This is a genomic window from Mycobacterium sp. NGS17 (assembly GCF_059813205.1).
Genome location: NZ_JCALED010000005.1, coordinates 287,767 through 403,109 on the forward strand (window position 1 = coordinate 287,767; position 115,343 = coordinate 403,109).

At 67.7% G+C, this 115,343-nt stretch carries 102 protein-coding genes and 2 riboswitches (2 of these 104 only partly in view); of the genes, 68 read left to right on the forward strand and 34 right to left on the reverse strand.

Annotated features, from left to right (window positions below; all coding sequences use genetic code 11):
• From AC5Y7E_RS13695 to malQ, 4 genes are all read right to left on the reverse strand, one after another.
• Positions 1-1,213, reverse strand: partial view of a molybdopterin-dependent oxidoreductase gene (locus tag AC5Y7E_RS13695; RefSeq protein WP_499949517.1) — the 5' portion only. Its footprint begins 533 nt before the window's first position; the window shows 1,213 of its 1,746 coding nt (coding positions 1-1,213); the start codon lies at positions 1,211-1,213; its stop codon lies off the left edge, out of view.
• A 306-nt stretch (positions 1,214-1,519) separates the two neighbouring features.
• Positions 1,520-1,990 carry a nuclear transport factor 2 family protein gene (locus tag AC5Y7E_RS13700; RefSeq protein WP_499949433.1) on the reverse strand — a complete coding sequence of 157 codons (471 nt, stop codon included), beginning with the start codon at positions 1,988-1,990 and terminating at the stop codon, positions 1,520-1,522.
• Positions 1,987-2,868: an LLM class F420-dependent oxidoreductase gene (locus AC5Y7E_RS13705; RefSeq protein ID WP_499949434.1), complete on the reverse strand. Its 882-nt coding sequence runs from the start codon at positions 2,866-2,868 to the stop codon at positions 1,987-1,989. The genes AC5Y7E_RS13700 and AC5Y7E_RS13705 overlap by 4 nt, the downstream gene beginning before the upstream one ends.
• A 35-nt stretch (positions 2,869-2,903) precedes the next feature.
• Complete coding sequence (gene malQ, locus AC5Y7E_RS13710) at positions 2,904-5,072, reverse strand: 4-alpha-glucanotransferase (RefSeq protein ID WP_499949436.1); 2,169 nt, start codon at positions 5,070-5,072, stop codon at positions 2,904-2,906.
• A 426-nt stretch (positions 5,073-5,498) separates the two neighbouring features.
• Between malQ and eccB the strand changes: the two genes are divergently transcribed.
• Complete coding sequence (eccB, locus tag AC5Y7E_RS13715) at positions 5,499-7,016, forward strand: type VII secretion protein EccB (RefSeq protein WP_499921114.1); 1,518 nt, start codon at positions 5,499-5,501, stop codon at positions 7,014-7,016.
• Positions 7,013-11,179, forward strand: a complete 4,167-nt coding sequence (gene eccCa / locus AC5Y7E_RS13720; RefSeq protein ID WP_499949437.1) for a type VII secretion protein EccCa — start codon at positions 7,013-7,015, stop codon at positions 11,177-11,179. The genes eccB and eccCa overlap by 4 nt, the downstream gene beginning before the upstream one ends.
• Before the next feature lie 42 nt (positions 11,180-11,221).
• On the opposite strand, the gene AC5Y7E_RS13725 is transcribed toward eccCa, so the two are convergent.
• Positions 11,222-12,385: a cytochrome P450 gene (locus AC5Y7E_RS13725; protein ID WP_499949438.1), complete on the reverse strand. Its 1,164-nt coding sequence runs from the start codon at positions 12,383-12,385 to the stop codon at positions 11,222-11,224.
• A 230-nt stretch (positions 12,386-12,615) separates the two neighbouring features.
• Here AC5Y7E_RS13725 and fdxE point away from each other — a divergent pair, with 230 nt between their 5' ends.
• From fdxE to AC5Y7E_RS13875, 30 genes are all read left to right on the forward strand, one after another.
• Positions 12,616-12,810 (forward strand): ferredoxin FdxE, encoded by a 195-nt coding sequence (gene fdxE / locus AC5Y7E_RS13730; protein ID WP_499949439.1) that lies wholly within the window; start codon positions 12,616-12,618, stop codon positions 12,808-12,810.
• 242 nt (positions 12,811-13,052) lie between these two features.
• Positions 13,053-13,229, forward strand: coding sequence for a hypothetical protein (locus tag AC5Y7E_RS13735; RefSeq protein ID WP_499949441.1), 177 nt, complete (start codon positions 13,053-13,055; stop codon positions 13,227-13,229).
• 66 nt (positions 13,230-13,295) lie between these two features.
• Complete coding sequence (locus AC5Y7E_RS13740; protein ID WP_499949442.1) at positions 13,296-14,558, forward strand: PPE family protein; 1,263 nt, start codon at positions 13,296-13,298, stop codon at positions 14,556-14,558.
• A gap of 77 nt (positions 14,559-14,635) precedes the next feature.
• The gene (locus AC5Y7E_RS13745) at positions 14,636-14,935 is read left to right on the forward strand and encodes a PE family protein (RefSeq protein ID WP_499949443.1); all 300 of its coding nucleotides are present in this window, start codon (positions 14,636-14,638) and stop codon (positions 14,933-14,935) included.
• A 7-nt stretch (positions 14,936-14,942) separates the two neighbouring features.
• Positions 14,943-16,166: a PPE family protein gene (locus AC5Y7E_RS13750; protein WP_499949445.1), complete on the forward strand. Its 1,224-nt coding sequence runs from the start codon at positions 14,943-14,945 to the stop codon at positions 16,164-16,166.
• A gap of 374 nt (positions 16,167-16,540) precedes the next feature.
• On the forward strand, positions 16,541-17,812 hold the full coding sequence (locus AC5Y7E_RS13755; protein ID WP_499949446.1) for a PPE family protein: 1,272 nt from the start codon (positions 16,541-16,543) through the stop codon (positions 17,810-17,812).
• A gap of 16 nt (positions 17,813-17,828) precedes the next feature.
• Positions 17,829-18,134, forward strand: coding sequence for a hypothetical protein (locus tag AC5Y7E_RS13760; RefSeq protein WP_499949447.1), 306 nt, complete (start codon positions 17,829-17,831; stop codon positions 18,132-18,134).
• An 11-nt stretch (positions 18,135-18,145) separates the two neighbouring features.
• Positions 18,146-19,360 (forward strand): PPE family protein, encoded by a 1,215-nt coding sequence (locus AC5Y7E_RS13765; RefSeq protein WP_499949449.1) that lies wholly within the window; start codon positions 18,146-18,148, stop codon positions 19,358-19,360.
• A 385-nt stretch (positions 19,361-19,745) separates the two neighbouring features.
• Positions 19,746-20,045 carry a PE family protein gene (locus tag AC5Y7E_RS13770; RefSeq protein ID WP_067123308.1) on the forward strand — a complete coding sequence of 100 codons (300 nt, stop codon included), beginning with the start codon at positions 19,746-19,748 and terminating at the stop codon, positions 20,043-20,045.
• A 304-nt stretch (positions 20,046-20,349) separates the two neighbouring features.
• On the forward strand, positions 20,350-20,646 hold the full coding sequence (locus AC5Y7E_RS13775; RefSeq protein ID WP_007771418.1) for a WXG100 family type VII secretion target: 297 nt from the start codon (positions 20,350-20,352) through the stop codon (positions 20,644-20,646).
• A 51-nt stretch (positions 20,647-20,697) separates the two neighbouring features.
• Positions 20,698-20,982 carry a WXG100 family type VII secretion target gene (locus AC5Y7E_RS13780; protein WP_067128747.1) on the forward strand — a complete coding sequence of 95 codons (285 nt, stop codon included), beginning with the start codon at positions 20,698-20,700 and terminating at the stop codon, positions 20,980-20,982.
• Between the two features lie 104 nt (positions 20,983-21,086).
• Positions 21,087-21,989, forward strand: a complete 903-nt coding sequence (locus AC5Y7E_RS13785) for an ESX secretion-associated protein EspG (RefSeq protein WP_499949450.1) — start codon at positions 21,087-21,089, stop codon at positions 21,987-21,989.
• Positions 21,990-22,256: 267 nt separating this feature from the next.
• Positions 22,257-23,768 (forward strand): type VII secretion integral membrane protein EccD, encoded by a 1,512-nt coding sequence (eccD, locus tag AC5Y7E_RS13790; RefSeq protein WP_499916666.1) that lies wholly within the window; start codon positions 22,257-22,259, stop codon positions 23,766-23,768.
• A complete protein-coding gene (locus tag AC5Y7E_RS13795; protein WP_499949452.1) occupies positions 23,746-25,602 on the forward strand; it encodes a S8 family serine peptidase in 1,857 nt (618 codons plus the stop codon). The genes eccD and AC5Y7E_RS13795 overlap by 23 nt, the downstream gene beginning before the upstream one ends.
• A 16-nt stretch (positions 25,603-25,618) precedes the next feature.
• The gene (eccE, locus tag AC5Y7E_RS13800; RefSeq protein WP_499949453.1) at positions 25,619-26,818 is read left to right on the forward strand and encodes a type VII secretion protein EccE; all 1,200 of its coding nucleotides are present in this window, start codon (positions 25,619-25,621) and stop codon (positions 26,816-26,818) included.
• The gene (gene eccA5, locus AC5Y7E_RS13805; protein ID WP_499949454.1) at positions 26,815-28,647 is read left to right on the forward strand and encodes a type VII secretion system ESX-5 AAA family ATPase EccA5; all 1,833 of its coding nucleotides are present in this window, start codon (positions 26,815-26,817) and stop codon (positions 28,645-28,647) included. Before eccE ends, eccA5 begins: the two co-directional genes overlap by 4 nt.
• Positions 28,648-28,783: 136 nt before the next feature.
• Positions 28,784-28,959: riboswitch (M-box (ykoK) riboswitch) on the forward strand.
• 273 nt (positions 28,960-29,232) lie between these two features.
• Entirely contained in the window at positions 29,233-29,532 is a 300-nt protein-coding gene (locus AC5Y7E_RS13810) for a PE family protein (RefSeq protein WP_499949456.1), read from the forward strand.
• 21 nt (positions 29,533-29,553) lie between these two features.
• Positions 29,554-30,741: a PPE family protein gene (locus AC5Y7E_RS13815; RefSeq protein WP_499949457.1), complete on the forward strand. Its 1,188-nt coding sequence runs from the start codon at positions 29,554-29,556 to the stop codon at positions 30,739-30,741.
• Between the two features lie 18 nt (positions 30,742-30,759).
• On the forward strand, positions 30,760-31,968 hold the full coding sequence (locus AC5Y7E_RS13820; protein WP_499949458.1) for a PPE family protein: 1,209 nt from the start codon (positions 30,760-30,762) through the stop codon (positions 31,966-31,968).
• Positions 31,969-31,985: 17 nt separating this feature from the next.
• A complete protein-coding gene (locus AC5Y7E_RS13825; RefSeq protein WP_499949459.1) occupies positions 31,986-32,321 on the forward strand; it encodes a DUF732 domain-containing protein in 336 nt (111 codons plus the stop codon).
• An 891-nt stretch (positions 32,322-33,212) separates the two neighbouring features.
• A complete protein-coding gene (locus tag AC5Y7E_RS13830; RefSeq protein ID WP_499949461.1) occupies positions 33,213-34,466 on the forward strand; it encodes a PPE family protein in 1,254 nt (417 codons plus the stop codon).
• A 68-nt stretch (positions 34,467-34,534) separates the two neighbouring features.
• Positions 34,535-35,938, forward strand: a complete 1,404-nt coding sequence (locus AC5Y7E_RS13835) for a PPE family protein (protein ID WP_499949462.1) — start codon at positions 34,535-34,537, stop codon at positions 35,936-35,938.
• A 55-nt stretch (positions 35,939-35,993) separates the two neighbouring features.
• Positions 35,994-36,317 carry a DUF732 domain-containing protein gene (locus AC5Y7E_RS13840; RefSeq protein ID WP_499949463.1) on the forward strand — a complete coding sequence of 108 codons (324 nt, stop codon included), beginning with the start codon at positions 35,994-35,996 and terminating at the stop codon, positions 36,315-36,317.
• Between the two features lie 121 nt (positions 36,318-36,438).
• Positions 36,439-36,762 (forward strand): DUF732 domain-containing protein, encoded by a 324-nt coding sequence (locus tag AC5Y7E_RS13845; protein WP_499949464.1) that lies wholly within the window; start codon positions 36,439-36,441, stop codon positions 36,760-36,762.
• A gap of 283 nt (positions 36,763-37,045) precedes the next feature.
• The gene (locus AC5Y7E_RS13850; RefSeq protein WP_499949466.1) at positions 37,046-38,284 is read left to right on the forward strand and encodes a PPE family protein, SVP subgroup; all 1,239 of its coding nucleotides are present in this window, start codon (positions 37,046-37,048) and stop codon (positions 38,282-38,284) included.
• Positions 38,285-38,464: 180 nt separating this feature from the next.
• Positions 38,465-39,850 (forward strand): PPE family protein, encoded by a 1,386-nt coding sequence (locus AC5Y7E_RS13855; RefSeq protein WP_499949467.1) that lies wholly within the window; start codon positions 38,465-38,467, stop codon positions 39,848-39,850.
• Complete coding sequence (locus tag AC5Y7E_RS13860; protein ID WP_499949468.1) at positions 39,847-40,164, forward strand: DUF732 domain-containing protein; 318 nt, start codon at positions 39,847-39,849, stop codon at positions 40,162-40,164. Before AC5Y7E_RS13855 ends, AC5Y7E_RS13860 begins: the two co-directional genes overlap by 4 nt.
• A 121-nt stretch (positions 40,165-40,285) precedes the next feature.
• Positions 40,286-41,002 (forward strand): MgtC/SapB family protein, encoded by a 717-nt coding sequence (locus AC5Y7E_RS13865; protein ID WP_499949469.1) that lies wholly within the window; start codon positions 40,286-40,288, stop codon positions 41,000-41,002.
• Between the two features lie 39 nt (positions 41,003-41,041).
• Positions 41,042-41,986: a sterol desaturase family protein gene (locus tag AC5Y7E_RS13870; RefSeq protein ID WP_499949471.1), complete on the forward strand. Its 945-nt coding sequence runs from the start codon at positions 41,042-41,044 to the stop codon at positions 41,984-41,986.
• A gap of 97 nt (positions 41,987-42,083) precedes the next feature.
• Complete coding sequence (locus tag AC5Y7E_RS13875) at positions 42,084-42,761, forward strand: Rv1815 family serine proteinase (RefSeq protein WP_499949472.1); 678 nt, start codon at positions 42,084-42,086, stop codon at positions 42,759-42,761.
• Between the two features lie 6 nt (positions 42,762-42,767).
• Here AC5Y7E_RS13875 and AC5Y7E_RS13880 read toward each other — a convergent pair whose 3' ends face one another.
• Entirely contained in the window at positions 42,768-43,223 is a 456-nt protein-coding gene (locus tag AC5Y7E_RS13880; protein WP_499949518.1) for a nitroreductase/quinone reductase family protein, read from the reverse strand.
• Between the two features lie 122 nt (positions 43,224-43,345).
• On the opposite strand from AC5Y7E_RS13880, the gene AC5Y7E_RS13885 reads away from it, so the two are divergent.
• The 3 genes from AC5Y7E_RS13885 (at position 43,346) to AC5Y7E_RS13895 (ending at position 46,219) form a co-directional block, all read left to right on the forward strand.
• Complete coding sequence (locus AC5Y7E_RS13885; RefSeq protein WP_499916628.1) at positions 43,346-44,029, forward strand: TetR/AcrR family transcriptional regulator; 684 nt, start codon at positions 43,346-43,348, stop codon at positions 44,027-44,029.
• 134 nt (positions 44,030-44,163) lie between these two features.
• Positions 44,164-44,664, forward strand: a complete 501-nt coding sequence (locus AC5Y7E_RS13890) for a VOC family protein (RefSeq protein WP_499949473.1) — start codon at positions 44,164-44,166, stop codon at positions 44,662-44,664.
• A 61-nt stretch (positions 44,665-44,725) separates the two neighbouring features.
• Entirely contained in the window at positions 44,726-46,219 is a 1,494-nt protein-coding gene (locus AC5Y7E_RS13895) for an FAD-binding protein (RefSeq protein ID WP_499949475.1), read from the forward strand.
• A gap of 116 nt (positions 46,220-46,335) precedes the next feature.
• Here the strand turns inward: AC5Y7E_RS13895 and bacA are convergent, their stop codons facing one another.
• The gene (gene bacA / locus AC5Y7E_RS13900; RefSeq protein WP_499949476.1) at positions 46,336-48,255 is read right to left on the reverse strand and encodes a vitamin B12 ABC transporter pemease/ATP-binding protein BacA; all 1,920 of its coding nucleotides are present in this window, start codon (positions 48,253-48,255) and stop codon (positions 46,336-46,338) included.
• Positions 48,256-48,326: 71 nt separating this feature from the next.
• Between bacA and AC5Y7E_RS13905 the strand changes: the two genes are divergently transcribed.
• The 12 genes from AC5Y7E_RS13905 (at position 48,327) to gcvP (ending at position 61,937) form a co-directional block, all read left to right on the forward strand.
• A complete protein-coding gene (locus AC5Y7E_RS13905; protein WP_499916620.1) occupies positions 48,327-49,970 on the forward strand; it encodes an acetolactate synthase in 1,644 nt (547 codons plus the stop codon).
• 37 nt (positions 49,971-50,007) lie between these two features.
• The gene (gene secA2 / locus AC5Y7E_RS13910) at positions 50,008-52,338 is read left to right on the forward strand and encodes an accessory Sec system translocase SecA2 (protein WP_499916618.1); all 2,331 of its coding nucleotides are present in this window, start codon (positions 50,008-50,010) and stop codon (positions 52,336-52,338) included.
• A gap of 52 nt (positions 52,339-52,390) precedes the next feature.
• Entirely contained in the window at positions 52,391-53,020 is a 630-nt protein-coding gene (locus AC5Y7E_RS13915; RefSeq protein ID WP_499916616.1) for a CDP-alcohol phosphatidyltransferase family protein, read from the forward strand.
• Positions 53,013-53,939 carry a DUF881 domain-containing protein gene (locus AC5Y7E_RS13920; protein WP_499916614.1) on the forward strand — a complete coding sequence of 309 codons (927 nt, stop codon included), beginning with the start codon at positions 53,013-53,015 and terminating at the stop codon, positions 53,937-53,939. Before AC5Y7E_RS13915 ends, AC5Y7E_RS13920 begins: the two co-directional genes overlap by 8 nt.
• Positions 53,940-53,994: 55 nt before the next feature.
• On the forward strand, positions 53,995-54,327 hold the full coding sequence (locus AC5Y7E_RS13925; protein WP_499949477.1) for a DUF1290 domain-containing protein: 333 nt from the start codon (positions 53,995-53,997) through the stop codon (positions 54,325-54,327).
• A gap of 253 nt (positions 54,328-54,580) precedes the next feature.
• Entirely contained in the window at positions 54,581-55,345 is a 765-nt protein-coding gene (locus AC5Y7E_RS13930; protein ID WP_499916793.1) for a DUF881 domain-containing protein, read from the forward strand.
• A 28-nt stretch (positions 55,346-55,373) separates the two neighbouring features.
• Positions 55,374-55,772, forward strand: a complete 399-nt coding sequence (gene gcvH / locus AC5Y7E_RS13935) for a glycine cleavage system protein GcvH (protein ID WP_499916610.1) — start codon at positions 55,374-55,376, stop codon at positions 55,770-55,772.
• Positions 55,773-56,066: 294 nt separating this feature from the next.
• Positions 56,067-56,528 (forward strand): glycogen accumulation regulator GarA, encoded by a 462-nt coding sequence (gene garA / locus AC5Y7E_RS13940; RefSeq protein ID WP_007771376.1) that lies wholly within the window; start codon positions 56,067-56,069, stop codon positions 56,526-56,528.
• Complete coding sequence (gene ftsR, locus AC5Y7E_RS13945) at positions 56,528-57,280, forward strand: transcriptional regulator FtsR (protein WP_499916608.1); 753 nt, start codon at positions 56,528-56,530, stop codon at positions 57,278-57,280. Before garA ends, ftsR begins: the two co-directional genes overlap by 1 nt.
• A gap of 111 nt (positions 57,281-57,391) precedes the next feature.
• A complete protein-coding gene (locus AC5Y7E_RS13950) occupies positions 57,392-57,886 on the forward strand; it encodes a bifunctional nuclease family protein (RefSeq protein WP_007771374.1) in 495 nt (164 codons plus the stop codon).
• Between the two features lie 278 nt (positions 57,887-58,164).
• Complete coding sequence (locus AC5Y7E_RS13955; RefSeq protein WP_499916605.1) at positions 58,165-58,794, forward strand: MerR family transcriptional regulator; 630 nt, start codon at positions 58,165-58,167, stop codon at positions 58,792-58,794.
• Between the two features lie 45 nt (positions 58,795-58,839).
• A riboswitch (glycine riboswitch) is annotated at positions 58,840-58,937 on the forward strand.
• Between the two features lie 174 nt (positions 58,938-59,111).
• On the forward strand, positions 59,112-61,937 hold the full coding sequence (gene gcvP, locus AC5Y7E_RS13960; protein ID WP_499949478.1) for an aminomethyl-transferring glycine dehydrogenase: 2,826 nt from the start codon (positions 59,112-59,114) through the stop codon (positions 61,935-61,937).
• Between the two features lie 30 nt (positions 61,938-61,967).
• Here the strand turns inward: gcvP and AC5Y7E_RS13965 are convergent, their stop codons facing one another.
• From AC5Y7E_RS13965 to AC5Y7E_RS14000, 8 genes are all read right to left on the reverse strand, one after another.
• Positions 61,968-64,085, reverse strand: coding sequence for a substrate-binding domain-containing protein (locus AC5Y7E_RS13965; protein ID WP_499949480.1), 2,118 nt, complete (start codon positions 64,083-64,085; stop codon positions 61,968-61,970).
• Positions 64,086-64,185: 100 nt separating this feature from the next.
• Positions 64,186-66,390 (reverse strand): malate synthase G, encoded by a 2,205-nt coding sequence (locus AC5Y7E_RS13970; protein WP_499949481.1) that lies wholly within the window; start codon positions 66,388-66,390, stop codon positions 64,186-64,188.
• Positions 66,391-66,681: 291 nt separating this feature from the next.
• Entirely contained in the window at positions 66,682-67,722 is a 1,041-nt protein-coding gene (locus tag AC5Y7E_RS13975; RefSeq protein ID WP_499916598.1) for a hemolysin family protein, read from the reverse strand.
• Positions 67,719-69,089 carry a hemolysin family protein gene (locus AC5Y7E_RS13980; RefSeq protein WP_499949482.1) on the reverse strand — a complete coding sequence of 457 codons (1,371 nt, stop codon included), beginning with the start codon at positions 69,087-69,089 and terminating at the stop codon, positions 67,719-67,721. The genes AC5Y7E_RS13975 and AC5Y7E_RS13980 overlap by 4 nt, the downstream gene beginning before the upstream one ends.
• A 260-nt stretch (positions 69,090-69,349) precedes the next feature.
• The gene (locus AC5Y7E_RS13985) at positions 69,350-70,786 is read right to left on the reverse strand and encodes a GuaB1 family IMP dehydrogenase-related protein (protein ID WP_499916594.1); all 1,437 of its coding nucleotides are present in this window, start codon (positions 70,784-70,786) and stop codon (positions 69,350-69,352) included.
• A gap of 53 nt (positions 70,787-70,839) precedes the next feature.
• Positions 70,840-72,309 (reverse strand): NADP-dependent phosphogluconate dehydrogenase, encoded by a 1,470-nt coding sequence (gene gnd, locus AC5Y7E_RS13990; protein WP_499916592.1) that lies wholly within the window; start codon positions 72,307-72,309, stop codon positions 70,840-70,842.
• Between the two features lie 101 nt (positions 72,310-72,410).
• Entirely contained in the window at positions 72,411-73,361 is a 951-nt protein-coding gene (locus AC5Y7E_RS13995; protein ID WP_499916591.1) for a M56 family metallopeptidase, read from the reverse strand.
• Between the two features lie 14 nt (positions 73,362-73,375).
• Positions 73,376-73,795 (reverse strand): BlaI/MecI/CopY family transcriptional regulator, encoded by a 420-nt coding sequence (locus AC5Y7E_RS14000; protein ID WP_499916589.1) that lies wholly within the window; start codon positions 73,793-73,795, stop codon positions 73,376-73,378.
• 319 nt (positions 73,796-74,114) lie between these two features.
• Here AC5Y7E_RS14000 and AC5Y7E_RS14005 point away from each other — a divergent pair, with 319 nt between their 5' ends.
• Positions 74,115-74,543: a PaaI family thioesterase gene (locus AC5Y7E_RS14005; protein ID WP_499916587.1), complete on the forward strand. Its 429-nt coding sequence runs from the start codon at positions 74,115-74,117 to the stop codon at positions 74,541-74,543.
• Between the two features lie 71 nt (positions 74,544-74,614).
• On the opposite strand, the gene AC5Y7E_RS14010 is transcribed toward AC5Y7E_RS14005, so the two are convergent.
• The 4 genes from AC5Y7E_RS14010 to AC5Y7E_RS14025 form a co-directional block, all read right to left on the reverse strand.
• Positions 74,615-76,000, reverse strand: coding sequence for an NAD(P)/FAD-dependent oxidoreductase (locus AC5Y7E_RS14010; protein WP_499916585.1), 1,386 nt, complete (start codon positions 75,998-76,000; stop codon positions 74,615-74,617).
• 192 nt (positions 76,001-76,192) lie between these two features.
• Entirely contained in the window at positions 76,193-76,573 is a 381-nt protein-coding gene (locus AC5Y7E_RS14015) for a DUF4189 domain-containing protein (RefSeq protein WP_499916583.1), read from the reverse strand.
• Positions 76,574-76,686: 113 nt separating this feature from the next.
• Positions 76,687-77,604, reverse strand: coding sequence for an LLM class F420-dependent oxidoreductase (locus AC5Y7E_RS14020; RefSeq protein WP_499916581.1), 918 nt, complete (start codon positions 77,602-77,604; stop codon positions 76,687-76,689).
• A 52-nt stretch (positions 77,605-77,656) separates the two neighbouring features.
• Entirely contained in the window at positions 77,657-78,328 is a 672-nt protein-coding gene (locus tag AC5Y7E_RS14025) for an SDR family oxidoreductase (RefSeq protein WP_499916580.1), read from the reverse strand.
• Positions 78,329-78,511: 183 nt separating this feature from the next.
• Between AC5Y7E_RS14025 and modA the strand changes: the two genes are divergently transcribed.
• From modA to AC5Y7E_RS14055, 6 genes are all read left to right on the forward strand, one after another.
• Positions 78,512-79,276: a molybdate ABC transporter substrate-binding protein gene (gene modA, locus AC5Y7E_RS14030; protein ID WP_499916578.1), complete on the forward strand. Its 765-nt coding sequence runs from the start codon at positions 78,512-78,514 to the stop codon at positions 79,274-79,276.
• A gap of 8 nt (positions 79,277-79,284) precedes the next feature.
• Complete coding sequence (locus AC5Y7E_RS14035; RefSeq protein WP_499916576.1) at positions 79,285-80,079, forward strand: ABC transporter permease; 795 nt, start codon at positions 79,285-79,287, stop codon at positions 80,077-80,079.
• Positions 80,080-80,081: 2 nt separating this feature from the next.
• Positions 80,082-81,182, forward strand: a complete 1,101-nt coding sequence (locus AC5Y7E_RS14040; protein WP_499949483.1) for a sulfate/molybdate ABC transporter ATP-binding protein — start codon at positions 80,082-80,084, stop codon at positions 81,180-81,182.
• 121 nt (positions 81,183-81,303) lie between these two features.
• Entirely contained in the window at positions 81,304-82,416 is a 1,113-nt protein-coding gene (locus tag AC5Y7E_RS14045; protein WP_499916572.1) for an alanine and proline-rich secreted protein Apa, read from the forward strand.
• Between the two features lie 137 nt (positions 82,417-82,553).
• The gene (locus tag AC5Y7E_RS14050) at positions 82,554-82,853 is read left to right on the forward strand and encodes a GlsB/YeaQ/YmgE family stress response membrane protein (RefSeq protein WP_499916571.1); all 300 of its coding nucleotides are present in this window, start codon (positions 82,554-82,556) and stop codon (positions 82,851-82,853) included.
• Between the two features lie 47 nt (positions 82,854-82,900).
• Positions 82,901-83,929 carry a zinc-binding alcohol dehydrogenase family protein gene (locus AC5Y7E_RS14055; RefSeq protein ID WP_499949484.1) on the forward strand — a complete coding sequence of 343 codons (1,029 nt, stop codon included), beginning with the start codon at positions 82,901-82,903 and terminating at the stop codon, positions 83,927-83,929.
• 7 nt (positions 83,930-83,936) lie between these two features.
• Here the strand turns inward: AC5Y7E_RS14055 and AC5Y7E_RS14060 are convergent, their stop codons facing one another.
• From AC5Y7E_RS14060 to AC5Y7E_RS14075, 4 genes are all read right to left on the reverse strand, one after another.
• Positions 83,937-84,692 carry a CPBP family intramembrane glutamic endopeptidase gene (locus tag AC5Y7E_RS14060; protein ID WP_499916567.1) on the reverse strand — a complete coding sequence of 252 codons (756 nt, stop codon included), beginning with the start codon at positions 84,690-84,692 and terminating at the stop codon, positions 83,937-83,939.
• A gap of 145 nt (positions 84,693-84,837) precedes the next feature.
• A complete protein-coding gene (locus AC5Y7E_RS14065; RefSeq protein WP_499916565.1) occupies positions 84,838-87,219 on the reverse strand; it encodes a phosphoketolase family protein in 2,382 nt (793 codons plus the stop codon).
• Positions 87,220-87,249: 30 nt separating this feature from the next.
• Positions 87,250-88,110, reverse strand: coding sequence for an SDR family oxidoreductase (locus tag AC5Y7E_RS14070; protein ID WP_499916563.1), 861 nt, complete (start codon positions 88,108-88,110; stop codon positions 87,250-87,252).
• Between the two features lie 106 nt (positions 88,111-88,216).
• Entirely contained in the window at positions 88,217-89,134 is a 918-nt protein-coding gene (locus tag AC5Y7E_RS14075; RefSeq protein WP_499916560.1) for an undecaprenyl-diphosphate phosphatase, read from the reverse strand.
• Between the two features lie 219 nt (positions 89,135-89,353).
• Here AC5Y7E_RS14075 and AC5Y7E_RS14080 point away from each other — a divergent pair, with 219 nt between their 5' ends.
• The 3 genes from AC5Y7E_RS14080 to AC5Y7E_RS14090 all read left to right on the forward strand — a co-directional run bounded on the left by AC5Y7E_RS14080 (position 89,354) and on the right by AC5Y7E_RS14090 (position 95,527).
• The gene (locus AC5Y7E_RS14080; protein ID WP_499916558.1) at positions 89,354-91,756 is read left to right on the forward strand and encodes a CaiB/BaiF CoA-transferase family protein; all 2,403 of its coding nucleotides are present in this window, start codon (positions 89,354-89,356) and stop codon (positions 91,754-91,756) included.
• 53 nt (positions 91,757-91,809) lie between these two features.
• Positions 91,810-93,294, forward strand: coding sequence for an acetyl-CoA acetyltransferase (locus tag AC5Y7E_RS14085; protein WP_499916556.1), 1,485 nt, complete (start codon positions 91,810-91,812; stop codon positions 93,292-93,294).
• 112 nt (positions 93,295-93,406) lie between these two features.
• Positions 93,407-95,527, forward strand: a complete 2,121-nt coding sequence (locus AC5Y7E_RS14090) for an NAD-dependent epimerase/dehydratase family protein (RefSeq protein WP_499916554.1) — start codon at positions 93,407-93,409, stop codon at positions 95,525-95,527.
• Between the two features lie 65 nt (positions 95,528-95,592).
• On the opposite strand, the gene AC5Y7E_RS14095 is transcribed toward AC5Y7E_RS14090, so the two are convergent.
• From AC5Y7E_RS14095 to AC5Y7E_RS14125, 7 genes are all read right to left on the reverse strand, one after another.
• Entirely contained in the window at positions 95,593-96,318 is a 726-nt protein-coding gene (locus AC5Y7E_RS14095) for a DUF72 domain-containing protein (protein ID WP_499916552.1), read from the reverse strand.
• 7 nt (positions 96,319-96,325) lie between these two features.
• Positions 96,326-96,952, reverse strand: a complete 627-nt coding sequence (locus tag AC5Y7E_RS14100; RefSeq protein WP_499916551.1) for an endonuclease — start codon at positions 96,950-96,952, stop codon at positions 96,326-96,328.
• A gap of 41 nt (positions 96,953-96,993) precedes the next feature.
• Positions 96,994-97,326, reverse strand: coding sequence for a TfoX/Sxy family protein (locus AC5Y7E_RS14105; protein WP_499916549.1), 333 nt, complete (start codon positions 97,324-97,326; stop codon positions 96,994-96,996).
• Positions 97,327-97,366: 40 nt separating this feature from the next.
• Positions 97,367-97,756, reverse strand: coding sequence for a nitroreductase family deazaflavin-dependent oxidoreductase (locus tag AC5Y7E_RS14110; protein ID WP_499916547.1), 390 nt, complete (start codon positions 97,754-97,756; stop codon positions 97,367-97,369).
• A gap of 69 nt (positions 97,757-97,825) precedes the next feature.
• Positions 97,826-98,266 carry a hypothetical protein gene (locus AC5Y7E_RS14115; RefSeq protein WP_499916545.1) on the reverse strand — a complete coding sequence of 147 codons (441 nt, stop codon included), beginning with the start codon at positions 98,264-98,266 and terminating at the stop codon, positions 97,826-97,828.
• A gap of 217 nt (positions 98,267-98,483) precedes the next feature.
• Positions 98,484-100,805 carry an endopeptidase La gene (lon, locus tag AC5Y7E_RS14120; RefSeq protein ID WP_499916543.1) on the reverse strand — a complete coding sequence of 774 codons (2,322 nt, stop codon included), beginning with the start codon at positions 100,803-100,805 and terminating at the stop codon, positions 98,484-98,486.
• A 90-nt stretch (positions 100,806-100,895) separates the two neighbouring features.
• The gene (locus AC5Y7E_RS14125) at positions 100,896-102,137 is read right to left on the reverse strand and encodes an alpha-hydroxy acid oxidase (protein ID WP_499916541.1); all 1,242 of its coding nucleotides are present in this window, start codon (positions 102,135-102,137) and stop codon (positions 100,896-100,898) included.
• An 18-nt stretch (positions 102,138-102,155) separates the two neighbouring features.
• Here AC5Y7E_RS14125 and AC5Y7E_RS14130 point away from each other — a divergent pair, with 18 nt between their 5' ends.
• On the forward strand, positions 102,156-102,593 hold the full coding sequence (locus tag AC5Y7E_RS14130) for a DUF1810 domain-containing protein (protein WP_499916539.1): 438 nt from the start codon (positions 102,156-102,158) through the stop codon (positions 102,591-102,593).
• 20 nt (positions 102,594-102,613) lie between these two features.
• Here the strand turns inward: AC5Y7E_RS14130 and AC5Y7E_RS14135 are convergent, their stop codons facing one another.
• From AC5Y7E_RS14135 to AC5Y7E_RS14145, 3 genes are read right to left on the reverse strand one after another with little or no spacing between them, the layout of a single operon-like run.
• Positions 102,614-103,930, reverse strand: coding sequence for an alpha-amylase family protein (locus AC5Y7E_RS14135; protein ID WP_499949519.1), 1,317 nt, complete (start codon positions 103,928-103,930; stop codon positions 102,614-102,616).
• Positions 103,931-103,949: 19 nt separating this feature from the next.
• Positions 103,950-104,486 (reverse strand): alkyl hydroperoxide reductase, encoded by a 537-nt coding sequence (locus tag AC5Y7E_RS14140; RefSeq protein WP_499916537.1) that lies wholly within the window; start codon positions 104,484-104,486, stop codon positions 103,950-103,952.
• A 40-nt stretch (positions 104,487-104,526) separates the two neighbouring features.
• Complete coding sequence (locus AC5Y7E_RS14145; RefSeq protein ID WP_499916535.1) at positions 104,527-105,114, reverse strand: peroxiredoxin; 588 nt, start codon at positions 105,112-105,114, stop codon at positions 104,527-104,529.
• Between the two features lie 101 nt (positions 105,115-105,215).
• On the opposite strand from AC5Y7E_RS14145, the gene AC5Y7E_RS14150 reads away from it, so the two are divergent.
• The 4 genes from AC5Y7E_RS14150 to AC5Y7E_RS14165 all read left to right on the forward strand — a co-directional run bounded on the left by AC5Y7E_RS14150 (position 105,216) and on the right by AC5Y7E_RS14165 (position 108,152).
• The gene (locus AC5Y7E_RS14150) at positions 105,216-106,151 is read left to right on the forward strand and encodes a hydrogen peroxide-inducible genes activator (RefSeq protein ID WP_499916534.1); all 936 of its coding nucleotides are present in this window, start codon (positions 105,216-105,218) and stop codon (positions 106,149-106,151) included.
• Between the two features lie 23 nt (positions 106,152-106,174).
• Positions 106,175-106,876 (forward strand): EthD domain-containing protein, encoded by a 702-nt coding sequence (locus AC5Y7E_RS14155; protein WP_499916531.1) that lies wholly within the window; start codon positions 106,175-106,177, stop codon positions 106,874-106,876.
• A gap of 9 nt (positions 106,877-106,885) precedes the next feature.
• Positions 106,886-107,329 carry a PPOX class F420-dependent oxidoreductase gene (locus tag AC5Y7E_RS14160; RefSeq protein ID WP_499916529.1) on the forward strand — a complete coding sequence of 148 codons (444 nt, stop codon included), beginning with the start codon at positions 106,886-106,888 and terminating at the stop codon, positions 107,327-107,329.
• Positions 107,330-107,402: 73 nt separating this feature from the next.
• The gene (locus AC5Y7E_RS14165; RefSeq protein ID WP_499916527.1) at positions 107,403-108,152 is read left to right on the forward strand and encodes an enoyl-CoA hydratase/isomerase family protein; all 750 of its coding nucleotides are present in this window, start codon (positions 107,403-107,405) and stop codon (positions 108,150-108,152) included.
• Between the two features lie 8 nt (positions 108,153-108,160).
• On the opposite strand, the gene AC5Y7E_RS14170 is transcribed toward AC5Y7E_RS14165, so the two are convergent.
• The gene (locus AC5Y7E_RS14170; protein ID WP_499916525.1) at positions 108,161-108,346 is read right to left on the reverse strand and encodes a (2Fe-2S)-binding protein; all 186 of its coding nucleotides are present in this window, start codon (positions 108,344-108,346) and stop codon (positions 108,161-108,163) included.
• Positions 108,347-108,673: 327 nt separating this feature from the next.
• On the opposite strand from AC5Y7E_RS14170, the gene bfr reads away from it, so the two are divergent.
• The 6 genes from bfr to AC5Y7E_RS14200 form a co-directional block, all read left to right on the forward strand.
• Positions 108,674-109,153: a bacterioferritin gene (bfr, locus tag AC5Y7E_RS14175; protein WP_067358580.1), complete on the forward strand. Its 480-nt coding sequence runs from the start codon at positions 108,674-108,676 to the stop codon at positions 109,151-109,153.
• A gap of 85 nt (positions 109,154-109,238) precedes the next feature.
• A complete protein-coding gene (locus tag AC5Y7E_RS14180) occupies positions 109,239-111,311 on the forward strand; it encodes an MDR family MFS transporter (protein WP_499916523.1) in 2,073 nt (690 codons plus the stop codon).
• 65 nt (positions 111,312-111,376) lie between these two features.
• Positions 111,377-111,871, forward strand: coding sequence for a carboxymuconolactone decarboxylase family protein (locus AC5Y7E_RS14185; RefSeq protein ID WP_499916521.1), 495 nt, complete (start codon positions 111,377-111,379; stop codon positions 111,869-111,871).
• Between the two features lie 79 nt (positions 111,872-111,950).
• A complete protein-coding gene (locus tag AC5Y7E_RS14190; protein ID WP_499916519.1) occupies positions 111,951-112,835 on the forward strand; it encodes a TIGR03854 family LLM class F420-dependent oxidoreductase in 885 nt (294 codons plus the stop codon).
• A gap of 60 nt (positions 112,836-112,895) precedes the next feature.
• Positions 112,896-114,248, forward strand: a complete 1,353-nt coding sequence (locus tag AC5Y7E_RS14195; protein WP_499949485.1) for a type I glutamate--ammonia ligase — start codon at positions 112,896-112,898, stop codon at positions 114,246-114,248.
• Positions 114,249-114,258: 10 nt separating this feature from the next.
• A protein-coding gene (locus AC5Y7E_RS14200; RefSeq protein WP_499949486.1) for an amidohydrolase family protein crosses the window boundary here: on the forward strand, positions 114,259-115,343 show its 5' portion. It continues 22 nt past the right edge of the window; only the first 1,085 of its 1,107 coding nucleotides appear in the window; it begins with the start codon at positions 114,259-114,261; its stop codon lies beyond the right edge, outside the window.

Consider the following 115,343-nt stretch of genomic DNA (forward strand, 5'->3'; position numbering starts at 1 on the left):
GGCGGCCGTTGCGCCAGTGATGCGGCGAGATGTCTTTTTCGGTGAAGGCGCCGGGCTTGGGGTCCAGCCGCTCGAGCACCCGCTGGAACGGTCCCACGAGGGCGTATCCGACGCGCTGAACCACCCGGGGGTGCTTGATGGTGAACGGAGTGGCCCACACCCAGGCAACGGCCGTCACCACCATCGCCGCCGCGAAGATCCAAAAGCCCATCCAGCCGTTGTCGTCGCGGGCGGCGAACATGTGGTTGAGGTTCTTCAGCGCGCTGGTCGCGAACACCAGCGTGACGTGCACGATGATGAAGAACAGGAAGTACACCAGCACCAGGAAGTGCAGCGAGCGGGCGTGCTGAATGCTCAACCGCTTACTGAGCCAATGGACGCGCTGCGACAGCGCGGGCGACATGCCCAGGCCGGTGATCAACGCTGCCGGCGCGGCGATGAAGACGGTGGTGAAGTACGCCAGCACCTGCATGCCGTTGTAGGCGACCCAGCCGTTGTCGGCGGGCCAGTGCTCCACGGACAGGTATTGAATCGCCACCGAAAGCGCATTGGGGAACACGTCCCAGCTGGTCGGCACGATGTGCCGCCACTGCCCGGTGACGAACAACAGAACATAGAAGACCAGGCCGTTGACCAGCCACAACACGTCCATGCCCAGATGCCACCAGCGGGCCAGGCCGATGGAGTGCCGGAACCCGGGCAATCCCAACTGCGGGGGCAGGGCGACGGTGTCGGCGTTGGCGGTCCACAGCTCGTCGTCGGGCACCGGAGGCCCCACGCGCAGCCACTCGTCCTTGCCGGGGGTGGCGTTGCGGCTGAAGTACAGCCGAGGGTGGTCACACAGGATCTGGATGCCGGTCCTGATGATGAACATCATCATGAACAGGTTGAAAAAGTGCGTCCAGCCCAGCCAGGCGGGCACGCCGGGCACCTTCGCGGGGATGTCGGCGCCGGGATAACGATGAATGAATTCCTGCACCGAGGGCATGTTGTACAGCCCTTTGCCGATGGCCACCGCCGCGACCAGGACAGCAAAGCCGATGGGAATGAGCCACAGGAGGTTGAACCACTTGTCGCGGCCGACTCGCAGCTTAGGAGCGGTGGCCCGCCGGGTGAGATCGAAGCCGCCGCCGTAGTGCTCCACGTCGATGACGTCTTCGGCGGTGTGTATCTCGTTGCGGAAGTCCGGGATGGACGTCAGCGGCGTGCCCACTGCCAGGGCCGATACCGAGCCGCCCTGCGCTGCCCGCCCTCCACCGGTCCCCGCGGAATCAACGGTGTTCGTCACGCGGCCGAAATTACACGAATCGACCTGGACTAATTGGAGTAGGTCGGGAACGGGGGCCATGGTCGCGGCGCCCGTGCGGGCAGGAATGGCCAGGTAACGCGCGGCGCGCTCAGAATTCCGCGGGCCCTCGGCAGCACTAGCCGCATCTACCCAAAGAAAGCGGCGATTTGCGCCGCAGATAAGAACCGATGAGTTTTGCTGTGAGTGTGCGCATAATCTGCTGCCAACACGCTAGGCGGGGTCATGCGGCAGCAGCCGGCGCACCGGGCGGGTTTCGATGGCGTTGACCGTCAATGCCCTGCGGCTGATCCGCCAGCCCGCGTCGGTCAGCAGATACTCGTCGTCGTAGCGCAGGTGCCACGCCACGTCCACCAGCTGACCGCCGCGCTCGTTCCAGTGGTGCGCGACGGCCGCGATCCGCCCTCGGGCGGTGCCCGGTTGTGCGACCGCGTCGTACACCTCACCGATGATCGCGTGCTCGGTGCGGGCGACCGCGGCGACGGCCGCGACCGCCACGGCGATGGGCTGGCGGCCGCGATGCGACCGGACCGGCCGCAGGTCGGCCGGCGGTGCGGGCAGCACCAGCTCTGCGTCGTCAACGAAAAGCTCTGCAACAGCGGTGAATTCGCGATCATCGACGTAGGCGGCGTATCGGTGCACCAGATCGCTCAGCGCGGCCCGCTGCTCGGCCGAAAGCGTCATGAGCTCAAGGACAGCCGTTGCGCACAGGCCGACAACAGGTCCTTCGCGTGCTCGATGTCGGTGGTCGGCGGCATGGCCAGCACCAGACGATCGGCGCCCTGGTCCACGAGGGCCGCTGCGCGCTCGGCATCGATCTTGGTGACCGCGTGGCCCAACGACACCTCGAGGGCCGCGGGATCACGGTCCGCCGAGGATGCCTCGTCACGCATGAGCGCGATCAGCGACGCGAGCCGGGGCCCGGTCACCCCCAGCGGCTGGAAGCCGTCGCCAAGGCGTCCGGCGCGGCGTGCGGCCGCTCGGCTGTGACCACCGATGTGAATCGGGAGATGCTCCGCCGCAACGGGTTTCGGGTAGCACATGACGTTCTCGAAGTCGAAGAACTCGCCCGCGAAGGACGCCCCGTCGGGCCGCTGCGCCCACAATTCCCGCATGACGGCCAGCTGCTCGTCCGCGCGCCGGCCCCGGCTCTCGAAGTCCACATCACAGGCGGCAAGCTCCTCCTTCAGCCAGCCCACGCCCACACATAGGCGCAGCCTGCCGCCCGACAGGGCGTCGACGGTGGCGGTCCGCTTGGCCAGCACCACCGGGTGGTGGCTGGGCAGCACCAGCACGCCGGTGGCCAGCCCAAGCCGGCTGGTGTGGCCGGCCAGAAACGCAAGCAGGTCAAGCGGATCCGGGATGGGGCAGTCCGGCGCCAGGCCGACGCGTCCCGAATTGTCGTAGGGATAGACGCTGTCGTAGCGGGTGACCAACACGGTGTGTTCGACAGCGACGATCGATTCGAATCCGCACGCTTCGAGGTGGCGCGCGAAGGCCACCATCCAGTCGGGGTCCGCGGTGACACCGTCGCCGACCGGGGCCACGACTGAGACCTTCATGGTTTTCGAAGCTAACAAGGCTCGAGCCGGGACGACTAGCGGGCCGCGCTTTCCGCGGCGACGGGCGCGATCGCCGCACGCACGGCTTCGGCGAGCGCGGCGGTGCGGCGATCGGCGAACACGTCCTCGAGCAGCACCGCGCGACCGTCGGGACCGGTCAGCGGCACCCGCCAGTTGGGGTATTCGTCGGTGGTCCCGGGCTGATTCTGGGTTCGGCGGTCACCGACGGCGTCCGTCAGCGCCACTCCCAGCAGCCGCGACGGCGTCCTGCCCAGATAGCGGTACAGCGCCACTATGACCTTTTCCGAGACCTGCTCGGGGTCGTCCTCGCCGTCACCGAGCAACCCGACGCGCCGCAGCTCGGCCATCCACGCCGCCAGCTCGGTCCGGTCGGACTCGAGCTCCTCCTCCACCGGACGAGTCAACAGACCCAGCGAATCACGGAGTCGCACATGGTCTCCCGCGAGATAGCCGGCGGACGGAGGCAGGTCGTGCGTGGTGACCGAGGACAGGCAGTACTCGCGCCAACGCTCGGCCGGAAGCGGGCCGCCGTTACCGTCGCGGTCCAACTCGAACCAGAGGATCGAGGTGCCGAGCAATCCACGCAACAACAGATAATCGCGCACCCACGGCTCCACGGTGCCGAGATCCTCGCCGACGACGACCGCGCCGGCGCGGTGCGCTTCCAGCGCGACGATGCCGATCATGGCTTCGTGGTCGTACCGGACGTAGGTGCCTTCGGTCGGCGGGCTACCCCGCGGAATCCACCACAGCCGGAACAACCCGATGATGTGGTCGATGCGCACCCCGCCGGCATGGCGCAACACCGCGCGGATCAGCGCACGAAAAGGCCGATATTCGTGCTCGTCCAACCGATCTGGGCGCCACGGCGGCTGCGACCAGTCCTGGCCCAGCTGGTTGAACTCGTCCGGCGGTGCGCCCGCGGTCACGCCCAGCGCCATCACGTCCTGCAGCGCCCAGGCGTCGGCTCCATTGGGGTGCACGCCGACGGCCAGGTCGTGCATGATGCCCAACGACATGCCCGCCCGGATCGCCTGTGACTGCGCCGCGGCAAGCTGCTCGTCGAGTTGCCACTGCAGCCAGCGATGGAAATCGACTGTGTCCGAATGCTTTTTGACGAAGTCCGCGACCCCGGACGCGTCCGGGTGCTGTAGCGCCTCGGGCCAGGAATGCCAGTCGGCGCCGTACCTTTCGGCCAGCGCGCACCAGGTGGCGAAGTCGTCGAGAGCGCGGCCCTCCCGGTCGCGAAACGCGGTGTAGGACAACTCGCGACCCGCCGACCGCGGTTCTGAGTGCAGCAGCTTGAGTGCCGCCCGCTTGGCCGCCCATGAGCTGTCGCGGTCGATGGCGTCGACGCGGGCGGCGCGCTGCTGCACCTCGGAGCGCAGCCGCCGCACCCGGCTGCGCTTGGTCAGGTCGGCGAATTCGGGGATCGCCTCGACGTGCAGATAAATCGGGTTGACGAAGCGCCGCGAGGTCGGCAGGTACGGCGACGGTTCCATCGGCTTGGTCGGGGCGGCCGCGTGCAGGGGATTGACCAAGAGATAGTCGGCGCCGTGGCGCGACGCCGACCAGACCGCCAGGTCGGTCAGATCGGTCAGATCGCCGACCCCCCACGACTGCCGTGACCGCACGCTATAGAGCTGGGCGGCCAGGCCCCACGCGCGGCGGGCGCCGAGCCGCTCCGGCAGCCCGAGCCAGTCCGGCGTCACGATCAGCGCGGTGCTGGTCTCGGTGTCGCCGGAGCGCAGGTGTACCCGGTGATAGCCCAGCGGCAGATGGGCCGGCAGCAGGAAGCTCGCCTCGCCGACCCAGCGGCCGTCGAGGTCGAACGGCGGGGTGAAGTTGTCCACCTGTTCGACGTCGGCGCGCGTAGTGCCGTCTTCGAGCTGCAACCACACCTCGGCGGGGTCGCCGTGGGTGACATGCGCCCAGAATCGGATCGGCTCGCCGGTGCGCCCGACGATGGTCGCCGGCAGCGGGCGCGCCCAGTGCGACCGCAACTTCGCGGTCAGCGCGACGTTGCGCTCCTGTTCGGTGTCGGCCGCGACGCCGAGCGAAGCCAACACGGCCTTCAACGTGGCCTCGGAAACCCGCACTCGCCGGCCGCTCCAGTCCTCGTAATCCGTCGCGATGCCGTATCTGCGGGCCAGTTCGATCAGCGACGGCGCGAGTTCAGTCATACCGCCATCTTGCTGCCAGGATTCGCGGGCCGGCGACTCGGACCCGGCGCAAGTTAGCGCATTGTTTGCTGGGCGGTGGCCTGCCATTCATCGAAGTCTTCTGCGGGCGACGGGGCTCTGCGCTCGACAGGACGAGAGGCCGCGCGGCCACTACGATGCTTCGAGGAGATGACAAGGAGCCGTGAGCTCATCCGTGGGGGAAAAGAAACTGCCAGCTCAGTGCCGTCTGGCGCGGCCACCCTCGCTGGGCTCCGGGCGCGGTGGGCGCGGCCGGATTCGGGTGCACGAAGAGATGTAGACGTGAACGGCTTTGTTGCCGCGTGGCGAGGTCCGCGCAGGTGCCTTAACGTTGTCATGTAATTCGCGCTGGATCAGTTCAGCAGGGACAAATATTCAGACGCATCAGCAGACCGGATGGTGAATTAAGTGGCGGAAGAGAGTCGCGGGCAGCGCGGGTCGGGGTACGGCCTCGGGTTGTCGACCCGGACCCAGGTGACCGGCTACCAGTTCCTTGCGCGCCGGACCGCGATGGCACTGACCCGGTGGCGCGTCCGCATGGAGGTCGAGCCGGGCCGGCGGCAGAACCTGGCCATCGTGGCATCGATCTCGGCCGCCCTGGTGATCTGCCTGGGCGCGCTGCTTTACTCCTTCATCAGCCCGGCGGGCCAGATCAACGAGTCGCCGATCATCGCCGACCGCGACTCGGGCGCGCTCTACGTCCGCGTCGGCGACAAGTTGTACCCGGCCCTGAACCTGGCGTCGGCCCGCCTCATCACGGGGCGCCCCGACAACCCCCACCTGGTCAAGGCCAACCAGATCGCCACCCTGCCGCGCGGTCCGATGGTGGGCATTCCGGGCGCGCCGTCGAGCTTTCACCCGACCAGCCCCACCGCGTCTTCCTGGTTGGTCTGCGACACCGTGGCGAATTCGACCGGCGCCGGCGCACCGTCGGGTGTAACGGTGACGGTGATCGACGGCAATCCCGATCTGAGCAACCACCGGCGGGTGCTCACCGGGTCGGACGCGGTGGTGCTGAACTACGGCGGGGACGCGTGGGTGATCCGCGACGGGCGCCGGTCACGCATCGACGGGTCGAACCGATCGGTGCTGCTGCCGCTGGGGCTCACCCCGGAGCAGGTCAGCATGGCGAAGCCGATGAGCCGCGCCCTGTACGACGCCTTGCCGGTGGGTCCGGAGCTGACGGTGCCGCAGATCCAGAATGCCGGCGCCGGGGCGTCGTTCCCGAACGCGCCCGGCCCGATCGGGACGGTGATAGTCACCCCGCAAATCAGTGGGCCGCAACAGTATTCATTGGTGTTGGCCGACGGCGTGCAGACGCTGCCGCCGCTGGTGGCCCAGATCCTGCAGAACGCCGGACCGGGCAACACCAAGCCGGTGACGGTCGAACCGTCCGCGCTGGCGAAGATGCCGGTGGTCAACAAGCTGGACCTGTCGTCCTACCCGGATGCACCGCTGAACGTGATGGACATCCGCGAGAACCCGGCGACCTGCTGGTGGTGGCAGAAGACCTCCGGTGAGAACCGGGCCCGCGTACAGGTCATCTCCGGCGCGACCATTCCGGTCGAGTCCAAGGACGTCAACAAGGTGGTGTCGCTGGTCAAGGCGGACACCACCGGACGCGAAGCGGACCAGGTCTTCTTCGGGCCCGACTACGCGAACTTCGTGGCCGTCACCGGAAACGACCCCGGCGCGAAGACGACCGAATCGCTGTGGTGGGTCACCGATGCGGGTGCGCGCTTCGGGGTCGACGACACCCGTGAGGTGCGAGAAGCGTTGGGCCTGAAGACGAAACCGGGCCTGGCGCCGTGGGTGGCGCTGCGGCTGCTCCCGCAAGGACCGACGTTGTCGCGAGCGGATGCGCTGGTGGCCCACGACACGCTACCGATGGATATGTCCCCAGGAGAGTTGGCGGTACCGAAGTGAAACGTGGATTTGCGCGGCCGACGCCGGAGAAGCCCCCGGTAATCAAGCCGGAGAACATCGTCCTTCCGACGCCGCTGAGCATCCCGCCGCCCGAAGGCAAGCCCTGGTGGCTGATCGTGGTCGGCGTCGTGGTGGTCGGCCTGCTGATCGGCATGGTCGCCATGACCTTCGCCAGCGGCTCGCACGTGTTCGGCGGCGCCGGCTCGATCTTCCCGATCTTCATGATCGGTGGCGTCGCGATGATGATGTTCGGCGGCCGATTCGGCGGCCAGCAGCAGATGAGCCGGCCCAAGCTGGACTCGATGCGCGCCCAGTTCATGCTGATGCTGGACATGCTGCGGGAGACCGCCCACGAGTCGGCCGACAGCATGGACGCGAACTACCGCTGGTTTCACCCGGCTCCCACCACGCTGGCCGCCGCGGTCGGATCGTCGCGGATGTGGGAACGCAAGCCCGACGGCAAAGACTTGAACTTCGGCGTGGTCCGCGTCGGCGTCGGTATGACGCGTCCCGAGGTGACCTGGGGCGAGCCCCAGAACATGCCGACCGACATCGAGCTCGAGCCGGTGACCGGTAAGGCGCTCCAGGAGTTTGGTCGTTATCAGAGCGTCGTGTACAACCTGCCGAAGATGATCTCGGTGCTGGTCGAGCCCTGGTACTCGCTGGTCGGAGATCGCGAGCAGGCGGCGGGACTGATGCGGGCGATCATCTGCCAGCTGGCGTTCTCGCACGGGCCCGACCACATGCGCATGATCGTGGTGAGTTCGAACCTGGACGACTGGGACTGGGTGAAGTGGCTGCCGCACTTCGGGGACCCCCGCCGCCAGGACGCCGCGGGCAACGCGCGGATGGTCTACAGCTCGGTGCGCGAGTTCGCCGCCGAGCAGGCCGAATTGTTCGCCGGCCGTGGCTCTTTCACGCCCCGGCACGCCAGTTCGTCGGCCCAGACCCCGACGCCGCACACCGTGATCATCGCCGATGTCGTTGACCCGCAATGGGAGTACGTGATCAGCGGCGAAGGCGTCGACGGCGTGACGTTCTTCGACCTCACCGGTTCGGCGATGTGGACCGCCGTCCCGGAGCGGACGCTGCGGTTCGACAAGAAGGGTGTGATCGAGGCGCTGCCCCGCGATCGCGACACCTGGATGGTCATCGACGAGAAGCCGTGGTTCTTCGCCCTCACCGACCACATCAGCATCGTCGAGGCCGAGGAGTTCTCGCAGAAGCTGGCGCGCTGGCGGCTCGCCGAGGCGTACGAGGAGATCGGCCAGCGGGTGGCGCACATCGGCGCCCGAGACATCATGGCCTACTACGGAATTGACGATCCGGGCCGCATCGACTTCGAGGCGCTGTGGGGTAGCCGCAACGACTCGATGGGCAGGTCGCGGTTGCGGGCGCCGTTCGGTGTTCGCTCCGACAACGGCGAGCTGCTGTTCTTGGACATGAAGTCGCTGGACGAAGGCGGTGACGGTCCGCACGGCGTCATGTCCGGTACGACGGGTTCGGGTAAATCGACCCTGGTGCGGACGGTGATCGAATCGCTGATGCTCAGCCACCCGCCCGAAGAGCTGCAGTTCGTGCTGGCCGACCTCAAGGGTGGGTCGGCCGTCAAGCCGTTCGCCGGGGTGCCGCACGTGTCCCGGATCATCACCGACCTGGAGGAAGACCAGGCGTTGATGGAGCGCTTCCTGGACGCGCTGTGGGGTGAGATCGCCCGCCGTAAGGCGATCTGCGACAGCGCCGGTGTCGACGACGCCAAGGAATACAACTCGGTGCGCAGCCGGATGCGGGCGCGCGGCCAGGACATGGCCCCGCTGCCGATGCTGGTGGTCGTCATCGACGAGTTCTACGAGTGGTTCCGCATCATGCCGACGGCGGTCGACGTCCTCGACTCGATCGGCCGTCAGGGCCGCGCGTACTGGATCCACCTGATGATGGCGTCGCAGACCATCGAAAGCCGCGCCGAAAAGCTCATGGAGAACATGGGTTACCGGTTGGTGCTGAAGGCGCGCACCGCCGGTGCGGCGCAGGCGGCGGGCGTGCCGAACGCGGTCAACCTGCCCGCCCAGGCCGGTCTGGGCTACTTCCGCCGCAGCCTGGAAGACATCACCCGGTTCCAGGCCGAATTCCTCTGGCGCGACTACTTTCCGCGCGGCCTCACCGACGACGGAGAGGAAGCGCCGGCGCTGGTGCACAGCATCGACTACATCCGTCCGCAACTGTTCACCAACTCGTTCACCCCGCTGGAAGTCAGCGTCGGGGGACCGGACCTCACCGCCCCGGCGATCCCCGCCGACGGCGACGCGCTGCCGATCGAGGCGGCCGAGGACGACGACTCCGAAGGGATCCGTACACCCAAGGTCGGTACGGTCATCATCGACCAGCTGCGCAAGATCGACTTCGAGCCGTACCGGCTGTGGCAGCCGCCGCTGAGCCAGCCCGTCGCCATCGACGAACTGGTGAACCGGTTCCTCGGGCGCCCCTGGCAGCAGGACTACGGCACCGCCCTGGACCTCGTCTTCCCGATCGGCATCATCGACCGTCCCTTCAAGCACGACCAGCCGCCGTGGACGGTCGACACCTCGGGGCCCGGTGCCAACGTGCTGATTCTGGGTGCCGGCGGTTCCGGCAAGACCACCGCGCTGCAGACGCTGATCTGTTCGGCGGCGCTGACCCACACTCCCGAGCAGATCCAGTTCTACTGCCTGGCCTACAGCAGCACCGCGCTGACCACGGTCGCCCACCTGCCCCACGTCGGTGAGGTGGCCGGCCCGACCGACCCCTACGGCGTCCGCCGCACGGTGGCCGAGCTGCTGGCCCTGGTGCGGGAGCGCAAGCGCAGCTTCCTCGAGTACGGGATCGCCTCGATGGAGGTGTTCCGCCGGCGCAAATTCGGCAACGAGCCGGGTCCGGTGCCCAACGACGGGTTCGGCGATGTCTACCTGGTTGTCGACAACTACCGGGCGCTGGCCGAGGAAAACGAGGTGCTGATCGAGCAGGTGAACGTGATCATCAACCAGGGCCCCTCGTTCGGGGTGCACGTGGTGGTCACCGCCGATCGCGAGTCGGAGCTGCGGCCACCGGTGCGCAGCGGTTTCGGCTCCCGGGTCGAGTTGCGGCTGGCCGCCGTGGAAGACGCCAAGCTGGTGCGGTCCCGGTTCGCCAAGGACGTTCCGGTCAAGCCGGGGCGCGGCATGGTCGCGGTCAACTATGTCCGCCTCGACGCCGACCCGCAATCCGGTCTGCACACCCTCGTGGCGCGTCCCGCGCTGGCCGCCACGCCTGACAACCGGTTCGAATCCGACAGCGTCGCGGAAGCCGTCAGCCGGATCACGAGCGGCCATGCTCCGCCGGTGCGCCGGCTGCCGGCGAGGTTCGGGGTGGAACAGCTTCGCGAGCTCGCCGCGCAGGACACCCGCCAGGGCGTCGGCGCGGGCGGAATCGCTTGGGCCATCTCGGAATTGGACTTGTCACCCGTCTACCTCAACTTCGCCGAGAACGCGCATCTGATGGTGACCGGGCGTCGCGAATGTGGGCGGACTACAACACTGGCCACGATCATGTCCGAGATCGGGCGACTGTACGCGCCCGGGGCGACCAGCGCACCGACGCCGCCGGCCGGGCAGCCTTCGGCCCAGGTGTGGCTGGTGGACCCGCGTCGTCAGCTGCTGACCACGCTTGGCTCCGACTACGTGGAGAAGTTCGCCTACAACCTCGATGGCGTGCAGGCGATGATGGGCGAACTGGCCGCCGTCCTGGCCGGCCGCGAGCCGCCGCCGGGGCTGTCCGCCGAGGAGTTGTTGGCGCGGAACTGGTGGAGCGGGCCGGAGATCTTCTTGATCGTCGACGACATCCAGCAGCTGCCGGCCGGTTTCGACTCGCCGCTGCACAAGGCCGCGCCCTGGGTGACCCGGGCCGCCGACGTCGGCCTGCACGTGATCGTCACGCGCACGTTCGGCGGCTGGTCTTCGGCCGGCAGCGACCCGATGTTGCGGGCGCTGGCGCAGGCGAACGCGCCGCTGCTGGTGATGGACGCCGACCCCGACGAGGGATTCATCCGCGGCAAGATGAAGGGCGGTCCGCTGCCTCGAGGCCGCGGCCTGCTGATGGCAGAGGACACCGGCGTGTTCGTTCAGGTCGCGGCGACCGAACTGCGCAAGTAGGGCTGGAGCCGCTGCGCTGGGCCGGCCGGGTGGGACCGAGGTTCAGCTCCAGCGCAGCGGCAATTCCTTGAGCGCGAAACTCTTTGACGGGTAATTGATCACGGGGGAGTAGTCCTCCGGCAGCTCGAAATCCGGGATCTGGGTCAGCCATTCCGCGACGACCACAGTCAGCTCGATGCGGGCCAGATGGGAACCCAGGCAACGGTGCGGCCCACCGCCAAACCCCCAGTGCCGGTGGACCTTTCCGTCCATGTTGAGTTCGTTGGTGGACATTGGGTCGCTGTCGTCACGGTTGACCGCGGCCATGCACAGCCGCACCGAGGTGCCCGGCGGCAGCGTCATGCCGCCGACCTCGACGAAGTCGGTGGTTATCCGCGGCGCCACCGGCGCCGACGGTTCGAGCCGGACGATCTCCTCGATGAAAACCCTGATCTGCTTCGGGTTGTCGCGCAGCTCGTTGCGCAGCCGCGGTCGGCGCGCCAATTCGTACAACGAGAATCCGATGGCCGCGGTCACCGTGTCCAGGCCCGCCAGGATGAGCAGGTGACTCATGCCCAGCAGTTCGAGGTCGGTGAAGTCGCCCTTGCCGGTCATGACTTGCGACAGCATGTCCGACCCCGGGTTCTGCCGGCGCTGGGCGATGGCATCGGCCAGGTACGCCAGCAGTTGCTCGGACTTCTCGATGTCGGTCCGGGTGATGAACGGTTTGTCGCTGACGACCGCGTCTTTCCAATCGATGAGGCGGTCACGATCTTCCAGTGGCAGACCGTAGAGGTCCAGGAACACCTGGAACGGGTAGAGGTGGGCGAAGTCCGCCATCACTTCACACCCGCCGCGGCCGGCCAGCGCCGCGATCATGTCACTGGCGTGGCGCACCAGCACCGGACGGGACTTGCTCAGCGCGTGCGGGCTGAAGTACGGCTGCAGGAGTTGGCGGTAGCGGGTGTGTTGCGGTGGATCAAAAGCCAATGGCAGCACGGGGAGTGGGTGGCCGGGGGGCTGCAGCACCGTCGATGAGAAGACCTTGGTGTTGCGCAGCGCGGCCAGCACATCTTCGCGCCGGGTTATGTAGTAGTGGCCGTTCATGAACACCACCGGTCCGGCATCGCGCAGCGTCTTCCACCCGAGACCCCGGTCGGCGGTCATCGGTAGCGTCGCGAAATCGAGCCGGGGTAGGTAGAACGAGCCTTGCTGGCCATCGCTCATGCGTTTCGGTCTCCGGTTGTCTGTCGCACGTCGTCGATACCAACAGTGGGCGGCGCATCAATATTGCATGCGCGGCAACGAAACACGCTCCCTGCGCCCGCGCTAATCCCGGGCTCCCGGTGCCGGTGAGCGGTTCGCGAGCATTCTGGACACTTTACCGACCGACTAATCTGGCTACCGAACCGTGAAGCCGTCTACGGCCTGGCCGGGCCGCCTAGGGAGGAAGCCTCGTGAGGGTTCGTCTGGACCAGTCGAAGTGTGTGGGCCACGCGCAGTGCTACGCCGTCGACCCAGACCTTTTTCCCATCGACGAGTCGGGCTATTCGATCCTCGAGGAGCATGAGGTCCGGCCCGAGGACGAGCAAGCCACCCGCGACGGGGTCGCGTCGTGTCCCGAAATGGCGCTGGTGCTCGAAGAGGACTGACGGCGTCCCGGGCGGCACTACCGCAGCTTGCGGAAAGCAAACGGTTAGTGAACATTTCGTTGCCCTTCATGAACTCCCGCCGACCGGGAATGAACAGTGGCTGGCCATTGATCAACAGGTGGCTTCGGGGTGTCGGTGTTTGCCCCCTAACGAACTAATCTCAGTGCCGGGCGGCAGTTCGGGCACTACGAGAGCTGTCGCTCGGTTGCTGATAGCGGGAGATTAGCCGGGGCAGGGAGTGCATGTCGTTTCCGACCAGACGTCCGAAAAGCGCGGTGGCAGAACGCCTTTACGGACACAGCCAACTGGTCGACATGCGCCCGCCGGCCCGGGTGATGGGGTTGCGGGGCGAAGAGGCTCCGCTGGTGGACTCCCGTGGGCGCGGCAGCCAACCGGTGGCGTCGTCGACAGAGCCGTGACCACAGCCACCACTGATACCTGTGTGACAGCCGAGATCGCGTTTCCGGCCGACTGAGGAGGACACGGTGTTTGACTTCGCGGCGTTACCGCCCGAAATCAATTCCGGTCGCATGTACGCGGGTCCGGGGTCGGGGCCAATGATGGCCGCGTCCGCCGCCTGGGATGAGATTGCTGCGGAATTGGGTGTCGCGGCCAGCAGTTACGGCTCGGTGGTCACCGAGCTCACCAGCGGGCCATGGGTGGGGCCGGCATCGATGTCGATGGTTTCGGCGATCACTCCCTACGTGAGCTGGCTGAGCACGATGGCCACTCAGGCCGAGGAGACGGCCGGGCAGGGGCGGGCCGCCGCGGCGGCATTCGAGGCGGCGTTCGCGATGACGGTGCCGCCGCCGGTGATCGCGGCCAATCGAGTGTTGCTGGCGACGCTGGTGGCGACGAACTTCTTTGGGCAGAACACCCCGGCGATCGCGGCCACCGAGGCGCAGTACATGGAGATGTGGGCACAAGACGCCGCCGCGATGACCGGCTACGCGGCATCGTCGGCCACCGCGTCGGTGCTGCCTCCGGTGACGACGCCGCCCAACACCAGCACTCCGGAAGCGCTCGCCAACCAGGCCGCCGCGGTCGAGCAGGCCACCGCCGAGCCGGCGGGCAACACCGCACAGACCACAGCCAACGCCACCTCGCAATTGGCGTCGTCACAAGGGTTGTCGCTCAGCACAACTCAAGCGGTGCAGGCACCCACGGCCGCGGCGAACGCGTCGGATCCGCTTACCAGCGCAATCCAGAACTTCCTCCAGTCCGGACTGCCCACGCCGGACAACAACTACCTGGGGTTGACGCCCACCTTCTACGACACGATCTTCAAACGGATGACGGGTCTGGGTTACTTCTCGAACGGTCTGGCGCAGTTCAGTTCGTCGATCGCCCAGCAGTTGACGTTCGGTCCGGGTGGTAGCACGGCCGGTGCCAGCGGTGCCTGGTATCCGACGCCGCAGTTCGCCAGCTTGGGTCTGGGCAACCTCGGCGGCGGGGTCGGCAACGTGGGTGCGGTCTCCGCGGGTGCCGGGCAGGCCGCGCGGGTGGGGATGCTCTCGGTGCCCCAGCACTGGGCGACGCTGACCTCGGCGGTCAGCCCGGCCGCGGTCGCCGAGGAGGCCACCCCCGTCCAGGCCGTCGGCGCGACGGGAGCCCCCGGGTCACCGGCCAATGGTCTGCTGCGGGGGATGCCGGTCGGCGGCATGGGACGGCGCGGCGCCGCCGCCGGCTACGTCAACAAATACGGGTTCCGCTACAGCGTGCTGACCCGCCCGCCATCGGCCGGATAACGGAGAGCCCAGATGAACCCACCCACGAGCCAGGCCCGGAACGTCGCCGGGTCGGATGTAAGGGAAGAAGGATCTAGATGTCGTTTGTGACCACGCAGCCGGAGGCGCTGGCAGCGGCAGCTGGCAACCTCCAAACAATCGGCTCCACGCTGAGCGCCCAGAACGCCGCGGCGGCGGCCCCAACGACGGGGCTGGTGCCGGCTGCCGCCGATGAGGTGTCGGCGCTGACGGCGGCGCAGTTCGCTGCCCACGCGCAGATGTACCAGGCCGTCAGCGCTCAGGCTGCGGCGATCCACGAAATGTTCGTCAACACCCTGAGCACAAGCTCCGGGTCGTACGCGTTGACTGAGGCGGCCAACGCCGTCGCGGCTGGTTAAGGAGTCGATGATGTTGGATTACGGGATGTTTCCGCCGGAGTTCAATTCGGCGCGGATTTATTCGGGTCCGGGGTCGGGTTCGTTCGTGGCCGCGGCGTCGGCGTGGAATGCGATCGCCGCGGAGCTGCAATCGGCCGCGCTGAGTTATCAGACGGTGGTCACGCAGCTGTCCAGTGAGGAGTGGACGGGAACCGCCTCGGCGGCGATGGCTCAGGCGGCGACTCCGTACGCGGAGTGGCTGAGCAGCACGGCGGCTCAGGCTGAGTTGACGGCCACCCAGGCGCAGGCGGCGGCGGCCGCCTATGAGACGGCGCTCGCGTCGTCGGTGGCGCCACCGCTGATCGCGGCGAACCGGATGCAGTCGCAGCAGCTGCAGATGACCAATGTCCTCGGGCAGAACACCCCGTTGATCATGCAGTTGGAGGCGCAGTACGGCGAGTTTTGGGCCCAGGACGCCGCCGCGATGTCGACCTACGCGGCTCAGTCGACCACGCTCACCAAGAGCATGGCGAACATTGCGCCCGCTCCGAAGGTCACCAACGAGGTGGGCACGGCCAACCAGGCCAATGCGGTGACCAACGCCGCGGCGAACTCGACGGCGGGCAACACATCGAAGGTCGTGAGCAATGCGGCGACGAACGCCACGAACGCGACGACCAACGCGACCACCCAGGCCACTCAGGCGGCCACGGACCCGTTGACCGAGCTCTGGTTCCTGTTGACCGGTCAGACCGTCTTCCCCACCAACCTGGGAACGGCGGTCAACGGCTACGCCCCGTTTGCGGGTTTGTTCTACAACACCGAGGGTCTGCCGTACTTCAGCATCGGTATGGGTAACAACTTCGTGCAGATCGCCAAGTCGCTGGGTGTGATCGGCGGCGCGGCTCCGGCCGCGGCCAAGGCCCTGCCCGGACTCGGCGGCCTGGGCGGCATGCTCGGCGGGGGCGCCGCGGCCGCCCACCCGGTGGCCGCGCTGGGCAGCGCGGCCTCCGTGGGCGGCAAGCTGTCCGTGCCGGTGGCGTGGTCGGGTGGCCCGACCGCAGCCGCCCCGACGTTGGGCCGTGCCATCCCGGTCAGCAGCATCAGCGCCGCCCCGGAAGCCGCGGGCGGACCGGGCAACCTGCTGGGTGGGATGCCGCTGGCCGGTGCCGGCGCCGCGGGCCACGGAGTCGCCGGACCCAAATACGGCTTCCGGCCCACCGTCATGGCCCGACCACCCTTCGCCGGATAGTCCCCGCCGGAGCGCAACGTCAGGTGGTCTTTATCTGCGGCCGGATTTTTATCCCCCGCTGGGGTTTTCGCGTCGTTGCCGTCGAGCCGGCACGGCCCGCGATCCCGGGATAGCGCTCGGGCGACGGACGGCCCCGCCCGGGCATTCCCGCAGGTGGTGGCCGTGGCGACGCCAACCCGTCCGGCGTCTTCCAATCGCGCCGCTGGGCCGGAATCCCGCTGCCGAGATCGGCGCCACCGGACCGTCGGCCGTATCGCGAGGCGGCGACGGGCCGGTGCGGCCACTTAGCCTTTGGCAAGCAAATTCGTCAAGGCCATCGCTGAAAGATCACCTGCGAGGGGATGCATGTCGTTCGAGCCCGGTGCTTGGTAGCCATGGACTTCGGGGCATTACCGCCGGAGGTCAACTCCGGTCGCATGTACGCGGGTCCGGGGTCGGGTCCGATCATGGCCGCGGCGGCGGCGTGGGACGGACTCGGTGCGGAGCTGGGCTCGGCGGCCAGCGGCTACACATCGGTGATTTCGGAGCTGACCAACGCGCCCTGGGTGGGTCCGGCGTCGACGGCGATGTTGTCGGCGGTCACGCCCTACGTGAGTTGGCTCAGCGTGTTGGGCGCGCAGGCTGAGGAGACCGCGGGGCAGGCGCGGGCGGCCGCGGCGGCCTACGAGGCGGCGTTCGCGATGACGGTGCCGCCACCGGTCATCGCGGCCAACCGGGTTTTGCTGGCGACCCTGGTGGCGACGAACTTCTTCGGACAGAACACCCCGGCGATCGCGGCCACCGAGGCGCAGTACATGGAGATGTGGGCACAAGATGCCGCCGCCATGTACGGCTACGCCGCATCGTCGGCGACCGCGTCGGTGCTGGCTCCGTTCCCAGCGCCGCCCAATACCACCGCCCCGGAAGCGGTTTCCAACCAGGCCGACGCCGTCGCACGGGCCGTCGCCGAGCCGGCGGGCAACAGCGCGCAGAGCACCGCCAATGCCACCTCGCAACTGGCGACCCCACAAGTGTTGTCCGCCACAACATCTCAGGCGGTGACCCAGGCGTCGACCACGGCCGCCACCGAGCCGGGGCCGTTCACTTGGCTGGACAACCTCATCCAAGGATTTTTGACTTCCGGGCTGCCCACCCCGACCAATAACTACCTGGGGCTGACTCCCAGCGTCTTCGACACGATCCTCAAACGGATGACGGGTCTGGGTTACTTCTCGAACGGTCTGGCGAGCTTCAGTTCGTCGATCGCGCAGCAGTTGACGTTCGGTCCGGGTGGTAGCACCGCGGGTGCGAGCGGTGCCTGGTTCCCGACGCCGCAGTTCGCCAGCTTGGGTCTGGGCAACCTCGGCGGCGGGGTCGGCAACGTGGGTGCGGTCTCCGCGGGGGCCGGGCAGGCCGCGCGGGTGGGGATGCTCTCGGTGCCCCAGCACTGGGCGACGCTGACCTCGGCGGTCAGCCCGGCCGCGGTCGCCGAGGAGGCCGCCCCCGTCCAGGCCGTCGGCGCGACGGGAGCGCCCGGGTCGCCGGCCAATGGTCTGCTGCGGGGGATGCCGGTCGGCGGCATGGGACGGCGCGGCGCCGCCGCCGGCTACGTCAACAAATACGGGTTTCGCTACAGCGTGCTGACCCGCCCGCCATCGGCCGGATAGCAGGCGGAATCCGACGATGTACGTCCTGACCTTTATCCGCGGCCGGATTTTTTCCCAGGCCTCGACGGATGTGCGTCCGGCTACGCCGCAATCGCACCGCGCCGGACGCGATCAGCAGATGCTCAGCACTGGCCATTTCGGCAGCTCACACCTACAATTCGGGCCGGGCTGCGGGCGACCGGCCGAGGCCGGGCGACCGGTTCCGATTCTCGGTGCGCAGGCGCGCCGAATGGCCGATCCTGCATCGACCGGCGTGGCGGTGGTCACCAGCGCATTAACGTCTTTTACTACTCGACTCGTCGATTCGAAAATCACAGGTTAAGGGGCAGATTCGTGGTGGATTATGGGGCGTTCCCGCCGGAGTTCAATTCGGCGCGGATCTACTCGGGTCCGGGGTCGGGTTCATTCGTGGCTGCGGCATCGGCCTGGAGCGCGCTGGCGGCCGAACTCAACTCGGCCGCGCTGAGCTATGACAACGTCATCACCGCGCTGAACAGCGAGGAGTGGCTGGGCACCGCCTCCACGGCGATGGCACAGGCGGCCCAACCGTACGTGGACTGGCTGACCACTACCGCCGTCCAGGCGGAGGAGGCCGCCACGCAGGCGCGTTCGGCCGCGGCGGCTTACGAAACCGCGCTCGCCTCCTCGGTGCCGCCCCCGCTGATCGCGGCGAACCGCACCCAGGTGACTCAGCTGCAGGCGACCAACGTCCTCGGGCAGAACACGCCGCTGATCGCCCAGTTGGAAGCGCAGTACGGCGAGTACTGGGCTCAGGACGCCGCAGCGATGTACAGCTACGCCGGGCAATCGGCGACCGTGACCAAGCAGACGCCGTTCCAGAAGGCGCCCGAGGTCACCAACCAGTCCGGGGAGGCCAATCAGGCCAATGCGGTCAGCAACGCGACGGCGAATTCGACGGCGACCAACACGTCGAAGACCCTGCAGTCGCTGGCGCAGCCCGCGGCGACCACGACCACCAACGCGACCACCCAGGCCACCACGGCCACGGATCCGTTGTCCGAGATCTGGTTTTTGTTGACCGGGCAGACCACGTTTCCCACCAACCTCGGGACGCTCGTCAACGGCTACAGCCCGTTTGCGGGTTTGTTCTATAACACCGAGGGTCTGCCGTACTTCAGCATCGGTATGGGTAACAACTTCGTGCAGATCGCCAAGTCGCTGGGTGTGATCGGCGGCGCGGCTCCGGCCGCGGCCAAGGCCCTGCCCGGACTCGGCGGCCTGGGCGGCATGCTCGGCGGGGGCGCCGCGGCCGCCCACCCGGTGGCCGCGCTGGGCAGCGCGGCCTCCGTGGGCGGCAAGCTGTCCGTGCCGGTGGCGTGGTCGGGTGGCCCGACCGCAGCCGCCCCGACGTTGGGCCGTGCCATCCCGGTGAGCAGCATCAGCGCCGCCCCGGAAGCCGCGGGCGGACCGGGCAACCTGCTGGGTGGGATGCCGCTGGCCGGTGCCGGCGCCGCGGGCCACGGAGTCGCCGGGCCCAAATACGGCTTCCGGCCCACCGTCATGGCCCGACCACCGTTTGCGGGCTGAGGGCGGCAAATGACGACACTGGCAGTCACCACGCCATCACACCGCAACGTGATCCGCCTCGGGCGGCACGCAACCGGGAATGGTCGTCGCGTTCAAAATGCGCGACGGGTTAATCGGCAATCAGATTTTTATGCCCGGCGACCGGGCTGCCGCACCTCGGGTGACGATTACCAGCAACTTCTTCGACCGGGGGCTGGTACCGTTTGCTGTAACCCTGCTGCGAGGGGCAGCGGTCGAGGTCAGGCACTGTTACTGTGTCGTTACCGAAAGTGAATTCGCCCTACTGCTAAGTGAACAATTGCAAACACCGGGCTTCCACACCGACTTGGGGGGCGGCAGTCATCTAGTCTCACAGAGTCCGGGGACGTAACTAGGAGGGAACAATATGTCGTTCGTGACCACACAGCCGGAGGCTTTGGCCGCGGCGGCCGGGAACCTGCAGGCGATCGGGTCGACGTTGAGCGCCCAGAACGCAGCCGCCGCAGCCCCAACGACGGGGGTGGTACCCGCCGCTGCCGACGAGGTGTCGGCACTGACCGCGGCTCAGTTTGCCGCGCACGCGCAGATGTACCAAGCGGTGAGCGCCCAAGCCGCCGCGATCCACGAGATGTTCGTGAACACCCTTTCCACCAGCGCCGCCTCGTACGGTCTCACCGAGGCAGCTAACGCCGCTGCCGCTCTCTGATCGGACCGGCGCTTCGGGGCTGACAGATCGTCACCGCCATGGGTTACAGCAACACCGCCCAGCAGGGGATGGTTCCGGGGACTCAGCACCCGGGTCCCCGCAACCCCGTTCGCACTCCGTCAACTCAAACGCCGCGGTTCGGGTTTGACGTCCGTCTCACCGTGACAACACCCGGTGGCCGCCGGCTGACGGGAAGGGGGGCTCATTTCTATTCATTCGGCTCGGCGGTCGCGTAACGCGTAACCGATCCGGCCAACGTCTTCACCACATCACCCAGTAACCACCAGCAAGGAGAACAGCCGACATGGCAACACGTTTCATGACCGACCCGCACGAGATGCGGGCGATGGCGGGCCGCTTCGAGGTGCACGCCCAGACCGTTGAGGACGAGGCCCGCAAGATGTGGGCGTCGTCGATGAACATCGCCGGCTCGGGCTGGAGCGGTCAGGCCCAGGCCACCTCGTACGACACCATGGGTCAGGTCAACCAGGCCTTCCGCAACATCGTCAACATGCTCCACGGAGTGCGCGATGGACTGATTCGCGACGCGAACAACTACGAGCAGCAAGAGCAGGCCTCGCAGCAAATCCTCGGCAGCTAGCGCCAAAAACCGCGGCTGCGTAACATCTCAAGACATTAGGAGAACACCGTTATGAGCATTAACTACCAGTTCGGCGATGTAGACGCCCACGGTGCCTTGATCCGCGCCCAGGCCGCATCCTTGGAGGCTGAGCACCAGGCCATCGTTCGCGATGTGCTTGCTGCCGGCGACTTCTGGGGCGGTGCGGGTTCGGTGGCATGCCAGGAGTTCATCACCCAGTTGGGTCGCAACTTCCAGGTCATCTACGAGCAGGCCAACGCGCACGGACAGAAGGTTCAGTCCGCGGGCAGCAACATGGCCAGCACCGACAGCGCCGTTGGGTCCTCCTGGGCCTGACCCGCAACTTCAGGCGCGGCAGCACACCACCCGTCGGTGTGCTGCCGCGTCCTGCGGTTACCGTGCAATTTGGCTTGAAGTATTAGGGACCAAGTGGGGATTTGATGGACCAACAGAGCACCCGCACCGACATCACTGTCAACGTCGACGGTTTCTGGATGCTTCAGGCGCTCCTGGACATCCGGCACGTCGCGCCGGAGCTGCGGTGCCGGCCATATGTGTCGACCGACTCGAGCGACTGGCTCAACGAGCATCCCGGAATGGCGGTGATGCGCGAGCAGGGGATCGTCGAGAACGACGAGGTGAACGAGCACGTGGCCGCGCGGATGCGGGTGCTCGCGGCGCCCGACCTCGAGGTGGTCGCTCTGTTGTCCCGAGGCAAGCTGGCCTACGGCGTGCTCGATGACGAGAATCAGCCCCCGGGCTCCCGCGATATCCCCGACAACGAATTTCGGGTGGTGCTGGCCCGCCGCGGCCAGCACTGGGTGTCGGCCGTTCGGGTGGGCGGCGAGATCACCGTCGACGACGTCGCCGTCGCGGACAGCGCCTCGATCGCCTCCCTGGTGATCGACGCCCTGGAGTCCATCCACCACGCGGAGCCCGCAGCAATCAACGCGGTCAACGTCCCGCTGGAGGAAATGCTGGAAGCGACGAAGTCGTGGCAGGAGTCGGGCTTCAACGTGTTTTCGGGGGGAGACCTGCGCCGGATGGGAATCAGCGCCGCCACCGTGGCCGCCCTGGGTCAGGCGCTGTCCGACCCGGCCGCCGAGGTTGCGGTGTACGCCCGCCAGTACCAGGACGACGCCAAGGGCCCAAGCGCGTCGGTGCTGTCGCTCAAAGACGGCTCGGGGGGCCGCATCGCGCTCTACCAGCAGGCCCGCACCGCGGGTTCGGGGGAGGCGTGGCTTGCCATCTGCCCGGCGACCCCGCAGTTGGTGCAGGTGGGCGTCAAGACTGTGCTGGACACACTTCCCTACGGCGAGTGGAAAACCCACAGCAGGGTGTGAGGTTCGCGCGAAACAAAGATTTCATCAATGTCGTCGCGCTCAACATGCGGTTGAGCTGCGAACACGGCATACTTCTGTCAGCGCATCAGCAAATCTCGAACCGGTGTCAACGACAACTCTTAATCGCAAGGCGAGGCAGATGGAATTCCAATTGGTCGGAATGCACTTTGCGGGGGGCCACAGCACCTCGACGAGTGCGCCGGCGCACGCCCGCGCGCGGCTGGCGGCATGGGCTTTTGACACATTCATCACAAGGAGTGCAAGACGATGACTGCGGTAGTTGAAGTACCACAGCCTGACGTTGAGGGAATCTCGCAGCCTCAGGCAGTCGTCGTCGGCGTGATGGCCGGCGCGGGTGTCCAGATCGGTGTCCTGCTGGACGCCAACGCCCCGGTCTCGGTGATGACCGAACCGTTGCTGAAGGTGGTCAACAGCCGGTTGCGAGAGCTCGGCGAGACTCCGCTGGAGGCGTCGGGCCGGGGCCGCTGGGCGCTGTGCCTGGTGGACGGTTCGCCGCTGCGGGCCACCCAATCGCTGAGCGAGCAGGACGTCTACGACGGCGACCGGTTGTGGATCCGGTTCATCCCGGACACCGAGCACCGCTCGCAGGTCATCGAGCACATCTCCACCGCGGTCGCGGCGGACCTGAGCAAGCGTTTCGCCGCCATCGACCCGGTGATCGCGGTGCAGGTCGGGGCGTCGATGGTGGCCATCGGGGTGACGACCGCGGCCGGCCTGCTCGGTTGGTGGCGTTGGCACCACAACTCGTGGCTTCCGACCGTGTACGCGGGCGTGATCGGCGCCGTGGTGCTGGGTGTTTCGCTGATGCTGCTGATGCGGGCCCGTTCGCAGCAGGAGCGTCGCGTCGCCGACACCATGCTGTTGAGCAGCCTCGCACCGGTGTCGATCGCTGCGGCGGCGGCGCCGCCCGGTGGTGTTGGATCGCCGCACGCGGTTCTGGGCTTCAGCGTGCTCAGCGTCGGCGCGATCCTCGCCCTGCGGTTCACCGGTCGCCGACTGGCGATCTACACCGCCATCGTCACCGTCGGCCTGATCACGACGGTGGCCGCGCTCGCCCGCATGGTTGCCATGACGAGCGCCGTGACGCTCTTCACCTGCACCGTGCTGGTGTCGGTCATGATCTACCAAAGCGCACCGGCGATCTCGCGGCGGCTGGCGGGCATCCGGTTGCCCGTCTTTCCATCGGCGACCAGCCGGTGGGTGTTCGAGGCCCGGCCCGACCTGCCCACCACCGTGGTGCGCTCCGACGGCGGGCCTCCGGTCCTGGAGGGCCCCGCGTCGGTCCGCGACGTGTTGACCCAGGCCGAACGCGCCCGCTCGTTCCTGTCGGGTTTGCTGATCGGGCTCGGCGTGCTGATGATCGTGTCCCTGACCGCACTGTCGGATCCGCATACGGGACAGCGCTGGCTGCCGCTCTTGCTGGCCGGATTCAGCGCGGGGTTCCTGATGCTGCGCGGCCGCTCCTACGTCGACCGCTGGCAGGCGATCACCCTGGCCGGAACCGCGGTGCTGATCGTCGGTGCCGTCGTGTTGCGCTACGCGCTGGTACTGCAGAGCCCGCTCGCGGTGTCGATCAGCGTGGCGATCCTGGTGCTGCTGCCGGCCGCGGGACTGACATCGGCGGCCGTGGTGCCGAACACCGTGTACAGCCCGCTATTCCGCAAATTCGTGGAATGGATTGAATACCTCTGCCTGATGCCAATTTTCCCGCTGGCATTGTGGTTGATGAATGTCTATGCAGCAATCCGCTATCGCTAGGGGCAGGGTGTGGCGTAGTCGCGCGTCCGCCGCGACCGTTGCCGCCGCCTTACTGGCGTCGGGCGCATTAGCCGGCCTACCGCCCGCCTACGCCATTTCGCCCCCGACGATCGACGCCGCCGCGGTCCCGCCGGACGGTCCGCCGGGGCCCGGGGCGCCGATGAAGCAGAACTCGTACTGCACCGAGGTCGGTGTCCTGCCGGGGACGGATTTCCGGCTGCAGCCGAAGTACATGGACATGCTGAATCTGCAGGAGGCGTGGCAGTTCGGTCGGGGTGCCGGGGTGAAGGTGGCCGTCATCGACACCGGCGTGACGCCGCACCCGAGGTTTCCGCACCTGATTCCCGGCGGTGACTACATCATGGCCGGGGACGGATTGTCCGACTGCGACGCGCACGGCACCATCGTGGCGTCGATGATCGGTGCGGCGCCGGCCAACGGGGCGGGAGTGCCGCCGGCGGCACCGCGCAAGCCGGTCACCATCCCCACTACGGAGCCACCGCCCAAAGCGCCACCGCCGCAGACGGTAACCCTGTCGCCGCTGCCTCAGACGGTGACGATGGTCCCGCCGCCGCCCCAGTCTCAGGAACAAGCGCCGCCCCAGGGTCCCTTCGGGGCGCCGCCGCCGGCGCCGGCGGCTCCAGCGCCCGCGGGCCCGCCCCCCGGACCATCGCAAGGCGGACCGGGCCCCAATGGGCAAGCGCCGGCGGCCGGTCACGGCGGCGGCACGGTGACCATTCCCGGCTATGCCGGTGGCGGGCACGTGGCCAACGTGGACAACCTGCGCGGCCCGCGCCCACTCGACCCGCCGCCACCGCCACCGCCACCGCCGCCACCGCCCAAGGGCGGTCCGGACGCGTTCAGCGGGGTGGCCCCGGATGTCGACATCATCGCGATCCGGCAGTCCAGCCAGGCGTTCGGCCTGAAGGACGCCTACACCGGTGACGAGGACCCGCAGACCTCGGCCAAGATCGACAACGTTCAAACGATGGCGCGCGCGATCGTGCACGCCGCCAACCTGGGTGCTCAGGTCATCAACATCTCCGATGTGACCTGCATGAGCGCCCGCAACATCATCGACCAGCGGTCGCTGGGCGCGGCCGTCCGCTACGCGGCGGTCGACAAGAACGCCGTCATCGTGGCTGCCGCCGGCGACACCAGCAAAAAGGACTGCAAGCAGAACCCGCCGCATGATCCGTTGCAGCCCAACGATCCTCGCAACTGGAACGCGGTCACGACGGTCGTGACGCCGTCCTGGTTCAGCGACTTCGTCCTCACTGTCGGCGCGGTCGACACCGAAGGCCGCCCGCAGAGCCAGGGCAACCAGGGCCAGGCGTCGACGAGCGTGGCCGGGCCGTGGGTCGGGATCGCCGCGCCCGGGACGGACGTCGTCGGACTTTCGCCGCGCGACGACGGCCTGATCAACGCGATCGACGGGCCGGACAACACCTTGCTGGTCCCGTCGGGCACCAGCTTCTCCGCGGCGATTGTGTCCGGCGTCGCGGCACTCGTGCGGGCCAAGTATCCGCAGCTGTCGGCGTATCAGGTCATCAACCGCCTGACCCGCACCGCCCGTGCGCCCGCGCGCGGCGTGGATAACCAGGTCGGTCACGGTGTCGTCGACCCGGTGGCCGCACTGACCTGGGATGTACCCGACGGTCCGGTGAAACCGCCGCAGCAACTATCGGCACCGCTGAACATTCCGACACCCGCCCCGCGCCGGGATATGGTGCCGGTGTGGGTGGCAGCCGGAGGGTTGCTAGGAGCGCTACTGATCGGCGGCGGAGTGTTCGGTACGGCGACGCTGATGAAGCGATCACGGAAACAGCAGTAGGGGCGGAGCAGCTTTCATGAAGCGTCAGCGCAGGTTTGGGTTGTCCTTAGCATGGCCGCGGCTGACCACCGTGTTCTTGATCGACGTCGTGATCATGCTGGTGGCCAGCCACTGCCCCGAATCCTGGCAGGGCACCTATCGCATCGCGTTCTGGGTGGGTGTCGGCCTGGCCTTGTTGGTGACGCTGCTGTCGCTGGTGACCTACCACGGCCTCACCGTGACGACGGGGTTGGCGACGTGGCTGTGGGACTGGTCCGCCGACCCGGGCTCCGCACTGTCCGCCGGTTGCACCCCGGCCCTCGATTATCAGCGCAAGTACGGGCGCGACAAGGTCGGCGTGCGGCAGTACGAAGGCCAATTGGTCACGGTGATCGGCATCAGCGGCGGTGACGACGACTCGGCCTCGCGCCTTCGTCACCGGCACTCGGCGCCGACGCTGTTGGTGTCGGCCGTCGCCTCCGGCCTGCGCCAGTTCGACATCCACCTCGACGACATCGACATCGTGTCGGTGAAGGTCGGCGGGGGCGGCAGTGGCGCCGAGCTGTCGAAGCTGGACGACCGGGGCGCCCAGGAGCGGGAGGTGCCCGACGACGCACCCACCTCCTACATTCGCCGCACCTGGCTGGTGTTGCGGATGAACCCGCAGCGCAACGTTGCCGCCGTCGCCGCCCGCGACTCGCTGGCGTCGACCCTGGTGGCCGCCACCGAGCGGCTCGCCCAAGACCTTGACGGGCTGACCTGCGCGGCCCGGCCCTTGACCGCGCAGGAGCTCGCGGAAGTCGACCGCGCGGTGCTGGCCGATCTGGAACCGACCTGGAGCCGCCCCGGCTGGCGTCGTCTCAAGCACTTCAACGGGTTCGTCACCAGCTTTTGGTTGTCGCCGTCCGACATCACCACCGACAAGCTGGATGAGCTGTGGGCGGACCAAACCGTCGCCACGGTGCTGACCATCCGGCTCACCTCGCGCGGCGGCCGGCCGCAGGTATCGGCATGGGTGCGGTACCACACCGAGAAGCGGTTGCGCCGCAACGTCTCGTCGGGCCTCAACCGGCTCACCGGCCGCCAGCTCGCCGCGGTGCGGGCCAGCCTGCCCGCCCCGACGGCGCGCCCCCTTCTGGTCGTGCCGAGCCGTCCGATGCGCGCCGACGATGACGACCTCGCGCTATCCGTCCACCGCCTGCCGGCGAGCGCGACGGGCGTCCCTGTGGCGCAATGACAAGGCCGCAATCAACCGCCGAAGGCGCGCGTAACGCGATGGTCGCCGGCCTGTTGGCCTCCGGCGTCTCGGTCAATGGTCTGCAGCCCAGCCACAATCCGCAGGTGGCGTCGCAGATGTTCACCACGGCGACCAACCTGGATCCAGCGATGTGTGACGCCTGGCTGGCGCGGATCCTGGCGGGGGAGCAGAGCATCGATGTGCTTTCCGGTGCGTGGTCCGCGATCCGGACCTTCGGCTGGGAGACTCGCCGCCTCGGGGTGACCGAATTGCAGTTCCGCCCAGAGGTTTCCGACGGGCTGTTCCTGCGGCTGGCGGTCACCAGCGTGGAGACGCTGGCATGCGCGTACGCCGCTGTTCTCGCAGAGGCCAAACGCTACGAGGAAGCCGCGAAACTCATCGACGGCGTCGAACCCCGCCAACCCGTCGACGAGGAACTGGTCAGCTACGTGCGCGGCGTGCTGTACTTCCGGACGGCCCGGTGGCCGGATGTGCTGAACCAGTTCGCCGAGGGGAAGACCTGGCGGCAGCCCGAACTCAAGGCCGCGGGCGCCGCGATGGCCACCACGGCGCTGGCTTCGCTGGGTGTCTTCGAGGAGGCCTTGCGCCGCGGCCAGGAGGCCATCGAAGGCGACCGGGTGCCGGGCGCGGCCAACATCGCGCTGTACACCCAGGGCATGTGCTTGCGGCACCTGGGCCGTGAGGACGAGGCCGTCGAGCTGCTGCGGCGCGTGTACTCGCGGGACCCGAAGTTCACGCCGGCCCGCGAAGCGCTGGACAACCCCAACTTCCGCCTGGTCCTGACCGATCCCGAAACCATCGAGGCCCGTACCGACCCGTGGGACCCGGACAGCGCACCGACCCGAGCCGAGGCCGAGGCCGCTCGCCACGCCGAAGAGGCGGCGAAGTACCTGGCCGAAGGCGACGCAGAGCTCAACGCCATGCTCGGCATGGAACGCGCCAAGCGCGAAATCAAGCTCATCAAGTCGACGACAAAGGTGAACCTGGCGCGTGCCAAGATGGGGCTGCCAGTGCCGGTCACGTCCCGCCACACGTTGTTGCTCGGTCCGCCGGGCACCGGAAAGACCTCGGTGGCAAGGGCTTTCAGCAAGCAGCTGTGTGGGTTGACCGTGCTGCGCAAGCCCGTGGTGGTCGAAACCAGCCGCACCAAGCTTCTGGGGCGCTACATGGCTGACGCGGAGAAGAACACCGAGGAGCTCCTGGAGGGTGCGCTGGGCGGCGCGGTCTTCTTCGACGAGATGCACACGCTGCACGAGAAGGGCTATCAGCAGGGCGACCCGTACGGCAACGCGATCATCAACACCTTGCTGTTGTACATGGAGAATCATCGCGACGAGCTGGTTGTCTTCGGCGCGGGCTACGCCAAGGCCATGGACAAGATGCTCGAGGTGAATCAGGGTCTGCGACGGCGTTTTTCGACCGTCATCGAGTTCTTCAGCTACACCCCGGACGAGTTGGTCGCGCTGACCCGGTTGATGGGCCAGGAGAACGAAGACGTGATCACCGATGAATCGGCACAGGCGTTGCTGCCGTCGTACACGAAGTTCTATCTCGACGAAAGCTATTCGGAGGACGGCGATCTCATCCGCGGCATCGATACGCTCGGCAATGCGGGTTTCGTGCGCAACGTGGTGGAAAAGGCCCGCGATCACCGTAGTTTCCGCCTGGACGACGAGGACCTGGACGCGGTGCTGGCCAGCGATGTGACCGAGTTCAGCGAGCGGCAACTGCTGCGTTTCAAGGAATTGACCGAGGAGGATCTCGCCGAGGGCCTCAGCGCGGCCGTCGCCGAGAAGAAGCCGAACTGACCCGTCGTCCTCGGGTCAGCGAGCCCTCGCAGCGGGCGCCGGCCGGATGCATCCCAGGTGACCTCGGAGTGAACCTCAGGGATTGTGTTGTACGTCAGCTTGACTCAACCCTGGCCGAGTGCCACCATTGCCAATGCAAGCACCTCGCTAGGTGAGGCGTCTGCACGGACACAGGCCACTGACCTCGAACGTCGAAAGACGCCCAGGGTCAGGACAGCTCCTCCCGGATTAAGGGTTGAGCCCAAGTGGCTTCCGGCTTTGATGAGCCGGATACGCCGTGTGGTGCCGAAGCTCTGACGAGAGGGGTGCCGCGACCGGCCTTTTCGTCCGGTTGTTCCTCCCCGTGTGACTGTGCGGCGCCCTCGCGCGCCCTGGCTTTGAGGAGGTGAGAGCGAATTAGTCCCGGTGACAGTCCGTACGCCAGATCGCTGACCATTTCGCTTCGATCCGGCCTCAGCTTCATTTTTGCCTGAATTGGCTTGTAATTAGCCAGTTTTCGTAGCACGCGCACCGCCATCGCGTCGTTGCGCGCCCGCGGCATGGCCAGACCCTGGCTTGCCGACCTTTTCGTGGGGAGATTTCGTGATGAACTTTGTTATGGCACAACCAGACTCGTTGTCGGTGGCAGCCGGACTGCTGCAAGAGATCGGCTCTGCGCTGACCGCCCAGAACTCGGCCACCGCCGTCCCGATGACCGGCGTGGTGCCTGCCGCCGCGGATGTCGTGTCGCTGCTGACGGCGGCGCTATTCGCGCAGCACGGCCAGATGTTCCAGGCGCTGAGCGCCCAGGCCGCCGCGGTGCATGAGAACTTCGTGAACACCTTGCAGACCAGTGCCGGGTCATACGCGGCCACCGAGGCCATCAACGCAGTCTCGGCCCGCTGAGAAGTCCTGGCGGAACCGACGATGCTGGATTTTGCGGCGCTGCCACCCGAAATCAACTCGGCCAGAATGTATGCCGGGCCCGGATCGGGACCGATGCTGGCCGCCGCCGCCGCATGGAACACGATGGCCGCCGAGATGCGCTCCGCTGCGGCCTCTTACGGGGCGGTGGTGAACGAATTGACGGGTTCGGGTTGGCTGGGCCCTTCGTCGATGTCGATGCTGGCCGCGGCCGCGCCCTACCTGGCGTGGCTGAATGGCACCGCCACCCAGGCCGAGCAGGCCAGTAGTCAGGCGTTCTTGGCGGCTTCCGCCTTCGAGTCTGCCTTTGCCATGACGGTGCCCCCGCCGGTGATCGCGGCCAACCGCGCTCAGCTGGCGATCCTGGTGGCGACCAACGTCTTCGGCCAGAACACCCCGGCGATCGCGGCGACACAAGCGCAGTATGCCGAGATGTGGGCGCAAGACGCGGGCGCGATGAACGGCTATGCGGTCGCGTCAACGGCCGCGGCCCGATTGACACCTATGACGGCGCCGCAGCCGAATACCGATACCGACGCACTCGCGGCCCAAGCCAATTCGGTGATCAATGCGGCTCAAGCACCGGCGGGAACGGTGCAGTCGACACTGGCTTCGGCGGCCGCAGATCCCGCGGCATCTTCGTCGACGGGTTCTTTGTCATCGTGGCTGGCCGACCTGATGAGCGGGAAAAGCAATTCGGCCTTCGGGACGTTCACAAACGGCAACTTCTTTTCCACCGCGGTGGTCAACGGTGCCCTCGCCGGTGGCCCGTTCAACCCGCAGTTCATCATTGCGTCGGCGCAGGGCGTCCTGGCAGCGCAGCATGCAACGACACTGGGGGGCCTAGCAGATTTCGACGCCGACGCCGAAGGCGTCGCTGCTGCGGACCTGACGTCTAGCGCGAGTCCGGCCGGCTTAGCCGGCGCAACTGCCGAGGTAGGCAACGCGCGTCTGGTGGGTTCGCTGTCGGTGCCGCAAACCTGGACGTCGGCGGGCAATATCGCCCCCGGTCAAACGGCCGTGCAGGCCACCGGCGTCACCGGTCTCACGGACGCGGGGCCCGCCCCGGCGGCAGGCGGGCCTGGAGGCGTCGCGGGCCCGATGGGTGCCACCGGCAGGCGGCTACGCCGCGCCATCCCCAAATACGGGTTTCGACCCGTCGTCATGCCACGTCCGCCGGCCGCCGGCTGAGAACCTGGAGAAGATGTCATGTCGGTTTATGCGGGATTGCCGCCGGAAATCAACTCGGCCAGAATGTATTCCGGGCCGGGCTCAGAATCCATGCTGACCGCCGCGGCGGCGTGGAACGCCATATCTGGTGAAATGCGGTCCGCTGCAACTAATTACGATGCGGTTATCAGGTCGCTTGTGGGCGAGGGCTGGTTTGGTCCGTCTTCGGCCGCAATGTCTTCTGCGGTCGCTCCTTTCGTCGAGTGGCTCAGCACCACCGCCGCCCAGGCCGAGCAGGCTGGCGCACAGGCCAACGCCGCCGCAGCCGCATACGAGGCCGCGTTTGCCGCGACCGTGCCCCCTGCCGTCGTCGCGGCCAATCGCGTCCAGCTGAAGCACTTGGTGGCCGGCAACCTTTTCGGTCAGAACACCGGACTTATCGCGGCCAACGAGGCCCAATACGGCGAGATGTGGGCTCAAGACGCAGCCGCGATGACCAACTACAGCGTCGCCTCGCGCGCGGCGACCCAGATGACACCGTTCCAACAACCGCAATCTGACACCACCGTCGACGGAACCGCCAAACAGACCGCCGCGGTTGTCAACGCCGCCGATGACGCCTCGAGCGACCCGTCGGGCGGACTGCTTTCGTGGCTAGGACTCGCCCCCAATACCAACGGACCCGGCCAGCCCGGGCTCGCGGGACTCATGAACTTTTTGGATGGTTCCGACGGGAACGTGTTCGGAAGCTTCCTCAACAACGCCTCGGTCGCCAACTTGTCCAACGCCTTCACCACCAGTGGGCTGCTGAACCCGACGACATTCGTCGATTCGGCGGTCAACGTGAACTCCATCAATGCCCTGAACGCAGTCGACTCGACCACGTCGGGCCTGGGGGTCCTGGCCGCCGGTCTTGGTGGTACCGCGAACCTGGCGTCGGTGACCGCGCCCGGTGCGGCAGCGGTGGCGGGCGTAGGCCAGGCGAGTGTGGTTGGCGCCCTGTCGGTTCCGCCGGCCTGGGGCGCCACTGGAGCGGCGATCACACCGCTGTCGACGACGACTCAGGTCGGCCTGGGGGCATACCACAGCTTCGGCTCCGCCACCCCGATGGTGATGGAAGAGGCTGGGGCTGTCGGCATGCCGGGCATGCCACTGGCCGGCCTCCCAGGTGGGCATGAGGACGAGTTCTCCGAGCCGATGTACGGATTCCGCCCCCGCATCATGGGCCGGCCACCCGCGGCCGGTTAAGGAAGCGAGCTCACGACATGAGGTTTCTCCCGTTTTTCGCCAGCGCCCTTGCGCTGGTCGGCATGGCAATACCGGCGCACGCCGATCCCGACGACGACGCGTTCCTCACCGCGCTCAACAAGGCTGGCATCAGCTATCAAAACCCCGACCGCGCGATAAAAGCGGGCCAAAAGGTATGCGACTTGGCAAACTCCGGCACCTCAGAGGCCGACATCATCAAGGATCTGCACGAGTTCAACCCGGCGGTCACGATGGGTAAAGCCGCTCTTTTCGTCCAAGCCGCCGCCAGCGCCTACTGTCCCGACCGACTAGCCAGCAGCGATGGCGGGACGAACTCCCAAAACAAGAGCTAACCGGGACATCGGCAGCTCCGGCCCTCGGATGGCCGCGATTCGGCAACGTCTCGAAGCCCGATTGCCGGCGGCGGAGTCCACCCGCAAAGGGGAGTTGATCTGCGAAAATGGCCTTCCAGGAAACTGCCAGTAGCTAATCAGTGCTACGCCAGACTGGCCGCGTCTACTCGTATAGGTGAACTCGAGGAGACCGGTATGACGATCAAATACGTGCTCGGCGATGTCGATACGTCGGCTGAAGAATATCCGGGCGATCTGCGAGCAGACCGACTGCTGGACTGAACGTTCAACAGTTTCTGCGGCAGCGCCGAAAAGCTACCGATGAAATCGCAGCGGCCACGAAATGCGATTCCAATAAATATACGCCTTAGTCATTTTCTTGTGCCGGTATAGGAGGTTTCCACGATTCGCCAGCGGATACGAGCGCGTTTAGTACTGATCTAACTTATCGAGTTCGGCTGAGTCGCCGACTCGTATGACCGTCGAATTTTCGGATCCGAGAATCAATTTGTGCCGATCCGGCGTTGGAGGCTGCTCACCTGCCGTTTACGACGTGATTCACGCCATTACCTCAGGGGCGGTGTTCAACGGACTCACACGGGTCAAGGGCTCGCGAACACATTTGTTTTACAAAGGTTTACCTGGCGGGAACGTTGGCTGAATAAGCGGCCTGCACGATTATCGGAACAACAGCAGCGTGGCTTGACTAGTCGTTCGCACGCCATTTAGGCGCCGATTCAGAGCTAGGAGCGGCATGGCTTTGTTATCTGCAACACACGGAATCCACGCATGTATCCGGTGACACATTCGATGAATTGTGCGTCCGTGTCGATGCCGGGGCCGGCAACCCGTGCCCAGCGCGGCGGCCAGAACTGGGACCGGAGGCCTTAGATGTTGGATTTCGGGGCTTTTCCGCCGGAATTCAACTCCGGCCGGATGTACGTCGGAGCGGGATCGGGGCCGCTGCTGGCCGCGGCCGCGGCCTGGGACGAATTGGCCGCGGAGCTGCAAAGCACCGGGGCCTCTTACAGCTCGACGATCGACACCCTGGTGACGGGTCCGTGGACGGGCCCCTCATCCATCGCAATGGCGGCCGCGGCGGCACCGTATGTGGCGTGGATCCACGCCACCGGCGCGCAAGCCGAGCAGGCGGGTGCTCAGGCCAAACTCGCGGCAGGCGCCTATGAGGCCGCGTTCGCGGCCACCGTTCCGCCGCCGGTCATCGCCGCCAACCGCGCGTTGCTCGCGATGTTGGTCGCCACCAACATCCTCGGCCAGAACACCCCGGCGATCGCCGCCACCGAAGCCCACTACATGGAGATGTGGGCGCAGGACGCCGCCGCGATGTATTCGTACGCCGCGTCGTCGGCGAGTGCCTCGCAGCTGACCCCGTTCGCCGAACCACCGCGGACCACCAACGACTCGGCCGCTCCTTCGCAAGCGGCCGCGGTCGCCCAGAGCACCGGACAGTCCAGCGGGAATACCGTCAGCCACCTGTCACAACTGAGCACCACCGCGCAGCCGGCGGTACAAGCCGCGACAACGGCGGCCGATCCCTCATCGGGCAGCGGACTCACCGTGCCGAGTTTCATCACCAACTGGAACGAATTCTGGTCGGTGCTGACCGGGCCCTTCTCGCCCCAGTCGTGGAGCACCATCCCAGGCGGCCCGTTCCTTTCGTTCGGCCAGGCGTATGCGTGGGGACAGAACGGTCAGGGCGCGGCCGCGTATCTGGCTGGGCCGAAAGCCATTTCCGGGGCACTGGCGCCGCTGACCAGTGGCGCCAACGCCGCCAAGCCCATGCTCAGCTCCGCGGTGGGGGCAGGGCAGGTGTCGGGGTCGATGGGCAAAGCCGCTGTGGTGGGCAGCATGTCGGTGCCGCAGGGCTGGACGGAAGCCGCCCCGGCGATCCGAACGCTCTCGCAAGCGCTGCCGTCCAGCACGGCGGCGGCCGCCGCGATGGCCGGTGAAGAGGGGGCGTTCAGCCAGATGGCCTTGTCCAGCCTGGCCGGACGCGCCGTCGCGGCCGCCGCAACTCGGCCCGTCGGTGGCGCGGCCGTTACGGCGGGCCAGTTGGGCGGCGTGGCCGCCGAGGCTGACCCCGCCGCGGCCACCATCATCGTGATCCCTTACGTCGAGGAGTGACCGCGATGACCAAACCGTATGGCAGCCAAGCGCTGTCGACCCAGGCAGCCAGGTAGGGGGTACCACAGATGTTTTACGGAGCCTTTCCGCCGGAATTCAACTCGGGCCGGATGTACAGCGGACCGGGAGCGGGATCCTTGGTGGCTGCGGCGACGGCATGGCAGAACCTGGCCACCGAATTGCAGTCCACCGCAACGTCGTACTCGTCGGTGCTGTCGGGCCTGACGGCCGGGCCCTGGCTGGGCCCGTCTTCGATTGCGATGGTGAGCGCGGCCACGCCGTACGTGGCGTGGATGCAGCAGACCGCCGCGCAGGCCGCACAGTCCGCCGCCCAGGCCATCGAGGCGGCCACCGCCTACGAGACGGCATTCGCCGCGCACGTGCCGCCCGCGGTGATCGCGGAGAATCGCGCGCTGCTCGCGCAGCTGGTGGCGACAAACCTGTTCGGGCAGAACACTTCCGCGATAGCCGCGAACGAGGCCCAATACAGCGACTTCTGGGCTCAGGATGCCACGGCGATGGACACGTACTTCGCCTCGTCGGCGACCGCATCCAACAATCTGACCGAATTCAGCCCGGCACCCAAGACCACCAATGACGCCGCCGAGCCGATGCAAGCAGCCGCGGTGAGTTCGGCGGCAAGCACCCCGGCCGCCAATGTCGCCAACACCGCCGCATCGGCGGCGACCACCACCCTGCCGTACAGCGGGCCCTTTTCCACGCCGGCGAACTTGGCCTACCTCTACCAGACGTTCATGACGGATCTGTTCAACACCGTCCCCGGCGGGGCCGGCTTCTACACCGCCATGTACAACGCCGTGAAGGTGCCGCTAGGCCTGACGACACAGTTCAACGACATCGGGTTGCTGATCAACTTCCCGTTGTCACAATGGCTCAAGTTCGCCCCGCCCGTCGGCTACGGGGCGCTGCCGAAAGACGCGCTGGGCGCGGGGCTGGGTGCGCTGGGTTTCGGCCGCGGCACCTTGTACGGCTCGATCAGCCCGATCGCCGGAATGGGCAACGCCGGCACCCTGGTCGGCAAGCTGTCGATCCCGCCGAGCTGGGCCACGTCCACCCCAGCCATCAGAACCGTCGCCGCCGCGCTGTCGGCGGCCGGGCCGGAGGCGGTGCCCGCGGCCGCGCTGGGCCAGGGGAGCCTGTTCAGTTCGATGGGACTGGCCGGGATGCTGGGCAGCGCCGCGGGCTCCGGCGGTCCGACCGTGGCGCGCGCGGGTGTGCGTAACCGGATGACTCCGATCAAAGACCTCAAAGACAAGCAATCGCCGGAACAGCTGAAACGCCTTGTCGCACAGATCTCGGAGAAGCCCGACACCGTACAGCATCACAACGTCGATCAAGAGAATCTCGACGCGCTCCTCGAGCAGCTCGCCAAGAAGCCGGGCATCCACGCGGTGCACCTGAAGAAGGGCGAGAAATCGAAGGTCGTTCCGACCAACACCCAGATAGGTTGAGCGACAACGTAAGCCAGTCCATCCCCGCACCCAGCGCACAACGGAAAGGGTAAAGATGAAACGACTACTGGCGTCACTTGGCGTGTTGGCGATGGCCGGCCTCGCCGCACCGGCACACGCCGACCCTCCGCCTGCGCCGGACGGCGACGACGGAGGCTTTGTCGCCGCACTGCAGCAGGCCGGTTTCAGCTTCAACAGCGCGGGTTCGGCCGTCGCCGCCGGCAGGGCGGTGTGCTCCTGCCTGAACAACGGCGAGTCGGGCCTGGAGCTCGTGCACGACGTGAAATCGCACAATCCCGGAATGGACATGGAGATGGCGTCGAACTTCGCTGTGCTTTCCGCGAAGTACTACTGCCCTCAACAGCTCTCCAAGGCGTGAGCCGCGGCCTGCGGGTGCAGATCGCGGACACCGCTGAGCTCGAACGTTCTGCCGCTGAAGGTAACTGCCAAGGACCGCCCCACGCTGCGAACCACGCCGAAACATGGCACGCTCACGAGTCATGAGACTCCTGCTGGCGCTCAGTGTTGGTATTTCGGCCGCGATCGGAATGGCTCCGCTCGCGCAGGCCGACCCGGTGACACCCGGCGGCGACGAGGCCGGTTTCCTTGCCTCGCTACGGAGCGCGGGCATCACCTACTCGACCCCCGAGGCGGCGATCACGTTCGCCAAATCGGTGTGCGTATCCATGAGCGACGGCGAATTCGGCCCTCAAATGGTCGACGAACTGAAGAATCAAAACCCCGGACTCACCAACGAGCACGCGACATCCCTCTTGGCGATCGCGGCGAAATTCTATTGCCCGCAGCAACTTAACAGCCGCTAGCCCCAGAGTTGTTGCACACGGGCCGGATTCGCTGCGCAGGAACCCGGTGCGGCCGCGCTACCCGGTGAGAAGAGGGCGCGCCGGTGTCGCCGCCAAAAGGCGATGCAAACGTGATTCCGGGCAGCTCTCCGCCGAACGACGCTAAGCCGCACTGTCAGCGAGCACATGAAACATACATATGTCCGCTTGACAGATCTCATGAATTTCATTTGAGCCGCAGCTCATTTGCGGGCTGGTCGCAGATACGCCCCTACCCTGGCGCCAGAGGAGGACGGAGGCGACGGTGGACTTCGGGGCGCTGCCACCAGAGGTCAATTCAGGACGGATGTACGTGGGCGCCGGAGCGGGGCCCTTGCTTGCCGCGGCCGCGGCATGGGATGCGCTGGGAGCCGAACTGCATTCCTACGCGGCGGCCTACAGCTCGACGATCCTGGGCATGACCGCTGGGTCGTGGTCAGGACCGGCGGCGACGTCGATGAGTGCCGCGGTCACCCCGTACCTGGCGTGGGCGACCGCGTCGGCTGCGCAGGCGGAGCAGGCGGCGATGCAGGCCAAACTCGCTGCCGCAGCTTACGAGACGGCGTTCGCGGCGACGGTGCCCCCGCCGGTGATCGCCGCCAACCGCAGCCTGTTGATGACGCTGATCGCCACCAACTTCCTTGGCCAGAACAACGCGGCCATCGCGGCCGCCGAAGCCGAGTATGCCGAGATGTGGGCCCAGGACGCCGCGGCGATGTATGCCTACGCGGCCGCGTCGGCAGCGGCCACGCAGCTGACGCCCTTTACAGAGCCGCCTCGAACCACCGATCCGTTCGGGATGGCACGACAATCCGCAGCGGTGGCACAAAGCGCCGCATCGGAGCTCCCAGCCCAGCTGTCGACGCTGATCAACGCGGCGCCCACGATGCTGCAAGCCCTGGCAACGACCCCCTCGGCGGCGACGCCGGCGGCATCGATCATCGAGGCCATCTACCCGATCACGGCCGCCCTCCGCCCATTTTTCGCCGCGCTTACCGGCGCTTACAGCCCCATCGGGGCGATCATCCTGCCCGGCGGCTGGTGGCTGCTGTCCCTGCAGGCCCTGGGTCTGGCTCAGAACGCGCCGGGCGTCGCCGAACTGCTCGGGGGCGGAAAGGCCATCGCCGGAGGGCTGTCGCCGCTGGCGCCGTTGCGGGGCGGCTACATCTCGGCGGTGACACCCGAGATAGGAGGCGTGACGGGATCGATGGGCCGCGCGACAATGGTCGGATCGCTGTCGGTCCCGCAGGGCTGGGCCACCGCCGCACCTGTGCTGAGGACCGTCGCCTCGGTGCTGCCGGGCACGAGTCTGGGTGCCGTACAGCCGATTCCGGCGACGTCGCAGGGGGCCATGTTCGGCGAGATGGCCGCCGCGAGTCTGGCCGGACGTACTTTGGCGGGCGCCGGTGTGCGCACCGTCAGCAATGGCACCACCGGAATCGCCGCGGCGGCGGCCGATGGCGTCGCCACCACGGCAACGATCATCGTGGTGCCGGCGGATTGAGCGGGTGTTGGGCATGAGACCTCAAGCGGCATTGAGGCAGCCGACCGGACAACCCGTGCCTTCTGTGACCGCACAGGCGCAACCGCCGGCACCGCCCGGGGCGATCGCCGGGATCCTGGCGCGCACCGCCCGGTCGTCTGAGGCGACCACCGGATCCGACGGGGCGGGGAGGGCACGACGATGAACTTCGCACTGCAGCCGCCCGAAATCATCTCGGGCCGGATGTACCTGGGCCCGGGGGCGGGACCGATGTTGACGGCCGCCGCCGCGTGGGACGCGCTGGCCGCCGAATTGCAGTCCGCGGCGGCGTCCTACCACGCGATCGTCGAGGGCCTGGCCAACGAGGCGTGGGCCGGCCCGTCGGCGCTCGCCATGGCCGCCGCGGCCGCGCCCTACGTGGCATGGCTGTCGGCGACCTCGGCGCAGGCCAAGAACGCGGGTGCCCAAGCCGCCGCGGCCGCCAATGCATACGAGAGCGCCTTCGCGGCGGTGGTGCCGCCGGCCGCGATCGCGACGAACCGCATACGGCTGGAAATGCTGTTGGCCACCAATGCTTTCGGGCAGAACACCGCCGCGATCGCCGCCACCGAGGCCGAGTACGGCGAGATGTGGGCGCAGGACTCCGCCGCGATGTTCGGCTACGCCGGCGCGTCTGCGGCCGCGACGCGACTGGTCCCCTTCGCCGAGCCGCCCCAGACCACCAATGCAACCGGAATCGCCGCCCAGTCGGCGGCGCTGGGCCAGGCCAGCGGTACCGGTGGCGCCGCGGCGGCCGCGGCTCCGACGTCAGGCATCAGCGAGCTGCTCGAGGCCCTGGGCAACGCTTCCCGCGGTTACATGGAGTTCTGGGACGGGGTGCTCAACAGCATCACCGGTTCGCCGTTGGCCGGGGCGACGTGGCAGAACACCTTCGGGATCCTCGCCGACATCGGCCGGTTCAGCACGGTCGCGAACGACAGCATGAGCCCGATCAACCTCGCCATGACCGAGTTCAAGATGTTCTACAAGCTCCCGGTCGAGGGGTTGGACATCCCGAAATCCGCGCTGGGTGCCGGGCTCGGCGTGCGTTCCGCCGGCGCGGGCTTGACCAGCGCGGTATCGGCGGGCGTGGGCGAGGCGAACGTGGTGGGCAAGTTATCGGTGCCGCCGACGTGGGCGTCGGCGACGCCGGCAATCCGGCTGGCCAGTAGCCTGCCGACCGCCAGTCTGGCCGCGGCCCCCTCGGCGGCGATCCCGGGAAGCCTGCTCGGTCAGATGGCGCTGGGAAGCCTGACCGGAGGCGCCGTCGGCGCCGTCACTCCGGAAGTCCTGGGCGGCAGAGGTGCCCGCGTCCGCGCCGGCGGTGCCGTAAAGGCCGCGGAGCCCGTCAAACTCGACGACGTGATCGCGAAGCTGCAAAAGCAGCCCGAAGCCGTGCAGCACTGGAATGTCGACAAGGCCGGACTCGACGCTCTACTCGACCGACTGTCGAAAAAGCCCGGCATCCATGCGGTGCACGTGTCCAGCCGAGACAAGCCCTCGGTGACCCTGCCCGACGCCCAGCGTGGAAAGGCGGGGCCGGTATGAAGCGCCTACTTGCGCTCCTCGGCGCTTTCGGCGTGAGCGGTTGCGCGGCGCTCGCGCACGCCGAGCCGGACGGCGACGACGCGGCGTTCCTGGCCAACCTCAGCAATTCCGGCATCACCTACAGCAGCCCCAGCCAAGTCATCGCTTCAGCCAAAGCCGTGTGCGGGTTAATGGGCAGGGGCGAAACGGGTTTGCAGGTTGTCAGTGACATCAAGGAGCAAAACCCCGGCATGACGATGGACGGCGCGGCCCAATTCGCGGCGCTCGCATCGAGCGCCTACTGCCCCCACCACCTGACGCCCAAAACCGGTTAGCCAGGGACTCGCCGTGCGCCGGGGATGCCCCCGACGCCGGCGGTTCGGTCGGGCTCCACCTGCCGTTAACCCACATTTGGTTAGCTCCCTTCGCCGTCTGCACCCGGGAAGGAGCGAGCCTTTGGAGACGCTGAGCGCCCTCGATTTCGTGCTCCGGCTGGGGGTCGGCGTGGGCTGCGGCGCGCTGATCGGCCTGGAACGGCAATGGCGCGCCCGGCGGGCCGGCCTGCGCACCAACGCGCTGGTCGCCGGCGGGGCGACGCTGTTCGTCCTCTACGCGGCGGCCACCTCCGACACCAGCCCTACCCGGGTCGCGTCCTACGTCGTGTCCGGCATCGGGTTCCTCGGCGGCGGGGTGATCCTGCGGGAGGGCGTCAACGTTCGGGGCCTCAACACCGCCGCAACCCTGTGGTGCTCCGCGGCGATCGGCGTGCTCGCGGCGTCCGGTCACCTGGTGTTCGCGCTCATCGGCACCGGCACCGTCATCGGCATCCATCTGCTGGGGCGCCCGCTGGGCCGGCTGATCGACCGCGACAACAGTGCCGAAGAAGACGAGAGCCTGTTGCCTTACCTCGTGCAGGTCGTCTGCCGCGCCAAACACGAGAAGTACGCGCGGGCCCAGATCGTCCAGCACGCCGGCAGCAACGACATCACGCTTCGCGGAATCCATACCGGCAACCCGGCCGGCGACGAGGTCACCCTGACCGCTCACCTGCTGATGAACGGCGACGCCCCGGCCCGTCTGGAGCGGCTGGTGGCCGAGCTGTCGCTGCTCCCGGGCGTCCGCGCCGTGCAGTGGTATGCCGGAGACGAAGCGCAGTCCGACGATCGGCGCTGAGGGCGAAAAGGCCCCCGGGCGCGTCGTAGTCTTACCGGTGTGAGTGCCATGTCCGGCTTCCTGTCCGCGCTGCCGCCGCAGATGCGCGATCCCGTGCTGTTCGCCATCCCGTTCTTCCTGCTGCTGTTGACCCTCGAATGGACCGCGGCCCGAAAGCTGGAACACCTGGGCGCCGAGGCCGCCGACGCGGCGCGACCGCCGTCGGGGGCGCACTTCGCCCGCGACTCGGTGGCCAGCATTTCGATGGGACTGGTGTCGGTCGCGACTACCGCCGGCTGGAAGGCCCTTGCGCTGGTGGGCTACGCCGCGATCTATGCGTACCTGGCGCCCTGGCACCTGTCGGCGGCGCATTGGTACACCTGGGTGATCGCGATTCTCGGTGTGGACCTGCTGTATTACGCGTATCACCGGATCGCGCACCGGGTGCGATTGATCTGGGCGACCCATCAGGCGCATCACTCCAGCGAGTACTACAACTTCGCAACGGCGCTGCGCCAGAAGTGGAACAACAGCGGTGAGATCTTGATGTGGATCCCGTTGCCGCTGTTGGGGATTCCGCCGTGGATGGTGTTCTTCAGCTTCTCCCTGAACTTGATCTACCAGTTCTGGATCCACACCGAGCGGATCGACAAGCTGCCGCGGCCGTTCGAGTTCCTGTTCAACACGCCGTCGCATCACCGGGTGCACCACGGGATGGACAAGGAGTATCTCGACAAGAACTACGGCGGCATCTTCATCGTCTGGGACCGGCTATTCGGAACCTTCCAGGCCGAGCTGTTCCGGCCGCATTATGGCCTCACCAAACACGTGGATACGTTCAACATCTGGACGTTGCAGACCCGCGAATACGTCGCGATCGCCCGCGACTGGCGATCCGCACGGCGCCTGCGTGACCGGTTGGGTTACGTGTTCGGCCCGCCCGGCTGGCTGCCGCGGGCGGCCCGCCAAACCGCTGCCACCAGCCCGGTCGTGACCTCGCTGTAACATTCGCGCAGGCCGTCGCGAAAAGCTGAGCGGGGAGGACGGCTACGCCGTAATCTCGGCCTCCCGTCGGTATCGGCCCGATGGATCGGAGTTCAGGGTGCATCGTCGTCTGGTAAGGCGCGCATTCGCGGCGTCGACAGCTGTCGCAGCGCTGGCCTCCTTGCTGCCAGGTGTGCCGGCGCATGCCGACGTCGTCGTGTACCCGGGCATGGAGATACGCCAGGGCAACCGCGTGTGCACGCTGGGATATGTCGATCCCGCCCTGAAGGTCGCCTTCACCGCGGGACACTGCCGGGGCGGCAGCGGAGTGGTGACCGACCGCGGCGGCGCGGTCATCGGCCAGATGGCGGCCTTCCGGGACAACACCCCGTCCGGAACGACCGTGTCCACGAGCCAGACGATCAGCGATTACGAAGCGATCGTGCTGGACAACAGCGTCATGGCGAACAACATCCTGCCGGGCGGTCGTCCGCTGCTCTCCGATCCGGGCCTCGCGCTCGCGCCGGGTCAGCCCGTGTGCCATTTCGGCGTGATCACCGGGGAAACCTGCGGGACGGTGGAGAGCGTGAACAACGGCTGGTTCACCATGTCGCACGGCGTGCAGAGCCACAACGGCGATTCGGGTGGACCGGTCTACCTGGCGCCCAGCGGAGGCCCCGGACAGCTCGTCGGAATCTTCAACAGCGTGTGGGGCGATTTTCCGGCCGCGGTGTCGTGGGGGGCCACGACCCAGGAGGCTCGCGAGGACTTGGGAGCGCGCGACAACGCGCATTAGGGGCGGTCAGCCCGCGGTGCCCGCCGGGGTCAGCACGAACACCGGAATCGACGGCGCGGCGGCGCGGAATTGCTCGATGGTGCTGTCCGGGGTCAACCCGGCGACATGACCCTTGACCTGCCAATACCACCTGGCCAGATAGCGCTGGAGCAACTCTGGCTTAGCCGCGTCGTCGAGCACGCCCGCCCGCATGCGCCGCCGCCGCCAGCGCGGACCCACCTCCACGACGGACATGGCCCGGACATTGCGCGCCCACTGGGTGTTGCCGCGCGGGGATACCAGGTAGTCGACGCCGTCGACGGTCAGTAGGTTGACCACCACCGCGCGTTGCTTTCCCGTTTTGCGGCCGCGGACGCGCAGCGCCCGGGTTCCGGCGATGCTGATCCCCGCCTCGGCGAGCCAGCGGATGACCCCGTTCGCCGCGCGGGCGGCCCGGTTCGGTTTGTCGTATCGGGTGGACATGACGCGGCCCCTCAGCGAATCCTGGTCGAGCATTTGAGAGCGGTGCTCTCCTTTGTGAACACGCTGCCACAACCCGCCACGGAAGGCAAGAGCGGTGTTCTCGGTTGTGCCAGACTGACGGCGTGGGCAAACGCCAGGAATCGCGTGAGCAGATCGAGGCGCGCATCATCGAACTCGGTCGCCGCCAGCTGGTCGAGCGCGGCGCGGCCGGACTGTCGGTACGGGCCATCGCCCGCGACCTGGGCATGGTGTCGTCGGCGGTATACCGCTACGTGTCCAGCCGCGATGAACTGCTGACCTTGCTGCTGGTCGACGCCTATTCCGACCTCGCCGACACCGTGGATCGTGCCCGCGAGACAGTCGGGGACCTGTGGAGCGACGATGTCGTCGCCATCGCGCGGGCGGCCCGGGGATGGGCCATCGCGAACCCGGCCGGCTGGGCCCTGTTGTATGGCAGCCCCGTTCCCGGATATCACGCACCCCCAGAACGAACGGTCGCGGTGGGCACCCGGGTTGTTGCGGTGCTGTTCGACGCGGTGGCGGCCGGAATCGCCACAGGCGATATTCGGTTGACGAATGATCCTGCCCCCCAACCGATGTCGTCCGACTTCGAACGGATCCGCCACGAATTCGGGTTCCCCGGTGATGACCAGGTCCTGGCCAAGTGCTTCCTGCTGTGGGCGGGCGTGCTGGGCGCCATCAGCCTCGAGGTGTTCGGCCAATACGGCGCCGACACCCTGACCGATCCGGAATCCGTCTTCGAGGCCCAGCTGCGGCTGCTGGTCGACGTCCTGAGCCGGCATTGATGGCTTGCGATGGTCACGGGCAACCCAGAATTAGAACGTGTTCACCCGCCGACATCCCGGCCGTACGGGCTCGCCACGGCAAAGTTGAATAGGCCCTTTCTGGCGGGGTCGTGACTGGACTATCCTGCGAGACGATGACGCTTCCCGTTCAATCACCGACGCAGATCGCCTGGGTCACCCCCGACCTTGATGCCACCGAAACGGCCCTCACCGGCCTGTTAGGCGTGCGGAAGTGGATTCGCATACCCGATGTGCACTTTGCTCCGGACGCGTGTAGCTACCATGGCCGGCCCGCCGACTTCTTTGCCAGTATCTCGCTGAGCTACCTCGGCGACATGCAATTGGAACTGATCGAACCGCTTCGCGGCGAGAACATCTATAGTGACTTTTTGGCCGATGGTGGGCCGGGTCTGCACCACATCTGCACGGAGGTCGAAAGCCCCGAGCAACTCGAGGCGGCGGTGACCGAGGGCGCCGAGCGAGGCGCCACGGTCGTTCAGCGAGGCGTGATGCCCGGCGGCATCCAATTCGTCTACCTCTCAGCGCCGCAGGCGGGCGTGCCGTATCTCGAGCTTGCATACGTTTCGCCCGAGATGAGGGCGTTTTACGACTACATCAAACAGGAGCAGCGGTGAGTCCCGCCAGCGATGACGCAGTGGGGGCACCCCAGGTTTGCGACGAGGAGGAGTGGCGCCAGTGAGCACGGAGATACCGGCAACAGTCAGTGCGGACGAGGTGACCACGTGGTCGGACGACGTCGACGTCCTGGTGATCGGGTTTGGCATCGCGGGCGGTTGCGCTGCGGTCAGCGCCGCAGCCGCCGGCGCGCGGGTGCTGGTGCTCGAACGCGCCGCCGCCGCCGGCGGCACCACTTCGCTTGCGGGGGGCCACTTTTACCTCGGTGGCGGGACCGCGGTCCAGCAGGCGACGGGTCAAGAGGACTCGGTCGAGGAGATGTACAAGTATCTGGTCGAGGTGTCCCGCGAACCCGAGCTCGACAAGATCCGCGCCTACTGCGAGGGCAGCGTCGAGCACTTCAATTGGCTGGAAGACTTGGGTTTTCAGTTCGAGCGCAGCTACTACCCGGGCAAGGTCGTCGTCCCGCCGGGAACCGAAGGGCTCAGCTACACCGGCAATGAAAAGGTCTGGCCCTTCTGCGAGCGGGCGAAGCCGGCGCCGCGCGGTCACTCGGTGCCGGTGCCCGGCGAGTTGGGCGGCGCCAGCATGGTTGTCGACCTGCTGCTCAAACGCGCCGACGCGCTGGGCGTGCAGATCCGCTACGAGACCGGGGTCACCAACCTGGTCCTGAACGACGACGGGGCGGTGGTCGGCGTCGCGTGGAAGCACTTCACCGACACCGGTGCGATCAAGGCCAAGTCGGTCGTCATCGCGGCGGGCGGATTCGCGATGAACCCGGAGATGGTCGCCGAGCACACGCCCGCGCTGGGTCAGGAGCGACGCACCAAGCATCACGGCGTGGTGGCGCCCTACATCCTGGGCAACCCCCACGACGACGGACTGGGCATCCGGATGGGCGTCTCGGCGGGCGGCGCGACCAAGAACATGGACGAGCTGTTCATCACCGCCGCGGCGTATCCGCCCGAGGTCTTGCTGACCGGTGTGATCGTCAACAAGGAGGGCCGGCGTTTTGTCACCGAGGACTCCTATCATTCGCGCACTTCTGCCTTCGTGCTGGAACAGCCCGACCAGACGGCATACCTGATCGTCGACGAGGCGCACACCGAGATGCCGGCCATGCCGCTGATCCGCTTCCTCGACGGCTACGAGACGGTCGCGGAAATGGAAGCCGCGCTTGGCATTCCGGCGGGCAACCTCGCGGCCACGCTGGATCGCTACAACAAGCACGCCGCTGCCGGTGAGGACCCGGATTTCCACAAGCAGCCGGAATTCCTTGCGCCACAGGACAACGGGCCCTGGGCCGTGTTCGATCTGTCGCTCGGACGGGCCATGTATTCGGGATTCACCATCGGTGGCCTGGCGGTGACGCTCGATGGCGAGGTGCAGCGCGCCGACGGCACCGTGGTGCCCGGTTTGTATGCCGCGGGCGCCTGCGCATCCAACCTCGCCCAGGACGGCAAGGGCTACGCGAGCGGAACGCAGCTGGGCGAAGGGTCGTTCTTCGGGCGCCGCGCCGGAGCGCACGCGGCCGCACGGGCCGGGGGAGCGTAGGCGCGCAACGGCACAGCCGGAGCGCACGCGGCCGCACGGGCCGGGGGAGCGTAGGCGCGCAACGGCACAGCGCCGGAGCGCACGCGGCCGCACGGGCCGGGGGAGCGTAGGCGGCGCTAGACCTGCGCGGGTTCCTTGTCGACGGGGCCCAGCTGCCATGGGCCGCCGCCGAGCAGGTGCAGCTGCTGGGAGTGGTGCTGCTCGACGGTGGGCCGGTGGCTCACGCTGACCATGACGCACTCCGGCAGCTCGCCCCGAACCAATTGATACAGCGCGAATTCCAGGCCCTCATCCAGCGCGGAGGTGGCCTCGTCGAGGAAGACGGCCTTCGGTTTGGTGAGCAAGATGCGCGCGAAAGCGACCCGTTGCTGCTCGCCGGGGGAGAGCACCTTGGCCCAATCGTGCTCCTCGTCCAGCCGGTTGATCAGCGGTGCCAGGGCAACCTTGGTGAGCACGTCGTGCAGCTGCTCGTCGGACATGCCGTCCGGCGAATTCGGATAGGCCACCACGGTGCGCAACGTACCGAGCGGCACATACGGCAACTGCGACAAGAACATCGTCTCGTTGTCGCCATCCGGGCGGCACAGGGTTCCCGAGGCGTACGGCCACAGTTCGGCCAGGCTGCGCAGCAGCGTCGTCTTGCCCGCCCCCGAGCGGCCGGTGATCACCAGGGTGTCGCCCTGGTCGAGTTGGATGTCCAGGGAGTCGACCAATTGATCGCCCTCCGGCGTGCGCACCTCGATACCCCGAAGTTCGACGGCCGCCTCTTCACTGGGCTTGACGAGAATTGCCGGCAACGCGCGGCCCTTGCTGTTGGCGTCGACGAGGCCGTGCAGACGGATGATCGCCGCCCGGAAGGCCGCGAACGCGTCATAGTTGTTGCGAAAGAACGACAGTGAGTCGTTGATGTTGCCGAAAGCCTGAGCGGTCTGGGTGACATCGCCGAACGCGATCTCCCCGGCGAACAGGCGGGGCGCCTGAATCGCCAACGGCAGCGGAATGATCGTCTGCGTCGCCGACCAGTTCCATCCGTTGAAGATGATGGTCCGGCGGACGAACCTGCGGTAGTTGTCGATGACCGGCGTGAACCGCCGCCACAATTGGGTACGTTCGACGCGCTCACCGCGGTAGAAGCCCACCGCCTCCGCGGCGTCGCGCAACCGCACCAGGGCGTAGCGGAACGCGGCGTTGAGTTTCTCGTTGTTGAAGCTCAGCCAAATCAACGGGCGCCCAAGCCAAATCGCGACCACCGTCACGATCAACACATAGATCAGGACGGTCCAGAACATCGCACGCGGCACGGTCACTCCGAAAAGATCGAAGTCCCCGGACAAATTCCACAGGATCGCGGCGAACGAGATCACCGATGCCACCGCGTTGACGGCACCGAACAGCAGGGTGTTGGTCGTCCCGTTGGAGGGGATGTTCGGGGTGCCGCCCACTCCCGCGGTGAAGATGTCGACATCCTGTTGGATGCGCTGGTCGGGGTTGTCAATGGTGTTGTCGATGAACAGATCCCGGTAGTAGGCCCGGCCCGCGAGCCAGTCGTCGGTGAGATGGCCGGTCAGCCACATGCGCCAGGCGATGATGAACCGCTGCGTCAGGTAGATGTCGAGGATCACCCGGGCGATGAAGATGGCCGCCAGCAGGATGAAAATCCCGAGCGAGACCCAAAAATTGTGGATCCCGGACTGTTTGACCTCGTTGTTCCCCGTAGCGAGCCCTTTCAACGCCACCTGCAACGCCGTGTACATGTCGTTGCTCTGATAGCTGAACAGCACGTTGAGCCGGACCGAGAAGAGCACGAGCAGCAGCAGCACACCGAGCCCCAGCCACGCCTTGACGCTGGTCGGCCCGACGAAGTAGCCGCGCGTGATCCGCCAGAATTGGCGGCCCCACGGGGTCAGATACCTGGCGGCGACCAGCGCGGCCAGCAGACAGACGGCACCGATGACCCACGCGATGGCGAGCCACCGCAGGGAATCCTGAAATGCCGACGACCAATCGATGGACGGTTTGAACAGCTTCGAGTCCAATTTCGGCGTCTCCTTCTGCGGTCGGCACTTCCCCGCAAGCTACCCGAGCGGTTGTCGAATAGGCTGCGCAGATGAGCATCGACGCTCCGTCCAGCCAGACCGTACATGCCGGCCGACTCATCGCGCGCCGGCTCAAAGCCAGCGGCGTCGACACCGTCTTCACGCTATCGGGCGGTCACCTGTTCTCCGTCTACGACGGATGCCGCGACGAGGGCATCCGGCTGATCGACACGCGCCATGAGCAGACCGCGACGTTCGCCGCCGAGGGCTGGTCGAAAGTGACGAGATCGCCGGGCGTGGCCGCGCTGACCGCGGGGCCGGGCGTCACCAACGGGATGAGCGCGATGGCGGCGGCGCAGCAGAACGCCTCGCCGCTGGTGGTGCTGGGCGGCCGGGCCCCGGCGCAGCGCTGGGGCATGGGCTCGCTACAGGAGATCGACCACGTGCCGTTCGTGGCGCCGCTGGCCCGCTTCGCCGCCACCGCACAGTCGGCCGACGAGGCGGGGCGGCTCGTCGACGACGCGCTGCGCGCGGCGGTCGGTGCGCCGTCGGGCGTGGCTTTCGTGGATTTCCCGATGGACCACGCGTTTTCCATGTCCGACGATGACGGCCGGCCTGGCGTCCTCGTCGACCTGCCACCGGGGCCCGCACCCGACGGTGACTCGCTTAGCCGGGCGGCCGCCTTGCTGTCCGGGGCGAAGCGGCCGGTAATCATGGCGGGCACCAACGTCTGGTGGGGGCGCGGCGAAGCGGCCCTGCTGCGCCTCGCCGAAGAACTCCAGATCCCGGTGCTGATGAACGGCATGGCCCGCGGCGCGGTTCCCGCCGATCACCCGTTGGCGTTCTCCCGTGTTCGCGGAAAAGCGTTGGGGGAGGCCGACGTTGCGTTGATCGTCGGCGTTCCCATGGATTTCCGGCTCGGATTCGGCGCGGTGTTCGGCGCGCAGACAAAGCTCATCGTCGCGGACCGGGCCGAACCCGAACGGCGCCATCCGCGCCCGGTGGAGGCCGAGCTCTACGGCGACCTGTTGACGATTCTCGCGGCGCTGGCCCCGGCCACGGGGACCGACCATCAGGACTGGATCGGCGAACTGCGAACCGCCGAGACCGCGGCGCGCGCCAAGGAGCAGGCCGAGCTGGCCGACGACCGCAGTCCGCTACACCCGATGCGGGTGTATGCGGAACTGGCACCCATGCTGGATCGGGACGCGATCGTCGTCATCGACGCCGGTGATTTCGGGTCGTACGCCGGGCGGGTGATCGACAGCTATCGACCGGGTTGCTGGCTGGACAGCGGGCCCTTCGGGTGCCTGGGTTCGGGCCCCGGCTACGCACTGGCCGCCAAGCTGGCCTGCCCCGACCGCCAGGTGGTGTTGCTGCAGGGCGACGGCGCATTCGGTTTCAGCGGCATGGAATGGGACACCCTGGTTCGGCACAACGTGCCGGTGGTGTCCGTGGTCGGCAACAACGGCATCTGGGGTCTGGAAAAGCACCCCATGGAGGCTTTGTACGGCTATTCGGTGGTGGCGGAGCTGCGCCCGGGGACGCGTTACGACGAGGTGGCGCGGGCTCTGGGCGGCCACGGCGAACTGGTCGCCGCGCCCGGCGAGCTGCGGCCGGCGCTGGAACGCGCTTTCGGCAGCGGGCTGCCCGCCGTCGTCAATGTGCTCACCGATCCCGACGTCGCCTATCCACGCCGCTCCAACCTCGCGTGATGAATCCGCGCGGTGGGCCACCGCGTACCGTTGACCTGTGCCTAAGACGACCCGCGCTCAACCCGGCCGGCTGAGCAGCCGCTTTTGGAAGCTGCTCGGCGCCAGCACCGAAAAGGACCGCAGCCGCTCTCTCACCCAGGTCAACGACTCGTCGGAGTATGACGACGAGGCCGCCGGGCTGAGCGACGAGCAGCTACGCAAAGCGGCTGGGCTGCTCAACCTCGATGACCTGGCGAATTCCGACGACATCCCGCAGTTCCTTGCCATCGCCCGCGAGGCGGGCGAGCGGGCGAGCGGGTTGCGGCCGTTCGACGTTCAGCTGTTGGGCGCGTTGCGCATGCTGGCGGGCGACGTCATCGAGATGGCCACCGGCGAGGGCAAGACGCTGGCGGGCGCGATCGCCGCGGCCGGGTACGCGCTGGCCGGGCGGCACGTACACGTCGTGACCATCAACGACTACCTGGCCCGTCGTGACGCGGAATGGATGGGCCCCGTCATCGAGGCGATGGGTCTGACGGTCGGCTGGATCACCGCCGAGTCGACCAGCGACGAACGCCGGGCCGCCTACGGCTGCGACGTCACCTACGCCTCGGTCAACGAGATCGGCTTCGACGTGCTGCGCGATCAGCTGGTCACCGACGTCGCCGATCTGGTGTCGCCCAACCCCGACGTGGCCCTGATCGATGAGGCCGACTCGGTGCTGGTCGACGAGGCGCTGGTGCCGCTCGTGCTGGCCGGGACCACTCACCGGGAGACGCCGCGGCTGGAGATCATCGAGCTGGCCGGCCAGTTGGAGGCGGGCACCGACTACGACACCGACGCCGACAGCCGCAATGTCCACCTGACCGAGGTCGGCGCCCGCAAGGTCGAAAAGGCGCTCGGCGGGATCGACCTGTACTCCGAGGAACACGTCGTCACCACCCTGACCGAGATCAACGTCGCGCTGCACGCGCACGTGCTGCTGCAGCGCGACGTGCACTACATCGTCCGCGACGACGCGGTGCACCTGATCAATGCCGCGCGCGGGCGCATCGCGCAACTGCAGCGCTGGCCCGACGGTCTGCAGGCCGCCGTCGAGGCCAAGGAGGGCATCGAGACCACCGAAACGGGCGAGGTGCTGGACACCATCACCGTGCAGGCGCTGATCAACCGCTACACGACGGTGTGCGGCATGACGGGCACGGCGCTGGCCGCCGGTGAGCAGCTGCGCCAGTTCTACAAGCTCGGGGTGTCCCCAATTCCGCCGAATGAGCCCAACATTCGTGAAGACGAGTCCGACCGCGTCTACATCACCGCCGCGGCCAAGAACGACGCGATCGTCGCACACATCGCCGAGGTGAACGAGACCGGTCAGCCGGTGCTGGTGGGCACCCGCGACGTGGCCGAATCCGAGGAGCTGCACGAGCGGCTGCTGCGCCGCGGGGTACCCGCGGTGGTGCTGAACGCCAAAAACGACGCCGAAGAAGCCCAGGTGATCGCCGAGGCCGGCAAGTTCGGCGTCGTCACCGTCTCGACGCAGATGGCCGGGCGCGGTACCGACATCCGCCTCGGCGGCTCCGACGAAGCCGACCACGACCGGGTCGCCGAGCTGGGCGGGCTGCACGTCGTCGGGACCGGGCGGCACCACACCCAGCGTCTGGACAACCAGCTGCGTGGGCGCGCCGGGCGGCAGGGCGATCCGGGGTCGTCGGTGTTCTTCTCGAGTTGGGAAGACGACGTGGTGGCCGCCAACCTCGACCACAACAAGCTGCCGACGGACACCGACGAGGACGGCAAGATCGTCAGCCCCAAGGCGGCGGGCCTGCTCGACCACGCACAGCGGGTGGCGGAGGGCCGGATGCTGGATGTGCACGCGAACACCTGGCGCTACAACCAGTTGATCGCCCAGCAGCGCGCCATCATCGTCGATCGGCGTAATACGTTGCTGCGCACCCCAACCGCGCGTGAGGAACTCGCCGAGCTGGCGCCCAAGCGCTACAAGGAGCTGGCCGAGACCGACGGAATCTCCGAACAGCGCCTGGAGACGATCTGCCGGCAGATCATGCTCTATCACCTCGACCGCGGCTGGGCCGACCATCTGGCGTACCTGGCCGACATCCGGGAGAGCATCCACCTGCGGGCGCTGGGCCGGCAGAACCCGTTGGACGAGTTCCACCGGCTGGCGGTCGACGCGTTCGCGTCGCTGGCCGCGGACGCGATCGAGGCGGCCCAGCAGACGTTCGAAACCGCGAACGTGCTAGACGAAGAGCCCGGACTGGACCTGTCCAAGCTGGCGCGGCCGACGTCGACCTGGACCTACATGGTCAACGACAACCCGCTGTCGGACGACACGCTGTCCACCCTGAGCCTGCCCGGGGTCTTCCGCTGACGCCTGGTGCGCGCCCAGCCGCGCGCTCGCCGTTGGGCTAAGGTCACGGCTCATGGAGCCGGTGCTTCCGCCCAATCGGGTGCTGACGGTGCCCAACGTGCTCAGCGCTGTCCGCCTGGCGCTGATCCCGGTGTTCGTCTACGCCCTGGTGGTCGCGCACGCCAACGGATGGGCGGTCGCGATTCTGATGTTCAGCGGCGCCTCGGACTGGGCGGACGGCAAGATCGCCCGGCTGCTCAATCAGTCCTCGCGCCTGGGTGTCCTGCTCGACCCGGCGGTCGACAGGCTCTACATGGTTGCGGTGCCCATCGTGCTCGCCGTCGGCGGCATCGTGCCGTGGTGGTTCGTCATCGTCCTGCTCGCGCGCGACGGTCTGTTGGCGACGACGCTGCCGGCGCTGTGGAGTCGGGGCCTGTCGGCCTTGCCGGTGACCTACATCGGCAAGGCCGCGACGTTCGCACTGATGTCCGGCTTTCCATTGGTGTTGCTGGGCACCTGGGATGCGCTGTGGAGCCGCGTGATCGGGGCCTGCGGCTGGGCTTTTTTGATCTGGGGCTTGTATGCGTACCTGTGGGCGTTCGTGCAGTATGCGGTGCAGATGATTCTCGTGCTGCGCCGGATGCCCAAGGTCGACCGCGACTCTCGCCCGTCGGCCGCGGCAAGGGTGGCTGACCATGGCTGACGCGGACCGTCTGCTCGGCGGTTACGACCCCAATGCCGGTCGCGGCGCGCACGTGGCATCGCGGCCCAAGCTGATCCCGGTGCCGTCGCTGCTGCGCGCGCTGCTGTCCGAGCACCTCGATCCGGGCTACGCCGCGGCGGCGGCCAAACGCGGCACCGCCGACGCACCCCGCAGCCGGCGCCAGCGCGTGTTCGGTTGGCTCTGGCAGGCCGCCGCGGCGCTGCTGATCGCGACCGTCTTCGCCGCCGCGGTCGCGCAGGCCCGCTCGGTGGCGCCCGGGGTGCGTTCGGCCCAGCAGCTGCTGTTGGGCAACGTGAGGTCGACGGAAGGCTCCGCGGCCAAGCTGAACCAGCGCCGCAGCGAGCTGGCGACGCGCGTCGACGATGTGCAGCGCCACGCCCTGGCCGAGAACGCCGAGGGGCAGCGGCTGCTGAAACGGCTTGACGCCCTCAGCCTGGCGGCCGCGAGCACGGCGATCATCGGACCGGGCCTGAAGGTGACCGTCACCGATCCCGGTGCCGGCCCGAACCTTTCCGACGTGTCCAAGCAGCGGGTCAGCGGCAGCAGGCAGATCATCCTGGACCGCGATCTGCAGCTGCTGGTCAACTCGCTGTGGGCGAGCGGCGCCGAGGCCATTTCGGTCGGCGGTGTGCGGATCGGGCCGAATGTGACGATCCGGCAAGCCGGCGGCGCGATCCTGGTCGACAACAACCCGACCACCAGTCCGTACACGATCCTGGCCATCGGGCCGCCGCGGGCGATGCGCGACGTCTTCGACAACAGTGCCGGCATGCAGCGACTGAGGCTGTTGCAGATCTCCTACGGCGTCGTGGTTACGGTGGACTCCGCAGACGGTCTCACGCTTCCTGCCGGGTCGATCCGGGATGTCAAGTTCGCCAAGCAGATTGGGCCACAGTGAGAAACGCCCCCATCAGACACGTTCGCCTGGGTGAGACGCGGACGGGAAACCAAGCATGATCGGTATCGCAGCGCTGGCAATCGGCATCGTGCTCGGGCTGGTTTTTCATCCCGCGGTACCCGAGGTCGTCCAGCCCTACCTGCCGATCGCGGTGGTCGCGGCGGTGGATGCGGTGTTCGGCGGGTTACGTGCTTACCTGGAACGGATTTTCGACCCGAAGGTCTTCGTGGTTTCGTTCGTGTTCAACGTCTTCGTGGCCGCGCTGATCGTCTATGTCGGCGATCAATTGGGCGTGGGCACGCAGTTGTCCACCGCCATCATCGTCGTGCTGGGTATCCGCATCTTCGGCAATGCCGCCGCCCTGCGCCGTAGGCTGTTCGGGGCGTAACCGCGCCGGCGACGATGCAGAGCAGAAAAGCGATGTGGGGGCACGCCCCCACGAGTGGGAGGTACCCCCACCCGCCTGCGGGGGCGAGAAGCGGCGCAATAACGCAGTTGAGGTCAACGTGAGCCAGGATCCGCCAGACCACGCCGCCGGCCAACGCGCCGCCGGCGGCCAAAGTGGTGACGGGCCAACCAAGCCCGGTGGCTCCGGCGCCGATGCGACGGCAGAGCCGGGTGCGTCGCGCGGCCGCCACGAACTGGCCGCGAAAAGCCCGCGGCCCGAGATCGGCCCGGTGCACGACACCGGGCTGTCCGGCCTGGTGCGCGGCGGTCGGTCCCGGATGGTCTTCGGGACGTTGGCCGCCATGCTGTGCCTGCTCCTGGGCCTGGCCATCGTCACCCAGGTCCGCCAGACCGAGTCCGGCGACTCGCTCGAGACGGCCCGTCCCGCAGACCTTCTGGTGCTGCTCGATTCGTTGCGACAGCGCGAAGGCACACTCAACACCGAGGTGAACGAGCTTCAGAACACGCTGAATGCCTTGCAGGCGTCCGGAAACAACGACCAGGCGGCCATCCAGTCCGCACAGTCCAGGCTGGCGGCGCTGTCCATTCTGGTCGGGGCGGTCGGGGCCACCGGGCCCGGCGTCACCGTCACCATCGACGACCCCGCACCCGGGGTGTCGCCCGAGGCGATGCTCGACGTGATCAATGAGTTGCGGGCCGCCGGCGCCGAGGCGATCGAAGTCAACGACGCCCACCAATCGGTGCGAGTGGGTGTCGACACGTGGGTGGTGGGTACGCCGGGGTCGCTGATCATCGACTCCAAAACGCTGTCTCCGTCGTATTCGATTCTGGCGATTGGCGATCCACCTACCCTCGCCGCCGCCATGAACATTCCCGGCGGCGCGCAGGACACGGTGAAGCGCGTCGGTGCGCGAATGTCGGTCCAGCAGGCCGACCGCGTGGACGTGACCACCTTGCGGCAACCAAAACCGCACCAATACGCTCAGCCCGTCAAGTGAGCGCCGCCCGAACAGAACAGGATCACCCGTGAGCGATATTCCGCCCGACCTGCGCTACACCGCCGAACATGAATGGGTTCGCCGAAGCGGGGATGACACCGTGCGAGTGGGCGTCACCGATTTTGCGCAATCGGCGTTGGGCGATGTCGTTTTCGTTCAGTTGCCCGACGTGGGCACCGAAGTCACCGCGGGCGAATCCTTCGGCGAGGTCGAGTCGACGAAATCGGTGTCGGACTTGTACGCCCCGGTGTCGGGCAAAGTGTCGGCGGTCAACACCGATCTGGACGGCAGTCCGCAACTGGTGAACTCCGACCCGTACGGAGCCGGCTGGTTGCTGGATGTGCAGGTTCCCGAAGTCGGCGCATTGGAGTCGGCCATTTCTTCGCTGCTGGACGCTGAGGCCTACCGCGGAACGCTGACCGAATGACGATTGCTAATGTCCCTGCAGCCCCGCACAGCGAGCGTGCGGTGCAGCCGGGGTACGGGGGAGTCGAAGTTTCGGATCGTCAGGTGGTGGGCGCATTGCAGGCGGGTGCGCGGTACCGTCGACACATCGACCTTTGAAGACCTTCGGAGATCGCTGAGAGACACGTGAAAGACACTTGCAAGTAGAAGACGGCAGTAATCGGCATACCGGGCAACCAAACCTGGTGCGAAAGCCGGCCGAGCGGCCCGGACAGACAACGCCACAGCAGCCAGTGAGGAGCAGCGCGTGACGGACATGGACAACGACCAGAATTCGGACGAAGTCACGGTAGAGACGACTTCCGTCTTCCGTGCCGACTTCCTCAACGAGCTGGACGCTCCCGCACAAGCGGGCACCGAGAGTGCGGTATCCGGAGTCGAGGGACTCCCCGCGGGCTCGGCGTTGCTGGTCGTCAAGCGGGGACCGAACGCCGGTTCTCGCTTTTTGCTGGACCAGCCCACCACGTCCGCCGGTCGGCACCCCGACAGCGACATTTTTCTCGACGACGTAACCGTCAGTCGTCGGCACGCCGAATTCAGGTTGGAAAACAACGAATTCAGCGTGGTCGACGTTGGTAGTCTCAACGGCACTTACGTCAACCGTGAGCCCGTGGACTCCGCGGTGCTCGCCAACGGAGACGAAGTGCAGATCGGCAAGTTCCGCTTGGTGTTTCTGACCGGACCCAAGCAGGGTGAGGATGGAGGATCTTCAGGCTAGTGAGCGCGCCCGATAGCTCGGCACTCGCCGGGATGTCGATTGGGGCGGTCCTGGAACTGCTGAGGCCGGACTTCCCCGATGTCACCATCTCCAAGATCCGCTTCCTGGAGGCCGAGGGTCTGGTGACACCGCAGCGGGCCGCGTCGGGGTATCGAAGGTTCACCGCGTACGACTGCGCGCGGTTGCGGTTCATCCTTACCGCGCAACGTGATCACTATCTGCCGCTGAAGGTCATCAGGGCGCAACTGGACGCCCAACCCGACGGCGAGCTGCCGCCCGAACGAACGACTTATTCCGCCCCGCGCCTGGTGTCCGTGGCCGGAACCGGGGAGGCCGCCGGGGCGGACTCGGGCTCCGACACCTCGGCGGTGGCCCCCACCCATGTCCGGCTGAGCCGCGAAGAACTGCTGAACCGCGCGGGCGTAGGAGACGACCTCCTCACCGCGCTACTCAAAGCCGGAGTCATCACCACCGGACCCGCCGGCTTCTTCGACGAGCACGCCGTGGTCATCCTGCAGTGCGCGCAGGCGCTGTCGGATTACGGTGTCGAGCCACGACATTTGCGCGCGTTCCGCTCGGCCGCCGATCGGCAGTCGGACCTGATCGCGCAGATTGCCGGTCCGGTAGTCAAAGCCGGCAAGGCCGGCGCGCGCGATCGCGCCGACGATTTGGCGCGCGAAGTCGCGGCGCTCGCCATCACGTTGCACACCTCGTTGATCAAAGCCGCCGTTCGCGACGTTCTGGATCGCTGAGGACTAGACTTCGGTCGACAGCTTGGTTTTCGGCAGTAGGGCGGACTTTGACCTCGCCGTCGCTGGCGATCACCAATCCAACCGGCGCCACTATGCGGAGGGCAGACACAAATGGGTGAAGTTCGTGTTGTCGGCATTCGCGTCGAGCAGCCGCAAAATCAGCCGGTGCTGTTACTGCGCGAAACGAACGGTGACCGCTACCTTCCGATCTGGATCGGTCAGTCGGAGGCCGCCGCCATCGCGCTCGAGCAGCAAGGCGTTGAGCCGCCACGCCCGTTGACGCACGATCTGATCAGGGATGTCATTGCCGCGCTTGGGCATTCGCTGAAAGAGGTCCGGATCGTCGATCTGCAAGAGGGCACCTTCTACGCCGACCTGGTGTTCGACCGCAACATCACCGTGTCGGCCCGTCCGTCCGACTCGGTGGCGATCGCGCTGCGGGTCGGCGTTCCGATCTACGTCGAAGAAGGCGTGCTCGCCCAGGCCGGGCTGCTGATCCCCGACGAGAGCGACGAGGAAGGCGGCACCGCCGTCCGGGAGGACGAGGTGGAGAAGTTCAAAGAATTTCTCGATAGCGTATCTCCGGACGATTTCAAAGCCACCTAGCGCAAACCTGCTACCACCAGCACTTGGGAACGGCGGGGCGGCTGGTTTAGCCTGGAATGCGACATCACGGATCCGTCTCGAACCACACCGAGATGTCGACACGCTGGTGGATAGCCCGCCCACTTGGCCTCGCGGCGGCCATACTTTGTTCGCGACTACAGGCGCGGTGGCTATCGGAAAGCGTAAGCTCTACTAGCACTCGGGCCTGAGCAAACGTGGCTGCGCTGCAGCCAGGGACGCAGCTAACGACGAGAGCGCGATCGCGGGAAGGAACCACCGTGAGCGAGCAGCCACGCCAAGAGCAGCTCAACCTAGCTGAGAGCGGCAGCCCGGCGACCAGTGACCGCAGCGTCACCGTAGCCAGCGCACCCGTGCAGCCCGGACTCTTCCCGGACGACTCCGTGCCCGACGAGCTGGTCGGCTACCGCGGTCCGAGTGCCTGCCAGATCGCCGGCATCACGTATCGACAGCTGGACTACTGGGCGCGCACCTCGCTTGTGGTCCCGTCGATCCGCAGCGCGGCGGGCTCCGGCAGCCAGCGCCTCTATTCCTTCAAGGACATCCTGGTCCTCAAGATCGTCAAGCGGCTGCTCGATACCGGGATTTCGTTGCACAACATCCGCGTCGCGGTCGACCATCTGCGTCAGCGTGGTGTCCAGGATCTGGCCAACATCACCCTGTTCTCCGACGGCACCACCGTTTACGAGTGCACGTCGGCCGAAGAGGTCGTCGACTTGCTGCAGGGCGGGCAGGGCGTCTTCGGCATCGCCGTGTCGGGCGCCATGCGCGAGCTCACCGGCGTCATCGCGGACTTTCCCGGCGAGCGGGCCGACGGGGGCGAGTCGATCGCCGAGCCCGAGGACGAACTGGCGTCCCGGCGCAAGCACCGCGACCGCAAGATCGGCTGACGGCGCGCCCGTGACTTGAGCGGCCGGGTAAACTGGGCTGCGCATCGCATTCGAGCGGGAGAGTTTCGTGGCTGCCAGCCACGGACGCCGAAGGAGCAACACCTCTCCGTCAACCTCTCAGGCACCCGGACCGCACGAAATCTCGATGCCTCTGGAAAGCGGCGTGGGCCTGCGGTCCGCACCCGCCGATGGGGAAAGGCGCGCAGGCAGCATCGGCGCCGAATCTCTCAGGCGCCCGGTGAACGGGTGAAGACAGAGGGAGAGGGCCGTTAGTCCTCTGCCGTGATATGTCTTCGTCCGCTTACTCAGGAGTTCCAGTGTCCGACCAATTCACTTTCGCTGCTCGGCACATCGGCCCTGACAGCCAGGCCGTCGCCGCCATGCTCGCCGTCATCGGCGTGGACTCACTGGACGAGCTCGCCGCCAAGGCGGTTCCGGACGGCATCCTGGACCGGTTGACCGACGGTGGCACCGCGCCCGGCCTCGACCGGCTGCCACCCCCCGCCAGCGAGGCCGGGGCGCTCGCCGAGCTGCGGTCGTTGGCCGAGGCCAACACCGTGGCCGTGTCCATGATCGGGCAGGGCTACTACGACACGCTCACGCCTCCGGTGTTGCTGCGCAACATCTTGGAGAACCCCGCCTGGTACACCGCCTACACGCCGTACCAGCCGGAGATCAGCCAGGGCCGGCTCGAGGCGCTCCTGAACTTCCAGACGATGGTCGCCGACCTCACCGGCCTCGAGGTCGCCAACGCCTCGATGCTCGACGAGGGCACGGCGGCGGCCGAGGCCATGACGTTGATGCAGCGCGCGGCGCGCGGTAAAGCCAACCGCCTGGCGGTCGACGCCGACGTCTTCGCCCAGACCGCGGCCATTCTGGCGACCCGGGCCAGGCCGCTGGGCATCGAGATCGTCACCGCCGACCTGCGCAACGGTCTTCCCGACGGGGACTTCTTCGGCGTCATCGCCCAGCTACCCGGGGCCAGCGGCCGGGTCACCGACTGGTCGGGCCTGGTGGAGCAGGCGCACGACCGGGGAGCACTGATCGCCATCGGCGCCGACCTGCTCGCCATGACGCTCATCACGCCGCCCGGCGAGATCGGCGCCGACGTCGCCTTCGGGACCACCCAAAGATTCGGCGTGCCAATGGGATTCGGTGGGCCACACGCCGGCTACCTGGCGGTGCACGCCCGTCACGCCCGCCAGCTGCCGGGCCGGCTGGTCGGTGTGTCGCTGGATGCCGACGGGTCGCCGGCCTACCGGCTCGCGTTGCAGACCCGCGAGCAGCACATCCGCCGCGACAAGGCGACCAGCAACATCTGTACCGCGCAGGTGCTGCTGGCCGTGATGGCCGCGATGTACGCCAGCTACCACGGCGCCGAGGGGCTGACCGCGCTGGCGCGCCGCGTACACGGTCACGCCGAGGCGATCGCCGCCGCCCTCGGCGATGCGTTGGTGCACGACAAGTACTTCGACACCGTGCTGGCGCGGGTGCCCGGACGCGCCGCCGAGGTGACCGCCGCGGCCAAGGCCAACGGCATCAACCTGTGGCAAGTCGACGACGACCACGTATCGGTGGCCTGCGACGAGGTCACCACCGAGAAGCATGTCGCCGCCGTGCTCGAGGCGTTCGGCGTCCAGGCCGCCCAGCCGAGGTGCGCCGGCATCGTCACCCGCACATCGGAATTCCTCACCCATCCGGCGTTCACGCAGTACCGCACCGAGACGGCGATGATGCGCTACCTGCGCACGCTGGCCGACAAAGATATCGCCTTGGACCGCAGCATGATTCCGCTCGGGTCCTGCACCATGAAGCTGAACGCCGCCGCGGAGATGGAGCCGATCACCTGGCCGGAATTCGCCCGTCAGCACCCATTCGCGCCGGCGTCGGACACCGCCGGCCTGCGGCGTCTGATCGCCGACCTGGAGACCTGGCTGGTGCAGATCACCGGTTACGACGCCGTCTCGCTGCAGCCCAACGCCGGCTCGCAGGGCGAGTACGCCGGGCTGCTGGCGATTCACGAATACCACGCCAGCCGTGGGGAACCGCACCGCGACATCTGCCTCATCCCGTCCAGTGCGCACGGCACCAACGCGGCGTCGGCGGCGCTGGCCGGAATGCGGGTCGTCGTGGTGGCCTGCCACACCAATGGCGACGTGGACCTCGACGACCTGCGCGCCAAAGTCAGTGAGCACCGCGACCGGCTGTCGACGCTGATGATCACCTACCCGTCCACGCACGGCGTCTACGAGCACGACATCGCCGAGATCTGTGCGGCCGTGCACGACGCCGGGGGGCAGGTCTACGTCGACGGCGCCAACCTCAACGCCCTGGTGGGACTGGCGCGGCCGGGCAGGTTCGGCGGCGATGTCAGCCACCTGAACCTGCACAAGACGTTCTGCATTCCGCACGGTGGCGGCGGACCCGGCGTCGGGCCGGTGGCGGTGCGCTCGCACCTGGCGCCGTTTTTGCCGGGGCACCCGCACGCACCCGAGTTGCCCCACGGACATCCGGTGTCGGCGGCGCCCTACGGGTCGGCCTCGATCCTGCCGATCAGCTGGGCCTACATCAGGATGATGGGCGCCGAGGGATTGCGCGCGGCGTCGCTGACCGCGATCGCCTCGGCCAACTACATCGCCCGGCGCCTCGACGAGTACTTCCCGGTGCTCTACACCGGCGAGAACGGGATGGTCGCCCACGAATGCATTCTGGACCTTCGGGGGATCACGAAGTCCACCGGCGTTACCGTCGACGACGTGGCAAAGCGGTTGGCGGACTACGGTTTTCACGCCCCCACCATGAGTTTCCCGGTGGCCGGCACGCTGATGGTGGAGCCCACCGAGAGCGAGACGCTGACCGAAGTCGACGCGTTCTGCGACGCCATGATCGCCATTCGCGGCGAGATCGACCGGGTGGGCGCGGGGGAGTGGCCGGCCGACGACAACCCGTTGCGGGGCGCGCCGCATACGGCCGAGTGCCTGGTGATCGGCGACTGGGATCACCCCTACACCCGGGAGCAGGCCGCCTATCCGCTGGGTAAGGAGTTCCGGCCCAAGGTGTGGCCGCCGGTGCGTCGCATCGACGGCGCCTACGGCGACCGCAACCTGGTCTGCTCGTGCCCGCCGGTGGAGGCGTTCGCCTGACGGTCCTCTTTCCGCCTCGGCTCAGGGCGTTCAGCTCAGAAAGGTGTTCACCGCCGAAGCGAGGTCCGGGGACGCCGACGTCGCTAGGTTCTGATAGCTACCGCCACTGAGTTGGGAGACCGCTTCCCAGGTCGCCCGGTCCGGGTCGGCTCCGAAGTCGATGACGTTCACCGCGATGGGCTTGGCGGGATCAGCGCTCTTACGGATGAAGTCCTGCAGCCCCGGCCCGTCCAACGTCTGGTCGGTGTGCGGCCCCGCGGTGATCAGCAAGATCGAGTTCGTTTGGCCCGCATGATAATTCGTCTGCATGTCCTGGTAGAGCATCCGCAGCGTGGTGAAGGACACCGCGCCGCCGCCCGACGAGTACTGCTTGTCCAGGGCGGCGGCCAGCGCCGCCGAACGCGGCTGGCCGCTCACGGCGTCGGACAGCGGCCCGCTCGCCACCTCCGAGCGGCCTTCGTGTCCGTCGAACGTCCACAGGCCGACCACCGCGGTGGGGGGCAGCGCTTTGATCTTGTCCTGAAGGGCACCGACCACGTTGGCCAGCCGGGATTTCCCGCCTTCCTGTGCGGGCATCGACTGGTCGAGCATGATGGTCGTGGCCTGCCCGCTCGACGGGCTCGCCATCGCCTCGGCGAGGGTGGCCCGCATCGGCTCGTCTCCCACCGACAGCGCGGCGGGCAGCGCCGGGAAGCTGGTGACCGGACTGCTGGGCGATGTCACGCCGTTGACGCGGAAGCCGGCCTTCGCCAGCTTGGCCAGCTGGTCTGGCTTGTGCATGAAGCGCGAGAACTCGCTGGCCGCAGACGCCTGTTCTCGGCTCAGCCACGAACCGCTGAGCAGCACGGTGGGGTAGTCGGCCACCGCCGCAGAACCTGGTGGAAGCCAGAATCCCAAGGTGTCCTTGGCGTTTGGCAGCGATTGGCCGCGTTGGAACAGCTGTTGCTCGGTGGTGACGACCGCGTGTACCTGTGCGGTCGCCGCGTCAGGGGGTCCGAGCAGCACGTCCATCGCCTCGGTCAGCGAGCTGTTCGCCAGTTTGGGTTGTGCGCTCAACAGGCTGCGCACGGCGCCGGTGCCTTGCGTCACCGGGGCGCCGGGCGGTACCGAGGCGGCCGCCACCGCCTCGCCGGCCAGAAACGACGCGTCCCCGTTGCCGGTCATCGGCAGGGCCAAACGCAGCGAACCCCACCCGGGTAAGTTCAACCCCGCCAACGCATTCGGGTTGGTCTGCAGGCCCGGCAGCGCCGCCCAGTTCTGGTTGGACAGGGCGGGCGCGAGTTGGGGGCGGATGGCCAGCACCACCGGGGACGTGACCAGCGAATGGCTCTCGGTGACGGTCTTTTGCGCCGTGGCCCCGGCGAGCCGCGCGGCCGAGATCGAGCTGCCCGGAATCCACAGCGCCGGCTGGCCGCCCAATTCCGCGGGCCACTTGCCGATGAAGCCGTTGAGCACGGCGTCGGAATTGGCCGGCTTGACGCTCACCACCATGCAGTGGTCACCGACCGGCCCGGCGGATTTGTTGTAGCTTTCCGCCAATTTCTGAACGGAATCGGCGATGGACGGGTCGGCGACGACCGGCACCGTCTCCTGGCCCCCCGCGCAGCGTCCAGCGGCCGTGTGCGAGCGCTTGGACAACGCGTCACCGAAGAAGCTCCACAGGATCACCGATCCCACCACGACGACGACCGCGACCAGCGCCACGATCACGCCGATGCTGACGCCGCGACGGCCTCCCTCACTGCGATGGCCACCCAGCCGGTCGGCCAGTCCGCGATGGCCGCCCCCGAAGAGTGAGGGCGGTGCGGCCGGCGGCTCCGGGCTCGACGGCGGCGCCGGCCGGGACCGAAACTCCGGATAGTCATCGGCGGTGCCGTCGACGAAAGAATCCTCGGCGGCATAGAGATCGTCGTCGTCGGCCGCGAAACCCTCGTCGGGATGGCGACGCTCGTCCGGGTAGTAATCCCCCTCCGAGTAATCACCCTCGTCGGAATAGTCATCCTCGTCCGCGTAGAGGTCGGCTTCCTCGTCACCGGCATTCCGGTGGCGTCGTCCTGCCTCGTCGCCTCGAGACGGCTCGTCGACGACGTCGTCGCGAGAAGGTTCGTCGAGGAAGTCGTCAGGGTCGGGCGCACTGTGCCTACCCATAGCAGTGCCCGCGGCCTTTCCTTCGATCCATCGTTGACTCGGCGCCGATTTTAGTCATCGCCGGCACTATTACACGCTCGCACCCGATTCGAGCGCAGGCTCAATTCGACTGCGCGGCGTGTGCCTTGGCTTCCCGCCGACGGCGATGCAGGATCGGCTCGGTGTATCCGTTGGGTTGCTGCGTGCCCGTCAGGATCAGATCCTGGGCGGCCAGGAAGGCCAGGCTGTCGTCGAAGTTGGGCGCCATCGGCTGGTACGCCGCGTCCTTGGCGTTCTGCTCGTCGACCAGTGGGGCCATCCGCTCCAGGCTGGCGCGCACGTCCTCCTCGGTGATCACGCCGTGCCGCAGCCAGTTCGCCAGCAGCTGGCTCGAAATCCGCAGCGTGGCACGGTCTTCCATGAGCGCCACGTCGTGGATGTCGGGCACCTTCGAGCAGCCGACGCCCTGGGCGACCCAGCGCACCACGTAGCCCAGGATGGACTGGCAGTTGTTGTCGACCTCTTCGCGGATCTCCTCGGGAGCCCAGGCCAGTTCCTTGGCCAGCGGGATGGTCAGCAGCTCTTCGATCTTGGTGCGCTTCTTGCCGGCGAGCTCCTCCTGCACCGCGCCCACGTCGACGTAGTGGTAGTGCATCGCGTGCAGGGTGGCCGCCGTCGGCGACGGCACCCACGCGGTGGTCGCGCCCGCCTTCGGCTGGCCGATCTTCTGCTCGACCATGTCGGCCATCAGCTCGGTCATCGCCCACATGCCCTTGCCGATCTGCGCCTTGCCCTTGAAGCCGGCCGCCAGGCCGATGTCGACGTTGGCGTCCTCGTAGGCCTTGATCCACGCGGTGCTCTTCATCGCACCCTTGCGGATCATCGGCCCGGCCTCCATCGAGGTGTGGATCTCGTCGCCGGTGCGGTCCAGGAAGCCGGTGTTGATGAACACGACGCGGTCGGCCGCGGCCTTGATGCAGGCCTTGAGGTTCACCGTGGTGCGCCGTTCCTCGTCCATGATGCCGACCTTGAGGGTGCCCTGGGGCAGTCCGAGGACGTCCTCGACGCGGCTGAACAGCTCGCAGGTGTAGGCGACCTCGTCGGGCCCGTGCATCTTGGGCTTGACGATGTAGATGGACCCGGTGCGGCTGTTGGCCAGCGGCCCGTTCGCGTCGCCGGTTTTGAGGCCGTGGATGGCGGTCAGGCCGGTGAACAGCGCGTCCATGATGCCCTCGAAGACCTCTTCTTCTTCGTCGCCTTCGCTCCTGACGATCGCGTCGTTGGTCATCAGGTGACCGACGTTGCGGACGAACAGCAGGCTGCGGCCCGGCAGCGTCAGCTCGCCCTCGCCGTCGGGCGTGCTGTAGGTGCGGTCCTCGTTGAGCACCCGGGTGAAGGCCTTGCCGTCCTTCTTGACCTCTTCGGACAGGTCGCCCTTGTTCAGCCCGAGCCAGTTGCGGTAGCCGAGCACCTTGTCGTCGGCGTCGACGGCGGCCACCGAGTCCTCGAAGTCCATGATCGTGGTGATCGCCGATTCCAGGACCACGTCCTTGATGCCCGCGGCGTCGGTCTTGCCGATCGGCGACTCCGGGTCGATCAGGATCTCGATGTGCAGACCGTGGTTGGCCAGCAACACCGACCAGCTGGGGGAGCCGAGCTCGCCGGTGTAGCCGGCGAACTGCTTCGGATCCGCCAGGCCGACGGAGCCCTCGGCGGTCGCCACCTTCAGCTGGGCGTCGTCGACGGACAGACCCGTCGCGTCGGCCCAGGAGCCGGATTCCAGCGGCACGGCCTCGTCGAGGAACTTGCGCGCGTAGGCGATCACCTTGTCGCCGCGGACCTTGTTGTAGCTCGTGCCCTTTTCGGCGCCGTCGTCCTCGGGGATGACGTCGGTGCCGTAGAGGGCGTCGTAGAGCGAGCCCCAGCGGGCGTTGGCGGCGTTGAGCGCGAACCGCGCGTTGAGCACCGGAACCACCAGCTGCGGGCCCGCGGTCGTGGTGATCTCGTCGTCGACGCCGGACGTCGTGATGGTGAAGTCCTCGGGTTCGGGCAGCAGATAACCGATCTCGGTGAGGAACTTGCGGTACGCCTCGATGTCGAGCGGCTCGATGACGCGCTGGCGGTGCCACTTGTCGATCTGTGCCTGCAGCTCGTCACGCCGGCGCAGCAAGTCCTGGTTCTTGGGGGTGAGGTCGGTGACCACCTTGTCGACGCCCGCCCAGAAACTGTCGGGGTCGATGTCGGTGCCGGGCAAGGCCTCGTTGTTCACGAAGTCGTAGAGCACTCGGGCGACGCGCAAGTTCCCCGCCGACACGCGATCAGTCATGATTCTCCTCCATCATGGGCCGCACCGGACCGTCCGTGGGCCGGACAGGCCCCGATTGGCAATGTCATAAGCCTACCGAGCGCAGCCTGCTGAGCGTTATCTGCGCGATCCGCCACAGCAGGTCAGGCCGCGCTGACAGCCCCAAGAACGACGCTGCGGGCGAGCACCGGGATGTGTTTCCAGCAACGCATGTTCCGCGCGCGAACGGCGCTGCGCCCTCCAGCAGTTTCTTAACTGGTAGCCGTGAAGATCATACGGGCTGCGCGCAGTCGCCCCGGCCGGCCAGTGTCACTACGCGTCCCGCATGGTGCCGACCAGGTCTTCAACCAGGTCTTCCATCGCCACCATGGCCACCACGCCCCCGCCTTCGTCGGTCACCAAGGCCAGATGGCTGTTGCTTCGCCGCATCCGCGACAGGGCGTCGGCCAGGGGCAGCGATCGCGACAGCCGCGGCAGCGGCCGCACCATCGCCAGGTCGATCACTGCGTGCGGATCGTCGCCGAGCGTCAGCACGTCCTTGATGTGCAGATATCCCAGGAAGGCGCCGCCGACGCTGGCCACCGGGAATCGGGAGTATCCGGTCTGGGCCAGGGCTTGCTCGACGGCCCCGACCGTCGGACCCGAGCCGGCCGCGGCGACCGGCACGGCGTGCACGTCGGCGAGCGGGACGGCGACGTCGCCGACGACGCGGTGGCGAATTTGCAGCGCCCGGGTGAGTCGGGTGCGTTCCTCGGAGTCCAGCAAGCCTTCGGACTCCGATTCGGCGATCATCTCGCTGAGCTCGACGGGGGAGACTGTGATCTCCAACTCGTCCTTGGGTTCGACGCCGAACGCGCGCACCACCGCGTTGGCGCACTTGTTGTAGAACACGATGAACGGCCGGGCGGCCCGCACGTAGGCCAGGTACGGCGGAACGAGCAGCATCGCGGTGCGCTCCGGGCCGGCCAGTGCGATGTTCTTCGGCACCATCTCGCCCAACAGGACGTGCAGCGTCACCACGATTGCCAGCGCGATCGCGAACGACAGAGTGTGTAACAGCGCCGGGTGAATCGTGGTGAGCCCCAACGCCGTCCGCAGCAGATTGGACACCGCCGACTCGCCGATCCGCCCGAGTAGCAGCGACGCGGCCGTGATGCCCAACTGTGCGCCGGCCAGCATGGACGGCAGTTGCTCCCCGGCGCGGATCACCGTGACCGCGGCCGCCCTGCCCTGCTCGGCCAGCGCCTCCAGGCGGTCGCGCCGCGCCGAGATCAGCGAGAACTCCGCGCCGACGAAAAACGCGTTCACCCCGATCAGCAGGCAGGCCAGCAACAGGCCCAGGGCGTCGCTCATCGGCGCGCCCCTGCCGCGGGGACTTCACCCTGACTGCTCAGCTCGACGAGTTCGAGCAGGTCGATCCGGCGTCCGTCCATCCGGATAACCGTTGCCTGCCAACGCGTCACCGGGGCCAGCAAGCCGTCCGCGTCCAACGCGGGCAGCTTCACCGTGTCGCCGGCCACCGGAATGTGACCGATCTCGCGCAGCACCAATCCGCCGATGGTCTCGTAGGGGCCTTCGGGCGCCCGGAAACCGATGGCGGCCGCCACCTCGTCGATGCGCAGCAAACCCGATACCCGCCAGCCGGTGCCGGCTGGCACCACGTCCGGGGTCGCGTCGTCGTGCTCGTCGCGGACGTCGCCGACGATTTCCTCGATCAGGTCCTCGACGGTCACCATGCCGGCAGTGCCGCCGTATTCGTCGACGACCAGCGCGGTTTGCAGGCTGTTGGCCCGGATCTCGGCCATCACCGCGTCGCCGTCCAGGGTCGACGGCACCTTCGGAACGGGTTGTGCCACCGTGATCAGCCGCGTGCGGCGGCGTTGGGTCCGCGGGATGGCGAAAACCTGCTTGACGTGCACGATGCCGACCGTCTCGTCGAGGTCGCCGTCGACGATGGGGAAGCGGGAGAACCCGGACTCGGCGGCCGTGGTCACCAGGTCCGCGACCGTATCGTCGGTCTGCAGCGCCACGATCTTGGACCGGGGTGTCATCAGCTCCTCGGCGCTCAAGGCGCCGAACTGCAGCGATCGCCGCACCAGGGCCGCCGTGGCGGCGTCCAGGGCGCCGCTGCGCGCCGACGAACGCACCAGCGACAGCAGCTCTTGCGGGGATCGAGCCGACCGCAGCTCTTCGGCCGGTTCGACGCCGAGCCGGCGCACGATCCAGTTCGCCGCCCCGTTGGTCAGCCGGATCGCCGGGGTGAGCAGCACCGAGAACAACAGCTGGGCGCTCACGACGGCGCGGGCCGTCGACAGCGGACGCGCCACCGCCAGGTATTTGGGCACCAGCTCGCCGAACACCATCGACACCGACGTCACGATCACCAGCACCACAAACGCCATGACGGCGTCGCCGACCCTGTCGGGTATGCCGATCGCATCCAGCCACGGGTGGGGCAGGTCTTCCACCATCGGATCGGTCAGGTAACCGGCCGCCAGCGTGGTGACCGAGATGCCCAACTGGGCGCCCGACAGTTGGAACGACAGCCGGTGGTGCGCGCGGCGGATCCATCGGTCGCGGCGGCCGCCGCCGCGCGCGTTCGCCTCGACTGCGCTGCGGTCCAGGGTGGTCAGGGAGAACTCCGCGGCGACGAAGACGGCGTTGCCGAAGATGAGCACCGCGATCGCCACAACGCTGACTACGGTGACGGTGACGTTCATGGCCTGCGCCGCCATCCGGCGGAGGGGTCAGGCCCGATCAGCGGTGACGGCCCCGGAGGGGGCTCCCCATCGGGCATTTCGTCTGACGGCCCGTGCGCCCGCGAGCCGATGGCTGGCACGGGTGCCTGCGGCACGTCGATCCTTTCGCTGCCTGGTGGCGGAGCGGTCGCGGTTGCTTCCGTCTTTGCTGTCTTATGCTAGCCCGCGTCGCGCCCGCGCGGCGGCGCCCAGTGCGGGCCACGCCGGTCGCGCCTGCCGCGTCACCAACCCTGCGGCAGCGGATGCCCCTCGGCGAAGCCCGCCGTCGACTGCACCCCGATCACGACCCGTTCATGGAGCTGCGCCAGGTTGGCGGCGCCGACATAGGTGCAGGTGCTGCGCACGCCCGAGGTGATGTGATCGAGCAGATCCTCGACGCCGCCGCGGGCCGGATCGAGCCCCATTCGGGACGTCGAAATGCCTTCCTCGAACAGCGCTTTGCGGGCCCGGTCGAAGGCGGTGTCCGCGCCGCTGCGCGCCACCACCGCCCGTTTGGAGGCCATCCCGTAGCTCTCCTTGTACGGCTGGTCGTCGCGGTCGCGCATCAGGTCCCCGGGCGACTCGTAGGTGCCGGCGAACCACGACCCGATCATCACGTTGGACGCGCCGGCGGCCAGCGCCAGCGCCACGTCCCGCGGATGCCGGATGCCGCCGTCGGCCCACACATGTCCGCCCAATTCTCTTGCCGCCGAAGCGCATTCGATAACGGCAGAGAATTGGGGACGGCCGACGCCGGTCATCATCCGGGTGGTGCACATCGCGCCGGGGCCGACACCGACCTTGACGATGTTCGCCCCGGCGCCCAGCAGGTCGCGGGTGCCCTCCGCCGAGACCACGTTCCCGGCGGCCAGCGGCACCCCCAGCTGCAGCGCCGCGACCGTCCGGATCGCCTCGATCGTCTTCACCTGATGCCCGTGCGCCGTGTCGATGACCAACAGATCGATGCCCGCCTCGACCAGCGACCGCGCCTTGGCGCCGACGTCGCCGTTGATTCCGACGGCCGCGCCCACCCGCAGGCGGCCCCGCGCATCCACGGCCGGGGTGTACAGGCCGGCGCGGATGGCGCCGGTGCGGGTCAGCACACCCGCCAGCGTTCCATCGGCGTTGGTCACGACGGCGACGCCGATCGCCGACTGCTCGAGCAGGTCGAACACCTTGCGTGGCTCGGTTCCCACCGGGGCGGTGACGAAGTCGGTGATCGCGACGTCGCGCACCCGGGTGAAGCGATCCACGCCCAGGCACGACGATTCGCTCACCAGACCGAGGGGGCGTCCCTCGAAGGTGACCACGGCGATCCCGTGCGCACGCTTGTGGATCAGCGCCGTCGCGTCGGACACCGAGTCGTCGGGCTCGAGCACCACCGGGGTGTCGAGCACCGGGTCGCGGCTCTTGACGAACTCCACCGTCTGCTGCACCGCGGTGATCGGGAGATCCTGCGGCAGGATGACGAGTCCGCCGCGCCGCGCGATCGTTTCGGCCATCCGGCGCCCCGCCACCGCGGTCATGTTGGCGACGATGACCGGGATCGTCGTGCCCGAGCCGTCATCGGTGGACAGGTCGACGTCAAAGCGGGACGCGACCTCCGAGCGGTTCGGCATCACGAACACGTCGTTGTAGGTCAAATCGTATGCGGGCCTGTGCCCGTCGAGAAACCTCATCGCAGTAGCCCCGCCAACTCAAGCCCCCTTCACGCCCTGGTGATGTCGCCCCGCTACGCGGGCACCTCGGTGCGATCTGCGCTCCACAGTGTGTGGAAGCGCTTGTCCGGGTCGTCGTCGATCCGGCCGTAGGTGTGTGCGCCGAAGAAGTCCCGCAGCCCCTGGGTGAGCGCGGCGGGCAGCCGCTCGGTGCGCAGCGCGTCGTAGTAGGACAGCGCCGAGGCGAAACCGGGGATCGGGATGCCCAGTTCGGTGGCCTTCACCACGACCCGGCGCCAGCTGTCGATGGATTCCTCGATGGCGCTGCGGAAGTAGGGCGCGACGATCAGGGTCGGCAGGTCGGCGTCGGAGTCGAACGCCTCCTTGATCCGGTTGAGGAACTTCGCGCGGATGATGCAGCCTCCGCGCCAGATGGTCGCCATGTCGCCGGGCGTGATGTCCCAGTCGTATTCGGCGCTGCCCGCCTGGATCTGGTTGAAGCCCTGGGCGTAGGCGATGATCTTCGACGCGTACAGCGCCTTACTCACGTCGTCGATGAACTGTGTTGCGTCGCTTGGCTTCTCGCCGAGCTTACCAGAGGCCAGGCCGGTGGTGGCCTTGCGCTGGGCGACCGAGCCGGACAGCGCACGGGCGAACACCGCCTCGGCGATGCCCGTCACGGGCACACCGAGATCGAGCGCCGACTTCACCGTCCAGCGTCCGGTGCCCTTCTGCTCGGCCTCGTCGAGGATGAGGTCGACCAGCGGTTTGGAGGTCTTGGCGTCGGTCTGGCGCAGCACCTGCGCGGTGATCTCGATCAGGAAGCTGTCCAGGTCGCCTTTGTTCCACTCGGCGAACACGTCGGCGATCTCGGGGGCGGTCTTGCCCAGCCCGTCGCGCAGCAACTGGTAGGCCTCGCCGATGAGCTGCATGTCGGAGTACTCGATGCCGTTGTGCACCATCTTGACGAAGTGCCCGGCGCCGTCGGGGCCGATGTGGGTGCAGCAGGGCACGCCGTCGACGTGGGCAGAGATCTCCTCGAGCAGCGGGCCCAGCGACTTGTAGGACTCGGCGGGGCCGCCCGGCATGATCGACGGCCCGTTGAGCGCGCCCTCCTCGCCGCCGGAGATGCCGGCGCCGACGAAGTGCAGGCCGCGTTCGCGCATCGCCTTCTCCCGACGGATGGTGTCGGTGTAGAGGGCGTTGCCGCCGTCGATGATGATGTCGCCTTCTTCCATGGCGTCGGCGAGCTCGTCGATGACGGCGTCGGTGGGGTCGCCGGCCTTGACCATGATCAGCACCCGGCGCGGCTTCTCCAGCGCGTCCAGGAATTCCGCGATGGTCTCCGAACGCACGAACGTGCCCTCGTCGCCGTGCTCCTTGAGCAGCGCATCGGTTTTGGCGATCGACCGGTTGTGCAGCGCCACGGTGTAGCCGTGCCGGGCGAAGTTACGGGCGATGTTGGAACCCATCACGGCCAGGCCCGTGACGCCGATCTGCGCGGTGCCGGTCGTGGAATCGGAGTGGGCATCCGACGAACTCATGTTTTCGCCTCTCGATTAGGAGAACCTTTCGGCCAAAGCCTTCGGTGACACTGTGGCACAGCGAACACTCGGGCGTCCGGGGTGATCGGTGATCGGCGGCCTCAGAGGTTGAGCAGGCGTTCCAGCTCGGTGAGCCACGGGACGGCCAGCGCAATCGTGGGCACCACGAATACGGCCGCCGCGGCCAGGTATGCCGCCGCCGACAACAGCGGGCTGTTGCCGCGTCCGCCCAGCCGGCGCACCCTGAGCACCGTGCTGGGGCCGCTGGCCGCGAGTGCGCCCGACGGGGCCCGCCCCGATGCGCATGCGACCAGCGCCCGGGCCAGGGGAGCGCGCCCCGCGGCGCGGACCGCCGCGTCGTCGGCGAGCAGCTCGACCAGAAGCTGGACCGCGCCGAGCGCGTTGGCGCTGCGGACCAGCCGCGGGAAGGCCGCGTGCACGGCGGTGAACGCCTCCAGCACCAGGTCGTGGCGCGCCCGCAGATGGGCGCGCTCGTGGGTGAGGATCGCCTCGACCTCGGGGTCCGCGAGCGTGCTCAGCGTTCCCTCGCTGACGACCACCCGGCTGCGCACGCCGGGCAGGCAGTAGGCGAGCGGTTGCGGGACGTCCAGGACGCGAAGGTCGCGCGTCCGGGCGCAGGGCTGGGACTTCGCGGCGCCGTGGCCGACCCCGACCAGGTCGACCACCATCCGGTGGTGGGCCCGACGCTTCCGGTTGGCGATGGCCACCCGGATGACCGCGACCATAAGCCGGGCGCCGACCAGCAGGGTCAGGGCGAAAACACTGACGTAGAGCGTCCACAGCGGCCAGCCGAGGCGGTCGGCGGCGCCGACAATGCTGGTCGTGGGCCGGCCGTCGCGGCCGGGCATCAGCAATCGGGTGGCGATCGCGATGCCGGCGCTGAACGCCGACAGGACCGCGGCCAGCGCAACGGCTTGCCAGAGCACCATTGCGGCGCGGGGAGCGCGCAGCGGCCAGCGCGCGCGTGCCAACATTGCCGGCACGGGGCCGGTCAGTAGCACCGCGATGATGGTGAAGGCCAGCGCGGACACACTGCTAGTGTCCCTCAGCCCTCCGGCCCAGCGCCAGCAGATGTCGGGTTCTTGCGTTGATTGGCTTCCAGTTCGGCGAGCGCGCGCCGCAGCGCCTCGGCCTCGTCGGCGCCGACACGCTCGACGAAATGCACCAGTGCGGCCTTTCTGCCACCCGGATCTTCGGCCTGGGCCAACGCGTCCACCATGAGCCCGGCGACCAGTTCGTCCCGGCCGTGCACCGGTGCGTAGCGGTGTGCCCGGTCGTCGCGGATCTGGGAGACCAGGTTCTTCTTGGCTAGCCGCTGCAGCACGGTCATGATCGTGGTGTAGGCCAGGTCGCGCTGTGCCGACAACGCCTCATGGACCTGGCGAACGGTCTGAGGCTCGGGCGTGGACCACAGATGGTCCATGACGGCCCGTTCTAGATCCCCCAGCCGTGTCAGTTTGGCCATAGTTTCGTTCATCTCCTGAGCGTCGAATCAAGAGTACTCCGGCTTACTACCGTCGGTCGTACGGAAGCCTGACAAATTGCTGTGTCGGCCGCCGCGGCCCAAGCCGCGAACAAGAAGAACCATACCGCTTGCCAAGTTAGGGCAGCCTTGCCTATGCTGATGTGGTCGAGCGATACGGACCGTGTGAGCGTCCTGAGGGCTGCAGCGACCCCCGGTCTACTCGATCGGCGAGCCCCGTGCCTAAAAGGCCCGGGGCTCAGCCGTTTTCGGGGCCGCCATTCCGCCGCGAGCGTGCGTGCGCCGGCCATGGTGTAGACACATGGACGTGCCAGAGCCGCAGAAAACGATCCTCCCGCCGGACTTCGCCGCACCCTTCGACCGCGAGATCGGGCTGCAATTCACCGAACTCAGCCCCGACGGTGCGCGCGCACAGCTAGAGGTGACGCCCAAGCTGTTGCAGCCGATGGGTTTGGTTCACGGCGGCGTTTATTGCTCGATCATCGAGAGCATGGCCAGTGTGGCCGCCTACACCTGGTTGGCGACCCGCGGCGGCGGAAATGTGGTGGGGGTCAACAACAACACCGACTTCCTGCGCTCCATCGGCTCGGGCATGGTGTACGGCACCGCCGAGCCCATTCACCGGGGGCGAAGCCAGCAACTGTGGTTGGTCACCATCACCGACGCCGACGACCGGATCGTCGCCCGCGGCCAGGTGCGACTGCAGAATCTCGAGATTCGCCAAGGCTGATCAACAGCGACGGCTGCGATCAGTGAAATGCGCTGTCCGGCAACCTCTTTGGAGGAGGGTACAACGGGCGGCTAGCTGGCCCGCCTGGCCGCCGGCCGTTTGGTCTCGGCAGCGAGCACGGCCAACTGTTCGAGGCGGGTGCGGGCGAACGCCTGCTGCTCGGTGATGGTGAGCTGGCCGCGCCGGGTGCTCAGGAACGTCACCGTCCAGGACAGCAGCGTGCTGATCTTGGTCTTGAAACCGACCAGGTAGACCAGGTGTAGCACCAGCCACGCGAACCAAGCGAACAGGCCGCTGAACTCGACAGGCCCGATCTTGGCGACCGCGGAGAACCGCGACACCGTGGCCATCGAGCCCTTGTCGAAGTACTGGAACGGCTCCCGCTCGGCCGGGTTGGCGCCCCCGAGCTCGGCCTTGATGGTGCTCGCGACGTACTTGGCACCCTGGATGGCTCCCTGCGCCACGCCCGGCACGCCTTCGACGGCAGCCAAATCTCCGATGACGAACACGTTCGGGTGGCCGGGCACCGACAGGTCCGGCAGCACCTTGACCCGGCCGGCCCGGTCCAGCTCGACGGACGACTGATCGGCAAGGTCGCGGCCCAGCGGGCTGGCTGACACCCCGGCGGACCAGACCTTGCAGGCCGATTCGATACGCCGGACGGTACCGTCGGAATCCTTGACAGTGATGCCGTTGCGGTCGACGTCGGTCACCATCGCGCCCAGTTGGATCTCCACGCCCATCTTCTCCAGCCGGGCCGCCGCGCGCTGACCCAGCTTGTCGCCGAACGGCGGTAGCACGGCGGGCGCGGCGTCGAGCAGGATCACCCGCGCCCGCGTCGAGTCGATGTGCCGAAAGGAGCCCTTCAGCGTGTAGGACGCCAATTCCGCGATCTGCCCGGCCATTTCGACGCCGGTGGGCCCGGCCCCGATCACGGTGAACGTCAGCAACTTGGCGCGTCGCTCCGGGTCGCGAGACCGCTCGGCCTGTTCGAACGCGCTCAGGATCCGGCCCCGCACCTCGAGCGCGTCGTCGATCGACTTCATGCCCGGGGCGAACTCGGCGAAATGGTCGTTGCCGAAATACGATTGGCCGGCGCCGGCGGCGATGATCAAGCTGTCGTAGGGCGTGTCATAGGTGTGCCCGAGCAAGTCGGACACCACGAACTTGCCCTCCAGATCGATGTGGGTGACGTCGCCGAGCAGCACCTGAACATTGCGCTGGCGGCGCAGGACCACACGGGTGGGCGGCGCGATATCGCCTTCGGACACAATGCCCGTCGCCACTTGGTACAGCAGTGGCTGGAACAGGTGATGGGTGGTACGGGCGATCAGTTTGATGTCGACGTTCGCGTGCTTCAGTTTCTTTGCCGCGTTCAGTCCACCGAATCCCGAGCCGATGATGACGACCTGATGACGGCGCTCCGATCCAGCTGGGGTTTCTGGCTGGGGGCTCATGTTTCCGCTGCTCCTGACGGGGGGCTCCTGGACGCGCGACTGCATTTAGCCACCACGCTAGTAATGCGGATACCCCGGGACCTAGCCGATACGCATGTGTTGTTTGCAACACTAACGGTGTGCGGAAGTGAAATACCTGGTGAGCGACCGCGATTGTGGCGTAGATATCAGCCTAGCCAACCGAAGCCGTCGTCACCCAGTGGAGCCTTCTCCCGCACAGTGGTCGTGGCCGTCCTGAATCGTTCCGCCGGGGGCGCGCCCCAGCGCCGCAGCTTCCGCCTCTTCGCGCGTCGGACCCCAACCCCCGAAGTATCGGGACTTCGCCGCGTTCAAGACGAGCGCCATGCAGCCACCCTGGCCGCTGGCCAGCAGACGACAGTCGCTGATGCTCTTGCGGCACGTGTCCATCACAGCCTTCTCTGCCGCGCCCTGGCTGGAGGCTCCGTCGGCGATGTTGATGTGGCCGGTGGAGTCCGATATCGCCATGGCGATCCAATTGTTGTCGGCGAGCGCATTCGGAATCGGGGCGAACGCCACGCCGACCGCGATCGCCACCAGGGCTCGAATCTTCATGGCGGTTCCGGCCCTTCGCTTCTGCGCTGCGCCGCCGTGGCACAGGTGAACGCTGCTACACCGAAGTATTACCGCGCCATGGCCGTTTCGCGACTCCACACGGCCGCCACCGTCTACAGGCCAACGAGCGGGCGCAGCGCTTTCCCGGCCGCCTCGATGACGCCGGGTGTGTAGAAGGGCAGATTGATGATCACGCCGTCGACGCCCGCATCGATCACCTTGGTCTTGATCTGATCGGCGACCGAATCCGGCGTGCCGACCACCATCCGCTGCGTCATCTCGGCGGGAATCTGGTCCAGGCTCGCGTTCTCGTCGATCATCACGGTGGTCAGCGTGCTGGTTTCCAGGGTGACGGGGTCGCGGCCCACCTCCTCGCAGGACCGGCGCACCGCGTCCAACTTGCGCGGCAGCTCGTCGAAACCCGCGATCACGTTGAGGTGGTCGAAATGCCTTGCCGCGAGCGGGATCGTCTTCTTTTCTCCGCTGCCGCCGATCATCAGCGGAATGTGGTCGCGGAAGCGAGGATTGGCGAACGCCTCGCTGGTTTGGTACCACTTGCCCGAGAAGGTGGCCCGTTCGCCCTTGATCATCGGCAGGATGATCTCCAGGGCCTCGTCGAGCCGATTGAATCTGTCGGTGAAGGTGCCGAATTCGAAGCCCAGCTGGTCGTGCTCGAGCTGAAACCATCCGGTACCGATCCCCAAAATCGCGCGGCCCTGGCTGACCACGTCCAGTGTGGTGATGGTCTTGGCGAGCAGACTCGGATTTCGGTACGAATTGCCGGTCACCAAGGTGCCCAGCTGCACCCGCTCGGTTGCGGTGGCCAGGGCTCCCAGGGCCGTGTAGGCCTCCAGCATCGGCTGATCGGGCGATCCCAACATCGGCAGTTGGTAGAAGTGGTCCATCACGAAAACCGAATCGAATCCAGCGGATTCGGCTTCGCGGGCCTGGGCGATGACGGTGGGAAAGAGTTGCTCTACCCCGGTGCCGTAGGAGAAGTTGGGAATCTGCAAACCGAGTCGAATAGCCACGACACTTACCGTAGCGATCGGCCTCTGGCGGGAGAAGGGTGCGCGCTACGCCTCAGGCGAAACTGGCGAGCGCGCCGTGGCTCACGTGCAGGGTCTGGCCGGTGATGTGGCGAGCCGCCGGCGTGGTCAAGAACAGCGCCAACCGCGCGGCCTCGGCGGCCACGGGTGCCGGCGTGCGGGAGAGTCCGTCATAGCCGGGCTCGGCGCTGCGTCCACTCGCGACGACGTTGACCGTGATGCCGCGGGTGCCGAAAATGCTTGCCTGGCCCGCGGTCCAGTTCGACAGCGTCGCCTTGATGGCGGCGTCGGCGCTGCCGGCCGGCGGGTTCTCGGGCACCACACTGATGATGGAGCCGCCCGAGCGAAGGTGGTCGCCCACGGCCTGCAGGGTCAACACCGCCGAAAGCACCGTGGCGTCAAGGGCGTGACGCCAGGCGTTGGCCGTATCGGCGATCGAATAGGTGCGTGGGTCGCCGCCGTCCCAGGAGGGCGACGGCACGTTGACGATGGTGTCCAGATGATGCGGGAACAGCGCGCGGGCCTCTTCAAGGCTGGCCGGGTCGGTGGTGTCGCAGACGATCGCGTCGACCTCGAGCTCCTTGGCGGCGATCTCCAGCTCGCTCTTGCGTGCGCCCACGAGGGTCACTTTGTGGCCGTCATCGCGGAAGCCCTCGGCTACCGTGCGCCCTAGGTCCGTGTCTCCGCCGGTAACCAGCACCTCCATGCCATGACCTCCTCGTGTTCACGCGTTATGGCATCGGTCCCAGACATGTTACTGGACAGTAGCTAGTCGGCGAAACTTCACCCGGCGCGACGCGCGGATCGTTTCTGTAACTATTTGGCCGCTACTTTCTTGCGGCGATTCAACCGCCAAGCGGCCGCATCATCGGCGGGCTAGGGTTCATCCATGCGTCGGATCGGGATCCTGGCCGCTGCGGTTTCGACCGTACTTCTGGCGGGCCTGATCGGGTGCGGGTCGAAGGCGGGCTCGCCGCCGGCCGGCAAGGTGATGGTGTTCGCCGCGGCGTCGCTCAAGCCGGCGTTCACCCAGATCGGCCAGCGGTTCACGGACCAGAATCCGGGCATCGGCGTCGAGTTCGAGTTCGCCGGCTCGTCCGACCTGGCCACTCAGTTGACGCAGGGCGCCACCGCGGACGTGTTCGCCTCGGCCGACACCGCCCAGATGGACAAGGTCAGCAGGTCCGGCCTGCTGACCGGCAACCCGGCGAACTTCGCGGCGAACACCCTGGTCATCGTCACCGCCCCGGGCAATCCGAAGGCCATCACTTCCTTCGCCGATCTGGCCGAGCCCGGACTCAACGTGGTGATCTGCCAGCAACCGGTGCCGTGCGGCGCAGCGACCCAGCGAGTCGAAGACAGCACCGGGGTGCGGCTGCGCCCGGTCAGCGAGGAACTCAGCGTCACCGATGCCCTCAACAAGGTCACCAGCGGTCAGGCCGATGCCGCGCTGGTCTACGTCACCGACGCCAAGTCCGCCGGCAACAAGGTCGCGACGGTGAACTTCCCGGAGGCCGCCGGCGCGGTGAACGTCTATCCCATCGGTGTGCTGAAGAAGGCGCCGCTGGCCGCGCCGGCGGAGAAGTTCGTCGACCTGGTGACGTCACCGGCCGGGGAGCAGATCCTGGCCCAGGCCGGCTTCGCGAAGCCCTGAGACCGCGGATGCACCGGCCGACGGATCTGCCCCGGTGGGTGTACGTTCCCGCGGCGGTGGGGACGCTCTTCGTGGTGCTGCCGTTGGTGGCCATCGCAGTCAAGGTCGATTGGCCGCACTTCTGGTCGCTGATCACCAGCTCATCGTCGGGTACGGCGTTGTTGCTGAGCCTCAAGACCGCCGCCGCCAGCACGGTGCTGTGTGTGGCGCTGGGAGTGCCGATGGCGCTGGTGCTGGCACGCGGCAGGGCCCGGCCGATCCGGTTGCTTCGGCCCCTGATTCTGCTGCCGTTGGTGCTGCCGCCGGTGGTGGGCGGAATCGCGCTGCTGTACGCGTTCGGCCGACTCGGATTGCTCGGTCGCTACCTGGAAGCCGCCGGCGTCAGCATCGCGTTCAGCACCACCGCCGTGGTACTCGCACAGACCTTCGTCTCGCTGCCGTTCCTGGTGATTTCCCTGGAGGGCGCGGCGCGCGCCGCCGGCGCCGAGTTCGAGGCGGTGGCCGCGACGCTGGGCGCGCGTCCGAGCGTCGTCTGGTGGCGGGTCACCCTGCCACTGCTGTTGCCGGGCGTGGTGTCCGGGGCGGTGCTGGCTTTTGCTCGCTCGCTCGGCGAGTTCGGCGCGACGCTGACGTTCGCCGGATCCCGGCAGGGGGTGACCCGCACGCTGCCGTTGGAGATCTACCTGCAACGGGTCACCGACGCCAATGCCGCTGTGGCGCTGTCGATCTTGCTGGTGGTGGTGGCGGCCCTGGTGGTATTGGGCCTTGGCGCTCGCCGGCTGACCGGATCCGGCATCGGGTGACCATGAGCGATCTGCACCTGCGCGCGGTCGTCGCGGACCGACATGTGAACGTGGAGTTCTCCGTCGCCGCGGGCGAGGTGCTCGCCGTGCTAGGACCCAATGGCGCGGGCAAATCGACCGTGCTGCATGTCATCGCGGGGCTCCTTCGTCCCGACGACGGCGTGGTGCGGCTGGGGAACCGAGAGTTGTTCAACCCTGCGGCCGGCATCGACGTGGCGACCCACGACCGTCGGGTCGGGCTGTTGCTGCAAGACGCATTGCTGTTTCCGCACATGAGTGTTGCCGCGAACGTCGCGTTCGGACCGCATAGCCGGCGCGGGAGGTTGCGCCCGGCGCGCGCCGCCCAGACGGCGACGGCGCTGCGCTGGCTGCGCGAGGTGGATGCCGAGCGCTTCGCCGACCGGAAACCGCGACAGCTGTCCGGCGGACAGGCCCAGCGAGTCGCGATCGCCCGGGCGCTGGCGGCCGAGCCCGACGTCTTGCTCCTCGACGAACCGCTGGCCGGCCTCGACGTCGCCGCGGCCGCCGCGATCCGGGCGGTGCTGCGCAACGTCATCACCCGCATCGGGTGTGCGGCGATCCTGGTCACCCACGACCTGCTGGACGTATTCACCCTGGCCGACCGCGTCCTGGTGCTGGAGTCCGGCAAGGTCGCCGAAATCGGCCCGGTAGCCGAGGTTCTCAGCACACCGCGCAGCCATTTCGCGGCCCGCATCGCGGGCATCAACTTGGTGAATGGAACCGTTGCCGGTGACGGCTCGCTGCGCGCGGACTCCGGCGACCGGTGGTACGCGGCCGCTGCGGCGAGTGGCGCGTTGTCGCCGGAGCAGCATGCGATCGTGGTCTTTCCACCGACGGCGGTGGCCGTCTATCGCGAGCGCCCGCACGGTAGCCCCCGCAACACCGTTGAGGTCACCGTCGCGGAGTTGGATGTCCGCGGACCGGCGGTGTGGGTGCGTTGCGCGCAGCAACCCGACGGCGCTCCGGGCCTCGCCGCGGAGATCACCGTCGACGCCGCGTCAGAGCTCCAACTTGTGCCGGGGGATCGCGTGTGGTTCTCGGTCAAGGCGCATGAGGTGTCGCTGCATCCCTCCGCCCGCTGAGGCGCCGGGCGCAACGCGTCTCGGGCTTTCGACATTGCTCACTGGCAACATCGGTAAATCCACGCAGCAATAGTCCGCAATCACCCTTGCGTCACAGCGGTAACACGGTAGGTTCGTCGCCATGGAACAGGTGGACCCGACCTCGACCCGTCGCAAAGGACTGTGGACGACGCTGGCGATCACCACGGTGACCGGTGCCAGCGCATTCGCCATCGCGTTGCCGGCGGCTTCCAACGCCGATCCCGAGGTGCCCACGCCGGTGCCGCCGAGCACGGCCACGGCGCCGCCGGGGGCGCCGGCTACCAACGCTCCGCCGGCCGCTCCGGCGCCGAATGCGCAACCGGCGCCGGGCGATCCCAACGCGGTCCCGCCGCCGCCGCTCAACCCCAACGGGGCGCCGCCACCGCCCGTCGACCCGAATGCACCGCCACCACCGCCGGCCGACCCTAACGCCGGGCGGGTCACCAACGCGGTCGGCGGATTCAGCTATGTCCTGCCGGCCGGCTGGGTGGAGTCGGACGCGTCGCACCTCGACTACGGCTCGGCGCTGCTGAGCAAGGTCACCGGCCCGGCGCCGGCGCCCGATCAGCCGCCAGCGGTCGCCAACGACACGCGCATCGTGATGGGCCGCCTGGACCAGAAGCTGTACGCCAGTGCGGAAGCCAATAATGCCAAGGCCGCGGTGCGGCTGGGGTCGGACATGGGCGAGTTCTTCATGCCCTATCCCGGCACCCGGATCAACCAGGACGCGACCCCGCTCAACGGAAGTAACGGAAGCACCGGCAGCGCGTCGTACTACGAAGTGAAGTTCAGCGACGCGTCCAAGCCGAACGGCCAGATCTGGACGGGCGTCATCGGTTCGGCTAACGGCGGGACCGCCCAACGCTGGTTCGTGGTGTGGCTCGGAACCTCGAACGACCCGGTGGACAGGGGCGCGGCCAAGGCGCTCGCCGAGTCGATCCAGGCGTGGACACCGGCTGCGGCTCCAGGCGGCCCCGCCGCTCCGGGAGCACCCGCCGCGCCGGGAGCGCCGGCGGCCCCCGGTGCGCCGGCTCCTGGCGCACCCGCGGCACCGGGAGCACCCGCGGCACCGGGAGCGCCTGCGGCACCGGGAGCGCCTGCGGCACCGGGAGCGCCCGCGGCACCGGGCGCACCCGCGCCGGTTCCGGGCGCGCCGGCCTCCGAGGTCAGCCCGCCCCCCACACCGACACCGCAGCAGACGCTCTCGACCTGACCGAGCGGCTCGAGGGACGCGAAACCGACTGGTCAACCGTCTCCAATTCGGCACTCGTTTCGTGACCCAAGCCGGGTATACCGGAGTGACGGCCCAGCAAACAGCTGGGCTTTGCCAGTGATTGCGAGGAGACTTTCATGACCGTCATGGCAGCTACTGAATTTCTTGCCCGCTCCAGCACTTTGACCAGCGTCGGCTGGATCGGTTACATCATCATCGGCGGGCTCGCCGGAGCCCTCGCCAGCAGGATCATCAGGGGCAGCGGCGCCGGCATCGTGATGGACATAATCATCGGGATCATCGGCGCCCTGATCGGTGGCTTCATCCTGAGCTTCTTCGTCAACACCGCTGGTGGCGGCATCATCTTCACGTTCTTCACTGCGCTGCTCGGCGCCCTGCTGCTGCTCTGGGTCGTCGGGATGGTGCGCAGGACGTAACCGGCTTATCCCGTTGCGGCCGTGGTGGTTAGCGGCATGATGGATTGATGCCTCCGCCGGTGACCACCACGGCAATGCGCGCGTGGCGCGTACGTCGCCCCGGGCCGATGAACAGCGGCCCGCTGGAGCAAGTCACCGCAGAGGTGCCACGCCCAGGACCCTCCGAACTCCTTGTGGCCGTGCGCGCTTGCGGCGTCTGCCGCACCGACCTGCACGTCACCGAAGGTGACCTTCCGGTCCACCGGGACCGGGTCACCCCGGGCCATGAAGTGGTCGGTGAGGTCATCCAGATGGGTTCTGAGGCCGGTGGCGAATTCCAGGTGGGGGACCGGGTGGGCATCGCCTGGCTGCGCCACACCTGCGGCGTGTGCAAATACTGCCGCCGTGGTGACGAGAACCTATGCCCGCACTCCCGTTACACCGGTTGGGACGCCGACGGCGGCTACGCCGAATTCACCACTGTCCCGGCCGCTTTCGCGCACCCCCTGCCCAGCGGCTACAGCGATAGCGAGCTGGCCCCGTTGTTGTGCGCGGGCATCATCGGCTATCGCTCGCTGCTGCGCGCCGAGCTGCCGCCCGGCGGGCGCCTGGGCCTGTACGGCTTCGGCGGCAGCGCGCACATCACCGCCCAGGTGGCGCTGGCGCAAGGCGCCGAGGTGCACGTGATGACCCGCGGATCCCGGGCGCAAGAACTGGCGTTGCAGCTCGGCGCGGCGTCGGCACAAGGCGCCGCCGATCCGCCCCCGGCGCCGCTGGATGCCGCCATCCTTTTTGCACCCGTGGGTGATCTGGTGCTGCCCGCGCTGGAAGCGCTGGATCGCGGCGGCACCCTGGCGATCGCCGGGATCCACCTGTCCGACATCCCGGCCCTGAACTACCAGCGTCACCTGTTCCAGGAACGCCAGGTCCGGTCGGTCACGTCCAACACCCGGGCCGACGCGCGGGCCTTCCTCGACTTCGCAAGCAATCACCACATCGAGGTGACGACGCCGGAATACCCACTGGGACAGGCGGATCGGGCGCTGGCCGATCTGAGCGCCGGCCGTATCGCGGGTGCAGCGGTGCTGCTGGTCTGATTCGGCGTCAGGTGGACAGGTGCCAGACCAACGCGGCGGCCAGCGCACCGAGCCCGTTCAGCGACCAGTGCAACGCGATGGGCGCGATCAGGCTGCCGCTGCGCCGGCGCAGCCAGCTGAAGACGAATCCGGCGGCCCCTGTCGCGAGGACGGCTCCCGTCACGCCGATCATCATGCCCACCAGCCCGCCGCCGAACAGCCGGGTGAAACCCACATTGCTGCTGGTCAGCCCGAACGACGTCGCGACATGCCACAACCCGAACAACAACGAACCCGCCAGCGCGACGCCGCGAAAGCCCCAGGCCCGATTGAGTGCGCCGTGCAGGGCACCCCGAAAGGCCAGCTCCTCGGGGATGACGGTCTGCAGCGGGATGACCACCATCGAGGCGACCATCGCGCCGGAGATCGTCGCGTAGCGGTTGTTCATGAACATCGGCCGGGTCTCCGGCAGCAGCACGCCCAGCGCGATCACCGACGCCACGACGGCCACGGCGGCCAGCGCGTAACCGACGCCAGGCCTCCAGTGCTCGCGACCCAGGCCGAGGTCCGCCCAGCCCAAGCCCCGCCAACGCATCAAGATGACCAGCCCGACAGCCGCTGCCGGGACCGTGGCGATGCTCGCCCACGGGGTGGTGAAGTGGGCGACCAGGTTGGTCACCACCAGCACGACTACGACGACGGCGATGTCGAGGTGGATCCGGTAGCGGTGCAACGCCGAGAGCTCGGACATCCGAATGTCGGCTGTCGCGGTGGCGTCAAGCATCCGACCAGTTTACCGGCGGCCGACGGCCCGACAGCCCAACGAGATTGCCATCACGGTTGTGGTCGGCGCCCTGAGCGCAGCCATCACGGCAAACTCGGCGTCTGCTCACTCGGCCGTCCAGGTCCGATGGGTCGTCTCGCTCCCATCACTCACTGCGTTCGTTCTGCTCGCTCGACTCCCAGGTCCAGCCGGCGATCTTCGGGTCGTCCTCGCCGTGCTCGCGGGTGTACATCCGCGCCGCGAGGCGGGCGTCGACCATGCGCTGACGCAGCATGGCCGCGCGACTGGCCAACCCGTCCACCCGGTCGATGACGTCCATCACCAGGTGGAAGCGGTCCAGATCGTTGAGCATCACCATGTCAAAGGGCGTGGTCGTGGTGCCGCGTTCTTTGAAGCCGCGCACGTGCAGGTGGGCGTGGTTGGCGCGGCTGTAGGTGAGCCGGTGGATCAGCCAGGGATAGCCGTGGTAGGCGAAGATGACCGGCTTGTCGCGGGTGAACAGCGCGTCGAACTCGCGGTCCGGCAGACCGTGCGGGTGCTCGGAATCCGGCTGCAGCCGCATCAAATCGACGACGTTGATCACCCGGACGCCCAGCTCCGGCAGCTCGCGGCGCAGGATGTCGGCGGCGGCCAGCGTCTCAAGGGTGGGGATGTCGCCGGCGCAGGCCAGCACCACGTCGGGTTCGTCGGCGGCCGTACTCGCCCAATCCCAGATGCCCAGGCCGCGGGTGCAGTGCGCGACCGCGTCGTCCATGTCCAGGTAGGTCAGCGCGGGCTGCTTGCCGGCCACGATGACGTTGATGTAGTCGCGGCTGCGCAGGCAGTGATCGGCCACCGAGAGCAGCGTGTTGCCGTCCGGCGGCAGGTAGACGCGGGTCAGCTCGGGACGCTTGTTGGCGACGAGGTCGATGAAGCCCGGATCCTGGTGGGACGCGCCGTTGTGGTCCTGGCGCCAGACGTGCGAGCTCAGCAGGTAGTTGAGCGACGCGATCGGGCGGCGCCACGGCAATTCGCGGCTGGTGGCAAGCCATTTCGCGTGCTGGTTGAGCATCGAGTCGACGATGTGCACGAATGCCTCGTAGCAGTTGAACAACCCGTGACGGCCGGTCAGCAGGTAGCCCTCCAGCCAGCCCTGGCACAGGTGCTCGGAGAGCACCTCCATCACCCGGCCGTCGGGCGCGAGGTGCTCGTCGTCGGGCTCGACCTCCGAGAGCCACACCTTGTCGGTCGATCCGTAGACGGCGTCGAGCCGATTCGACGCCGTCTCGTCGGGCCCCATCAGCCGGAAGCGGTCGGAGTTGCGGGCGATCACGTCGCGCAGGAACGCGCCGAGCACCCGGGTGGCCTCATGCGCGGTGGCCGCCGGCCGCTCGACGGCGACGGCGTAGTCGCGAAAGTCCGGCAGGTCCAGGTCGTGCAGCAACAGGCCGCCGTTGGCGTGCGGGTTGGCGCTCATCCGGCGATCTCCGGTGGGTGCGAGCGCCCGCAATTCGTCACGCAGCCTGCCGTTTTCGTCGAAGAGCTGCTCGGGGGAGTAGCTGCGCAGCCACTGCTCGAGCTGGGCGCGGTGCTCGGGATTGTCGTGCGTCTCGGACAGCGGCACCTGATGCGAACGCCAGGTGCCCTCGACCTTCTTGCCGTCCACCACCTCGGGCCCGGTCCAGCCCTTGGGCGTGCGCAGCACGATCATCGGCCACACCGGTCGCTGCGCCTGATCGCCGCCGCGGGCCGCGGCCTGGATGGCCGCGATGTCGTCGAAGGCGTCGTCGAGCGCGGCTGCCAGTTGCCGGTGCACGTCGGCCGGATCGTCCCCGGCGACCGTGATCGGCCGGTAGCCGTAGCCGCGCAGCAGCGATTCCAGCTCGTCGTGCGGGATGCGGGCCAGCACCGTCGGGTTGGCGATCTTGTAGCCGTTGAGCGCCAGGATGGGCAGCACCGCGCCGTCGGTCACCGGGTTGAGGAACTTGTTGGAATGCCAGCTGGCGGCCAGCGGCCCGGTCTCGGCCTCGCCGTCGCCGACGACGCACGCGACCACCAGGTAGGGGTTGTCCAGGGCGGCGCCGTAGGCGTGCACCAGCGCGTAGCCGAGCTCACCGCCCTCGTGGATGGATCCCGGCGTCTGGGCCGCCACGTGGCTGGGGATGCCGCCGGGGAAAGAGAATTGACGGAACAGCTTGCGCAGGCCCTCGGCGTCCTCCTCGATGCCGGTGTACACCTCGCTGTAGGTGCCCTCTAGGTAGGCGTTGGCCACCAGCCCGGGGCCGCCGTGGCCCGGGCCGGTCACGTAGATGACGTCGGCGTCGCGGTTGCGGATGATCCGGTTGAGATGGGCATAGACGAGGTTGAGCCCGGGCGTCGTGCCCCAGTGCCCCAGCAAGCGCGGTTTGACGTGCTCGGTGGCCAGCGGCTCGCGAAGCAGGGGGTTGTCCAGCAGATAGATCTGGCCGACCGATAAGTAATTGGCGGCGCGCCAGTACTTGTCGATCAGGGCGAGTTCGTCGTCGGAGAGCGCGGTTGCGTCGGTCATCTCACCGATTGTTCCCACCGATCCGTCTTGCTACTCCTCGCCGCGGGCGCGGGCTTCATACGCCCGGCGCTTGGCGACGTCGACGTCGTCGGTGAAGACGTGATCACCGCCGAGCATCCGGTTGAGCGCCTCGGCGAGCCGGCGCGGCCAGAACCTCTGCGACACCACCATTGCGCCCGCGGCTTTGGTGACCCGCACCCGCGGCTTGGGGTGTGCCACCAGGTTGACGATCGCGTCGGCGATCTCGCCGGGCTCGGCGTTGCGGAACCCCTTCATCCCCGGAGTCCCGGCGACCAGCTCCGTGTTGACGAACGTCGGCAACACGGTGGAGAACTTGACCCCGGCCGACCGGTATTCGAGCCGGGCCGAGTCGGTGAACGCGACCACCGCGTGCTTGCTGGCGCAGTAGGTGGCCAGGCCGACGATGTAGAGCTCACCGGCCAGCGAGGCGACGTTGATGACGTGCCCCTTGCCGCGCGGCACCATGCGCTGGGCGGCCAGCTTGCTGCCCAGGATCACGCCGTAGACGTTGATGTCCAGAATGCGACGGGTAACCGCGTCCGGCTCGTCGACGATCCTGCCGACGGGCATGATGCCGGCGTTGTTGATCAGCACGTCGATCGGGCCGAGTTGGCGTTCGACCCGATCCAGGAAATCCGAGAACGAATTGTGGTCGGTGACATCGAGTTTGCCGTACACCTCGAGGCCCAGGTCGGCGCCCGATTCCTTGACCGTGGCCTCGTCGACATCGCCGATGGCGACCTTGGCACCCAGTTTGTGCAGCGCGGTCGCGGTGGCCAGCCCGATTCCCCGGGCCCCACCGGTGATCACCACGACCTTGCCTTTCAGCCGGCCCTCACCCTTCAGGCCAATCGCAGCCGTGTCTGCCATGCCGGTCCCCTCCAAATTCTTGACGGGTGTCAACTCAGACGACCGGCTAAGCACAGCACTCGGAGGCGCGCCGCGCAACAATCGCCGGTGACCGGCGCTCGACGGTTCAGCTCACGGCAAACCAGACCAGGCTGGCCGCGCCGGCCAGGGCGCAGTAGACCGCGAACGGCGTCAAGGTGCGAGTTTCGAAATACCGCGTCAGGAAGCGCACGGCGAGGTAGGCGCACACGAACGAGGCGACACTGCCGGCCAGCACCTGGCCACCGATTCCGGCGCCGAGCGGCCCGAACAGTTCCGGGATCTTGTACACCCCCGCCGCCAGGATGATCGGTGTCGCAAGCAGAAAGGAGAACCGGGCGGCGTCTTCGTGTGACAAGCCGCGCCACAGGCCGGCCACGATGGTGATCCCCGAGCGGCTGATGCCGGGCAGCAGCGCCAGGATTTGCGCCGCACCGATCACCAGGCCGCGGGGCAGGGGGAGCTGGGCGAGTCGGTGGTCGGAGGCCTCGTCACCATGTTCGAGTTCCACCCCGCCCATCGCGGCCTCATCCGGTGCCGGCGCGATGCGCCGGCGCAGCACCTCGCCGACGTAGAGCGCGATGCCGTTGAGTAACAGGAAGGCCGCCGCAGGGACGGGCTTGCCCAGCGTGGTGCGGAACAGCTGTTCGAGTGCCAGCCCGGCCAGACCCACCGGGATGGTGCCCGCCACGATCAGCCACGCCAGCCGTTCGTCGGGCGTCTCGATCCGCCGATGACGCAGCGACGTGAAGAACCCCGTCAGGATGCGCACCCAGTCGCGCCAGAAGAACACCAGCAGCGCGGCGGCGGTGGCCACATGCAGGCCCACGATGAACGCGAGGTAGGGCGATTTGGGGGCGGACACGCTGAGGTCCTGGGCCCATCGACCGCCGACCAGCGCCGGCACGAGCACCGCATGCCCCAGGCTGGAGACCGGGAACAACTCGGTGACACCTTGGAACGCGCCGACCACGACGGCCTCGACGTAGCTCAGGTGCGCGGTCATAGGGAAGCCTCCATGAGACGACGGGTAGGGCCTGGCGGATCGGCCTGTGACGATAGCCGACGCCGCGCCGGCGCGGACCTTCGACTGAGCGTTGCTTCAGGGCCGACGGTGCGTTCGCCGAATCGGCTTGCCTGCCTGGCAATTTGGCCGTCGCGGTGGTCGGCCGACGAAGGGAAAGGTCGTCGCGCAGCGGCCTGACCAGGCAGGTACGGTGTGCAGATGGCCGACGGGTTGCTCGACGCCGTGCGCGTTCTCGACTTGTCGAGCGGCGATGCGGACGCGGTGACCCGGCTGTTCGCCGACCTGGGGGCCGACGTCCTCAAGGTGGAGCCGCCAGGCGGTTGCCTTGGCCGCGACGCCGCACCCACGCTGCGCGGAACCAGCATTCCGTTCGCCGTGCACAACGCCAACAAGCGCAGTGCGGTGCTCGACCCGTTCGACGACGAGGATTGCGCCCGCTTTCTGGACCTGGCCGCCGAGGCCGACATCGTCGTGGACACCGGCGCCGACGAGCGCGGGGCCATGTTCGGGACCTCGGGCGAGGAGCTGGCGGCCCGCTACGCGCACCTGGTGGTGTTGTCGATCACCGACTTCGGCGCGACGGGTTCGCGGTCGTCATGGCGCGCCGCCGATCCCGTGTTGTACGCGATGTGCGGCGCGCTGTCGCGGTCGGGCCCCACCACCGGCACCCCGGTGCTGCCGCCGGACGGTATCGCGTCGGCGACCGCCGCTGCCCAGGCGGCATGGGCGGCGCTCGCGGCGTACTACAACCGATTACGCTGTGGCACAGGCGATTACATCGACTTCTCCTGGTTCGACGCCGTCGTCATGGCCCTCGATCCCGCATTCGGCGCGCACGGACAGGCGGCCGCAGGCGTCCGCCGCAGCGGGCGGTGGCGGGGCCGGCCGAAGAACCAGGACGCCTACCCGATCTATCCGTGCCAGGACGGTTACGTACGGCTGTGTGTGATGGCGCCGCGGCAATGGCGTGGCCTGCGGCGCTGGCTGGGGGAGCCGGCGGAGTTTCAGGACCCCAAGTACGACGCGATCGGCGCGCGGTTCGCGGCCTGGCCGCAGATCAGCCGGCTGATCGAGGAGTTGTTCGCCGGACAGACCATGAAGGACCTGGTGGCCGCCGGCCAGGCGCACGGGGTGCCGATCGCCGCGGTGCTGACACCCGCGCGGATCCTGGAGAGCGAACACTTCCGGGCGGTGGGCGCCATCACCGACGCCGAACTCGTCCCAGGCGTGCGCACCAGCGTGCCGACCGGATATTTCGTCGTCGACGGTCGGCGTGCGGGTTTTCGGACGCCGGTGCCGGCCGCGGGATCCGACGAACCCTATTGGCGCGGAAGCCCTTCGGTGGTGCCGTCGTCGTCGGGCCGGCTCGGCGAGTATCCGTTTGCCGGGCTGCGGATCCTCGACCTGGGCATCATCGTCGCCGGAGGCGAGTTGAGTCGCCTGTTCGGCGACCTGGGCGCCGATGTCATCAAGGTCGAAAGCGTTGATTATCCGGACGGGTTGCGGCAGGCCCGGATCGGCGACGCCATGAGCGAGTCGTTCGCCTGGACGCACCGCAACAACCGGGGGCTGGGACTGGATCTGCGCAGCGCCGAAGGCAAGAAGATCTTCGGGCGCCTGGTGGCCGAGGCCGACGCGGTGTTCGCCAACTTCAAGCCGGGAACGCTTGCGGCACTGGGCTTTTCCTACGACGAGTTGCGCGCCATCAACTCGCGGATTGTGCTGGCCGAAAGCAGCGCGTTCGGCGACACGGGGCCGTGGAGCGCGCGGTTGGGCTACGGCCCGCTGGTCCGCGCCACCACGGGGGTCACCCGGCTCTGGACGTCCGACGGCGCCGAGGGCCAGGCCGGCCCGGGCAGGCACGGGTTCTACGACGCGACGACCGTCTTTCCCGACCATGTGGTGGGCCGGGTCACCGCGATCGCGGCGCTGGCCGCGCTGATCCACCGCGACCGGACGGGCCGCGGAGCCCATGTGCATGTCTCACAGGCCGAAGTCGTGGTCAACCAGCTCGACACGCTGTATGTCACCGAGGCCGCGCGGGCCGCGGGCGTCGCTCAGATCCGCGAGGATACCGCCCTGCATGCGGTCTACCCCTGCGCGGGTGACGACGAGTGGTGCGTCATCTCGATTCGATCCGACGATGAATGGCGCAGGGCCACTGCGGTTTTCGACCACGCGGGGTGGGCCGACGATCCCCGCTTCGCCACCGGCGAAGGGCGGCTGGCCCATCGCGGTGAGCTGGTGGAGCTGGTCTCCGGCTGGACCCGCACGCGGACGCCGCTGCGGGCGGCCGAGCTGCTGCAGTCGGCCGGCGTCCCGGCCGGGCCGATGAATCGTCCGCCGGACGTGCTCGAGGACCCGCAGCTGACCGCGCGACACGTCTACAGCCCCATGGTGCATCCGCTGATCGAAAGCCCGTTGCCGGCCGAGACGGGCCCGGCGCCGTTTCGGCACATCCCGGCGGCCCGGCAGGCCCCGGCGCCGCTGCCGGGCCAGGACACCGTGGAGATCTGCCGAAGCCTGCTGGGCATGAACCCCGCGGACATCCAGCGGCTGATCGACGACGGCGTGCTGTCGATCCCGGCCGACACCGCTTAGCGGTCGAGGGCCGGCGGGGCGGCCGGATCCATAGCCACGCTAAATTCGTTCGCATGAGCGTCGACCCCAGGACCCCGGTGCTGATCGGCTACGGCCAGGTCAATCATCGCGACGAGATCGACCCGGCGACCCGCTCGGTCGAGCCGATGGACCTGATGGTGGCGGCGGCCCGGCAAGCGGCCGGTCCCGCGGTGATCGAGGCGGTGGATTCCATCCGCATTGTGAACATCCTGTCGGCGCAGTACCGCGACCCGGGCCTGTTGCTCGGCCAGCGAATCGGTGCTTCCGACTTCACCACGCTGTACAGCCCCGTCGGCGGCAACGTGCCGCAGTCGCTGGTCAACCAGGCCTGCCTGGACATCCAGCGGGGCCACGCCAAGGTGGTGCTGCTGGCCGGCGCCGAAACGTGGCGCACCAGGCGCGGTCTGCGGGCCAAGGGCGCCAAGCTGGTATGGACCGAGCAGGACCAATCGGTCCCGATGGCCGAGGTCAGCGGCGACGACGTCCCGATGGCCGGTGACGCCGAGATCAGGATCTCCCTCGATCGGCCCGCCTACGTCTACCCGATGTTCGAGGAGGCGCTTCGGATCGCGAACGGCGAGTCGATCGACGATCACCTCGAGCGCATCGCAGCGCTGTGGGCACGGTTCAACGCTGTGGCGGTGGACAACCCGAACGCCTGGATCCGCAAGCCGTCAAGCGCCGACGACATCAGCCAGCCGGGCCCGCACAACCGGATGATCAGTTGGCCCTACACCAAGCTGATGAACTCCAACAACATGGTCGACCAGGGCGCCGCGCTCGTGCTGACCTCGGTTGGGGAGGCGACGCGGCTGAAGGTCCCCGCCGAGCGGTGGGTGTTCCCGCACGCGGGTACCGACGCCCACGACACCCCGTCCATCGCCGAGCGCCACGAACTGCACCGCTCGACGGCGATCCGGATCGCCGGTGCCCGGGCGCTCGAACTGGCCGGCGTGGGGATCGACGACATCGACTACGTCGACTTGTACTCCTGCTTTCCCTCCGCGGTTCAGGTCGCCGCGTCCGAGCTCGGGTTGCGCGTCGACGACCCCGCCCGTCCGCTGACGGTCACCGGCGGGCTGACGTTCGCGGGCGGACCGTGGAGCAACTACGTGATGCACTCCATTGCGACCATGGCGGAGTTGCTGGTGGCCAATCCGGGCCGGCGTGGCCTGATCACCGCCAACGGCGGCTACCTGACCAAACACAGCTTCGGGGTCTACGGCACCGAGCCGCCTGCCGAATTCCGTTGGGAAGACACGCAACCGGCCGTCGACCGGGAGCCAACCACCGACGCGGTGGTCGAGTGGGAAGGCGTCGGCATCGTCGAGGCCTGGACGACGCCGTTCGACCGTGACGGCCGGCCCGAGAAGGCATTCCTGGCCGTGCGTACGCCCGACGGGTCGCGTGCGCTGGCCGTGGTCACCGATCGCGCCGCGGCGCAGGCATCGGTGCGTGACGATATCGGTGGCGCCAAGGTTGCCGTCGCCGCGGACGGCAGCGCGACGCTGCACTAACCCGGCCGCCCCCATCACGCGAGGTGGCCGAACCGTTACCGGACTAACGGTCGCGTAGCCCATGCCTGCTTGCCTATTGTTGAGTACTGAGGGTTGGGGGAGGTGAGCCCAGGTGCACATCCTGGTTACCGACGCCACCGGCGCACTCGGGCGGCTGGTCGCTGGACAGCTGATCGCTGCCGGACACACGGTCACCGGCATTGCTGAGCTTTTCCATCCATGCCTGGACCGCAACGTCGAATTTGTTTGCGCTTCGCTGCGGGACCGGGTCCTTCGGGAGCTGACCGACGAAGCCGACGCGGTGATCCACCTGGCGCCCATCGATCCGTCCGTCCCCGGCAGCGCCGACATGGACGGGCTTGCCAGGGTGACCGATGCGGCCGCCCGCGCAGGCTCCCGGCTGCTGTTCGTGTCGCAGGCCGCCGGCCGGCCGGAGTTATATCGGCCCGCCGAGGACCTGGTGGCCTCGAGCTGGGGCCCGACGGTTGTGGTCCGGATCGCACCACCGGTCGGTCGCCAGCTGGACTGGATGGTGTGCCGTACCGTGGCCACGCTGTTGCGCGCCAAGGTCTCGGCCGAGCCCATGCATGTGCTGCATCTCGACGACCTGATGCGCTTTCTGGTTCGGGCGTTGAACACCGACCGCACCGGTGTCGTGGACCTCGCCAGCCCCGACACCGTCAATCTGATCACCGCGTGGCGGGTGTTGCGGTCGACCGACCCGCGGTCCCGGCTGCATCGGGTGCGTAGCTGGTCACAACTGATGCCGCAATTGAATGTCTCTGCCGCACAAGAGGATTGGTTATTCGAATTCGGCTGGCACGCGCTGGACGCGGTCGCCGACACCGCCCGCGGACTCGTCGGCCGCCGGCTCGACACCGCGGGCGCGATCAACCACGGCGGACGACTGGCCCTGCCGGTCGAGGTGCTGGCACACCCCCGGCGGAAGGCCGTCGAAGCCCACAGCGCGGCACCCGAGGGCACCGAGGGCGAATTCGACGACCAGATCGACCCGCGGTTTCCGGTCTTCAGCGGCTCTGCCCTCAACGAGGCGCTCCCTGGACCGCTCACGCCGATCACGCTCGACGTGCAGTTGAGCGGGCTGCGCGCCGCGAACCGGGTCCTGGGTCAGGTGCTCGCGCTCGGCGGCGCGGTCGACGAGGAATGGGGCAACAGGGCCATCGCGGTGTTCGGCCATCGCCCCTACGTCGGGGTGTCGGTCAACATGATCGCCGCCTCCCAGCTGCCCGGTTGGGACCAGGAGGCCATCGTCCGCGACGCCCTGGTCGGCCAGCCCCACGTCGGGGACCCACTGCCGTTCGGTGAGCCGGCCCTGGCGGGCGGAGCGCTGGGCTCGGTCGCCAAGGCGCTTGCTGCCGGACGGTCGGTGGCGGCATTGCGCCATCTGCGGGCCGACACCCGGGCCTACGGCGCGGCCGCGGCCGCCGAACACCTCGATGCCGGCCGGCTGCGGTTGCTCCCGGAGGCGGCGCTGGAAGTTCGGCTGCGGCTGTTGCGCGACCGCATTCATCAGGGCTGGATCCTCAACGCGCTGTGGTTGATCGAGGCCGGCATCAGCGCCGCGGCGCCGGTGCGTAGTCAGGCGCGCCGCGGTGTCCCCGGGGTGGGCATGATCGCCGACAGCGATCTGGTCACCACGGAGATCGCCGAGTTGGCGGCCACGCTGCGGGCCGACCCGCCGTTGTGTGCACTGGCGGAGGAGGGCAACCTCGCGAGCATTCGCGCCTTGTCGCCGGCGACCGCGGCCGCCGTGGATGCCGCTGTCGCGCGGATCGGGCACCGCGGCCCGGGGGAGGCCGAGCTGGCCAGCGCGACCTTCGCCGACGACCCGACGATGCTGCTGATCGCCGCGGCTGCCGCCGCCGCGCAGCCCGCCCCGGTGCTGACGCAGGACGAACGGTCGGCCGCCCGCGGCTCGCGGGCGCTGGCCCACGACGCCACCATGCGCTTCACGCATGAGCTCCGGATGACGTTGCGCGCCTTGGGATTCCTGCGCGTCGAGGCGGACCTGATCGACGACGTCGAGGACATGTACTACTTGACCTGCAATGAACTGGTCACCCTGCCCGGAGATGCGCGGTTGCGGATCAAACGCCGCCGCACCGAACGGGAACGGTTGCAGGTGCAATGCCCACCTGACGTCATCGACGGAACGTGGACCCCGGTGCGGCGCAGCGCTGACAACCCCAGCGCCGGGCAAGCTGTCAGCTGACGGTCGCGAGACGGCCAGCGCGCAGATGTCGATGTCGACCGGGTGTGCGGCCTGCCCGTCAGCGCTCACCCCAGGAGTTCGCGCAGGGCCACCGCATTGCGGACCGCGTGGCCACCCAGGTCGTTGTTGAAATACATCCACACGTCCCTGCCGTCGCCGTCCCACTCGGCGATGCGATCGGCCCATCTCCGCAAGTCGTGGTCGGAATACGAGCCGGCGTAGTTGGCTTCGGGATCCGGGCCGTGCATCCGGATGTACACCAGGTCGGTGGTCGCCCGGGGGATGCACTCGAGCCCGAGCCCGCTCATCACGACGTAGGCGGCGCGACGGTGTTCCAGTATTTCGAATACGGCGGGGTCGTTCCACGATGGGTGACGCAATTCGACGGCGACGCGGATCGTCTCGGGCACGAGGGCCAAGAACGCATCCAGGCGCGCGTCGTCGCGGTGCTGCTCGGGGTGTAATTGCACGAGCAAGACCCCGTGCCGATCACCCAGCAGACGCCAACAACGTTCGAACCGTTCGATCCACGGCTCGGGTGAGGCCAGCCGGCGGTAGTGCGTCAATCCGCGGTGGGCCTTGACCGACATGGTGAAGCCCTCCGGCAGCTGCCGGCGCCAGCCCGTGAAGGTCGAATCCTGGGGCCAGCGGTAGAAACTCGCGTTCAGCTCGACGGTATCGAATACTTCGATGTAGCGGGCGAGCCGGCGCGCCGAGGGCGTTCCGGTCGGATACAGCACGTCCACCCAGTGGTTGTATGACCACCCCGAGGTACCGATGCGTATGGTCACTATTCGCTCAGCCGGTCACCCGCCGACGCACATCGTCGTCGAGCGACGCCCTGACCAGCGCGGCGGCGAGCCGCGCATTGGCTTGCGGCGCAAGCGATCCGAGCTGTTCAGGCGCGGCGGGCAGGTTCAATTGCTTGGCGGTTCCGGTGGTGCGGTCGTCGAAGTATGGACGCACCCAGGTCCAGACGTCCTGAACTTCGCGCAGGTAGATGTCTGCGCCCGTATCGCCGATTCCCTTGAACTCCTTGAGCATTCGTTTGGCCGTGGGCGCGTCGCGCCGACTGCGATCGGCCAGCCGGCGTAGATCACCGGCGTAGTCGTGACGAACGCGGTCGGCCATTTCGACGAGGCGGGTCGCAGAGCTCTCGTCGTAGCGCACGTAGTGCGCGCGGCCGAACGCCTCGATCATGGTCCGCCGGTCGGCGGCTTGCACGGCTTTCGGTGTCCGCAGACCGGCCTTGAACAGTTCGCGCGCGGCGGCCATGGCTATGCCCGCGTCGATCGGCTTGCTGGCCAGCATGCACAGCACCAGGAGCTGAAACAGCGGCATCGGCTTGTCTCTCAAGGTAATACGCGCCTGCGAGGCGTACGTCGTGCCCGCGACGTCGAGCAGTCGACGCACCCGCTTGTCCATAGGCACCCGCGTACCCGCGCCCCGGGCCAGCAAAACGGGCGCTACTTGGGAGGCAGGCTGCGGGCGTAGCCGACTCCGTGGTTCACCCAGCCCTGAAGCTGGCGTTTATTTCGCACACCGGCGGCGTCGACGCGTAGCCAGCCCCGGGCTTCCCGGCCGGCCATCACCATCGGGCTCACATGGGCGCGCTCAGCGAGCTTGTCGGTGTCCTCCGGCGGCACCCGCACCAAGAGCCCGCCCTGGCCGCTGGCGGCCACGGACATGTTGCCGTTGATCAGGAATGCCAGACCGCCGAACATGCGTTTCTCCTCGACGCCGCGCTCGGAGCCGAGGAGTTCCCGGATCCGGTTGGCCAGGTCTTCGTCGTAGGCCATGGGCCGACCCTAATCCCGGCGACCGACAGATGCGGAGGCGTCAGTCCAGATCGACGCGGATGGTCAGCAGGTCGCTGCCCATCAGCCGCACCATCGCGCTGTTCATTCGCGGCAGGTTGCCCAGCCGCTGCAGGGCATCGTCGTCGGGCAGCAGGTGCGCGGTGCCGTTGCGCCACCGTCCGCCGACCCGCACCCGGACAGCGGGATTTGCCTTGATGTTGCGCACATAGTCCGAGTGCTCGCCGTGTTCGGAAACCATCCAGAACTGGTTGTCGACGACGCGCCCGCCCACCGCGGTACGCCGCGCCTGTCCGCTCTTGCGTCCAGTGGTTTCGAGCATCGTCATCGGCAACTGACGGCCCACCGGATTGACCAACAGCCGTTGAACGCGGTGGACCACTCGCCGTTTAAGGTCGCGCAAGTCGCTCATAGCCTGCGATTCTGCCGTAGACGAGAACAGCCGCCACCATGCTGGTGGCGGCTGCCTCTGACGCGCTGTTTAGACCGGCGGCGCCGCAACGAAGTTACCGTCGGGCAAGAAAACGCCCCACTGGTTTACCGCCGGGTTGAACACGACCGGATAGTCGCCCGGCTGGCCCATCGGCGCCCAGCGGGCCGGATACCCATAGCTGCCCGGGTCGTTGTAGTGTCCGGGCGGCGGGAAGCCGTGCTGCCCGGGCGGCAGCGGTGTGCCCGGACCGTTGCAGTTGACACCAGGACCGCCGTTACAAATCGGCTGCGGCGCCCACGGCCCCTGTCCCGGTCCATTCCGGTCGGGAACGTTCGGACCCGGCACGTTTGGCCCCGGAACGTTCGGTCCGGGCCCCGGCACGTTGGGGCCATTGGGGTCGGCCTGTGCGAACCCCACGCCAACTCCGAGCGCGCCCGACGTCAACGCGCCCGCGATCGCGGCGCTAGCAGCTATTCTGTTCAACCTCACGATGAACTCCTTGTCCGGCCGCTCACCGCCGTTCGGCGGCTTCGCGACATGATTTGTTGTTCGTCACCCGCGTCCTTTGACGTCGGGTGGAGGTCAAACCCCCCTCGGCTGGCTTTGCCTCTGTCCCCGTGGTTACCCCCGGCCCGGGGAAGCCAAAACCCTTGGCAATCCCCGGGCACCACTTCGACGGCTCATCAGACCGGCGTTTGACAGATCCTCAGGCGGCCACGGTGGCCGTCTGCGCCGCTGGTTCCAGCGCCTGGGCCACGATCTGGGCGACGTCGGTCATCGGCCGCACGTCCAGCGCGTCGAGCACCTCCGCCGGGACGTCGTCCAGGTCCGGCTCGTTGCGCGACGGGATGAAAACCGTTGACAAGCCGGCACGCTGGGCCGCCAGCAGCTTCTGCTTCACGCCGCCGATCGGCAGCACCCGCCCATTCAGCGTGACCTCGCCGGTCATGCCGACGTCGGAGCGCACCTGGCGTCCGGTGGCCATCGACACCAGCGCGGTCACCATGGTGACGCCGGCCGACGGCCCGTCCTTGGGCACCGCGCCAGCCGGCACGTGCACGTGGATGCGCCGGTCCAGCGCCTTGGGGTCGACGCCCAGCTCGGCGGCGTGGGAACGCACGTAGGACAGCGCGATCTGCGCCGACTCCTTCATCACATCGCCCAACTGACCGGTCAACTGCAAACCCGGCTCGCCGTCGGTGGCGCCCGCTTCGATGTAGAGCACGTCGCCGCCCAGGCCTGTCACGGCCAGGCCGGTGGCCACGCCGGGCACCGCCGTGCGCTCGGCCGACTCCGGCATAAACCGCGGGCGGCCAAGGTAATCAACCAGATCCGGCTCGTCGATGGTCAGCGCGGCCGGACCCTCGGCCAGCTTGGTGGTCACCTTGCGCAACGCCTTGGCCAGCAGCCGTTCGAACTGCCGCACCCCCGGCTCGCGGGTGTAGTCGGCGGCGATCTTGCGCAGCGCATCGTCGGTCACCGCGACCTCCTCCTCGGTCAGCGCCGCGCGCTCGCGCTGCCGGGGCAGCAGGTAGTCGCGCGCGATGGCGACCTTGTCGTCTTCGGTGTAACCGTCGATCTGCACCAACTCCATGCGGTCCAGCAGCGCCGACGGGATGTTCTCGATGACGTTGGCGGTGGCCAGGAACACGACGTCGGACAGGTCCAGGTCCAAATCCAGGTAGTGGTCGCGGAAGGTGTGGTTCTGGGCGGGGTCGAGCACCTCGAGCAACGCCGCACTCGGGTCGCCGCGATAGTCGGAACCGACCTTGTCGATTTCGTCCAGCAGCACAACGGGATTCATCGATCCCGCCTCACCGATCGCCCTCACGATCCGGCCCGGCAGTGCCCCCACGTAGGTGCGACGGTGCCCACGGATTTCGGCCTCGTCGCGCACACCGCCCAGGGCGACGCGCACGAACTTGCGACCCAACGCCCTGGCCACGCTTTCGCCCAGGGACGTCTTGCCGACGCCGGGAGGACCGGCCAGCACCATCACCGCGCCGGAGCCGCGTCCGCCGACGACCTGCAGTCCGCGCTGCGCGCGGCGGGCCCGCACGGCCAGGTACTCGACAATGCGGTCCTTGACGTCGTCCAGCCCGTGGTGGTCGGCGTCCAAAACTTCGCGTGCGGCCTTGAGGTCGGTGGAGTCCTCGGTGCGCGCGTTCCAGGGCAGGTCGAGCACCGTGTCCAGCCAGGTGCGGATCCAGCCGCTTTCCGGGCTCTGGTCGCTGGAACGTTCCAGCTTGCCGACCTCGCGAAGCGCGGCCTCGCGCACCTTTTCGGGCAGCTCGGCGGCCTCGACGCGGGCCCGGTAGTCGTCGGATCCATCGGGCTCGCCCTCGCCCAATTCCTTGCGGATGGCCGCCAATTGTTGACGCAGCAAGAACTCCTTCTGCGTCTTCTCCATGCCCTCGCGCACGTCCTCGGCGATCTTGTCGCTCACCTCGACCTCGGCCAGATGCGAGCTGGTCCAATCGATCAGCACGCGCAACCGCTCGGCGACGTCGACGGTCTCCAGCAGCTGCCGCTTCTGGGCATTGGTCAGGTAGGACGCGTAGCCGGAGGTGTCCGCCAGCGCCGACGGGTCGGTCAACCTGTTGACGTAGTCGATGATCTCCCAGGCCTCGCGCCGTTGCAGCATGGCCAGCAGCAGCTTCTTGTACTCCGCCGTCATGGCTTTGATCTCGTCCGTCGTCTCGGTCTCGGGGACCTCGGTCACCTCGACCCACAGCGCCGCACCCGGTCCGGATGCTCCAGCCCCGATCTGGGCCCTGCGCTCACCGCGCACCACCGCGGCGGTGCCGCCGCCGGCGATGCGTCCGACCTGCAAGATCTTCGCTATCACGCCGTGCGACGGATACCTGTCCTCGAGCCGGGGGGCTATCAACAGCTGCCCGGAGTCGCTCGCCTGTGCGGCGTCGATCGCCGCGCGCGCGGCCTCGTCCAGCGCGATCGGCACCACCATTCCGGGCAACACGATGGTGTCAGTGACAAACAGCACCGGCACCGACTTGGCTTCAGCCATCAAATCCTCCAAAAGTTGAGTCTGATGCGCTTAACCCAGCACGCCGCCGGATTGTTCCCGAATCAGGTTTCGCCGTGAGCGTGAGGCCGCTCACCGCGGCGACATGGGACCCAGCCGTTTGAGCTGCGTGACGTGCTTCGGCGACAGCTCTTCCAGGCAGGTGACGCCGAGCAGCGCCATGGTCCGCACAATCCCGCCGGCAAGGATGTCGATCGCCCGCGCGACGCCCGCCTCGCCGCCGGCCATCAGGCCGTACAGGTAGGCCCGCCCCACCAGCGTGCAGCGGGCCCCCAGCGCGATCGCGGCGACGATATCGGCGCCCGACATGATGCCGGTGTCCACCAGGATCTCGGTGTGTTTCCCAAGCTCGCGCGCGACGACGGGCAGCAGGTGGAAGGGCACCGGGGCCCGGTCCAGTTGGCGCCCACCATGGTTCGACAACACCAGGCCGTCGACGCCGCGGTCGACGACGGCGCGCGCATCCTCGAGCGTCTGAATCCCCTTCACGACGAGCTTGCCGGGCCACTGCTCCTTGATCCATTCCAGGTCGTCGAAGGTGAGGCTCGGGTCGAACATGGTGCTCAGGTATTCGGAGACGGTGCCCGGCCAGCGATCCAGCGAGGCGAAGGCCAGCGGCTCGGTGGTCAGCAGATCGAACCACCATTTCGGGTGCGGCACCGCGTCGAGCACCGTGCGCAGTGTCAGCGTGGGCGGGATCGTCATGCCGTTGCGGTTGTCCCGCAGCCGCGCACCGGAGACCGGAACGTCGACGGTCGCCAGCAGGGTGTCGAATCCCGCGGCGGCGGCGCGCCGCACCAGCGCCATCGAGCGCTCGCGATCGCGCCACATGTAGAGCTGGAACCACTTTCGGCCCTGCGGGACGGCGGTGACCAGATCTTCGATCGCGCAGGTGCCCAGGGTGGACAGCGAGAACGGGATGCCCGCGCGGGCCGCCGCTTGCGCGCCGGCGATCTCGCCCTCGGTGTGCATCAAACGGGTGAAACCGGTGGGCGCGATCGCGAATGGCAACACCACCGGCCGGCCCAGTACGTCCCAGCCCGCGGTGACTTGGGAGACGTCGCGCAGGATGGTCGGATGAAATTCGATGTCGCGGAACGCTTGTCGAGCACGTTCGATCGACAGCTCGTCTTCGGCGGCGCCGTCGGTGTAGTCGAACGCGGCCTTGGGGGTGCGGCGTTTGGCGACGGCTCGCAGATCCTCGATGGTGTACGCGGCGTCGAGACGGCGCCTGGTCGGGTTGAACCGGGGCCGCTTGAATTGCATCAGCGGTGCCAGGTCGCGCACTTTGGGCACTCGTCGTCGGACTGCCATGTGTGCAACCGTAGTCAAATGGCATCGGCAGGCGACCCCTTCGATCTCAAACGCTTCGTGGACGCCCAGGAGCCGGTGTACGGCGATGTCGTTGACGAGCTGCGCGCCGGACGCAAACGCAGTCACTGGATGTGGTTCGTCTTCCCCCAGTTGCGCGGGCTGGGCGGCAGCGCCATGGCGGCCCGGTTTGGCATCGCCTCGCTCGACGAAGCCGGCGCCTACCTGCGCCATGAGTTGCTGGGGCCGCGGTTGCACGAGTGTTCTCGGCTGGTCACCGCGGTGCAGGGGCGATCGATCGGCCAGATTTTCGGCTCGCCGGACGATCTCAAACTGCGCTCGTCGATGACGCTGTTCGCCCACGCCACCGAGGACAACCAGGACTTCGTCGCGGTGCTCGACAAGTATTACGACGGCCACCAAGACCGGCTGACGCTGGAACGGCTGGGCGCGCCGTAGGCGGCGCAATGAATCCCGCCCTAGGTGGGGCTCAGGATCCGCCAGCCCCGCGCCTCGACCTCGACGGAGTCGACGACGTCGGGCGGCGGGGCCGCCGATCCGCCGATCACCTGTGCGCGCCGCGTGCCGAGCTCCGGTAGCGAGACGCGCAGCGGCTCGTCGTCGATATTGAGCACCACCAGCAGCGCATCGTCACCGTTGCGCGCCTCGTACACGTACTGCCGGTTTTTCAGCAGCCGTGCCGTGGTAGCTGCCGCGTGCAGCCAGGGGTAGCGGCGCCGCAGCCCGACCAGATACTGGTGCAACCGCCAGGTCTTGACCCCGAATTCATCCAGTTGCAGTGGGGGAGAACCGAACTCGGGCCGTACCGCGTCGTCACCGCCGTACCGTTCTTCCTTGACCCCGGCAAACCCGAGTTCGTCGCCGGCATACACGCTGGGCACCCCGCCGATGGTCAGCAACAGCACCAGCGCGTGGGCCACGTGTTCGGGTGTGTCCAGCCGGCTGGCGATGCGCGTGACGTCGTGGTTGCCGATGAACGTCAGCGGTGAGAAGGCGGTCAGGAAATCGTTGTGGCGCTGCATCGCCCAGTCGAGTTCGAAGAAGTTGCCGTCGTTGAGGCTGCTCCAGATCGCCTTCCACAGCTCGTATTGCGTGGCCGAGTCGAAGGTGGCGGCCCGGACGTAAGCGGCGTAGTCGCCGTGAATGAGTTCGCCGACGAACCATGCGTCCGGGTAGCGCTCGCGCACCCGCGGCAGCGTTGCGGCCCAGAAGTGTTGTGGCACCGCGTAAGCGGCATCGAGACGCCAACCGTCGGCGCCGCGCCCCAGCCAGTGCGCCATCACGTCGACGGTGTAGTCGGCGACGTCGGGGTTGTCGTGGTTGAGGGTGATCAGCCCGGAGTGGCCTTCGAAGGTGTGGAAACGGCCGGGACGTCCGCGAAACCAGCGCGCGGCGCCGTCGTCGTCGGCAGCCTGCCGGTAGCGCGCGAAATCCTGCCCGACGTGATTGAACACGCCGTCGAGAAGCACGCGCAGCCCGCGGCGATGCGCCTCGGCGACCAGGTGGTCGAAGTCGGTGTCATCACCCAGTCGGGGATCGATGCGGTAGTGGTCGGTGGTGTCGTAACCGTGTGTGCGCGAGGCGAAGATGGGACCGAGCGCAATGCCCGATGCGCCGAGTTCGATGGCGTGGTCCAACCAGTCGACGAGCCGCCGCAACCGGTGTTGCTCCGGTTGCGGCGGCTCGTTTGACTGCGGCGTGGGGAATGCTCCCACGAACCCCAGGGGGTAGATCTGCCACCAGATCGCGTGCTGGACCCAGGCGGGCTCGGTCACGGCGGTCACGACGGCGCGGTCAGCCGACCGCTGCCAGCGTTTGGGCGGTGACGATCGCTTGTGCCACACCGGAAATGATCGCCGCGGCCTTCAACGCCTCCTGGATCGTTTCCCGGCTGACACCGGCCTCGCGCAGCGTGTGCTCGTGAGCGGCCACGCAATCCGGGCAGCCGTTGATCGACGACACGGCGAACGACCACAGTTCGAAGTTGACCTTCTCCACGCCGGGATTGGCGATGATGTTCATCCGCAATCCCGCGCGCAGGTCGTCGTACTTGCCGTCCAGGAAGCCGCGGCCACGGTAGAACACGTTGTTCATGCCCATGATCGACGCGGCTCCCAGCGCCGCGTTGTATGCCTCCGCGGACAGGATGTCGGCCGCCTCGGCCCCGATCTCGGTGAGCACCTGGGTGTTTCGGGTCGCCGCGGCGCTGGCCAGCAGCGTGCCCCACAGCTGCTCCTCATTGAGCTCGGTCGTGCGGGTTATCGAGCCCAGGTTGAGCTTGAGATCCTTGGCGTACTCCGGTAGCGCTTCTTTGAGGTTGTCGACGCTCATCTCGCCTCCTAATCAGGCCTTGTACCCGTCCGGGCCCGACTTAAGCCGACTGCTTGAGCAGCTCGGTGGCGTCCAGCGTCGGGTCACCCTTGCGCCAGTTGCAGGCGCACAGCTCGTCGGACTGCAGTGCGTCCAGCACCCGCAGCACTTCTTCGACGTTGCGGCCCACGGAGCCCGCGGTGACCGAGACGAACTGGATCTCATTGTTCGGGTCGACGAGGAAGGTCGCCCGGTCCGCCACGCCGTCGGCGTTCAGCACGCCGGTGCCCAAGCTCAGCTCCCGCTTGATGTCCGAGAGCATGGGGAAGGGCAGCTTCTTCAGGTCCTCGTGCTGCGCACGCCAGTTGAAGTGCACGAACTCGCTGTCGATCGATACGCCGAGCACCTGCGCGTCGCGGTCCTCGAATTCGTCGTTGAGCTTGCCGAACGCGGCGATCTCGGTCGGGCACACGAACGTGAAGTCCTTCGGCCAGAAGAACACCACGCGCCACTTGCCGGCGTGGTCCTCGCTGGTGATGGTGGTGAAGTAGTCCCCAGGCTGCTTGGCGTCGACCTTGGACAGATCGCCCGCGATCAACGCAGTGAGCTCGTAGGCGGGGAACTGGTCGCCGATGGTCAGCAGAGGCATATCGCTCCTTGTCTGGATTTAATCAAGATTAGCTTTCCTTCCCAATAGTGCCGGGTACGCTAATTGAAGTAAAGGTGATATTTCCCACTAGAGTTATAGGTATGTCCGATAAGAGTTATCAACCCACGATCGCCGGCCTACGCGCATTCGTCGCGGTCGCCGAGAAGCGGCAATTCAGCAGTGCGGCAACGGCTCTCGGTCTTAGCCAGTCGACGCTGTCGCAGGCGCTGGCGGCACTGGAAGCCGGGTTGGGCACCCAGCTGGTTGAGCGCTCTACCCGGCGTGTCTTCTTGACACCGGAGGGCAGGCAGCTGCTGCCACGCGCCCAGGCCGTCGTCGAGGCGGCGGACGCGTTCAGCGCAGCGGCGGCGGGTTCGTCGGACCCGCTGAGGGCAGACATGCGCCTGGGCCTGATACCCACCGTGGCCCCCTACGTGCTGCCGACGGTGCTGGCCGGTGTTGCCGAGCAACTGCCGGAGCTGACGCTGCGGGTGACCGAAGACCAAACCGAACGGCTGTTGGCGGTCTTGCGGGAGGGCGCGTTGGACGCGGCCCTCATCGCCCTGCCTGCCGAGGGTGCCGGCCTGACCGCTATCCCGATCTACGACGAGGATTTCGTACTAGCCCTGCCGCCGGGCCATCCGCTGGCAGGTAAGCGCCGGGTGCCGGCCACCGCCCTGGCCGACCTGCCGCTGCTGCTGCTGGACGAGGGCCACTGCCTGCGTGATCAGGCGCTCGACGTCTGCCACAAGGCGGGCGTACGAGCGGAACTGGCCAATACCCGGGCCGCGTCGCTGGCGACCGCGGTGCAATGTGTGACCGGCGGCCTGGGCGTGACGCTCATTCCCCAGAGCGCGGTGCCGGTCGAGGCGTCCCGAAGCCGCCTGGGCCTCGCGCAGTTCGCGGCGCCTCGCCCCGGCCGGCGGATCGGTTTGGTTTTCCGCTCGTCGAGCGGGCGCGACGAGTCCTACCGCCGGCTGGCCGGGCTCATCGGCGAACTGATCAGCAGCCAGCATCAAGTGCGGATGGTGAAGTAGGCGATCGCCTGTAGGTTCTGCGTATGGAGAAGGTCATCGCAGTGCTCAGGCGTCCCGAGCCGGACGACGCGTGGTGCGCCCGGCAACGCGGACACGTCGCCGATGCGCTGCTGCAACTGGGCGTCGCCGGGCTGCAAATGAACGTTCGTGACAGCACCGTGCGTCATTCGCTGATGACACTGACGACCTTGAAGCCGCCCGTGGCAGCGGTGGTGAGCATGTGGACCCAGCAGTGCTACGGCGACCAGACGACAGCGGCACTCAAATTTCTCGGCCAGGAATGTGAGCAGCTGGCCGCGTACCTGGTGACCGAGTCGGTCCCGATGGTCGCTCCACCATCCGAACCCGGCACTCGCACACCAGGTTTGGCCAACATCGCGCTGCTGCGCCGTCCTGACGGCATGGACGAGGCGACCTGGCTGCACCGTTGGCAGCGTGATCACACGTCGGTGGCCATCGAAACGCAGTCGACGTTCGGCTACACCCAGAATTGGGTGGTGCGGGCGCTTACCCCCGATGCACCGGGAATCGCGGGCATCGTCGAGGAGTTGTTCCCACCGGAGGCCATCACCGACCTCAAGGCTTTCTTCGGAGCCGTCGATGATGACGACCTGCAGGACCGATTGGGCCGAATGGTCGCCAGCACAACGGCATTCGGTGCCAACGAGAACATCGACACCGTGCCGACCAGCCGCTACGTATTCGCGACACCGTTCCGGGATTGAGGTCCGATCATGACATCACTCGACGAGGCAGTGACCCTGGCCAAGGGGGAAAGCGGGCTGGCGGTGATCTCCACCGTTCGCGCCGACGGGACGGTGCAGGCTTCGCTGGTCAACGTGGGCCTGCTGGCGCACCCGTCGACCGGCGAGCAAGTCCTCGGCTTCACCACCTACGGCAAGGTCAAGCTGGCCAACCTGCGCGCCCGGCCGCAGCTGGCCGTGACTTTCCGCAACGGATGGCAGTGGGCGACCGTCGAGGGCCGCGCCGAACTAATCGGCCCCGACGATCGCCAGCCCTGGCTGACGGGAGCGGATCAGCTGCGGTTGCTGCTCCGCGATGTGTTCACCGCCGCGGGCGGCAGCCACGACGACTGGGACGAGTACGACCGGGTGATGGCGTCCGAGGGGCGCGCCGTCGTGCTGATCGCCCCAACCCGGGTCTACAGCAACGGCTAGCCTCGGGGCTGCTGGCGTGGTGACCCGCTGCGCCCGGCTGCGCCGCGCTTGCGATCCCCACTAGGCTGCTGGCGTGACGCTGCAGATCGATGACGAGAACCGGGTGCGCACCCTCACGCTGAACCGGCCCGAGGCGCTCAACGCGTTCAACGAAGCCCTCTACGACGCCACCGCCGAGGCGCTGCTCGCCGCCGCCGAAGACCCCGAGGTCGCCGTCGTGCTGCTGACCGGCGCGGGTCGTGGCTTCAGCGCCGGCACCGACCTGGCCGAGATGCAGGCTCGCATCGTCGATCCCGGCTTCACGCCCGGTAAGCACGGCTTCATCGGACTGATCAACGCGCTCAGCGCGTTTCCCAAGCCGCTGATCTGCGCGGTGAACGGCGTGGGCGTCGGGATCGGCGCCACCATCCTCGGCTACGCCGATCTGGCGTTCATGTCGTCGACCGCGCGCCTGAAGTGCCCGTTCACCAGCCTGGGCGTGGCGCCCGAAGCGGCTTCGTCATATCTGTTGCCCCAGCTGGTCGGCCGGCAGAACGCGGCCTGGCTGCTGATGTCGTCGGAATGGGTCGGCGCCGACGAGGCGTTGCGCATGGGCCTCGTGTGGCGTGTCTGCGAGCCCGACGAGCTGTTGGCCCAGGCCCGCCGGCACGCCGAAATCCTTGCCTCCCGGCCGATTTCGAGCCTGATGGCCGTCAAGCACACGATGATGGAACCGGTCCGCCCGGAGATCGTGGCGGCCACCGGTCGGGAAAACGCGCACTTCGCCGAACTCATGGGTGCGCAAGCCAATGCGGCGGCCCTGGCCGACTTCAACAAACGCTGAGGCGGCGCCTAAACCGACTGCGCCGTTTGCAATCTGGCCGCGTCGGCCAGGATGGCACGCAGCGTGCGCCGGCAGCGGCCGCAGTCACCGCCGGCCCCACATGCGGCGGCTATCTCTTTGGAGGTCGATGCGCCCTGAGCGACGGCGTCGCACACGGTCTGGTTGGTGGCCCCAACACAGAGGCACACGTACATCAGCGCACCTCCTGCACGTCCGCGTCCCCTTCGTCGTTCGGTCGAGCGTCTGCGATTCGTCCCCGACGCCGAGGCATCGAGCACCATGGTGATGAGGCCGAATACGCGTGCCGCTTATTAGTGGAGTCTAACCTAAGTTCGTAAGCCCAGTCTAACCTAACCAAGGCGCGACTTACTTCAACCGGCACGTCACTGAGTGCAGCCAAACCTTGCTGGAACATTCCCAGGGGCCGTGGCAAAGTGCTGCTAGCGCCCGGGTTTGTGCGCGACAGCCCAGCGCACCCGCCGCGGCCACACACGACAGCCGCTCACACCGTAGGAGTGACAATGCAAGGGGATCCGGAAGTTTTGCGTCTGCTCAACGAACAGTTGACCAGCGAGCTCACCGCGATCAACCAATACTTCCTGCACTCCAAGATGCAGGACAACTGGGGGTTCACCGAGTTAGCTGAGCACACCCGGGCCGAGTCTTTCGACGAGATGCGCCACGCCGAGGCGATCACCGACCGCATCCTGTTGCTCGACGGCTTACCGAACTACCAGCGGCTGTTCTCACTGCGCATCGGCCAGACGCTACGCGAGCAGTTCGAGGCCGACCTGGCCATCGAATACGAGGTGATGGAGCGGCTCAAGCCGGCCATCATCCTGTGCCGGGAAAAGCAGGACTCCACCACGGCGAACCTTTTCGAGGACATCGTGGCCGACGAGGAAAAGCACATCGACTACCTCGAGACCCAGCTGGAGTTGATGGACAAGTTGGGCGTGGAGTTGTACTCGGCGCAGTGCGTGTCGCGGCCACCCAGCTGACTCTCGGGCGCCGCCCCGCGGGGTTTTGGTTGCCACCGGTTGACCGTGGGCACTCATTACCATCGAACGCCGTGGGAAGGCAGGCATGACGAGGGCGACACCAACAGCGGCTCCGGCCGGCCACGCTCCGGATTCGCAGCCCGGCAATGTCGCGGTCGACCCGCAGCGTCGCAACTTCATCTTCGTGGCGATCCTGCTGGGCATGCTGATGGCCGCACTGGACCAGACGATCGTGGCGACCGCGTTGCCGACTATCGTCGCCAATCTCGGTGGCGCAGGCCATCAATCGTGGGTCGTCACCAGTTACCTCCTCGCCTCGACCATCATCACCGCCCTCGTCGGCAAGTTCGGTGACCTCTTCGGCCGCAAGCGGGTGTTTCAGTCGGCGGTCGTGTTCTTCGTCACCGGATCGGTGCTGTGCGGCCTCTCCAGTTCGATGGGCATGCTCGTTGCGTCGCGGGCGCTGCAGGGCGTCGGCGGCGGCGGGCTCATGGTGACCGCCATGGCCCTCATCGGCGAGGTGATCCCGCTGCGGGACCGCGGCCGCTACCAAGGGGCGATGGGAGCGGTGTTCGGCGTCACCACCGTGATCGGTCCGCTGCTCGGCGGCTACTTCACCGACCACTTCACCTGGCGGTGGGCGTTCTGGATCAACGTGCCGATCTCCGTCGTGGTCTTCTTCGTGGCCGCCGCCGCCATACCGGCGCTGACCAACCGGACCAAACCGGTCATCGACTACACCGGAATCGTGTTCGTCGGCCTGGGCGCGACCGGCCTGACGCTGGCCACCAGTTGGGGCGGGACCACCTATCCGTGGGGATCGCCCACGATCATCGGCCTGTTCGTCGGTTCGGTCATCGCGTTGTGCGTCTTCGCCTGGGTGGAGAGCCGCGCCCCCGAGCCGATCCTGCCGATCCGGTTGTTCGGGAGTTCGGTGTTCACCGTCTGCTGTGTGCTGTCTTTCGTGGTCGGGTTCGCGATGCTGGGCGCCCTGACGTTCCTGCCGACGTACATGCAGTTCGTCGACGGTGTCTCGGCCACCACGTCGGGCCTGCGCACTTTGCCGATGGTGATCGGGATGCTGACGACCTCGATGGGCAGCGGTGTCATCGTCGGCCGCACGGGCAGATACAAGGTCTTTCCCGTCGCCGGCACCGCCGTCATGGCGGTGGCGTTCTTTCTGATGTCGCGCATGGACCCGTCGACATCCACTTTGGTCCAGTCGTTGTTCCTCGTCATCCTCGGCGCCGGGATCGGGATGTGCATGCAGACCCTGGTCCTGATCGTGCAGAACACCTCGAGCTTCGACGATCTCGGCGTCGCGACCTCCGGCGTCACCTTCTTCCGCACGATCGGCAGCTCGTTCGGAGCGGCCATCTTCGGTTCGCTGTTCACCAACTTTCTGCACAGCCGGATCGGCCCGGCGATGGCGGCAAGCCGCGCGCCCGCCGCGGCCGCCGCGTCGCCGGAGGCGTTGCACCGGCTGCCACACGAGGCGGCCGCCCCGATCGTCGCCGCCTACGCCGAGTCGCTCACCCACGTGTTCGGATGGGCGGTTCCGGTAGCGCTGGTGGGTTTCGTGCTGGCGTTGTTCCTCAAACAGGTCCCTCTTCGGGAATTCCACGACAGCACAGTCGATCTCGGCGACGCGTTCGGGATGCCGACCAGCGAGACACCGGACCAGATGCTGGAGAATGCGATCGCACGGACGATGCGTGGCGTTCCCGGCATGCGATTGCGCAGCATCGCGATGCGACCCGATTGCCGACTCGACGTCGCCGGGCTCTGGGGAGTCCTGCGAATCAACCGCTACACACAGATGTACGGCACCGCCCGGGTCACCGATATGGCGGACTACCTACGGGTACCGTTCGAGGTTCTCGAGCCGACCTTCGCGCACTTGGTCTCCGCGGGTTATGCGCAGCGCGACGGCGAGCAGATCTGGCTCACGCCGGCCGGGGGGCAACAAGTCGCCTACGTGCACTCGCTGCTGTTGGCCTGGCTGGTCGACAAGCTGTCCCGGTCGCCCGACTTCCAAGGTCGCCCGGACCGCCGCGCCGTGGAAGCGGCGCTGGACCGCGTTGCGCATCGTCTTCTGGCGCAACGTGATTGGCAGGATGAACAACCGACGATGGCGATCCCGGCGGCCGCTCACTAACCGGTGTCCATACCCATTCGCCGACATCCCCGCCCCTAGGTCCGACCCGGGCGTACCATCACGCCATGAGCCGAATCGGAACATTTGCTGACGACGACCTGGCCGGCTGGTTTGCGAAGTCTCCGGACATCGGCGGCGCGCTCGGCGGCTTCAGCCAGGCGGTCTACACCAAGAACCGGTTGCCGTTGCGCACGCGCGAACTTGCCCGCGCCGTGATCGCCCACCGCAACGAATGCGTCGTCTGCGTCAACACCCGAGACGAGGACGGACCCGCCGCAGGCGTCGACGAGGAGCTCTACGACCACGCCCCCGAGTGGCGCACCTGGCCCGGGTACAGCGAACAGGAGCGGCTGGCCGCCGAATTCGCGGACCGCTTCGCCACCGACCACACGGCGCTCCGCGACGACGAAGACTTCTGGAGCCGTTGCGCCGAACACTTCTCCGATGAGTTGCTAGCTGACCTCGCCCTGTCCTGCGCGCTGTGGGTCGGCATGGGCCGAGTGCTGCGGACCCTCGACATCGGCCAGGCCTGCAAGCTCACCATCCCCAGCCGCGCATAGTCGCCCACGTTCGCGGGCACAAACGGCGCCGCCGCCGTGTTGCGATACGAACGCAACGACGGGCATGGAGGGTGAAGCCGTGAAGATTCGATTCGGCGTTGGGCTCGGCGCCGACACCGCCCCGGATCAGCTGGCGGCCATCGTCGATCACCTCGAGGCCGCCGGGGCGGACTCGCTGTGGTTTTCCGAGCTGGTGTATTCCCCGGCGGTCGATCCGGTGGTCGGCATGGCGTATGCACTCGCGCGGACGACCCGGTTGAAGGTGGGGACGTCGGTGGCGGTGCTGCCGGGCCGGCACCCGGTGCTGGTGGCAAAGCAATTGGCGTCCCTGGCGGCGGTCGCGCCGAAGCGGGTCCTCCCCGTCTTCGGTCTCCGCTCGGCCATACCGGCCGAACGCGAAGTCTTCGTGGTCCCCGACGGCGAGCGCGCGGCGGTGTTCGACGAGTCGCTGCGGTTGCTGCGAGCGGCACTCGTCGAGGAGTCGGCGACGTTCGCCGGCCGGTATTTCAGCGTCACCGATGTTGCCGTTGCCCCGAGACCGACACCGCCGCTGGACATTTGGGTTGGCGGATCGGCGGAGGCGGCGTTTCGGCGCATCGGCGCGCTGGGCGACGGCTGGCTGGGCAGCTTCCTTACCCCGGCGGAGGCGCGGGACGGGCGAGAAGCGATCGAGCGGGCGGCGGCGCAAGCAGGGCGCAGCATCGACCCCGACCACTTCGGCATCTCATTGGCCGTTGCGGAGGACGGAGTATTGCCCGCGGAATTGGCCGCGGCGGTGCGCCGGCGCCGCCCGGACCGAGACCCCGGCGAACTGATCGCCGCCGGGTGGGATCAGCTGCACCGGCAACTCGACGCCTACATCGAGGCGGGATTGACGAAGTTCGTCATCCGGCCGGTGGGCAAAGCGCCGGTGGATGGCTTTTTGGATCGGTTCGTCACCGAACTCGTCGCCCGGCAGAACTGAGCGACACCGCTGACGCCGTTTGCCGTGCCGGAGCGGTCCGGGATTGGGAGAATGGCTCGCATGACCGGCACACCGCTCGCCGCCGCGGCCATTGCCCAGCTGGAGGCCGAGGGCGTCGACACGGTCATCGGCACGGTGGTGAATCCCGCCGGGCTGACCCTGGCCAAGACCGTTCCGATTCGGCGTACGAACACATTCGCGGATCCGGGGCTGGGGGCCAGCCCGTCCTGGCACGCGTTCGCCATCGATCAGACCGGCATCGCCTTCACCCCCGACGTCGGCGTGGTGGGGGACCAGCGCCTCCGTATCGACTTGTCCGCGTTACGCATCGTCGGTGACGGTCTGGCCTGGGCGCCCGCCGCGTTTTTCGAACAGGACGGCACCCCCGTTCCCACGTGTGGCCGGGGAACGTTGCGTCGCATCGAGGCCGCGCTCACCGAAGCCGGCGTCGAGGCCTCGATCGGGCACGAAATCGAATTCCTCCTGGTTGGACCGAACGGCGAGCGGCTCCCGTCGACCTTGTGGGCGCAATACGGCCTGGCCGGTGTGCTCGAGCACGAGGAGTTCGTGCGGGACGTGATCGGATCGGCCACGGGAGCCGGCATTTCGATCGAACAGTTTCACCCGGAGTACGGCGCCAACCAGTTCGAGATCTCGCTGTCCCCACAGCCCCCGGTTGCCGCCGCCGATCAGCTGATACTGATGCGGCTCATCATCGGCCGCGCGGCCCGTCGCCATGGGCTGCGCATCAGCCTGTCACCCGCACCCTTCGCCGACGGCGTCGGATCCGGGGCGCACCAACACTTTTCGCTATCGGCGTCCGACGTGCCGTTGTTCTCCGACGGCCCCGAATCCCGGGGCATGACGACGACGGGGGAGAGCGCGATAGCGGGCGTCGTTCGCGGCCTGCCGGAGGCCCACGGCGTGCTGTGCGGGTCGATCGTCTCCGCCTTGCGGATGCGGCCCGGCAACTGGGCCGGCGCCTATGCGTGCTGGGGCACCGAAAATCGCGAGGCCGCGGTGCGATTCGTCACCGGCGGACCGGGAAGTCCCCGGGGCGGCAATGTCGAGGTGAAGATCGTCGACCCGTCGGCGAACCCGTACCTGGCGTCGGCGGCCATCCTCGGCCTGGCCCTCGATGGGATCAAATGCCAGTTGGCACTTCCGCCCGAGATCACCGTCGACCCGGCCCAACTTTCCGATTCCGACCGCGAGCAAGACGGCATCGCGCGCCTGACCGACTCGCAGGCCGAAGCCATTGCGGCACTCGACGGCTCGGAAGCGATGCGCCGCATCCTGGGCGATCCGGTGGTCGACATGGTGGTCGCGGTCCGGCGCATGGAGCAGGAGCGCTACGGCGACCTGGGGCCCGAGCAGCTTGCGGACAAGTTCCGCATGGCCTGGAGCCTGTGACGCGCCGGTTATGGTCTCCGACACTCTGACCCGACACATCGACGAAGTTGCGCTGATCGACCAGCATGTCCACGGCTGCTGGCTGACGCTGGGAGACCGGTCTCGATTCGAGAACGCGCTCAACGAGGCCGACACCGAGCCCATCAGGTATCCGGGTTTCGACTCACAGCTCGGGTTCGCGGTGCGGGCTCATTGCGCCCCGGTTCTGGGGCTGCCCAAACACAGTGATCCGCACACCTATTGGGAGCGCCGGAGCCAATTCAGCGAGGACGGACTGGCCCGCCTGTTCTTACCGGTCGCCGGGGTGAGCGACTGGCTGGTGGACACCGGAATCGGCAGCGACGAGGTCGCCGGGGTGGCCAGCATGGCCGAGCTGTCCGGCAACCACGCGCACGAGATCGTTCGCCTCGAAGAGGTAGCCGAGCAGGCCGCGCAATCGCCGGGTGACTATGCGGCGGCCTTCGAGGAGATCCTGCGCCGGCGTGCGGACGGCGCGGTCGGGACCAAATCGATCCTGGCCTACCGCGGCGGATTCGGCGGCGATCTCAGTGAGCCATCGGCGACGGAGGTCGCCGATGCGGCCAGCCGGTGGCGCGATCGCGGCGGTGCTCGGTTGCGGGATCGGATCCTCTTGCGGTTCGGACTGCACCAGGCGCTGCGGCTGGGCAAGCCGCTGCAATTCCACGTCGGGTTCGGCGACCGCGATTCCGAGCTGTCCAACGCGAATCCTCTTCTCCTGGTTGACTTTCTACGACACGCGGCGGACGTCCCGATCGTGCTGCTGCACTGCTATCCCTACGAGCGTGAGGCGGGCTACCTGGCGCAGGCGTTCCACAACGTCTATCTCGACGGCGGGTTGAGCGTGAACCACCTCGGGGCGCGGTCACCCGCGTTCCTCGCGCGTCTGCTGGAGATGGCGCCGTTCTCCAAGATCCTGTATTCGTCGGACGGATTCGGTCCGCCGGAGCTGCATTTCCTCGGCGCGATCTTGTGGCGCAGGGGCATTGACCGCGTGCTGCGGGAATTTGTGGACCGCGGTGATTGGAGCGAGGCGGACGCCATGCGGGTGGTCGATCTCATCGCCCGGCAGAACGC

Coding starts and splice junctions, on each gene's coding strand:
- AC5Y7E_RS14000 (WP_499916589.1), bottom strand. CDS start 73,795: ATGGCCAAACTGACACGGCTGGGGGATCTAGAACGGGCCGTCATGGAC.
- AC5Y7E_RS14160 (WP_499916529.1), top strand. CDS start 106,886: ATGACATCACTCGACGAGGCAGTGACCCTGGCCAAGGGGGAAAGCGGG.
- AC5Y7E_RS13860 (WP_499949468.1), top strand. CDS start 39,847: ATGAAGCGCCTACTTGCGCTCCTCGGCGCTTTCGGCGTGAGCGGTTGC.
- AC5Y7E_RS13905 (WP_499916620.1), top strand. CDS start 48,327: ATGAGCATCGACGCTCCGTCCAGCCAGACCGTACATGCCGGCCGACTC.
- AC5Y7E_RS13915 (WP_499916616.1), top strand. CDS start 52,391: ATGGAGCCGGTGCTTCCGCCCAATCGGGTGCTGACGGTGCCCAACGTG.
- AC5Y7E_RS14050 (WP_499916571.1), top strand. CDS start 82,554: ATGACCGTCATGGCAGCTACTGAATTTCTTGCCCGCTCCAGCACTTTG.
- AC5Y7E_RS13880 (WP_499949518.1), bottom strand. CDS start 43,223: ATGTCCACCCGATACGACAAACCGAACCGGGCCGCCCGCGCGGCGAAC.
- eccA5 (WP_499949454.1), top strand. CDS start 26,815: ATGACAAGGCCGCAATCAACCGCCGAAGGCGCGCGTAACGCGATGGTC.
- AC5Y7E_RS13700 (WP_499949433.1), bottom strand. CDS start 1,990: ATGACGCTTTCGGCCGAGCAGCGGGCCGCGCTGAGCGATCTGGTGCAC.
- garA (WP_007771376.1), top strand. CDS start 56,067: ATGGACAACGACCAGAATTCGGACGAAGTCACGGTAGAGACGACTTCC.
- AC5Y7E_RS14010 (WP_499916585.1), bottom strand. CDS start 76,000: ATGAGCCCCCAGCCAGAAACCCCAGCTGGATCGGAGCGCCGTCATCAG.
- AC5Y7E_RS13925 (WP_499949477.1), top strand. CDS start 53,995: ATGATCGGTATCGCAGCGCTGGCAATCGGCATCGTGCTCGGGCTGGTT.
- AC5Y7E_RS14035 (WP_499916576.1), top strand. CDS start 79,285: ATGCACCGGCCGACGGATCTGCCCCGGTGGGTGTACGTTCCCGCGGCG.
- AC5Y7E_RS13985 (WP_499916594.1), bottom strand. CDS start 70,786: ATGAGGTTTCTCGACGGGCACAGGCCCGCATACGATTTGACCTACAAC.
- AC5Y7E_RS13815 (WP_499949457.1), top strand. CDS start 29,554: ATGCTGGATTTTGCGGCGCTGCCACCCGAAATCAACTCGGCCAGAATG.
- AC5Y7E_RS13950 (WP_007771374.1), top strand. CDS start 57,392: ATGGGTGAAGTTCGTGTTGTCGGCATTCGCGTCGAGCAGCCGCAAAAT.
- AC5Y7E_RS13745 (WP_499949443.1), top strand. CDS start 14,636: ATGTCGTTTGTGACCACGCAGCCGGAGGCGCTGGCAGCGGCAGCTGGC.
- AC5Y7E_RS13845 (WP_499949464.1), top strand. CDS start 36,439: ATGAGACTCCTGCTGGCGCTCAGTGTTGGTATTTCGGCCGCGATCGGA.
- AC5Y7E_RS13975 (WP_499916598.1), bottom strand. CDS start 67,722: ATGAGCGACGCCCTGGGCCTGTTGCTGGCCTGCCTGCTGATCGGGGTG.
- AC5Y7E_RS13760 (WP_499949447.1), top strand. CDS start 17,829: ATGTACGTCCTGACCTTTATCCGCGGCCGGATTTTTTCCCAGGCCTCG.
- AC5Y7E_RS14130 (WP_499916539.1), top strand. CDS start 102,156: ATGGCATCGGCAGGCGACCCCTTCGATCTCAAACGCTTCGTGGACGCC.
- AC5Y7E_RS13970 (WP_499949481.1), bottom strand. CDS start 66,390: ATGACTGATCGCGTGTCGGCGGGGAACTTGCGCGTCGCCCGAGTGCTC.
- AC5Y7E_RS13755 (WP_499949446.1), top strand. CDS start 16,541: ATGGACTTCGGGGCATTACCGCCGGAGGTCAACTCCGGTCGCATGTAC.
- AC5Y7E_RS13810 (WP_499949456.1), top strand. CDS start 29,233: ATGAACTTTGTTATGGCACAACCAGACTCGTTGTCGGTGGCAGCCGGA.
- AC5Y7E_RS13770 (WP_067123308.1), top strand. CDS start 19,746: ATGTCGTTCGTGACCACACAGCCGGAGGCTTTGGCCGCGGCGGCCGGG.
- AC5Y7E_RS14075 (WP_499916560.1), bottom strand. CDS start 89,134: ATGACCGCGCACCTGAGCTACGTCGAGGCCGTCGTGGTCGGCGCGTTC.
- AC5Y7E_RS13775 (WP_007771418.1), top strand. CDS start 20,350: ATGGCAACACGTTTCATGACCGACCCGCACGAGATGCGGGCGATGGCG.
- AC5Y7E_RS13795 (WP_499949452.1), top strand. CDS start 23,746: ATGCAGCAATCCGCTATCGCTAGGGGCAGGGTGTGGCGTAGTCGCGCG.
- AC5Y7E_RS13920 (WP_499916614.1), top strand. CDS start 53,013: ATGGCTGACGCGGACCGTCTGCTCGGCGGTTACGACCCCAATGCCGGT.
- AC5Y7E_RS13840 (WP_499949463.1), top strand. CDS start 35,994: ATGAAACGACTACTGGCGTCACTTGGCGTGTTGGCGATGGCCGGCCTC.
- modA (WP_499916578.1), top strand. CDS start 78,512: ATGCGTCGGATCGGGATCCTGGCCGCTGCGGTTTCGACCGTACTTCTG.
- AC5Y7E_RS13965 (WP_499949480.1), bottom strand. CDS start 64,085: ATGGGTAGGCACAGTGCGCCCGACCCTGACGACTTCCTCGACGAACCT.
- AC5Y7E_RS13820 (WP_499949458.1), top strand. CDS start 30,760: ATGTCGGTTTATGCGGGATTGCCGCCGGAAATCAACTCGGCCAGAATG.
- AC5Y7E_RS14060 (WP_499916567.1), bottom strand. CDS start 84,692: ATGCTTGACGCCACCGCGACAGCCGACATTCGGATGTCCGAGCTCTCG.
- lon (WP_499916543.1), bottom strand. CDS start 100,805: ATGGCTGAAGCCAAGTCGGTGCCGGTGCTGTTTGTCACTGACACCATC.
- AC5Y7E_RS14085 (WP_499916556.1), top strand. CDS start 91,810: ATGAGCGTCGACCCCAGGACCCCGGTGCTGATCGGCTACGGCCAGGTC.
- AC5Y7E_RS14070 (WP_499916563.1), bottom strand. CDS start 88,110: ATGGCAGACACGGCTGCGATTGGCCTGAAGGGTGAGGGCCGGCTGAAA.
- AC5Y7E_RS14145 (WP_499916535.1), bottom strand. CDS start 105,114: ATGCCTCTGCTGACCATCGGCGACCAGTTCCCCGCCTACGAGCTCACT.
- AC5Y7E_RS13825 (WP_499949459.1), top strand. CDS start 31,986: ATGAGGTTTCTCCCGTTTTTCGCCAGCGCCCTTGCGCTGGTCGGCATG.
- AC5Y7E_RS14005 (WP_499916587.1), top strand. CDS start 74,115: ATGGACGTGCCAGAGCCGCAGAAAACGATCCTCCCGCCGGACTTCGCC.
- AC5Y7E_RS14025 (WP_499916580.1), bottom strand. CDS start 78,328: ATGGAGGTGCTGGTTACCGGCGGAGACACGGACCTAGGGCGCACGGTA.
- AC5Y7E_RS13705 (WP_499949434.1), bottom strand. CDS start 2,868: ATGAAGGTCTCAGTCGTGGCCCCGGTCGGCGACGGTGTCACCGCGGAC.
- AC5Y7E_RS14055 (WP_499949484.1), top strand. CDS start 82,901: ATGCCTCCGCCGGTGACCACCACGGCAATGCGCGCGTGGCGCGTACGT.
- AC5Y7E_RS14150 (WP_499916534.1), top strand. CDS start 105,216: ATGTCCGATAAGAGTTATCAACCCACGATCGCCGGCCTACGCGCATTC.
- AC5Y7E_RS13855 (WP_499949467.1), top strand. CDS start 38,465: ATGAACTTCGCACTGCAGCCGCCCGAAATCATCTCGGGCCGGATGTAC.
- AC5Y7E_RS13780 (WP_067128747.1), top strand. CDS start 20,698: ATGAGCATTAACTACCAGTTCGGCGATGTAGACGCCCACGGTGCCTTG.
- AC5Y7E_RS14015 (WP_499916583.1), bottom strand. CDS start 76,573: ATGAAGATTCGAGCCCTGGTGGCGATCGCGGTCGGCGTGGCGTTCGCC.
- AC5Y7E_RS14080 (WP_499916558.1), top strand. CDS start 89,354: ATGGCCGACGGGTTGCTCGACGCCGTGCGCGTTCTCGACTTGTCGAGC.
- AC5Y7E_RS14065 (WP_499916565.1), bottom strand. CDS start 87,219: ATGACCGACGCAACCGCGCTCTCCGACGACGAACTCGCCCTGATCGAC.
- AC5Y7E_RS14195 (WP_499949485.1), top strand. CDS start 112,896: ATGACCGGCACACCGCTCGCCGCCGCGGCCATTGCCCAGCTGGAGGCC.
- eccE (WP_499949453.1), top strand. CDS start 25,619: ATGAAGCGTCAGCGCAGGTTTGGGTTGTCCTTAGCATGGCCGCGGCTG.
- AC5Y7E_RS14045 (WP_499916572.1), top strand. CDS start 81,304: ATGGAACAGGTGGACCCGACCTCGACCCGTCGCAAAGGACTGTGGACG.
- eccD (WP_499916666.1), top strand. CDS start 22,257: ATGACTGCGGTAGTTGAAGTACCACAGCCTGACGTTGAGGGAATCTCG.
- AC5Y7E_RS14125 (WP_499916541.1), bottom strand. CDS start 102,137: ATGGCAGTCCGACGACGAGTGCCCAAAGTGCGCGACCTGGCACCGCTG.
- AC5Y7E_RS14185 (WP_499916521.1), top strand. CDS start 111,377: ATGAGCCGAATCGGAACATTTGCTGACGACGACCTGGCCGGCTGGTTT.
- AC5Y7E_RS14100 (WP_499916551.1), bottom strand. CDS start 96,952: ATGGACAAGCGGGTGCGTCGACTGCTCGACGTCGCGGGCACGACGTAC.
- AC5Y7E_RS13980 (WP_499949482.1), bottom strand. CDS start 69,089: ATGAACGTCACCGTCACCGTAGTCAGCGTTGTGGCGATCGCGGTGCTC.
- gnd (WP_499916592.1), bottom strand. CDS start 72,309: ATGAGTTCGTCGGATGCCCACTCCGATTCCACGACCGGCACCGCGCAG.
- AC5Y7E_RS14140 (WP_499916537.1), bottom strand. CDS start 104,486: ATGAGCGTCGACAACCTCAAAGAAGCGCTACCGGAGTACGCCAAGGAT.
- AC5Y7E_RS13735 (WP_499949441.1), top strand. CDS start 13,053: ATGTCGTTTCCGACCAGACGTCCGAAAAGCGCGGTGGCAGAACGCCTT.
- AC5Y7E_RS13725 (WP_499949438.1), bottom strand. CDS start 12,385: ATGAGCGATGGCCAGCAAGGCTCGTTCTACCTACCCCGGCTCGATTTC.
- AC5Y7E_RS13890 (WP_499949473.1), top strand. CDS start 44,164: ATGACGCTTCCCGTTCAATCACCGACGCAGATCGCCTGGGTCACCCCC.
- AC5Y7E_RS13750 (WP_499949445.1), top strand. CDS start 14,943: ATGATGTTGGATTACGGGATGTTTCCGCCGGAGTTCAATTCGGCGCGG.
- AC5Y7E_RS14180 (WP_499916523.1), top strand. CDS start 109,239: ATGACGAGGGCGACACCAACAGCGGCTCCGGCCGGCCACGCTCCGGAT.
- AC5Y7E_RS14040 (WP_499949483.1), top strand. CDS start 80,082: ATGAGCGATCTGCACCTGCGCGCGGTCGTCGCGGACCGACATGTGAAC.
- AC5Y7E_RS14170 (WP_499916525.1), bottom strand. CDS start 108,346: ATGTACGTGTGCCTCTGTGTTGGGGCCACCAACCAGACCGTGTGCGAC.
- AC5Y7E_RS14105 (WP_499916549.1), bottom strand. CDS start 97,326: ATGGCCTACGACGAAGACCTGGCCAACCGGATCCGGGAACTCCTCGGC.
- AC5Y7E_RS13785 (WP_499949450.1), top strand. CDS start 21,087: ATGGACCAACAGAGCACCCGCACCGACATCACTGTCAACGTCGACGGT.
- AC5Y7E_RS13835 (WP_499949462.1), top strand. CDS start 34,535: ATGTTTTACGGAGCCTTTCCGCCGGAATTCAACTCGGGCCGGATGTAC.
- AC5Y7E_RS13830 (WP_499949461.1), top strand. CDS start 33,213: ATGTTGGATTTCGGGGCTTTTCCGCCGGAATTCAACTCCGGCCGGATG.
- AC5Y7E_RS14110 (WP_499916547.1), bottom strand. CDS start 97,756: ATGAGCGACTTGCGCGACCTTAAACGGCGAGTGGTCCACCGCGTTCAA.
- malQ (WP_499949436.1), bottom strand. CDS start 5,072: ATGACTGAACTCGCGCCGTCGCTGATCGAACTGGCCCGCAGATACGGC.
- bfr (WP_067358580.1), top strand. CDS start 108,674: ATGCAAGGGGATCCGGAAGTTTTGCGTCTGCTCAACGAACAGTTGACC.
- AC5Y7E_RS14155 (WP_499916531.1), top strand. CDS start 106,175: ATGGAGAAGGTCATCGCAGTGCTCAGGCGTCCCGAGCCGGACGACGCG.